This window comes from Actinacidiphila sp. bgisy144 (assembly GCF_057708105.1).
This window is the reverse complement of record NZ_JBYIRM010000021.1, coordinates 1-112437: the sequence shown is the minus strand read 5'-3', so window position 1 is coordinate 112437 and position 112437 is coordinate 1. Positions and strand designations below refer to the sequence as shown.

Genomic DNA, 112437 nt, shown 5'->3' with positions numbered 1-112437 from the left:
CATGCCGCCGATGGAACTGCTGGAGCTGTCCCTCGAGCAGGACACCGAGATGCTCAAGCGGGGCATCCAGATGCGCGCGATCTACACGCAGAAGATCCTGCAGTCGCCGAAGCACCTGCGCTACCTCGAGCGGCTGTCCGAGGCAGGCGTCAACGTCCGGCTGATCGACCACGCCCCGTTCGACATCCTGCTCCAGGACCGCGACGTGGCCTGCCTTCCGGCGGACCCCTACCACCCGGGTGGCTCGCCGATGCTGCTGGTCCGCAGCACCTGGCTGGTCTGGCCGCTCCAGGTGATCTTCGAGGACTACTGGCTGCGGGCCGTGCCGCTGGCGGACGCGGTGTCCTCCAACTCCGGTACGACGGCGTTCACTCCGCAGGAGCAGGTGGTGATCCGGTTGATGGCCACCGGGCTGACCGACGACCAGATCGCCCGAAAGATGGGGGTGCACCGGCGCACGGTGCAGCGGGCGGTGTCCAAGCTGATGGACCGGCTGCATGCCGGCAGCCGCTTCGAGGCGGGGCTGAAGCTCGGGCAGGACCCGGAGTTGGCGCGGGCGCTGTCGCCGAACAGGAACCGCGGGACGGGGGCAAGGGGAGCCGCCGGGGGCGGCGACGCGCGGGTTCCGGGTGGTGCGGGCGCTCCAGGTGGGGGCGGCGACCGGCCTCCCGCCACCGGCTCCCCCATGTGACGGGGCTGCCGGCCGACCGGCGGTTCCCCCGGCGTTCGACGGAATGACGCGGGCCGCGGCTTACGCGCCTGTCCCCGCGCAGTGGACGCGCGGGGACAGGCGGTGCGGGGCCGTCGGGCCGGAAGGCCCCGCATGGCGGCCACCGAGGATTCCCCCCGGGAGACCGGGCGAGCAGACCGGTCGTACCCTCGGCGGCGCCCGGCCGCAGCGATACGGGGAAACCGCGGCCGGCGGCGCCCTGGGCGCCTGGGCGACTTCGGGGACGGGGAGTCACGCCGCGAAGTGCCGTGATGAATTGATATCCGAAAGGCCGTGCGCTGCCTAGCGCCCTTTTGTCGCCACTGACCCGGACACATGGCGCCAACCCCGCCACGACCTGGGCATTCACCCGTCAGCAGGCGGTGTTGTCCAAAAAGCGACACGTGCCAATATGGACACCCGAACCCCGCCGTGCCGACGCGGTCGCGCGGGGTTTCGGTGGTGGGGCGGGCCCTCCGCGCGTCCCGCCCGGAGGGACGGGGCGCGCGGGGGCACGGGTGTGCGGGTGGGGCGGGTGGGGCGTTGCTCAGCTGGGCAGCTTCCAGTTCTGCGCGGCCGAACCGTTGCAGCTGTACAGCTGGAGTTGGGTGCCGTTGGTCGTGGACGAGTTCGGGTCGTCGAGGCACAGCCCGGACTCCGGGTTGACCAGCGAGCCGTTGGCACCCGCGGTCCACTGCTGGGCGCCGCTGCCGTTGCAGGTCCACAGCTGGATCAGGGTGCCGTTGGTGGTGCCGCTGTGGTTGGCGTCCATGCACTTGCCGAGGGTGCGCAGTGTCCCGTCGGAGGCGACGATCCAGTCCTGCGCGTAGGTGCCGTCGCAGCCCCATATCTGGACGTGGGTGCCGTCGGCGGTGCCGGACGTCGCGTCGTCGACGCACAGGTTCGACGCGACGGCGGATGAGACCGGACCGATCTTCGGGGAGGCCGGCGCGGTGGTGTCACCGGCGTACGACGGCGGGGCCGCGGACGCCCCGGTCGCCCAGGAGGTGTTGGCACTGGTACCCAGGGTGAAGTCCAGGGTGCCGCCGTCGGTGATCGCACTGGTCGGGGCGTAGGCGTTGTTCCAGGCCGAACCGTTCCACGCCGCGGACTGCACGTACGGAGCGTTGTCGGCGGCGCCGTTGCCGTTGACGGTGAGCGTCTTGCCGGACGGCAGGGTGACCACGGCCTGCGTGAACAGCGGCGAGCCGAGGGCGAGGTCGGACGTGCCCGGGGTCTCGGGGTACATGCCGAGCGCGGCCCAGACGTACCAGGCGCTCATCGCGCCGAGGTCGTCGTTGCCGTCGGCGAGACCGCCGGGGGTGTTCGACCAGATCTGGTCCTGGATCGCCCGCACCGTGCCCTGCGTCTTGTACGGGGCGCCGGTGTAGTCGTACTCCCAGGGGAGTTCGATGCTGGGCTCGTTGCCGACCCAGGCGTACCCGTTGGCGCCGGTGAAGCTGCGCAGCGTGGTGTCCAGGTAGTCGTTCATGGCGCCGTTGCCGCCCTTGGCCTTGGCCAGGCCGGCGACGTCGAAGGGCACCATGCCGGTGTAGATCCAGGAGTCGGCCTCCACCATGTCGGTGCCGCTGGTGGGGTCGAAGCTGCCGGTCCACGAGCCGTTGGCGTTGCGCGGCTCGACGAACCCGGATGCCGGGTTGAGGACGTTGCGCCAGTCCTGCGCGCGGTTGGCGTACGTCTTCTGGTCCCCACTGTCGCCGAGCGCGCCGGCGAGGGCGGACAGCGCGAAGTCGGCGGTGTTGTACTCCAGGGTCGTGGCGACCGGGCCGTAGAAGTTGCAGCAGCCGTAGCTGCCGTCGTGCGGCATGTACCCGGGTGAGGTGAGGTAGTTCAGGCCGGGCCGGTCGTTATTGGTCTTGCTCGCCTGCGCGACCAGGTCGGTCAGGGCTGCGGAGGTGTCGAACTGGGTGGCGCCGAACGCGTGGTAGTCCGCGATGATCGCTGCCGCGGGGTCGCCGACCATGACGTACGACTCGCCGTTGTCCTCCGACCACTTCGGGAAGATGCCGGTCTGGGCGTAGTCGTCGACCATGGACTGCGCGGTGTCGGACGCGGCCTTCGGGTCGATCAGCGCTTCGAGCTGGGCCTGGGAACGGTAGATGTCCCAGCCGGAGTAGTTGGCGTACGCCGCGCTGTGGCCGGAGTCCACCGTGTGCGTCTTGCCGTCGAAGCCGTAGTACTGGCCGTTGGTGTCACTGATCACGTTCGGGTGCAGCAACGAGTGGTAGAGCGCGGTGTAGAAGCTCTGCTGCTGCGCCGAGGTGCCGCCGGCGATCTGCACCTTGCCGAGTTCGCTGTTCCAGGCGCTCTGTGCGGCGTTCCTGGTCGCGTCGAAGTCCCAACCGCTGTTCTCCGCCGTACGGTTGGCGACCGCATTGGCGACCGACACGTACGACACACCCACCTTGGCCTGCACGACCGGGTTGGAGGTGGTGTTGAACGTGACGTAGCCGTTCGACGCGGACGCGTCCGGCGACACGCTGTCGGCCTTGGGCACCGTGCCGTGCAGAACCGGCTTGTTGGGCTGCTCCGCGGCGTTCTTGGACGCCTTGCCCGACGTCTTGGGAGTAGTGGCCGTGGACTTCACCGCCGAACTGCCCTCCGAGGCGAACGGCTGGTCGAAGACCATGTCGAAGTACACCGTGTAGGTGTTCCCCGCCCCGCAGAAGTGGCCGCTGGTGACCTGCCCGCTCACCTCGGTGCTCGACACCTTGGTGAACTGCGTCGCCGAATCGCCGTTCTGGCTCCCGGTCAACTTGAAGACCAGGTTCGACTGCGTGCTCGACGGGAACGTGAACCGCGCCATCCCACTCCGTGTGGTGGCCGTCAGCTCCGTGGTCACCTGGTTGTTCAACGTGACCTTGTACGACCCCGCGGACGCCGACTCGTTCGCGTGCGAGAACGCGTCCGTCGCCCCGGTGTTCACCGAACCCACCGTCGGCAGCACCGGGATGTCACCGGCCGCCCCGCACCCCGGCCCGGAGATATGGGTCAGGCTGAATCCGGTGATCGACGAGTCGTTGTACTCATAGCCGCCGCCGGACGGACGCGACGGCGTGTCCGGGCTCCACTGCACCATGCCGAAGGGCACATCCGCGCCCGGAAAGTCGTCAGCCTGGTTCGACGTCCCGATCAACGGGTTGACCAACGTGGCCGGCGACGTGACCAGCGCGGCCTTCTTCCCGGCCGCCGACGCGGGGGTGCACATCCCGGCCACAGCCAACGCCGCAGCCGCGAGCACGCCGATCACGGCAGCTCCGGGTGGTCTCGACAGTCGTGTCATCGCGGTTTTTCTCCTCTGTTCGTAAGTACGGCAACGTCGTCCGCTTCACGGGAGCGCAACTCCGGAGTCGTGAGCGGGATAGGACAACGTTGTCGAGCCGTGCGGAGGTGGAACGCGTACCGATGAGAGTGCGTACATGGGGGGACTCCGGGGCTCAGGGGCGCCCTACGGACGCCGACGAGAGGAGAGCGCTCTCGGCGAAGTTAGCCACCGGGCAGGGACACGTCAATGACGTCGGCAAGCGGTCGGACCAATGAGGGAATGGGGGCCGTGGGAGGGGCTTGGGGGCGCGGGCGGGTGGGGTGGGTGCGGCGGGGGTGGTGCGGGGGAACGGGCGACCGGGGCGGGGGCCACGGGGACGGTGCGGGTGAGAACGGGACGATCCGGAGGGGGCGGGCGGCGCGGGGGCGGGGCAGGGGCAGCGGGGTGCGGGGTGCGGGGTGCGGGGTGCGGGTGAGAACGGGCGACCCGAGCGGTGCGGTGCGGTGCGGGTGGGAACGGACGACCCGGGCCGGGGCCACGGGGGCGGTACTCCGCGCGGCGTGCCGGGGGGAGGCGGCGGTGGAGGAGCTGTGGAAGGCGCCGGTCGAGGTTGGCGGAGGGCGCCCGTGGAGAGCGTTGGCGGAGCCGGTTGATGCGGGGGCAGACACGGGGTGGATGCCGCGCGCGGCAACCTCCGTTATCGGAAGTGCCGTTGGCGTTTCGGGGCGCGTGGGGGGCAAGCCGGGCGGGGCGGGGGCGTCATCGGATGTATTCGGGGCGGGAACGGGGAGGCGGGCGGGGAGGGCTGAACGGAGGGGCGTTGTCAGGGTTCGACCGGGGTATGGCGAGCTGTTTCCACGTACAGGGCGCCCGTCCACCCACTCGCGTGGGCGCCTGGAACTGGACGGTGGACGCGTGGACGCGCGGGCACCCGGCAGTTGGATGCTGGACGCGTGAGCGGCTGAGCGGCTGAGCGCGTCAACGAGGTGCCGATAAGCGTGAGTCGACCCTGAGCCGGACGAAGCAGGGCGCCCTGGGGCATGAGTTGGTGGGGTTCGACAATGACGAGGGCGCCCGGGCACAGGCGACTCCCGTAGATGTCGAGCCGTAGTCGTTGGCCGGTTTCCGGCCCACTATTGGCTGTGGGCAGCCCACCTTGCCGCTCAGGCCTCGTCCTTCGTCAGGGTAGGGCCCGGGCACACGCACTCGCGGAGAGCCGCCGGTGGTTCCAGGTAGTGCCCTGGCGGCGTCCCGGGTATAGGGGAACCCGCGGCGGACGGTCGTCCCGATGACCTTGAAGACCGGGTGCGCGGCTTCGTCACCTCCAGCGGCCGACCTTGGCTCTCCCCTATACGCGAGCGGTTCGTTCGCGGTGGGGCGGTCGGGGGTGGACATCGCGGCACTCCAGCCGGGCCCTACGCCGCTCTCGACCGTCCCGTGCGCGAATGCCTCGATCTGCTGAGCCTTCATCACTGCCTCCTCGATCGTGCGTTGTCATGACGTGCGGTTAATGAGTTGGACCCCGCAGACCCCGATTCGTCACGCGTCCGCGGTGAGGATTTTTTTCCGGACTGATCCGACGTGGCTGCGTGACATTCGGCGTTCTCGCGTGTCGAAAGAAATGAACAAACGAGAGGAGCCGCCGCGTGTCGGGACACCGCAAAATCACCAGGCCGGGTAGCGCGGGCACCGGCAACACGGCGCTGCCAAGCGCCTCGGAAAGCGACGTCACATCCACGATCGGGCCACCGCCGACAAAGACGGCAGCTGGTCTGCTCACGTCCGAACCACCGGTCGACGAGCTACTCGCCGTACGCGCGGGAGAGGGTGACGAGGACGCCTTCGCCGCGCTCGTGCAAAGGCATGTGGGGCCGCTGCTGCAGCTTGCTGAGCGGTTGCTCGGCAACCGCGCCGAGGCCGAGGACGCCGTTCAGGACGGCTTCGTCAGCGCCTGGCGCAGGCTTCCCGAGTTCCGCGGCGAGGCGCGGTTCAAGACGTGGATATACCGCATCGTCACCAACCGCTGTCTGAACCTCCTGCGCTCGCGTCGCCCGGTCGTCCCGCTCGACGGCTCCCCTGAGCCGGCGGCACCGGACCACCAGGCTTCGCCCGAGCGCGTAGCCGAGTCGCGGGCCACAACCAGCGCCTTGTTCCAGGCACTGTCCCGGCTCTCGCCGGAACAGCGGGCCTGCTGGGTGCTCAGAGAGTTGAACGGACAGACGTACGAGGAGATCGCCGAGCTGGTCGGGATCAGCACTCAGGCAGTTCGCGGCCGTATCTTCCGTGCACGACGTGGCCTGACGGAGGCGATGGGCGCATGGCGATGACCGACAAGCCGAGTGGGAGGGGCCGCATGCATGGTCCGGTGCCGGAACAGATGCCGGGAGATGAGCGGTTGGTGTGTGGCCGGATGCTTTCCGATGTCTGGGAGACCGAGGGCGGCAGCGAGAGTGATCAGCATGCTCGCACTTGCCCTTACTGCATGGCCGCGTTGGCCGACCTCGATCTGCTCGGAGCCGCGGTCCTGGAGCTTCGTTCCGGTGGCGCTCCGCAGGACACGGAGTATCTCGCCGAACGCGTGATGGATTTGGTCCGCCTGGAACCTCGGTCTGGTCGCCGCCGGCCATTCGGCGACTCCGACGGTGGCACGTGGTTCGACGAGACGGAGATGGCACGGGTGCTGTGCGCAGCCGCCGAGTCGCTTCCGGGGGTGCGAGCGGGTTCGTGCTGCATCATGCCCATCGTGGTGGACGAGTTGTACGAACCGTTCGGGAGTCCCGACGCCGGAGTGCGGGCCGGCGGTGCGCCGGTCCGCGTGCGACTGGAGGTGGCTTTGCCTTTCGTTCCCGGTATCGACGAGCTCGAGGATCGGGTGCGTCAGGAGGTGCTCACAGCCGCCGACCGCCAATTGGGCATGCGTGTGGCATCAGTTGACCTACTCCGTGCTGACTGCTTCGGCGGGGCCGATTGTGGAGGGCCGGGACGATGACGCAGCACCGTGGAGGCCCGAGGTGGGTGAAAAGCGTGTGCGTTGGCCAAGGAGTTGTCGGAAGGATGCCGGGCATGACTGAGTTGCCGAGCACTACTGTCCCGCCCAGCGCCGTTCTTGACGCCTTCGGTGTGAAGGGCTCCCCGGTCCCACTGATTGGTGGGCAGGGGCGGAGCGTTCTCGTCGGTGAGTTCGTGTTCAAGCCTGCCGACGGGTCCGCCGACGAGGTTGAGTGGGCGACTTCCTTGTTCGAGAGCCTGGTGCCGGACGACAGCTTCCGGCTCCCACGGCAACTCCGGGCCACTGATGGTCGGAGCGTCGTGGACGGTTGGACGGCCAGTCAGTTCCTCGCCGGCGAGCCTGGTCCTCGCGAACATTGGGTCGGTGTGCTCAGGGCCGGACGTGCCTTCCACGCTGCCCTGCGAGGAGTGAGCCGACCGGATTTCCTCGACCGGCGAACCCATCCGTGGGCTGCGGGCGATCGGGTCGCGTGGGGAGAGCAGGACATCGACGTGATCGACGATCTCACCGCTCCGTTCTCGGCTCTTCTGACGTTGAGGCGCCCGATAAGGCAGATGGACGCTCAGCTCATTCACGGTGACCTCACCGGCAATGTGCTCTTCGCCGAGGACGAAGCGCCTGCCGTGATCGACTTCTCGCCGTATTGGCGGCCGCCGGCGTTCGCCGAGGCCATCGTGGTCGCGGACGGTCTGCTCTGGTTCGATCTTCCGTCCAACCTGCTGACCGGTGACGGCGATCATCCTGACTGGCCGCAGATGCTGGTTCGCGCGCTGATCTTCAGGCTCGTCGCGCACAGCGAGAGTGCGGGGCCGGCTGAGCGGGCTCAGCCCGGTGAGCCGGAGCGGTATGCAAGGGCCATCGACGTGGTGAGGAAGTTGGCAGCGCTTCAGAGTTAGTCGGTTCCTGGGTCATGTCCAGGTGAGGTCAAGGGGTTTCCAGGTCGCTGGCAGTGCGTTGGGCCCGTTTGGGGGCTCCTCTGCGCCTGGTACGGACGAAAGTGAGGTGAGGTCGGTGACTGCGGTTTCGGTGCCTCGGGGCGTCGGCCTCAGATCACGCCCCGCGCGTTGGCGGTTTGTGCGGGCGATCAGTGGCCCGTGGGTGGATGCGGTACGCCGGTGGACGGGTTCAGCCCAGCAGCAGCGAGGTGGGCCGGGCGGAGAGCGCCTGGTCCAGCACCAAGGATGCGGCTCCTACGGCGGCGACGTTCTCACCGAGGATGGTGGTGACCACCGCCGTCGGATGCGTGGCCTTCACAAAAGGGGACCTAGCGACCATCGGCGCGATGACTGGCAGGAGATGGTCGGCGAGCACCTGCCAGGTCGTACCGCCGAAAACGATGGTGTCGATGTCGAGGAGGGTTGCGGCGGCGCAGACCCCGCGGCCGATCCGGACGGCCAGTCGGTCGATCAGGGTCTTTGCTGCTTCGTCCCCTTCGGCGACGAGCGTGGCCAGCCGCTCGACCCCGCGGGGGGCGTCGGCCGGGTCCAGCACGGTGAACTCCCCGCCGAGCACCCCGAGGCCGATGGCTTCGTCGACGAGCATACGAATCGAACAGCCCGCGCCGAGGCCGCCGACCTCGCCCGCGTTTCCGGAGACGCCGCGCAGCACCGTGTCCTGGACCACCAGGCCCATGCCGGAACCGGTGCCGAAGTAGAAGAACAGGAGATTGTGACTCGCGGTGGCGGCGCCCGCCCAGCGTTCGGCCACGACCGCGGCGGTGACGTCCTTGTCGAGCAGGACCGGGTAGCCAGTCGCTTCGCTGAGCCGGTCCCGCAGCGGGAAGCTGCCCCAGCCCTGGAGTTCGGGGGGATCGAGGACCTGGCCAGCCGCGGAGTCGATCGGACCGGGAGCGGCAATGCCGAGGCCGAGCAGGCGTTCGGCGTCGATACCAGCACGGTCGATCAGGGCGCCCACGGAGTCGGCCATGTCGGCCACGATCTGATCGGAGCCCCCGCCTCGCGGTGTGCGCTCGCTGTGGTGAGCGACCACCGCACCGAGCAGATCCACCAGGACGTAGGTGATGACCGCGGGATCGAGGTGGACACCCACTGCGTATCGGGCGGTGGGGACGACCTCGAGGAGGGTACGTGGTTTGCCGGGACCCGTGCTCTGCTTCCCGGATTCCCGGGCCACGCCCTGGTCGAGCAGGCGACGGGTGATGTTCGAGACGGTCTGGGCGGACAGGCCGGTGGCCTGGGCGAGTTCGACCCGGCTCAGGCCGGAGGGGTGGCGGCGGATGGCATCGAGGACGACGGACTCGTTGTAGTCGCCCATGCGGGGCAGATTGGTGCCGCGCCGAATCGGCGGTTTGTCGTTGCCGGCGCTGTCGATGGTCGTCAACCGTGTCTCTCCCAGCCTGGGACGGCGGACGCGGCGCCAGGCCGCCGTCCCTTCGACGGCGATGATGGCTGGCATGCTACGCCACCGGGTTCCGGAGCCGACCGGAGTGGCCCAGCCGCCGTCCCGTCCTCACCTCCTTCGTCGGCGGCCGGTGTCGTCTTTCTGGCGCTAAGTCGTGGTGTATGCGGGATGTGGTGGTCAGGCACGCGGGATGCGCAGCGTCATCATCTGGAAGGGACGCAGCGTGATGGCCAGGCCGTCGTCGGCGAGATCCGGTCGAGCGGTGTCCGCGAGCGGGCGCTCCAACAGGTCGGTGAGGGCGGACCGGTCGGAGGCAAATCCGTCTGCCCGGAGCGTGGTGCGAGTACGGGCGCCGTTCGCCTCGTAGAGGCGGACGACGAGGTCGCCGCTGCGGTCGTCGGCGAGCTTGACGGCGCTTACCACGACGGCGTCGTTGTCCACGGTCACCAGGGGTGTGACGGTGTTCGCGCCGGCCACCCGGCGCTCGGGGAGGTTGGCCCGGTAGCCTTCGCGGACGGCGTCGCCGATCGTGGCGCCTGGCACCAGGGCGTGCCGGAAGCGGTGGACTCCCTGGTCGGTCTCGGGGTCGGGGAAGCGGGGCGCCCGCAGCAGAGAGGCCCGCACCGTGGTCGTGGTGCCCGCGTCGGCGCCGGTGCGCACCGCGCGGGTGACGTCGTGGCCGTAGGTGGCGTCGTTGACCAGGGCGATGCCCCAGCCGGGCTCGTCGAGGTGGACGAAGCGGTGGTTGCACGCCTCGAACTTCGCCCACTCCCAGCTGGTGTTCTGGTGGGTGGGCCGGTAGACGTGGCCGAACTGGGTCTCGGAAGCGTACCGGTCGGCCCGTACGTCCAGCGGGAAGGCGAGTTTCAGGAAGCGTTCCGTCTCGTGCCAGTCGACCTCGGTGTCGATGTCGATCCGCTTGGCGTCCGCGGGCAGCGAGAGCAGTTGGACGACGCGGGAGTTGCCGAAAGTGCGCTCGATCCGCACTCCGGTGCCGTCGGGACGGAGGTCCGTGGTGTCGGTGAGGTCGGTGCCGACGTTGCGGTAGAAGGCGTCGACGTCCCATGCGTCCCACTGGTTGGGCAGGTCGGGGTGGAGCTGGAGCAGGTTGCCCGCCTGCCCCGGGGCGATGGACTCGCGGTCGGCCGCGATGTCGTAGGCCGAGACCACCAGGCCGCGTCCGTCGATCTCGACCCGCAGCAGGCCGTTGTCCAGGACGAAGCCGCCGCCCTCGCGAGGGGTGGGGGCCACCGATGCGCCCAAGGAGGTGCCCGGCGCCGCCCCGCCGGAGGGGACGCCGCTGCGCCCGTGTGGGGCCGAGTTGAACACCAGATCCGCGGCATCCGTCTCCGCGGCCTGGTTGCCCGTACCGCTCGGCGCGCCCGCGAGTGCGCCCTGCGCCTGGGCGATGATCGCTTCGAGTTCGGCCGCGACTCGCGCGTACGTCTGGCGGGCCTCGCTGTGCACCCACGCGATCGAGGAGCCGGGCAGGATGTCGTGGAACTGGTGCAGCAGCACCGTCTTCCAGAGCCGGTCCAGCGCCTCGTAGGGGTAAGGGGCACCGGTGCGGACGGCAGCGGTCGTGGCCCACAGTTCGGCCTCGTAGAGCAGGTGCTCGCTGCGCCGGTTGCCCCGCTTGGTCTGGGCCTGGCTGGTCAGGGTGGCGCGGTGCAGTTCCAGGTACAGTTCGCCGACCCAGACCGGCGGGTCGGGGTACTCGGCCTCCGCTTTGGCGAAGAAGGCTGCGGGCGCCTCCCATTCCACGGTCGCCGACCCTTCGAGGCTGCGCAGCCGGGCGGCCTTGGCGACCATCTCGCGGGTGGTGCCGCCGCCTCCGTCGCCGTACCCGGTCGGCGCGAGGGAGTGGCTGGCGGCGCCCTTCTCCTTGAAGTTGCGCGCCGCGTGTGCGATCTGGCTGCCCGCCATCTCGCAGTTGTAGCTGTCGACCGGCGGGAAGTGCGTGAAGACGCGAGAGCCGTCGATCCCCTCCCAGGTGAAGGTGTGGTGGGGGAAGGTGTTGGTACGGCTCCAGGAGATCTTCTGGGTGAGCAGCCACTTGGAGCCTGCGGCCTTGATGATCTGTGGCAGGCCGGCGGCGAAGCCGAAGGTGTCGGGGAGCCAGACCTCCTCGTTGTCCACCCCGAACTCCTCGATGAAGAAGCGCTTGCCGTGGACGAACTGGCGGGCCATCGCCTCGGACCCGGGCATGTTCGTGTCGGACTCCACCCACATGCCGCCGGCGGGCACGAAGCGGCCGTCGGCGACCGCCTGCTTGACCCGCGAGTACACCTCGGGCCGGTGCTCCTTGATCCATGCGAACTGCTGGGCCTGCGACATCGTGAACACGAAGTCGGGGTCGTCGTCCAGCAGGGCCGTCATGTTGGAGGCGGTGCGCGCGACCTTCCGTACCGTCTCTCGGAGCGGCCACAGCCACGCCGAGTCGATGTGGGCATGGCCGACCGCGCTGATCCGGTGCGCGGCCGGGACCGCGGGCGCGGCGAGCACACCCGCCAGCGCCTCCCGCGCGGCCTGAGCGGTGGCGTTGACGTTCTGCAGGTCCAGGGCGTCGAGTGCGCGACTGACCGCGCGCAGGATCTCCCAGCGGCGCGCACCCTCGACGGGCAGTTCCGCCATCAGCTCGCCGAGTACTTCCAGGTCGAGCACCAGGTTCCATACGGTCTCGTCGAAGACCGCCAGCACCATCGGTCCGAGGACGTACTGGGGGGCGTCGCCGGCGGTCGCCCGGTCGCCGAGCGGCGTGGGCATGAACGGCACGTCGCTGTCGATGACCGGGTTGGACGCGGCCTCGATGTGCCAGTGGACCTGCTCGCCGCCCTTGGCCGGCGAGGCCACGCGTACAGCGGAGTTGCGCGGGTGGAGCCCCTTGATCGGTGTGCCGTCGGGCCGGTAGACGAGGCCCTCGCACTGGAAGCCGGGGCTGCGCGGGGTGAAGCCGAGGTCGAGCACGGCCTCGACGGTCCGGCCGGCCCAGTCCTCGGGCACCGTTCCGCTGACCTTGAACCAGCTCGTACCCCAGGGCGCACCCCAAGGTGTGCCCGCGCTGATGGGCCGGGTCTGTGCCGACAATCCCTCCGCCACAGGTACGGGTTCACCGGACGTGGACCAGATCTCCACGGTCAGCGGCACCGTCTCCGGGTGGATTGCCGGGCGGATGCGCTCCCGCAGGACGCGCTCCAGGCGGGCCTCGACCAGTTGGCGGTCGTCATGCATGAGAACGGTCTCCTGATGGCTGGACTCGACAGGGCGGGGTGCTGCCGGTCAACGACCGGCTGTGGCGGCCGGTTCCGGACGCTCACGGAGGACGGGGGTGTCCGAAGACTGCTGCGGCGATGTACCTCTGCACCGAGGGCGCCGCGACATTTCCGGCCCTTCGGACGCTCGATCCGTGCCCCACGGGGGGCGGGACGAATCCGCCGCAACCGGCAGCGGGAAACGCTTCCCCAGGGCGACACGGGCGGTGGGCGCCCGGCGGATGTCGGTGGCCAACGTCGTTGCACGCTCCCATTAGCGCTAGGCGGGACAGGCAAGGCGATCGGGTTCCTGCGGTGTCGGCGACCAGACGTCGCGGCGCCGGGTGAACGGCGGCCGAGTCCCCCGCACGGTAGGCGTCGGTGTGGTGCCGTACGAACCTACGAACAGGCAACGGAGTTTGTCAATACGTTTTACGAACCCCGCTTCGGCCCCCACCACCCCGCCCGGGCACGCGTCACCGAAGGGGTTGCTGCGGAGGGACCCCCGAGCAAGCCCGCAGGGCGGGTGGCGGCCGACGGGCGGTCGGAGTCAGCGCGAACCGGTCGGCGTCCTCCGCCGGTTGCTGATCCCGGCGCGGGCCGCGGGCGTCACCGGGCGATGTCGAACGTCCGGGTGGCGGAGTCGAACGAGGAGGTTTTCGCGCCGGGCATCTTCCCGGCGGCGGCGAGGCCGACGTTGACCCTGTCGACGTCCTTGCCGAGGTCGGAGTCGGAGGCGACCCGAAGTCGGACCCGTACACGGATGGTGGCGCCTGCCTCGAGGGAGGTGCTCAGTACCCGGACTGCGGAGCCGTTGCCCGGCCCGGCCGAGACCCAGCGGTGGCCGTCGTACCGCTGGACGGTGAAGCCGTCGGCCACCTGGTCGCCGGTGGGGTCGCAGCTGATGACGGTGTCCGGGTCGCACGGGGAGATATCGAGCCCGGCGTTCAGGGGTGCGATGTCCCGGGTGGAGTTGTTGCGGACCTCGTACGTCGCCTCGGACCAGGTTCCACTGCGGTGCAGGGTGGTGCCGTGTCCGGGTGCGCCGACCTCGGTGACGGTCACCGCGGCGAGTGGGGCCTGCACACTGTCGGTCGCCAGGGTGCGGCCGGCGGCGCTGAGGGTCACGTGCACCGCCACCGCGTCGTCCGCGCGGGACGGCCCGTACTGCGGGTTGAGGTAGACGCGCCAGAGGCCGTTGTCGTCGAGGGGCACGGTGTAGCCGCCGGTCAGCGTGTCGAGTCCAGCCGTCGGGCCGGGGGAGCGGGTCAGTTCGAGAGCGGGCCAGCCGTCCCAACCGGTGGAGTCCTGCGGCTCGTACTGCGTCTTCAGCGACTTTCCGGCCGGTACGTCGAAGCGCAGGGTGACCTTCGCCTGCGGCGGGTGGGCGCTGTTGGTGTGCACGGACATCGCCAGCAGGCCGTCCGTGCCGCGGGCGTAGGTGTCGATCGCGTTCAAGTGGACGGACACCGGCGGATCGGGGGTCGGCGTCGGGTCGGACTTGGTTCCGCCGCTGCTCCCGCAGGCCGCAAGCGCTCCGACCAAGACGGCAACGACCGCCCCTACCCGCCACCGTGCAGTCCCGGTTCGCATGCTGTCCCCCAACAGTCGGTCGCCGGCCGGTGGGCCGAGTCTGCCACAGCCCCGCCGTTCACCGGGCCGAGCCGCGGACACGGCCAAGTGACCGCCCCGGTAGCCCCGTCGGCAGCAGGAGGTGCCGCCTGCGACGCGCCAAGCCGATCGGCCACATATGACGGGTCCCGTGACCTGGGAACTCGGCGGACCGGCCAGCAGCATCGGAGGTGCGGGGCGCCGGCCGCGGCAGCGACGGGCGGGGCCCGCACACCACATGAGCGAGCGAGTGCGAGGAGGCGGATTGCGATGGCGGAGACGAAGGGCGTGCTGCTGCCGACCTATGTCGTGGCCGATGAGTCAGCGTCGATGGGGCCGTATCTGGGCGACCTGCAAGGCGGGGTGACGTCGCTGTGCGAGGGGCTGCGCGCGGAGCCGATGGTCGCGGCGAAGCTGCGGCTGGCGGTGCTCGGCTTCTCCGACGACGTGCAGGTGCGGCTCGCCGTGGCCGACATGCGCACCGAGACCTCCCTGCCGCAGGTGGCGATCCGCGGGATGACCAGCTACCGGGCCGTGTTCGACGACATGCTCCAGCGCATCCCGTCCGACGTGCAGTGGCTGCGGGGCGACGGCTACAAGGTGCACCGCCCGGTGATCTTCTTCCTCAGCGACGGCCAGCCCACCGACGGCACCGACTGGCACTCCGCGCACGCCGCCCTGGTGGACCGGGAACGGACCCCGACTGCGCCGAACATCATCGCCTGCGGCATCGGCGACGCACTGGCGCAGACCATGGTCGACGTCGCGACCCGGCCGGAGTTCGCGTTCGTGGCCAAGCCCGGCACCGACATCGGCAAGGCGGTCGCGGAGTTCTTCCACTCCCTGACGACGAGCCTGGTGGCGACCGGCCACGCGCTGAACTCGGCCGCACCGCAGCTCGTCGTCAACCAGCCCGACCAGTTCACGCTGGCGATCGACGAGGTCGGCCTGTGACTCCCACCGACCCGCGGCGCAACCCGTCCGGGAGCCCCGTGCCGCCACCCGCACCACCGCACGCCCCCGCAACCACCGTGCCGACCGCAGCCGCTGCCGCGGGCGGCGGCCCGCAGCCCTGGCAGCGGATCACCGTCGACATCCCCGGGATGGAGTTCGAGGCGCGGCCCCCTGACCAGTACGCGTTCGACTTCCCCGACAGCGAGTGCGACGGCTGGTCCACCGACCACCTCACGGTCCGGTTCGCCTCGATCCGCGGCGCGAAGCACCGCTACTACCGGCAGCCGCGCCAGGACGCCGCGCGGGCCGCGGTGCACGAGGCGACCGGCAGCGTGGTGTTCGTCGTCGCCGACGGTGTCTCCAGCGCCACCGAGTCGCACCAGGGCGCCGTCGAGGCGAGCCGGGCCTGCGTCGAGCGGATGCTGCACCTGCTCAGCCAGTCCCCCGGCCCCCTCGACCTGGCCGATGTCGCCTCCTACGCCGCCGCCCGCCTCGAAGAGCTGGCCCGGTGGCGGCTGGGCACCGCCGACGTGACGCCCGACGACGTGGCCCGGCTGTACGCGACCACCGTGGTGGCCGGCACGGTCCGCCCCGCCGCCAACGGCCCGCGCGTCGAGGTTTTCCGCATCGGCGACTCCGGTGCCTGGCTGCTGGACCGGGCCGGCGGCCACTACCGGGCGCTGTTCGGCACCAAGACCGGCGGCGCGACAGACGCGCTGGTCACGAACGAGGTGGCGCCGCTGCCGCACGTCCCCGTCCAGCCCGAACAGGCAGCCTTCCAGCTGGGCGACCCCTGGCTGCTGCTCGCGGGCACCGACGGTTTCGGCGATCCGCTCGGCGACGGGGACGGCGCGGTCGGCGCGCTCTTCGCCCGCCACCTGGCCGTACCCCCGCCGCCGTTGTGGCTCGCCCACGTGCTGGACTTCTCCCGCGAGACGTTCGACGACGACCGCACGCTGCTGGCCGTATGGCCCCGGACGAACCCGGGACCGCCGCCCGGGGCCGGGTCGAGATGACCGCCGCCGGCCCCGCGTCCGTCGACGCCGCCGCCCTGGTGCTGGGCGACCGCCTCGGCCAGGGCGGCCAGGGCACCGTCCACCAGGTGCGCAACAAGCGCATCAACAAGTCGGCGCCGGACGGCGGTTGGGAGGTCGTCTACAAGGAGTACGGCCCCGCGGCGCTGCCCGACCTGGACGCCCGGGCGCTCGACGCGGCCGTGGCGCTGCTCGGCCGGCTCCCCGAGGGGGAAGCCCGCTGGCTGTGCGAGAAGACCGCGTGGCCGGCGGTCGTGGTCAAACGCCAGGGCCTGGCCTGCGGGTTCCTGATGCGGGCCGTCCCCGACCGCTTCCACTTCACGCTGAGGACGCTGGCCGGTGCGAGCACGGGGCCGCGGCGGCTGGCCACGGTGGAGTACCTCCTCAACGACGACACCTACGTCGCCGGGATCGGCCTGTCCGTGGGCGACCGCGACCGGCTGCTGCTCCTCGCCGACCTCGCCGCGACCCTGGACCGCCTCCACAAGCTGGGGGTGGCCGTCGGGGACGTCTCCCCGAAGAACCTGCTGTTCACGCTGACGCCCCGGCCCGAGTGCTTCCTCATCGACAGCGACGCCATGCGGCTGAACGGCACCAGTGTGCTGCCGCAGGCGGAGACACCGGACTGGCAGATCCCGAACGGCGAGGAGCGCGCCACCCCCGCGAGCGACACCTACAAGCTCGCCCTGCTGGCCGTCCGCCTGTTCGCCCGCGACCAGGCGACGACGGACCCCGCCCGGCTCGCCCGGGCCGGTACCGCCCTCGGCGACCTGGCGCGCGCCTCCCTCGCCCCTACCCCGGCGACCCGGCCCACCCCGGCGGCCTGGGCCGAGCAGCTCACGTCGACCGCCGCCACCACGACCAACCAGCCGCCCACCGGCGGCCGGAAGAAGGGCGCCCCGACGGCGGGCGCGAACCAGCGGCCCCCCGGGCAGCCCAACGGACCGGGCGTCGCCACCCGCGGCCCCCACGGCCCCGGCTCCCCCGGCTCCGGACCCGGCCGCCCCCGCACCGCCGCCGCCACCGCCGCCGGCATCAAGCAGGCCGCCGGCATCCTCGCGGGAATCCTGATCCTGGTCCTCCTCATCGCGACCGGCCACCACCACCATGCCCAGTCGCAGGCCGACACCCCCGCCACCGACCCCGGCTGGAGCGACACGCCCTTCCCCGACCCCGGCACCACCTCGGCCGACCCGTACGACACCGGCGACGACCTGGGCAGCATCGGCGATCCGGGCGGCGACCCGTCGGACGACCCGAGCGACGACCCGTCGACCGACCCCGACACCCCGTCCCCCACGCCCACCGACCCCATAGCCACCGCGGCAGTCGGCGACTGCTTCGACGACGCCGGTGACAGCGCCCACGCCGACCTGAGCACGACCTCCTGCACAACAGGGACCTTCAAAGTCGTCCAGGTCAACAGCGACACCACCGACCTGAAGAGCTGCGACGGCGTCACCGACAGCGACGAGAGCGTCTCGTCCACCGCCTACGACCGCGTGCTGTGCCTGAGCTACCTCAGTTCCGGTGGCAGCTCGTTCCACGCCTCCCAGGGCGACTGCGTGTTCGGCGCACCCGGCGCCGACGAGTGGTCGACGCTGCCCTGCTCGACCGGCACCTTCAAGGTCCTGGCCGTCTACCACGGCACGACAGCCCACTCGAAGTGCGAGAACTGGCCGCACTACAACCAGTGGCGCACCATGACCGTCCCCGGCAACTCCGGCCTCGACGTGCTGCTGTGCCTGTCCATGCAGTACCCCGACGACGCCGGCTACGCGACGCGCAACGAGTGCCTGGTCAAGTCGGGCAACACCTTCACCAACGTCGGCAGTTGCGCGAAGTCCAACGTCTACGTCTCGGGGCGCACCAACACCTACGACGACCCCGCCTTCTGCCAGGGCGACGCCTCCGTGTGGTGGCGCTCCAACGACTACCCGACCTTCGCCTACACCGTCTGCTGGCGCTGGCGATGAGCCCGGGCCCGCCCCGCCGGGACGTCGCGCGCACCGCAGCGGAGAGGGCCCGGCGTCCTTCCGGTGAGGGGCGACTACCCAAGGCCAGGTGCGAGGCCATATCGTCCCTCGCATGGCACAGAAGGTAGTGACTCTCTACACCGATGACCTCACCGGGGAAGAGTCCGCAGAGATCGACACGTACACGATTCTGGTCAACGGCGCGGGGGTCGAGATCGATCTCACGCCGGACAGCCACGACAAGCTGATGGAGGCGCTGAGCCCCTTCCTCCACGCAGAGGGCGCCCGCCGGGTCCGCGACGCCGGCACCGGCCGCGGCCGCCGTCCCCGGGGCGCGGCGACCCGCCCGGCCAAGGACGACGACTCCGCCGCCGTGCGGGCCTGGGCCAAGGAGCAGGGCTACGACATCAACGACCGCGGCCGGGTCCCGGCGACGGTACGGGAAGCGTACGAAAAGGCCCACTGACCCCTGCCCCGCCCAAGGCACCGCCGCCGCGTCCACCCACCCGGAACCCCGGTTCGGAATCCCTCCGAGCCGGGGTTTCCGCATTCCGGCCGCCCGCCCCGGGTCCGCGCCGGGCCTGCCGCTCCCCTGCTCGCGGAGCTGCCCCCGGGGAGCGAACGGTACTTGCGCGAGGCGTCGTACGAATGGCACGCCAGCGCGGGCCTGGAGCGGCTCGGCCGGATCAGCCGGACTCGGCACCCGGTGCTGGAGACCGTCGAGGGACGCCGGCTGCGACCGGACACCGAGGCCGTGGTCACCACCGCCGCGGCACTCGGCCACGAGGTGCACTGCGCCACCACGCGGGTGCGGCCGCCGGACGGCGAGCCAGTCTGGGGCGCCGTCCACGCGAACCCCGTCGTCGACTTCGCCGCCCGGGACATCACGGACGAACTCGCCGACTACGCGGCCGCGCACCGCATCGACGGCATCCGCACGGGCAACGAGTACCTCACGCCTCTGGCCGCGCGGCTCTGCGGACGGCTGAAACCGCCGGGCAATGACCCGGACCTCGCGGCCGGCCCACGCAACAAGGCGGTGATGGCCGCCCGATTCGCTGCGCACGGCGTGCACGCCCCCTCGACCCTGGTGGCCGGGTCCGAGGCCGAACTGCTCGGCCTCGTCCCGGACCAGCTCGCGTTGCCCGTGGTCGTGAAGCCCGCAGCGAACGCCGGGTCCAACGGCGTGAGCGTCGTGTCCGATCCGCTCCGGCTGCCCGAGGTGTATGCCGCGGCACGGCGGCAGGGCGGGGAGACGGCGCCGCTCGGCATCGCGCTCGACGACCGGGTCCTGGTCCAGGAGTACGTCGCCGGGCAGGAGTACAGCATCGAGTCGGTGACCCAGGACGGGCACAGCCGACACCCTGGCGATCACCCGGAAGATCACGACGCCCGGCGCGCACCGCGTCGAGATCGGCCACTCCCTGCCCACGCACCTCGCCCCGGAACTCGAAGACCGCGTGCTCGCGGAGGCGACGCGGACGCTGGCGGCGCTCGGCATCACGGACAGCGTCTCGCACACAGAGGTGATCGTCACACCCGACGGCGACTGCAAGGTGATCGAGGCCGCGGCCCGGATCGGAGCCGGCCGTATCGGTGTGCTGGTCGAACTCGCCCTCGGCGTCAGCATGCCGCGGGCCAGTGTCGACCTGGCGCTCGGTCGGCCGGTCGACGTCGAACCGCGTCACAGCGGGCACGCCGTGTCCCGGTTGGTGGTCTCGCCGGCCCCGGGCGTGCTGAAGGAGCTGCGGAACCTGCCCGAACCCGGCGGCGAGGTGCACCTGGTCCAGGTCACCCGGCCGCTGGGCAGTGCCGTGACCGGCCCGCAGTCGAACAAGGGGCGGGTCGGGCACTTCGTCGTCCACGGCAGGGACGACGCCGCCGTCAACGCCCGGGCGGACGCATTGCTGGCACGGGTGGCAGTCGTCGTCGACCAGGACAGCGGGACGGAGGCCACCGGTGGACGTCCGTGAGTTGGGTATCACAGGGGGGCCTGGCTCTTCGCCGCGCCGGTGCTCAGCGGTGAGCGCGGCGTGCACGTCGAGCCCTACAGCGCCCCGGAGTTCGCCGCCGCGGTCGGCCGGCCGGCCGCTCACACGCGGCCATCTCAACGTGACAGTGGCCCGGGCGGGTAGCGTCTTCGGCGTCCACTACGGCGACCTGCCGCCCGGGCAGGCGAAGTACCTGCACTGCGTGTCCGGTGCGGTGTGGGACGTCGTGGTGGACCTGCGCGTGGGCTCACCCACCTTCGGACAGTGGGAGGGGACCGTGCTGGACGACGTCGACCGCCACGCGGTGTACCTCAGCGAGGGCCTGGGCCACGCGTACGTCAGCCTGGCGGACCGCTCCACCCTGGTCTACGTCTGCTCGCAGCCCTTCATGCCCGACCGCGAACACAGCGTCAACCCGCTCGATCCCGGGCTGGGGATCGACTGGCCGTCCACGGACCGGTACAGCAAGCCGCTGGCCCTCAAGGTCGGTCCGCGCGACGGGTCCGCGCTGACCCTCCGGCAAGCCCTCGCCGCGGGACGCCTGCCCGCCCTGTCCGCTCTGCCGTGGTGCTGTCCCTGTGCGTCACCAACTGCGTCCGCTCGGGCGTCTTCGGCGTCCTCGGGCCCGAAATCGCCACGCACTCCATCGGCGCCTCGGGATGGGGCGCGGTGGTCAGCGCCCGGGCGGTCGGCGTTTTGGCACTCAGCGTGCTGATGTACCGGCTGACGTTCACCCGCCTGCTCGGCACCGGCCAGGCGTTCCTGCTGCTCGGCTCGCTGCCTGTCATCGCCCTGGGGCTGCACTCCCCCGAGTGGTTGCTCATCCTCACCGCGGCCGCGGCCGGAGCCGGCTCGGGCGTGTTCGGGCCCGCCTGGGAGACCTCGCTGCAACAGCACGTGCCGAACGAGATGCTGTCCCGCATCTCCTCCTACGACGACCTCGTCTCGTTCGTCGGCGTACTGCTCGGATAGGCCGTCATCGGGCCGCTGGCGATCGCGTTCGGCGACACCCGTGTCGCCTTCACCGGCGGCCTGATCTTCCTCGCCGCTGCCTTCCTGCCGCTGCTCGCCCCGAGTGTCCGGCAGTTGCGGAGCGAGTGACCCCTGGAGCGTGCGCCGCCCGCGTGCCCGGGGCCTTCACCCCCGAACTCGCCGAACGCAGCTACGACGGCTTCTCCATGTACGGCGCCCAGTTCCGCCTGCTGGCCGGCCTGGACCCGGAACTGCCCGGTCCGCCCACCTCCACCGCGTCCGTACGGTGGTTCCACCCGCCGGCCGGAAAGCTCCGCGAGGTGCGCGGCGCGGCGCGGCTGGCCGAGGACCCGGCGGTCTTCCTGCACAGGATCAAGGTCGCCCCGGACGACGTGATCCCGGTCTGCCGTGACGGTTGGCAACGCGTCGGCTACTTCGCGGTGCACGCTCCCGGCTCCGCGGAGGTGGCCCCGGCAAGGTGGCCGAGCTGCTCGCGGAGGTCCGGTTCGAAGTCGATCCGGCCGAGCCGGCCGGCGCGGAAGAGCCGCGGTGACAGCACGCGGGCCCGGGTCGGAGACGGTCCGACCCGGGCCTGCGGAAGAGCCCCCTGTCGGGTTCGAACCGACGACCTACGCTTTACAAGAGCGTCGCTCTGGCCAGCTGAGCTAAGGAGGCGCGGGGGTCAGTGTACCGGGCCGGGGGTGCCGGGGTCGGGGAAAATCCTGTCCCTGCGGCTGGTGACAAGACGGAAATCGGCAGGTAGCGTCACGGTGAGCCCGCTGATCAGGTGGGCTGTTCGATTTCGCGGAACACCTCCGGAGCTGCTCCGGGAGGTTCCTTTACTCGGATCGTCCGGCACGTTCCTGCCGGTGAAGGGACTGTCACAGTCATGGCAACTGTCACGTTCGACAAGGCGACCCGGATCTACCCGGGCGGCGACAAGCCCGCGGTCGACGGCCTCGACATCGAGGTCGGGGACGGCGAGTTCCTGGTGCTCGTCGGCCCGTCCGGCTGCGGCAAGTCGACCTCGCTCCGCATGCTCGCGGGGCTGGAGGACGTCAACGCCGGCGCCATCCGCATCGGTGAGCGCGACGTCACGCACCTGCCGCCCAAGGACCGGGACATCGCGATGGTGTTCCAGAACTACGCGCTGTACCCGCACATGACCGTCGCGGACAACATGGGCTTCGCCCTGAAGATCGCCGGCGTCAACAAGGCCGACATCCGCAAGCGGGTCGAGGAGGCCGCGAAGATCCTCGACCTGACCGAGTACCTCTCGCGGAAGCCGAAGGCGCTCTCCGGTGGTCAGCGGCAGCGTGTCGCGATGGGCCGCGCGATCGTGCGTGAGCCGCAGGTCTTCCTCATGGACGAGCCGCTGTCGAACCTCGACGCGAAGCTCCGTGTGCAGACCCGTACCCAGATCGCCAGCCTCCAGCGCCGGCTGGGCGTCACCACCGTCTACGTCACCCACGACCAGGTCGAGGCCATGACGATGGGCGACCGCGTGGCGGTGCTCAAGGACGGTCTGCTCCAGCAGGTCGACAGCCCCCGCAACATGTACGACCGCCCGGCGAACCTCTTCGTCGCGGGCTTCATCGGCTCCCCGGCGATGAACCTCGTCGAGGTCCCGATCACCGACGGCGGCGTGAAGTTCGGCAACACCGTGGTGAACGTGGCGCGCGAGGCGGTCAAGGCCGCGGCCGACAAGGGTGACAAGACGGTCACCGTCGGTGTGCGCCCCGAGCACTTCGACGTCACCTCGGGCGGCGCCGCGGGCCTGTCCAAGGAGGGCCCGGAGGGCCTGGCCGTGACCGTCAACGTCGTCGAGGAACTCGGCGCCGACGGTTACGTGTACGGCTCCGCCGAGGTCGGCGGCGAGCACAAGGACCTGGTGCTCCGCGTCGGCGGCCGCGAGATCCCGGAGAAGGGCGCCGTGCTGCACGTCGTGCCGCGCCCGGGCGAGACCCACGTCTTCGCGACCTCCACCGGCGAGCGCCTCAGCGACTGACGCGCAGACGGCACTTCGGCGGGCCGGTACGTCCCACGCGGACGTACCGGCCCGCCGCGTTTCGCGGCCCGCGCAGCCCCTGCCCCACTACCGGGCGTTCATCCGCAAAACCGGCCTTTCGGGTGCGTTCGTCAACACCGTGACTGCGGCTGCCCTGTTTCACCTCCCTCGTCAGAGTGACTAAATGTCGCCAAATCATTACCAGTCGCTACGATCCGATGCGTGAACCAGGTAGCTCGCCGTCTCGGCAAGACATTCGCGCTCGTTCTTCCGGTCGTCCTCGTGTTGTCGGGGACGCTCGCCGTCGCCCGCGTGCCGTGGGCCTCCTCCTCGCCGTCGGACGGACAGGTGCTGACCGCGGCGTCGTCGAAGAAGCAGGCATCCCTCGCGCCCCAGGAGGCGCTGCGCCAGAAGCTGCTGGCCGAACTCCAGGAGAAGGACCCGGGCGTCGCCCTGACCGACCTCCAGGTGGCCATGGCCAAGCAGCCCAGCCTCGCGCGGTACTGCGTCGACATCGCCCGCTCGCTGGGCCGCGCCGCCGTCGCGAAGTACGACGGCGCCGCCCACCGCGCACAGGCGTGGTCCCGGCCGGTCTGCGACACGTCGTTCGCGACCGGCGTCGCGTCCGTCGGCTGACCGGCAGCGACCGGCAGCGACCGACAGCGACCGACAGCGGCCATCAGCAACCAGCGGCAACCATCAGCAACGAGCGGCGAGGCAGCGGCCAAGCACGGCACGCACGCCTCCGCGGACAGCCCCGTACGACGGCCGCGGGCACAACAGCGGCCGGTACGGCGGCAGTCGGCGCCCATCGACGGAACACCCGGACGCGGACAGGCGTACGGCCCGCAGCACCCGGGCCGTACGCCTCCCGTCGCATAGGGTGCGCTGCATGACCCGCGCCGACCAGCACCCCGGTAACTCCGCCCCGCCCGCCCCCACCCCGGTCACCCAGGCGGTCCTGCTCGCCGGCGGGCAGGGCTCGCGGCTGCGGCCGTACACCGACGACCGCCCCAAGCCGATGGTGGAGATCCCCGGCACGGGCACGCCGATCATCGGCCACCAGCTGGCCTGGCTCGCCGCCGAAGGCGTCACGGACGCCGTCATCTCCTGCGGCCACCTCGCCGAGGTCCTCCAGGAGTGGCTGGACGCCACCCCGCTGCCGCTCAGCGTCACCACCGTCATCGAGCGCGAGCCGCTGGGCCGCGGCGGCGGGCTGAAGTACGCTGCCGCCTCGCTGCCCCGCCCGGAAGAGCCCTGGTACGCCACCAACGGCGACATCTGGACCCGTTTCCCGCTGCACGAGATGGCCGAGTTCCACCACGAGCGTGCCGCCGTCGCCACGCTCGCCCTGGCCCGTCCCCGCATCCCCTGGGGCGCCGTGGAGACCAACGAGTTCGGCCAGGTGCTGGACTTCATCGAGGCGCCCCCGTCGCCGTACCTGATCAACGCCGGCGTGTACGTCTTCGCCCCCGCCTTCACCGCGATGCTGCCCGATCTCGGTGACCACGAGCGGACCACCTTCCCCCGGCTGGCCCGGGAACGGCGGCTCGCCGGCTTCCCGATCCCGCACGGCGCCTACTGGCGGGCCATCGACACCGCGAAGGACCTCAACGAGGCGGCCAAGGAACTGGGTTCGCACCGCGGCTGACCCCCGCACCGCCCGCTGCCCGGGCCGCCCGACACCGCTGCCCCGCCCGCCGCCCGGGCGCCGCACCCGTACCCGCGTGCCCGCGCACCCGTACCCCGCGCACATGGACAAGGGGCGCCCCCTTCCGAAGGAGGCGCCCCTTGTCCATGGGTCCGGCCGGCTCAGGCGGTGTTCACCGGCGTCCCCTCCTGGTGCCCCGGCCCCGCCGACAGCCCGAGCAGCGGCCCGCTGCCCAGCAGCCCGCCGATCGCGCCCTGCGACGGCTTCGGCGACGGCGCGGGCGGCGCGGGTGCCTGGGTCGCGACGGGCGGCGGCGCCTGGGTGACGGGGGCGCTCCCACCGGAGGAGCCCCCGGAAGAGCCGCCGGACCCGGACCCCGAACCGCTGCCGGTCGCCGTGCCCGTGGAACCGCCACCGGTGCCGATGGTGGTGTGGGTGCTCTGCGGCGTGCTGCTGCCGCTCGGCGCGTGCGTACGGCTCGGCGTCGCGCCGGGCGCCGTGCTCGCGCCGCTCGTGCTCGGGCCAGGCGACGGCTTCGCGTCGTCCGGGGCGCCGGAACTGCCGTCGCTGTCACCGCCGGAGACCTCCGGCAGCGGCGAACCGGGCAGGTTGTTCACGGGGGTCGGCCCGGTGCCGGTGCGGCCGTGCTCGGTGGTGCTGGCGCGGACGGCCGCGCCCAGCACCGAGCCGACCAGCAGCGTCAGGCCGATGGTGACGGTGGCGAGCACGGTGCCGCGGCGCAGCACGCGCCGCCGCAGGTCCCACAGGGTGACGCGGGGGCCGAGCCGGCGCCAGGCGTCGCCGGCCAGGTGGCCGTCGACGGAGTAGACCGGGGCGCCGGCGATCACCAGCGGGCTCCAGGCGGCCAGGTAGATGAAGTCGGGTGCGTCGTAGACCGGGACGGTCCGCCAGCTGACGGTGACCAGCAGGGCGATCGAGACGGCGGCGCCGAACACGGCGGCGACCCGCTGCCACAGGCCGAAGACGGTGAGCACACCGACCACGACCTGGAGGAAGGCGACGGACAGGCCCGCGCCCACCGGATGGTTGAGGGCGGCGTCGCGCAGCGGCTCAGCGGCGGCCCACGGGTGCAGCGACGACAGCCACTTGACCATGGAGCCGCGGCTGCCGCCGTCGAAGTAGACCGGGTCGCACAGCTTGCCCATGCCCGCGTAGATGGACACGAAGCCGAGGAAGACGCGCAGCGGCAGCAGCACGATGCCGAGGTTCATCCGCCGGTGCGGGTAGTACGCGTGCCGGACGGAGTCGCGGCGTCCGCGCGGGCGGCGGGTGCGGGCGCGGTCGTCGCCGCCCGCCGGGTCGCCGTACCGGCCGTCAGCGTCTTCGGCGTACTCGGCGTACTCGGCGTCCGCGCCGTCGGGGTAGCCTCCGCCGCGGCCGCCGGTCGCGACCAGCGGGTCGTCCAGCGGGGCGCGCTGGCCGACCACCGTGGCGACCGCGGGCGGCAGCACGGCCGTCTCGTCGATCCGCGGCAGGACCTGGGTCACGGCCCCGGCGCTCCCCGGGCCGTCGGCGGCATCGGCCTGCCGGCGCACCGCCTGCGTCAACTCGGGCGAGGTGTGCCCGGACCACACGACGGGCCGGCCGCGCCGCACGGACGGGGTCCGTACCGGGCCCCCGAAGGCGAGGGCGCGGGTCGAGGCCGCGCCGAGCTGCACCCGGAAGCTCGCGTGGTTGACGATGACCTGGGCGGGATCGCTCGGCACCCGTGCCATGGTCAGCACGCGCTCATCAAACCCGGGCGCCCCTCCCCCCGTCGAGGTGCGGGGTGTTCTGGTGTCCACACTCATCTAACCGAGTGACGGTCGTTTAGGACACTGCCTGACGGTCCCCCGTCAGACGAGTGCGGCCCGGGAGAGGCGGAGGGGCGAACGGCCCGATCCGTTCCCGCGCGGCGCGGATTTCACCGAAATCTCATCCTTTTCCCATGGTGTCGCCAAGGCGACACCAAGATTTGGCCAGCAGGATGCGGTGGTCAGTCCAAGTCCCGGTCCAGGAGCGGTGTGATGATCCTGCACGACCCCCGAGTGCGCCGGCTCGCCCGGCGGGTCCGCGTCAACGCCAGGAAGGTGATCACCGCGCCGCCGCCGGTCCTCGCGCCCGAGGACACCCGTCTGGTGCCCGACCCGGTGTTCGTCATCTCCTCGATCCGGTCCGGCTCCACCCTGCTGCGGGTGCTGCTCAACAGCCACCCCGACATCCGCGCCCCGCACGAGATGCACCTGCGGACCCTCAAGCTCTCCTACGGCGAGTCCTACACGGAGAAGGCGATGGGCCTGCTCGAACTGGACCACCGGGAGCTGGAGCACCTGCTGTGGGACCGGGTGCTCCACCGTGAACTGGTGCGCAGCGAGAAGAAGGTCATCGTCGACAAGACGCCGGGCAACGCCGAACTGTGGCAGCGGCTGCACGAGGCGTGGCCCAGGGCCCGGTTCATCTTCCTGCTGCGCAACCCCGCCTCGGTGGTCGCCTCCCAGATGGACTCCCGCCCGGACAAGGGCCTCGACTGGACGGTCCGCCACATCCGGCGCTACGTCGAGCAGGTCGACGCCGCCCGCGACGCCCTCGACGGCATCACCGTGCGCTACGAGGACCTGACCGCCGACCCCGAGGCGCAGTGCCGCCGCCTGTGTACGTACCTGGGCGTCGAGTGGGCGCCCAAGATGGTGCGTTACGGACGGCAGGACCACGGCCCGTTCCAGGTCACGATGGGCGACTGGAGCGACAAGATCAAGTCGGGGCGGGTCCAGGAGCCGCGCCCGATGCCGAAGCCCGAGGACGTGCCCGAGCCGCTGCGGGCGATCACCCGAAAGTGGGACTACCCCTGCTGAGCGGGGAGTTCCGGTGCTGAGCAGACCGTCCCCCTGCTCAGCACGGCAGGCGTCGGCTCCCGGCGCCGCCGTACGTCAGGCGCGGCGGCGGGACGCCTCGTAGAGCACGACGCCAGCGGCCACGCCGGCGTTGAGCGACTCCGCGCCGCCCGGCATGGGAATCCGCACCAGCAGGTCGCAGGTCTCGCCGACCAGCCGGGACAGCCCCTTGCCCTCGGACCCGGCCACCACGACCACCGGGCCGTCCAGCAGCTCCAGGTCCTGCAACTCCATGTCGCCGTCGGCGGCCAGCCCGACCACGGTCAGCCCGGCCTTCTGGTACGCCTCCAGGGTGCGGGTCAGGTTGGTGGCGCGGGCCACCGGCACCCGGGCCGCGGTGCCCGCCGACGTCTTCCACGCGCCCGCGGTCATCCCCGCCGCGCGCCGCTCGGGCACCACCACGCCGTGCCCGCCGAAGGCGGCGACGGAGCGCACCACGGCGCCGAGGTTGCGCGGGTCGGTGACGCCGTCGAGCGCCACGATCAGCGGGTCCTCGCCGCGGTCGGCCGCGGCCGCCACCAGGTCCTCGGGGTGGGCGTACTCGTAGGGCGGGATCTGGAGCACCAGGCCCTGGTGGTTCAGGCCCGCGGTGATCCGGTCCAGCTCCGGCCGCGGCGCCTCCAGCAGCGGCACCCCGCGGTCGGTGGCGAGCGTCACCGCCTCGCGCACCCGGTCGTCGTTGTCGATGAACTGCTGAACGTAGACGGCCGTCGCGGGGATGTCGGCGCGCAGCGCCTCGACCACCGGGTTGCGGCCGACCACCATCTCCGACGTCGACTTGGCGCCGCGGCCCGAGGGGCGGCGGGACTGGGCCGACACCGTCCGCCGGGCCTGCGCGTTGGCGACCCGGTTCTTCTTGTGGCCCTTGCGCGCCTCGGCCGGCGGGGTCGGGCCCTTGCCCTCAAGGCCCTTGCGGCGCTGCCCGCCACTGCCGACCGTGGCGCCCTTCTTGTTGGACGTACGGCGGTTCCTGCGCTGGCTGTTGCCGGCCATCGGACACTCTCTTCTTCGGTCGAACGCTGCAAAGCTGCACGGGGCCCGCGAGCCGGTGGACGGATCAGCCCCGCAGGGTCCAGCGCGAGCCGGTCGGGGTGTCCTCGATCTCCAGTCCCGCCTGGACGAGCTGGTCGCGGATGGCGTCGGCGGTGCCGTAGTCCTTGCGGGACCGCGCCGACTGGCGCTGCTCCAGCACCAGCTGGACCAGGGAGTCGACGACGCCGTGCAGGTCGTCGCCGCCCTCGGCGCTGCGCCAGTGCGGGTCGAGCGGGTCCAGGCCCAGTACTCCGAGCATCGCACGGACCTCGGCCAGTCGCGCGACCGCGGTCTCCTTGTCGTCGGCGGTCAGGGCGCTGTTGCCCTGCCGGACGGTGGTGTGCACCACGGCCAGCGCCTGCGGGACGCCCATGTCGTCGTCCATCGCCTCGGCGAAGGCCGGCGGCACCTCGGCGGCCGGCTCGACGGTGCCCGCCTTCTCCACCACCCGCTGCGCGAAGCCCTCGATCCGGGCGAACGCCGCCTCGGCCTCGCGCAGAGCCTCCTCGCTGTACTCGATCATCGACCGGTAGTGCGGGGTGCCCAGGTAGTAGCGCAGCACGATCGGCCGCCAGCGCCGCACCATCTCCGAGACCAGCACCGAGTTGCCGAGCGACTTGCTCATCTTCTCGCCGCTCATGGTGACCCAGGCGTTGTGCACCCAGTACCGCGCGAACTCGTCGCCGTACGCCTTCGCCTGGGCGATCTCGTTCTCGTGGTGCGGGAAGATCAGGTCGATGCCGCCGCCGTGGATGTCGAAGGCGCTGCCCAGGTACTTGTGCGCCATCGCCGAGCACTCCAGGTGCCAGCCGGGCCGGCCGCGGCCCCAAGGGGTCGGCCAGGACGGCTCGCCGGGCTTGGCGGCCTTCCACATCGCGAAGTCCCGCTGGTCGCGCTTGCCGGTCTCGCCCTCGCCCTCGGGCTGGCGCAGGTTGTCCAGCTCCTGGTTGGACAGCTCCAGGTAGCCGGGGAACGAGCGCACGTCGAAGTAGACGTTCCCGTCGGCCACGTAGGCGTGGCCGCGCTCGATGAGGCCGCGCATCATCTCGATCATCTCCGGCACGTGGCCGGTCGCCCGCGGCTCGTACGTCGGCGGGAGGCAGCCGAGCGCGTCGTAGCCGGCGGTGAAGGCGCGCTCGTTCTCGTAGCCGATCGCCCACCAGGGGCGGCCCTGTTCGGCGGCCTTCTTGATGATCTTGTCGTCGATGTCCGTCACGTTGCGGACGAAGCTCACTTCGTAGCCGCGGTAGCGGAACCACCGGCGCATGATGTCGAAGTTGAGCCCCGACCGGATGTGGCCGATGTGCGGGGCCGCCTGCACGGTGGCGCCGCACAGGTAGATCGAGACGCGGCCCGGCGTGAGCGGGGCGAAATCACGAACCTGGCGCGCGTTGGTGTCGTACAGGCGAATAGTCACGCCACAAGGGTAGTGGGCGAAGCCCTGTGCCCCGCGCCCCTGGGCCAACTGCACATACTGCGGACACATAACAGCCCGGACGGCACAGTCGCGCGCGGCGCCCGCCGCGCCGCCCGGTCGTCAGGGCGCGGCCGGAGCGGAGCGGACCACCAGCGCGGTCGCGATCGCGGCGAGCCCCTCGCCCCGGCCGGTGAAGCCCAGCCCGTCGGAGGTGGCCGCGCTGACGAAGACCGGCGCGCCCACGGCGGCGGCCAGCACCTGCTGCGCCTCGTCGCGCCGCTTGCCGATCTTGGGCCGCTTGCCGACCACCTGGACGGCGACGTTGCCGACCGTGAAGCCCGCGGCGCGTACGATCCGCGCGGCCTCGGCCAGCAGCGCCGTCCCGGAGGCGCCCGCCCACTCCGGCCGCCCGGTGCCGAAGTGCGCGCCGAGGTCGCCCAGGCCCGCCGCGGAGAACAGCGCGTTGCAGGCGGCGTGCGCGACCACGTCGGCGTCGGAGTGCCCGGCCAGCCCGCTGCCCTCGCCCTCCCACTTCAGGCCCGCGCACCACAGCTCGCGGCCCTCCTCGAAGGCGTGGATGTCGGTGCCGATGCCGACCTGCGGCAGCGGCGGCAGCCCGCCCGCGTACGCTCCCGGGCCGGCGGCCGGCTCGGGAGCCGGCCGCGCGCCGGGGGTGTGCTGTTCAGCGGTCATGGCCACTCCTGCGGGCGAGTACGGCCTCGGCGAGCACGAGGTCGAGCGGGCGGGTCACCTTGAACGCCTCCTCGTGTCCGGGCACCACCACGACCGGCAGGCCGAGCTGCTCGACCATGCTCGCGTCGTCGGTCACGTCCTGGGTGACGGTGGCGTGCGCCTTGGCGAGCACCGCGCGGTCGAACCCCTGCGGGGTCTGCACCGCCCGCAGCAGGGCGCGCTGCGGGGTGCCGGTGACCGCGCCGGTCTCCGGCTCGACGCTCTTGACGGTGTCGGCCAGCGGCAGGCCGGGGACGACGGCCGGGGCGCCGGCGCGCACCGCCTCGACCACGCCCTCGACGGTCTCGACCGGCACCAAAGGGCGGGCCGCGTCATGGACCAGCACCACGTCGACGTCGTCGGGCAGTGCGGCCAGACCGAGCCGCACCGAGTCCTGGCGGGTCTCGCCGCCGGGGACGACGGTGACAGTGGTCACACCGGACGCGCCGGACGCGCCGGCCAGTTCGTGGGCGTCGAGCAGCGCCCGGACCTCGGCCGCGCCGTCGGGCGGGGCGACCACCACGATGACCTGCACCGCACGGGCCGCGGCCAGCGCGCGGACGGCATGGACGAGCATCGGCACCCCGCCCAGGGTGCGCAGCGCCTTGGGCGCGCCGGGGCCGAGCCGGACGCCACGTCCGGCGGCGGGAATGACAGCGGCGGTACGCAGGTTTGTGTCCTTGTGTCAGATGGGTATCGCACTCAGAGTGCCGGGAACGGTGTTCCTCCGGACCCCTTCCGTGACCCCCGGGGGACCTTCGTGGCCACGGCACGACGGGCATGCGGCGGTATCAGCATGCCGCAGCACCCGGTCGTCCTGCTCAACCGGGTGCCGCGGCAGGTCCCCCGACGGTGGCCGGGGGGTGCGTCTGCGTAAGTCGGTACGTCACATGGGGCGGCGTGGGGTCTCACACCGGCAAGGACGCGACACGAGAACGTCCGAAAAGGGACGGTCTTACGACGCGAGGACCTCGTCGAGCAGCGTCTCGGCCTTGTCCTCGTTGGTGTTCTCGGCCAGTGCGAGTTCGCTGACCAGGATCTGGCGCGCCTTGGCGAGCATCCGCTTCTCGCCCGCCGACAGGCCGCGCTCGCGCTCACGGCGCCACAGGTCGCGGACGACCTCGGCGACCTTGATGACGTCGCCGGACGCCAGCTTCTCGAGATTTGCCTTGTAGCGGCGGGACCAGTTGGTGGGCTCCTCGGTGTACGGCGCGCGGAGCACCTCGAAGACCCGGTCCAAACCGTCCTGACCGACCACGTCGCGTACGCCGACGAACTCCGCATTGTCCGCGGGCACACGTACCGTCAAGTCGCCCTGGGCGACCTTGAGCACCAAGTAGGTCTTGTCCACGCCTTTGATCTGGCGAATTTCGATCGCTTCGATCAGCGCGGCCCCGTGATGGGGATAGACCACGGTGTCGCCAACCTTGAACGTCATGTGACAGGTACCCCTTCCGTGGCTATCCAGGGTAACACGGGAACGGCGTCTTCTGAATGGCGTTTCCGCAGGTCAGGGCATATCTCGGGGCTTGACAACCGCCCCCGGAACGTGCTGGAGGGGGCGTCGCCGACCGGGTATCCGCAGGTCGGAGCGGGTATACGCGGGGGGCGAAACGTGCCCGTTACGACCCCGAACAGCTCCGAACGCGGGTCGATACGTCCCGATTTGTCGCTCCTACAGGAGTGCGTCACCGCTACGCCGTTCGGGCCGACGGCCGGTTACCCGCCGTCCGAAGATCGAATTTTGCCCGATCATGGAAAAGGCCCGCGGCACCCGTCCGGGCGCTCCGGTAATCAACCCGCCCTAATGGCGGGGCCGGTGCGCGGCCCAGCGCATGTCCTCGGTAATCTAAGGCCGCTGGAAGATCTTCCGTACCCTGCCCAAGGAGATGCCGCCGCCGTGGTCCGCAGCATCCGTCGCGGCGCTGTCGCCGCTGTACTCGCGCTCTCGATCGCGCCCCTCGCCGCCGCGTGCGCGGCCGGAACCGACGCGCAGACGCTGGGGGTCCACCCGGACAGCGACGCCGGGTCGACAGGCGATGTGAAGGTGCAGAACGCCTTCGTGCTCACCGACCCGAGCGGCCCGGCGACCGTCACCGCCCGCCTGTTCAACAACGGCTCCCACGCCCAGACCCTGCAGTCCGTGCAGATCGCGGGCACCACGATGGCCCAGCTGAAGGGCCAGCACGGGGGGTCGACGATCAGCGTGCCGGCGCACGGCAGCGTGCTGCTGGGCGGCAAGGGCAACGCGGCCGCGGTGCTGCCGGGCACCGGCGAGTCGCTGCGGGACGGCGACGTCCAGAACGCGGTGTTCTCCTTCAGCTCCGCCGGCGCGGTGAAGATGCAGGTCAACGTGACGCCGGCGAGCAGCTACTTCGCGCCGTACGGGCCCGGCTCGCTGCCCACCACCGCGGCGCCGACCACCCCGACGACTCCGACGACTCCGGCCACGCCGAAGACACCGAAGTCCCCGTCGACCCCCACCACCGGCACGTCCTCCGGTACGTCGGGCACGTCAAGCACGTCCGGCACCTCGGGCAGCAGCTCGTAAGGCGTACGCAGGCATGAGTAAGGGGCTCGGCACCTGGTGTCGAGCCCCTTACCGTTGCGCGGTCCGCGCCCGTACAGAGGCGGCGGGCCGGCTTACGGCTCGAACTTGTAGCCCAGGCCCCGGACCGTCACCAGGTAGCGCGGCGCGCCCGGGTCCGGCTCGATCTTCGCCCGCAGCCGCTTGACGTGGACATCGAGGGTCTTGGTGTCGCCGACGTAGTCCGCGCCCCAGACCCGGTCGATGAGCTGCATCCGGGTCAGCACCCGCCCGGCGTTGCGCAGCAGCATCTCCAGCAGGTCGAACTCCTTCAGCGGGAGGTCCACCTTGCCGCCGCCGACGGTGACCACGTGCCGGTCCACGTCCATCCGGACCGGCCCGGCCTCCAGGGCCGCCGGCGAGATCTCCTCCGGCTCGCCGCGGCGGCGCAGCACCGCGCGGATGCGGGCGACCAGTTCGCGGGAGGAGAACGGCTTGGTCACGTAGTCGTCGGCACCTATCTCCAGGCCGACGACCTTGTCGATCTCGCTGTCCTTGGCGGTGACCATGATCACCGGGACGTTGGACTTGAGCCGGAGCTGGCGGCAGACCTCGGTGCCGGGCAGGCCGGGCAGCATCAGGTCGAGCAGTACCAGGTCGGCGCCGTTGCGCTCGAACTCGTCCAGCGCGTCGGGCCCGGTCGCGGAGATCGCGACCTCGAAGCCCTCCTTGCGGAGCATGTACGACAGCGCGTCGCTGAAGGACTCTTCGTCCTCTACGACGAGTACGCGGGTCACGGGAGGACCTCCGGGGCGGGGATGTGTTCGGGGAGGGTCTGGAGGAGCTTGTCGTCCGTCGGCTCTTCGACGTCGTCGTACTGCTCGTCCGGGTCGGCGCGCTCGGATGGGTCGGAGCGGTCCGGCTGGTCGGGGCGGCGGCCGGCGCGGTCGGAGCGGTCCGACCCTGCGCCCGCCTCCGGGGAACGGCCGCGGGCTGCCTCGGGCAGGCGCAGCGTGAAGGTGGAGCCCTGTCCCTCGACGCTCCACACCGTGACCTCCCCGCCGTGCGAGGCGGCCACGTGTTTGACGATGGACAGGCCGAGACCGGTGCCGCCGGTGGCCCGCGAGCGCGCCGGGTCGACCCGGTAGAAGCGCTCGAAGACCCGCTCGCGGTCCCGCTCGGAGATGCCGATGCCCTGGTCGGTGACGGAGATCTCGATCCGGTCGCCGCCGGAGGCGGTGATCCTGCGGCCGGCGATGCCGACCCTGGTGCGGGCCGGGCTGTAGTTGACGGCGTTCTCGACGAGGTTGCCGAGAGCGGCGGCGAGCTGGCCCCGGTTCCCCCAGATGTACAGGTCGGGGGTGGTGCCGGTGGCCATGGTGATCTGCTTGGAGTTGGCGGGCTGCCGGCAGCGGTCGACCGCCTCGGCGACGAGGTCGTCCACGGCGACCGGCTCGGCGTCGACGAGGGCGTTGTCGTCCTGGACCCGGGACAGGTCGATGATCTCCTGCACCAGGCTGGTCAGCCGGGTGGCCTCGATCTGCATCCGGCCGGCGAAGCGGTTGACCGCCTCGGGGTCGTCGGACGCGTCCATCACCGCTTCGGAGAGCAGCGACAGGGCGCCGACCGGGGTCTTCAGCTCGTGGCTGACGTTCGCCACGAAGTCGCGGCGCACCGCCTCGATACGGCGCGCCTCGGTCAGGTCCTCCACCAGCAGCAGCACCAGCCGGGAGCCCAGCGGGGCGACCCGGGCGGAGACCGCCAGCCCTTCGCCCCGCCCGGCGCCGCGACGCGGCAGGTCGAGCTCGACCTGCCGTATCTCGCCGTCCCTGCGGGTCTCGCGGGCCATCTGGAGCATCTGGTCGACGGCCAGCCGGCCGCCTCTGACCAGTCCGAGGGCGTACGCCGCCGAGCTGGCCTTGACCACGGTGTCGCCCTCGTCGAGGACGACGGCGGAGGAGCGGAGCACGGACAGGACGGTGTCCACGCCCGGGGGGAGTACAGCGGTCATGTTGTCGGTCCGTAGCGCTTTACGGGTGGGACGGGCCTGTTCCCGCTCGCTCCACCGGAACGCGAGTACGGCGCTGGCGCCGGTCAGGAGACCGGCTATCGCGCTGGCTGCGGCCACTGCCGCGTTCACGTCCACGTCTACAGGTTAGGTGGCCTGTTCAATTGCTTTACAACCCTCGGAGCGAGCTCTCGGATGTACGTTGCCAAGAGTTCACCTTGACGAGGGTCTGGATTCACCTGCGATGCGCGGCCGGTACGCGTACGGCCATCAGCGTGTGAGCGTGGAGGAGAAGCCTCTCTTTTGAGCACACGTTTCGGCCACGGCATGTGTGCCCTCGGCCTGTACGGAAGGAAAGCGATGCGGGACGCATACCACGAGGAGCTGGACTCGATCGGTGACGGGCTGGTCGAGATGGCCCGGCTCGTCGGGTCCGCGATAGGCCGGGCCACCACCGCGATGCTGGACGCGGACCTGAAGGTCGCCGAGAGCGTGATCGCCGCGGACGAGAAGGTCGACGACCTCCAGCGGGAGCTGGAGAACCGCGCGATCACGCTGCTCGCCCGGCAGCAGCCGGTCGCCACCGACCTGCGGATCGTCGTGACCAGCCTGCGGATGAGCGCCGACCTGGAGCGCTCCGGCGACCTGGCCCGGCACGTGGCCAAGCTCACCCGGCTGCGCTTCCCGGAGACGGTCGTGCCCCGGGACCTGCACAGCACCATCCTGGAGATGGGCCAGCTCGCCCAGCGGCTGATGGCGAAGGCCGCCGAGGTGATCATCACCAAGGACGTCGACGACGCGCTCCAGCTGGAGGCGGACGACGACCGCATGGACGAGCTGCACCGCACGCTCTTCCAGCACCTCCTGGACGACCGCTGGAAGCACGGCATCGAGACCGCGGTCGACGTCACCCTGGTCGGCCGGTACTACGAGCGGTTCGCCGACCACGCGGTGTCGGTCGCCAAGCGCGTCGTCTACCTGGTGACGGGCGAGCACGCGGACGAGCTGAGCCCGACGCCGAGCGCCGACGGCGCGTAACGCCGGCCCGGGTTCGCCCGGCTCGGGTTCGCCCGTACGGGGGACGGGTGCGCGGGGGACGAGCGTGCGGGCGGGCCGGGGAGTGCGCGGGGAGAGGTTCGCGGAGGGGGTCGGGACATGCCTCGGGAGGGCCACGGGGAGGGCCTCGGGCAGGGGGCGCGCGAGGCGTGGGCGCGTTGCCCGGGATGCCCTCGTGCGCCCTTGAAACACCGGTACGCGCCGGGTTCACTGGTGGTCAGGCCAGCCTGAGGAGGGTGTCACCGATGCCGCAGTCCCCCACTCCACCGCCCGCCCGCGACCTCGACCACCGCACGCCGGGCGCGGCGCCGCCACTGCGCACCCCGCTGCCCCTGGTCGCCGCCTGCGGCTGCGGTTCGGGCTGCGGCTGCGGCTGCCAGTCCGGCAGCCCCTGCCAGTGCAGCGGCTGCTCCCACTAGTTCCGACAGCTTCCCCGGCTCCCACGAGAGCGCGCGCCCGGTTCGCACCGCCGCCGAACGGGCAGCACGGGCCCCGCCTGGGCGACCAGGCCGGGGCCCGCGTGCTTCGGTCCCGGCGGGTCCGGCGTCAGCCGATCGCCACGTTGGCGGTCAGCCGCCTCAGCAGCTCCTTGATCTGCGCGGTCTCCGCGGCGTCGAGCCCCATCGCGCCGCTCATCGCGACCGGCACCCCGGCGGCCCGCTCGCGCAGCCGCACGCCCTCGGCGGTGAGGGAGACCGTCACCGAGCGCTCGTCGTCGGGACGGCGCTCGCGCCGCACCAGGCCGTTGGCCTCCAGCCGCTTCAGCAGCGGGGTCAAGGTGCCGTAGTCGAGCTGGAGCGCGGCGCCGAGTTCCTTGACCGCCACGGCTTCGTGCTCCCAGAGCACCAGCATCACCAGATACTGGGGGTAGGTCAGCCCGAGGGAGTCGAGCAGCGGCCGGTAGCGCGCGGTGACGGCGCGGGAGGCCGCGTAGAGGGCGAAGCACAGCTGGTCGTCGAGGAGCAGGGTCGCGGGCGCGGCTTCCGCGGCCGATTCCGCCGCCCGTTCGGCGGCGTCGCTCACCGCGGCCGCCGCCTGCATGTCGCTGTTGGCCATCGCGTCTCCTCCCGTTGATCTCGCGGCCCCAGGCTACTGCTCGGCACGCAGCCGATGACAGAGCACACCATTCACCTTGCCACAATCAAACATCACACACTTAACTTGTGCACGAGGCAATCGTGTCGTATCTTCTTGCTTGCAAGGTTCCGCAGAGGACGGGGCCCGAACCGCAGGAGTACGCCATGACCACCACACCCGCCGCGGGCGCCAGCGACTACACCCCCGAGGCGCCGGTGCTCGAACCGGCCGCCGCGGCCTTCGCCGAGGCCACCTCCAAGCCGCCGTTCCTCTACCAGCTGCCGCCGGCCGAGGGCCGCGCCGCCGTGGACGAGGTGCAGTCCGGCGACACCCCTAAGCTCGCGGTCGACGAGGAGTGGGTGACCGTGCAGGGCGGCCCGACCGGCAGCGTGCGGGCCCGCATCGTCCGCCCGCAGGGCGCCAAGGGCCAGCTCCCGGTGATCCTCTACATCCACGGCGCCGGCTGGGTGTTCGGCAACGCCCACACCCACGACCGGCTGGTGCGCGAACTGGCCGTCGGGGCCGGCGCCGCCGTGGTCTTCCCCGAGTACGACCGCTCACCCGAGGCGCGCTACCCCGTCGCCATCGAGCAGAACTACACCGTCGCCCGCTGGATCGGCACCGACGGCACCGGCCACGGCCTGGACCCGGCCCGGATCGCGGTGGCCGGCGACTCGGTCGGCGGCAACATGGCCGCGGCCCTCACCCTCCAGGCCAAGGAGCGCGGGGACGTCCGGCTGCGCCAGCAGGTCCTCTTCTACCCGGTCACCGACGCCTCCTTCGACACCGCCTCCTACCACCAGTTCGCCGAGGGCTACTTCCTCGCCCGCGAGGGGATGAAGTGGTTCTGGGACCAGTACACGACCAGCGAGGCGGAGCGCGCCGAGATCACCGCGTCGCCGCTGCGGGCCACCACCGAGCAGCTCACCGGCCTGCCCCCGGCCCTGGTCATCACCGGCGAGGCCGACGTGCTGCGCGACGAGGGCGAGGCGTACGCGAACAAGCTGCGCGCCGCCGGCGTCCCGGTCACCGCCGTCCGCTACCAGGGCGTCATCCACGACTTCGTGATGGTCGACGCCCTGCGCGGGACCCACGCCGCCGAAGCCGCGATCACCCTCGCCGCCACCACCCTCCGCACCGCCCTCCACGCCTGACGCCGAACCGTGTCCCCCTCACACACACGAAAGCCCCCGCCCCGCGGATACGTCCGCGGGGCGGGGGCTTTCGGGGCGAGGGGTTACTTCTTGCCCTGATTCTTGACCGCTTCGATGGCGGCGGAGGCCGCGTCCGGGTCGAGGTAGGTGCCGCCGGGGGTGACCGGGCGGAAGTCGGCGTCGAGGTCGTAGGCGAGGGGGATGCCCGTGGGGATGTTCAGGCCCGCGATGTCGGCGTCGGAGATGCCGTCGAGGTGCTTGACCAGGGCGCGCAGCGAGTTGCCGTGGGCGACGACGAGCACGGTCCGGCCGGTGCGCAGGTCCGGGACGATGCCGTCGTACCAATACGGGAGCATCCGCTCGACGACGTCCTTGAGGCACTCGGTGCGGGGCCGCAGCTCCGGGGGGATGCCGGCGTAGCGCGGGTCGTCGGACTGGGAGAACTCGGCGCCGTCGGCGAGCACCGGCGGCGGGGTGTCGTAGGAGCGGCGCCAGAGCATGAACTGCTCCTCGCCGAACTCCGCGAGGGTCTGCGCCTTGTCCTTGCCCTGGAGCGCGCCGTAGTGCCGCTCGTTCAGCCGCCAGGAGCGCCGCACCGGCACCCAGAGCCGGTCGGCTGCTTCCAGGGCGAGCTGCGAGGTGCGGATCGCGCGCTTGAGCAGGGAGGTGTGCAGCACGTCGGGCAGCAGACCGGCGTCCTTGAGCAGCTCACCGCCCCGGACCGCCTCCTTCTCGCCCTTGTCGTTGAGGTTGACGTCCACCCAGCCGGTGAAGAGGTTCTTCGCGTTCCACTCGCTCTCGCCGTGGCGGAGGAGGATCAGCTTGTACGCAGCAGCCATGCCTCCGAGCGTAATGGAGGCCGGGCGGCGCCCTTCGACCGCCTCGGCCGCCTGGGCCGCGACGACCTCCGTCCGCCGCCCGCCGTATAGCTACGGTTACGGCTACGGCTCCCGTGACGGCTCCGGCTCGGTGAGGTGGGCGAACGCCTCGAGGTTGCGGGTGGACTCCCCGCGGGAGACCCGCCACGCATACTCCTTGCGGATCGCCGACGCGAAGCCGAGTTCGAGCAGCACGTTGAAGGGGCCGTCGGCGTTCTCCAGGACCGCGCCGAGCAGCCGGTCCACCTCGTCGGGGGTGACCGCGGCCAGCGGGAGCCGGCCGGTGAGGTAGACGTCGCCGAGCCGGTCGACGGCGTACGCGACGCCGTACGTGCGGAGGTTGCGCTCCAGCAGCCAGCGGTGGAAGGCGTCGTGGTTCTCGTCGGGGTGGCGGATCACGAACGCGTTCAGGGAGAGGGTGTGCTCGCCCACGATGAGCTGAGTGGTCGTCGCCAGCTTGCGGGTGCCCGGGAGTTGGGTGACATAGGTGCCCGGGCGGGGCGACTCCCACGGGAGTTCGGCCTCGCGCAGCGCCTGCTCCACCGCCGCACGGGCGCGGGCGGCGGGCGAGGACGGCTCGGGGGGCTCGGACCGTTCGGGGCGGCCGGACTGGTCGGGCCGGTCGGGCCGGTCGGAACGCTGGGGCGGCTCGGGGGAAGCGTCAGCCATGCGCCGATCGTAGGTGACGGCGGTACTCCTGCTGCGCTGCCGCGTACACCTCGGCCGTGTCCGCCGCCGCCGCGCCCCACCCGAACCCGCGGGCGTGCCGGGCCGCGGCCGCGCCGAGGCGGTCGGCCAGGTGCGGGTCGTCCACGAACCGCCGCAGCGCCTCCGCGTAGTCCCGAGGGTCGTGCCCGGGGACGAGGAAACCGGTACTGCCGTCGGCGACCGCGACCGGCAGCCCGCCGACCGACGCGGCGACCACCGGGGTGCCGCACGCCTGCGCCTCGATCGCGACCAGCCCGAACGACTCGCTGTAGGACGGCATGACCAGCACGGTCGCCGCGCGGTACCAGTCCGCGAGCTGCTCCTGCCCGACCGGCGGCCGGAAGCGTACGACGTCGCACACCCCGAGCCGCGCGGCCAGCTTGTGCAGCGCCTCGGGCTTGGCCAGCCCGCTGCCGCTGGGGCCGCCGACGATGGGCACCACCAGCCGCTCGCGCAGCGACGGGTCGCGCTCCAGCAGCACCGCGGCCGCGCGGACCAGGACGTCCGGCGCCTTCAGCGGCTGTATCCGGCCGGCGAAGAGCGGGATCACCGCGTCCTGCGGCAGCCCGAGCCGCTGCCGGGCGGCGGCCCGCCCGCCCGGCTCGGGCCGGAAGCGGTCGAGGTTCACCCCGGGGTGGACGACGGCGACCTTCGCGGGCTCCGCGTCGTAGTGCCGCACGAGCTCGGCGGCCTCCTCGTCGGTGTTCGCGATCAGCCGGTCCGCGGCCGCCACCACCTGCGTCTCGCCGATCACCCGGGCGGTCGGCTCGGGCGCGTCCTCGTCGGCCAGCGCCGCGTTCTTCACCTTGGCCATGGTGTGCATGGCGTGCACCAGCGGCACGCCCCAGCGCTCGGCGGCCAGCCAGCCGACGTGGCCGGAGAGCCAGTAGTGGGAGTGCACCAGGTCGTAGTGGCCCGGGCGGTGGCCGGCCCACGCCTGCATCACGCCGTGGGTGAACGCGCAGAGCTGCGCGGGCAGGTCCTCCTTGGCGAGTCCCTCGTACGGGCCCGCGTCCACGTGGCGCACCAGGACGCCGGGGGCCAGCTCGACCGCCGCGGGCGCGTCGCCGGTGGTGGCCCGGGTGAAGATCTCGACCTCGATGTCCCGCTCGGCCAGCCGCCGGGCCAGCTCCACGATGTACACGTTCATCCCGCCGGCGTCGCCGGTGCCCGGTTGGTGCAGGGGCGAGGTGTGCACGCTCAGCATCGCCACCCGCCGCACCCGGCGCCCGCCGGTCCACCGCTTGTGGAGGGCTCCCCTGCGGGCGGCGAGCCGTGACGTCTGCGTGGTCACCATGCGATCCTTCCGGCAGCCGTACGTATGTCGTCAACCCCCGACAACATCGGAACGCCCGGTTCCATTTCCGATCATGGGAACCGATGTCCGGTCGTTACTTGGGGGCCGCCCCGGCATCCCGCCTTCCCGACTTCTGCGCCTTCCCGACTTCTGTGCCTTCCCCGTCTTCCCGCCCCGCCCGGACCCTGCACGTGCACACCGCTCTACGCTCTTTTCATGAGCGGCGGGCGCGCGAGCGGCACGGTGGGCACGGTGACCAGGGGCACCACCAACCCCAACCGGCTGCGCCGCATGGACCGCTGGATCGCCGCCACCCTCGCCCGGGAGCTGCGCGGCGCCGCCGACCCGCTCGCCGTCGACCTCGGATACGGCGCAGCGCCCTGGACCGCCGTGGAGCTGCTGGCCCGGCTGCGGCAGGTGCGGCCGGCCACCGAGGTGGTCGGCTTCGAGATCGACCCCGCCCGGGTCACCGCGGCACTCCCCTATGTCCGCGACGGCCTGACCTTCCGGCACGGCGGCTTCGAACTGCCGCTGCCGGCCGGCCGCCGTCCACTGCTGATCCGCGCGGCGAACGTCCTGCGCCAGTACGACGAGGCCGAGGTAGCGGGGGTGTGGGAGGCGCTACGGGCCCGGCTGGCGCCCGGCGGCCTGCTCGTCGAGGGCACCTGCGACGAGATCGGGCGGCGGCACGTCTGGGTCGCGCTCGGCCCCGAAGGCCCCCGCAGCCTCACCTTCGCGACCCGGCTCGGCTCGCTGCACCGGCCGTCCGACCTGGCGGAACGGCTGCCGAAGGCGCTCATTCACCGCAATGTGCCGGGCGAGCCGGTCCACGCCTTCCTCACGGCGTTCGACCGCGCCTGGGCCACTGCGGCGCCGCTGTCCGCGCTGGGCGCCCGGCAGCGGTGGATCAGGGCGGTGCGGGACCTGCGGGAGCAGGGGTGGCCGGTGCTGGACGGGCCCGGGCGATGGCGGCAGGGGGAGGTCACGGTGGCGTGGGAGTCGGTGGCGCCGGGCGGGTGATCGGCTGGGTGCGGGGGCGCCTGAACGGGCCCTGCGCGGGCGGTGCGGGTGCGGGTGCGGGCGGCCCGCATGGCGGGGCGGGCCGTCCCGAGGAGCCGCGTGGACCCGGAACAGGGTCGCGTTCGCCACACGGTTGCACCTGGCACGCGTGACCTTGGTCATGCGCGGATACCCCCATTGGCTCCCAAACCGCCCGTCCGGACCGGCATATGCCGCCCGACATTCACTTTGGGCACTCCCTCACCGTCCGGTTGAACCACTAGGGTCGCCAGACCGAGACCTCAGGGGGAGGGAAGGAGTCGAGTGATGTCCGCTGCACGGCGCGGCACCGAACGGCCCTCGGACGCCCGCTGCGGCGTCCAGGGCCGCGCAGGCGTGCCCGCGGACGCCTCGACACGGCAGGCCGCACCCTCCGCCGCCCCGGCGACCGTTCCTCCGGTGGCCGCTCCTCCAGCGGCAGCAGCGGTCGGACATGCGGCGCCGGGCCCCGACGGCTCCGAGCCGTCGCTCACCCTGCCCCGGCAGCGCGACGACACCGTCCCCGACCAGCTCGTCCTGACCCTGCTGGTCATCGGCGACGACCCGGCCGGGGCGTTCACCGCGCCGTACTTCCATGAGCCGGGCGGCCCCCGCATCCGCCTGCTGCGGGCGCGCAACCTGACCGCGGCGGGGCGGCTGCTCACGGATGACGTGCACTGCATCCTGCTCGACCTGCCGGACGTGCTCGACGGCCTCCAGCAGGTGACGCGGCTGGCGCCGGGCACCGCGGTCCTCGTCCTCACCGAGGGCACCGACGACGGGGAGGCGGCCGCGGAAGCGGTCCGGATCGGCGCGCAGGACCACCTCGCCCGGGACAGCGTCGACGGCGCCACCGTCACCCGCGCCGTGCGCTACGCGGTGGAACGCAAGCGCGCCGACCTCGCGCAGCGCCAGCTCACCGAGACCCGGCTGCTCGCCCAGGAGAACCGGCGGCTGGAGCGCGGACTGCTGCCCGTACCGCTGCTGGAGGGCGCCAACGGGCTGCGGTTCGCGTCGCGTTACCGGCCCGGCCGCAGCCGCGCCCTGCTCGGCGGCGACTTCTACGACACGGTGCGCACCACGGACGGGACCGTGCACGCGATGATCGGCGACGTGTGCGGGCACGGCCCGGACGCCGCCGCGCTCGGCGTGGAGCTGCGGATCGCCTGGCGGGCGCTGACCTTCGCAGGGCTCGGCGGCGAGGAACTGCTGCGCACCTTGCAGAACGTGCTGGTGCACGAGCGGGCCGACGACGAGATCTTCGCGACGCTGTGCGCGGTCGACCTCGCGCCGGACGGCCGTTCGGCCCAGCTGCACCTGGCCGGGCACCCGACACCGATGATCGCCGGGCCCGGGCGGGCGCCGGCGCTGCTTCCGTACGAGGCGGGCGGGCCCGCGCTCGGGCTGCTGCCGGACGCCGAGTGGGAGCGGATCAGTGTGCGGCTGGACGGTGAGTGGTCGCTGATGCTCTACACGGACGGCCTGATCGAGGGCCGCATCGGCCAGGGCACGCAGCGGCTGGGCCAGGAGGGCATGATCGGGCTCGCCGGGGAGCTGATGGCCGCGGGGCTCGGCGGCGAGGAGCTGCTGGACGCGACCATGGCGAAGGTGCGGGAGCTCAACGGCGGGGAGCTGACGGACGACGTGGCTGTGGTGCTGCTGGAGCGGCAGGCGTAGGAGCCGGTCGGCGTAGGGAGCCGGTAGGGCTTCTCCGGTGCGAGCGGTGGGCGCTCGCCTCAGCGGCGGCCGTTGTACGGGCCGTACGGACCGTCGCTGCTGCTGCCCCTGCTGCCGCCGCCGCGGCGCCCGAAGCGTCCGCCGATGCCGCCCGCACCGCGCCCGCGGCCGCTGACGGCACGGACCGCCGGGCGGACGTCCACCATGTACACGATCACGGCGATCAGGCCGATGACCGGCAAGAACGACATGATGCTGAACAGCTTCATCACCGCGGCCGCGATGCCGAGGATGATCAGCCAGAACGCCTTGGTGTTCTTGTCCGCCGCTCGGTAGGCGTCCTCACGGCGGATCGCCGCGTCGACGAACGCGAAGAGCGCGAAGAGGAAGAGCGCCAACGAGATCAGGCCGAACACCGAGAAGAACGCTGTGATCAGTATGTCGTCCACCGCCTCAGTCACTGTCGGGTCATTGCCACCGTACCGGTCCTACCCGCTGAACGGACCGGGCGCGCCTTCGGTGCCCGGTCCGCCGCTTCTCCGCCCGGCTACTCCGTCGGCTTCTTCGGAGTGGTGCGGCGCTGGGCGGCGGGCTTCTTCGGAGCAGCCGGCTTGGGCGCCTCCGAGTCCGACGCCGACCCCGCCTTGGCGGACCGCGGCTTCGCCTTGGCCTCGGGTGCCGCGGCGGACGGGGACTCCTCGGCGGCCTGCCCCTTGGCGGGCTCCTCCTGGGAGGTCTCGCCCCGCCACTTCGCGACGGCGTCCTTGCCGCGCTCGGCCAGCTCGTCGTACGTCTCGCGGGTGCGTACCGCGTACTCGGCGGCGCGGCCCACACCCTGGAGCGCCAGGCCCTGCACGGACTCGCCGATCTTGCGGAAGTCCGGGCGGAGTTCCTTGAGGTCCTTCAGGTCCAGGTCGGAGAAGGTCTCGTTGAACTTGCTCTGGGCGTCCCTGGCTCCCTCGGCGACGCGCTGCTGCACGTCCTTCGGGTCCGTCGCCCGCAGCTTCTCGAAGTGCCCGGGCGCCTGCTCGCGGAGCTTCTCCAGCATCCCCGGCACCTCGCGCAGCTTCTCCGCGGCGAGGTCGGCGGTGCCCGCGACGGCGTACAGCGGGGTCGGGTTGCGCAGGCCCTTCACGATGTCGTCGGTGATCGTCATTGCTCTCAGCCCTCTTCTTCCTTGCTTCGTCGCTTGCTCGTCGCTTGCTCGGCCGCCCGCTCCGCAACCACCGAGGCGGCCGCTTCGTCGCGGTCCGCCGCCGATACGGGTCCGGCGCCGTCGTCCCCCTCCGGCGCCGCGGCGTTCTCCTTGCGGAAGGACTCGTAGATCTGGATCAGCACCTGCTTCTGGCGCTCGTTGATCGACGGGTCGGCCAGGATCGCCGCGGGTACCTCCAGCTCGTCCCGCTCCCGTGCGTCGAGGATGCCCGCCTGCACGTACAGCGTCTCCGCCGATATCCGCAGCGCCTTCGCCAACTGCTGGAGGATCTCCGCGCTCGGCTTGCGCAGCCCGCGCTCGATCTGGCTCAGATACGGGTTCGACACCCCCGCGGCGTCAGCGAGCTGCCGCAGGCTCAGCCGCGCCCCGCGCCGCTGCTCCCGCAGGAACTCCCCCAGCTCCCCCACCTTCAACGCACCCATGCCCCCACCATGCCCCATCCCGCTAACTTTTGCAAGCACCCCGCTTGCAACTGTTTCCCCCACCGCTCCACTGCCCGTACGCGCGGGAGGCGGCTGTCTGGTGCAGAGCCGGACTGTCAGCGTCAGATGCCAGGATTCGTGGTCACCACCACGTCAGGAGTTCACATGAGCTGGGATGTTCTCCTCCTACGCCTGCCCGCGCACATCACATCGGTTGGCGAAGTACCCGACGACTACACGCCGCCCCCACTCGGTCGGCGCAAGGACGTCCTCGCGACGGTGAGCAAGGCCGTCCCTGAAGCCGATCTCTCCGATCCCTCCTGGGGCGAACTCCTCGGGTCCGGCTGGTCGATGGAACTGAACATCGGCTCCAAGGACCCCATCAACTCGATCATGCTCCACATCCGCGGCTCCGGCGACGACGTGCTGGTCTCCGTCTTCCGCGTCGCTGCTGCTCTGGACTGCAGGGTTCTGGACTGCTCGGAGGGCGACCTGATCACCCAGGAGGGCACTTCGGGCTGGCGCGCCTTCCAGGAGTTCCGTGACCGCGTGGTGGACCTGACCTCCTGAAGTCGGGCGGGTCAGCCATGGCCGCCCGCGGCTTCCGGGGGCGGAAGGGGTGTCGCTCGCCGGCGAACAGGGGGCCGGCATCACCGGCGACCGGGATGCCCGCAGGTCTCTGCGGCGGTGTGTGGGGGGATTTCGGGGGAAGCGGGGGGCGTGGCACCGTGGGCGGATGGGTGTGGAGCAGAGGGTGGTGGCGGAGGACGGGGTGGGGTTGTGGGCGAGGCGGGACGGGGTGGGGGACGGGGTGGTGTGCTGTCACGGCGGGCCCGGGTTGTGGGACTTTCTCGGTGATGTGGCAGTGCTGCTGGCGGACCGGGCGGCGGTGTACCGGTGGGACCAGCGCGGGTGCGGGCGGTCGGAGCGGCGGGGGCCGTACTCGTTCGCACGGTCGGTGGCCGATCTCGACGCGGTACGGCGGCACTTCGGGCGGGAGCGGGTGGCGCTACTGGGCCACTCGTACGGGGCCGATCTGGCGTTGAGGTACGCGCTGGCCCATCCGGAACGGGTGAGCGGGCTGGTGTACGTCTCCGGCACCGGGATCGACGCGAGTTGGGCGACCGACTCGCTGGCGCGGGCCCTGCCCCGGGCCGACCGGGTGCTGCTCGACGGTGCGGGCCATCTGCCGTGGGTGGAGCGGCCCGAGGAGTTCCGGGCCGCCGTCGGCGACTTCCTGGCCGGACGGGGGCCCGGGCCCGGGGCCGCCCGCCCCGGGGCCGCGCACCCCTGAAAGCGGCGGCCCCGGTCCGTACGGCAGGCGGCTACCCCACCTCCCGGCTCAGCTCGGCCGGCGCGTCCAGCCGGGTCAACTTCCGCGGGTTGCGCACCGCGTAGACCCGGGTGACCCGTCCCTCCGCCACCGCCAGCCCCAGGGCGGCCGGCTCACCGCCGACGTCGATCCGCCCCGCGGGCGCACCGTTGAGCCAGACGGTCGCCGCGGTGAACCCGTCGGCCGCCCCGTGCGCGCGGGCGAGCAGCGCGGCGACCAGTTCGGCGCCGCGGACCGGTGTGAGCGCGGCCGCCGCGATCCCGCCCCCGTCCGCGATCATCACCACGTCGGGCGCGAGGACCGCCATCAGGTCCTCCAGCCGCCCGGTGCTCAGCGCGGCCATGAACCGTTCCACCACGGCCTGTTGCTCCGCCGGGCTGACCTCGACCCGCGGCCGGCGGGCCGCCACGTGCTCCCGGGCCCGCCGCGCGATCTGCCGGACGGTGGCCGCCGGCTTCCCGACGGCCGCGGCGATCTCCCCGTACGGCAGCTCGAAGACCTCGCGGAGCACGAACACCGCCCGCTCGGCCGGCCCGAGGGTCTCCAGCACGGTCAGCATCGCCATCGAGACGCTCTCGGCGAGGACGATGTCGTCGGCGACGTCGGGGGTGGTCAGCAGCGGCTCGGGCAGCCACTCGCCGACGTACTCCTCGCGGCGGCGGGACAGGGTGCGCAGCCGGTTGAGCGCCTGCCGCGTGACGATCCGGACGAGGTACGCGCGCGGGTCGCGGACCTGCGCGCTGTCGGCGGCGGACCACCGCAGCCAGGACTCCTGGAGCACGTCCTCGGCGTCGGCCGCCGACCCGAGCATCTCGTAGGCGACGGTGAACAGCAGGCCGCGGTGGGCGGCGAACGGGTCGGCCGCGGAGGGGTCGGCGAACGGGTCGGCGGTCACCGCGGGCGGGCGGCGGCGGGCGCCTGCGGGCGGGCGGCCAGGGGGACTTCGCACGCCGCGGAGTAGCCCTGCGACTGGATGCCGAGCGCGTTGTTGCTGCGGGTGGCGAAGTTGGCGAAGGCGATGGCGGCGGTGAGTTCGACCATCGCGGCCGGGCCGAGCCGGTCCAGCAGCCGCGCGGACAGCTCGTCGCCGACGGTCGGCGGGGTGGCCGTCATGGCCTCGGCGTACTCCAGCACGTCGCGCTCCAGCGGGGTGAAGACGTCCGCCTCCCGCCAGCGCGGCACCTGGCTCGCCTTGGCCAGGTCCAGGTCCTGGTGCGCGGCCTGGAAGTAGCCGATGTCGAGGCACCAGCCGCAGCCGACCTGGGCGGCGACGGCCATGTGCGCGAAGGTCTTCAGGCCCGGGTCGGCCGCGTCCCACCGGGCCAGCCGGTCGCCGAACTCCAGGTTGTCCCGGGCGACCCGCGGGCTGTGCCAGGTCACCTCGACGGGCTCGGGCACGCTGCCGAGCTGCGCGGTCAGCTGCTCCCGCAGCTCGGCGGGGAGTTCGGCCTTCGGTACGCGTGGCGCCATGGTGTCCTCCTTGGACGCTGCCGGTTCGGAGTGGTTCGGCATGAAGACACCGCTCGGGCCGCGGGTGTGACAGGCGACGACGGTACGGGGCCGGGTCCGTCATGAGTTCAGCGTAGTGGCGCGCTGCGGCGGGTTCGGGCCGTGCCACCGCTGTGAGCTGCGGCGACACGGCAAAAGGGGGCATGGCGCGCAGGCCGTCGGCTGGCCCGGTGCGGCGGCCGCCCGCAAGGTGGGAGCGCGGGCGGGCGGTACGGCAGGGCGCGGCAGGCGTACGGCACGGCAGGCGGCAGGCGGCAGTGCACGCTGGAGCGGAGCGGGCGGCAGGGATGGACGAGATCTGGGTTCTGGGCGCGACCGGCCGGACGGGCCGCGCGATCGCCGCGAGGCTGGCGGCGGAGGGCGCGCCGCTGGTCCTGGTCGGGCGCGACGCCGGGCGGCTGGACACGGTGGCCGCCGAGGTCGGCGGCACGTCGCGGACCGTGGTGATCGGCCGAGCCGGGGGAAGGCACGGGGGTGCCACCGACACCGCGGGAACCAGCGGCACAAGTGGCAGCAGCGGCACCATCGGAACTACCGGCACCGCTGGCACCGTCGCCGCGATCGCCGAAGCGCTCGGGGCGGCCGGGCGGCCCGCGGTCGTCGTGAACACGATCGGCCCGTTCACCGAGACCGCGGTGCCGATCGCCCGGGCCTGCCCGCCCGGCACCCACTACCTCGACCTGGCCAACGAACTCCGTGCGGTGAGCGGGCTGTTGGACCTGCACGCGGAGGCGGCAGCGGACGGCCGCTGCCTGGTGACGGGCGCCGGGTTCGGGGTGCTCGCCACCGAGAGCGCGGTGCTGAAGCTGTGCGCGGGCCGGCCCGCCCCCGTCCGCGTACGGGTCGACGCGCTGCCGGCGGCCGGTGGCCGGTCCGGTCCGGTCGGCGCCGCCCTCGCGGCGAGCGTCGTGGACGCGATCGCGGTCGGCGGGCGCCGCTACGAACGGGGCCGGCTGGTGCGCGCCCGGCTCGGTGGCGACTTCGCGCGTTTCACGCTGCCCGACGGTTCGGCGGCCCACAGCGCGGGCGGACCGTCGGGCGAGTTGGCGGCGGCCCACCGCGCCAGCGGTGCGCCGTTCGTCGTCGCCGCGTCGGGGATGATGCCGACCGGGCGGGTGCTGCGCGCGGTGCTGCCGACCGCGGCCCGGCTCCTGGCGTGGCGGCCGCTCGGCGCCGCCGTGAAGCGCCGCTTCGCCCGGGTGCAGGCCGAACCGGCCGAGCGGCGGCGGGAGTTCTCCTGGGCGCGGGCCCTGGTCCGCGACCCCGACGGCCGCAGCCGCACGGGGTGGCTGCGCACCGGTGACGGCATGGGCTTCACGGCCGCGGTGGCCGCCGAGGTCGCCCTCCGCCTCGCCCGCGGTCAGGGAAAGCCCGGGGCCCACACCCCCGGCGCGCTCTTCGGTCCCGAGCTGGCGGAGGCGGCCGGTGCCGTCTTCCTCCTCGACGAGCCGCACCCTGGGCCGTAAGTCCGTTGCCCGGTCCGGCTGTTGTCCGCAGGCAGCGCACGACCGCGGCCACAGGGCGCTCTTGACACCATCGGGGCCGCCGCCGACGCTGGGGCGGGGCGCGCCACCGCCGACGAACGCGCCGCCAACTCCCGTGCACAGCAAGCGCAGCAGACGCAGCAGACACAGCACGCACGCACAGCAGAGGGCAGGCAGAGAGCAGGCAGCGCGCCGCCGCGCACACGCCGGCACGGCCGTGTGGCGGGACGGCGGGCGAGGGCAGCGAAGGAGCGGTCATGCGGGGGCCAGACGCGTTTCCGACGGTGGCGGGGGTCGCCGCGGCGGCCCGGCTGCTGACGCTGCGCCACCCCGACCTGTGCCGGATGCGGCTGGCGGGCGAGTCCCGGTCCGGGCAGCCGCTGTGGCTGCTGTCCGTCGGCGCCCCCCGCGGCTGCGACCGCCACATCCTGGTGGTGGCCGGTGCGAACTGCGACGAACCGGCGGGCGGCGGCGCCGTGCTGTGGCTGGCCGAACAGGCCGTCCATGACCGGCGGCGGCTCAAGGAGGCCGGGCTGACCTGGGACTTCCTGCTCTGCCTGGACCCCGACGGCGCGCTTTTGAACGAGACGGGACCGGCCGGTCCGCGCCCGCCCGCGGTGCACTTCCGCCACACCTACCGGCCCGCGAGCGACGAACACCCCTATGCGGCCGACTCCTTGCTCGCGCCGTCCGGCCGGCTCCCCGAGGCGCTGGCGCTGTCCGCGCTGGTCGCCGATCTGCGGCCGGTGCTGCGCTGCTCGCTGCACAGCAACGACGTGGGCGGCGCCTGGGTCCGGCTGTCCGCCGAACTGCCGGGGCTAGCCGAGCCGTTCGGGAAGAGCGCGGCCGAACTCGAGGTACCGGTGCAGACCGGTACGTACGAGGCCCTGCCGGCACAAGGTGCGGGGCCGGGGGTCTTCGTACGGCCGGGCGCCCCGGAGCTGCCCGGCGGGCCGGAGGTGCGGGTGGAGGTGCCGATGTGGGCGACCCGGCGGGTGGCGTACGCCGAGCCGCACCCGGACCCCGAGTACGCGCTCGCCGTGCTGGCGGCGCGGCTGCGCAACGAGGGGGCCACCGGGGAGGAGGCGTTCGAGCAGGCGCTGGAGCTGCTGGGGGGCGCCGCGCGAGGGCCCTTGCTGCGGGCCGCGCGGCAGGCGGTCAGTGCCTGGGAGGCGCTCGCGGCGGACTTCGACGAGGTAGGGCGGCAGTCGCCGGTGCCGCTGACCATGGCGCATGTCGCCGCGTGCGACATCGCCGCGCGCCGGGCGCCGCTGCGGGCGGCGGGGATGCTGCTGCGGCTGCTGGACGAGGCGCGGCTGGACGAGGACCCCGACAGCGGGCCCGCGCGGCTGCGGGCGCGGCTGGAGCGGCGCCTGGACGCCGGGGCGGCGGACCTGATCGCGGCGATGGACGCGACGTGGGTGCCGATAGCCGAGCAGATGGAGTTGCAGGCGCGGACGGTGCTGGCCGCGGCCGCGGCGCTGGGGTGAGCGCTGCCGGGCCGGCGGCCTGCGCGGGGTCCGGTGGCGGCTACGGCGGTCTTGACAGGTGGGCCGGGGGATCGCAACCTTGGCGAGGCATCGGGCAAATCGGCGGTTACCCCGTCAACTCAGCGGCGGGCCGGTCCTTTTGGGTACTCGGCCGGGTACCGGCTCGCATACAGGTCGGATGCAGGTCGGATGCAGCGTCGGGGTGCCGGCCCGGTGGGGCGGCGCGGGCGGTTCGGACAGCGAGGAGATCCCGTGGCGACGTCGACCGGCGGAGCGTGACTTCGGCGATGGCGGACGCCTATCCGAGTGTCGCGGGAGTCGTGGCGACCGCGGCGGCCTTCGCCGCCTTCCATCCGGGGTTGTGCACCCTGCGGGTCGTCGGCAGGTCGCGGGCGGGCCGCCCGCTGCACCTCCTGACCGTAGGGCGCGGCCGGCGGAACGTCCTGGTGGTGGCCGGGCCGCACTCGGACGAGCGGGTGGGCGCGGCGACCGCGCTCAGGCTCGCCGAACAGGTCGCGCACAATCCGCTGCTGCACTCCGGCGTGGACGTGTCCTGGCACCTGCTGCTGTGTCTGGACCCCGACGGCGCGGTGCGCCACGAGGCCGGGCCGGTGATCCGCCGCACCCCCGCCGCCCACTTCCGCCACGCCTACCGGCCGCCCCCGGAGGAGCAGCCGGAGTGGGCCCCGTCGATCCGGGCGCCGGAGGCCCAACTCCCCGAGTCCCAGGCGCTGATCGACCTCATCGACGAGCTGCGCCCGGTACTCCAGTGCTCGCTGCACGCCAATGACCTCGGCGGCTGCTGGGTGCAGTTGACCCGGGACATCCCCGGACTGGCCGAGGCGCTGGGCAAGTCGGCGGCCGAGCACGACGTGCCGGTGCAGACCGGCACCTATGACGCGCTGCGGTGGACGGTGTCGGGTCCAGGTGTCTATGTGCTGCCCGAGCCGGGCAGGAGCGCCCCGGCGGCGGACCCGGTGGAGGACCCCGCGGTCGGCCTCGCGCGCTCCACCTGGCTGCGGCCGCACCGCCACGGCGGCATGACCGCGCTGTTCGAGGTGCCGATGTGGACCGCCCGTACGGTGGCCGACCCGGCGCCCTGCCCGGACCCGGCCCCCCAACTCGCCCGGATCGGGCGCCAGTTGCGCGGCCACGCGAGCCGGGTGGAGGTGCTGCTCGCCGAGGCGCGGGCGGTGCTGCCCGCTGCCTCCCCCGAGCGCGCCCACCTGCTGCGGGTGGTCGCGAAGCTGGCCGCCGCCTGCCCGCAGGTGGCCGCGGAGTGGGAGCGGCTGCCGCCGGACGCTCTGCCCCCGGGCACGCTGCCGCTGACCGCCGCCCATGTCGCGGCCCTGGACATCGCGGCCCGCCGGATTCCGCTGCGGGCCGCGGGCACGCTGCTGCGGCTGCTCGACGGCTGCCCGGGCCCGGCCGCCGCCGAGGTCAGGGCCGCGGCCGGGCAGCAGTTCACCCGGTGGGCCGACGCGCTGGCCGCCGGCCACGACCCGGTGTGGGTGCCGGTCGAGCAGCAGGTACGGCTCCAGGCCGCGGCGGTGCTGGCGGCCTTCCGACTGGCCGTCGCCGGGGAGTGACGGCGGGCCGGGGAGTGACGGCGGGCCGGGAGGGCCGGGACCGCGAAGGCCGGGGCCCCGGGGAAGCCGCCCTCGGTCAGACGGTGACCGCGCCCAGCTCCGCCGCCACCAGCTCCGCGAGCTGTACGGCGTTGAGCGCGGCGCCCTTGCGGAGGTTGTCGTTGGACACGAACAGCGCCAGGCCGTTGTCCACCGTCTCGTCGCGGCGGATGCGGCCCACGTACGACGGGTCCTTGCCCGCGGCCTGGAGCGGGGTGGGGATCTCCGAGACCTCCACGCCCGGCGCGGCGGCGAGGATCTCGTAGGCGCGCTCCACGCTGAGCGGGCGGGCGAAGCGGGCGTTGATCTGGAGGGAGTGGCCGGAGAAGACCGGGACCCGTACGCAGGTGCCGGACACCTTCAGCTCGGGGATCTCCAGGATCTTGCGGGACTCGTTGCGGAGCTTCTGCTCCTCGTCGGTCTCGAAGCTGCCGTCGTCCACGAGGTTCCCCGCGAGCGGCACCACGTTGTACGCGATGGGCCGCTGGTAGACCGCCGGGGCGGGGTAGGCGACGGCCGACCCGTCGAAGGCCAGGCGGTCGGCCTGCGCGGTGACCTGCTGCGCCTGGCCGTGGAGCTCGGCGACGCCCGCCAGGCCGGAGCCGGAGACGGCCTGGTAGGTGGCCACGACCAGCGAGACGAGCCCGGCCTCGTCGTGCAGCGGGCGCAGGACCGGCATGGCGGCCATGGTGGTGCAGTTGGGGTTGGCGACGATGCCCTTGGGGCGGTCGGCGAGCGCGTGCGGGTTGACCTCGGAGACGACCAGCGGGACGTCGGGGTCGCGGCGCCACGCGGAGGAGTTGTCGATCACGACGGCGCCCTGGGCGGCGACCTTCTCGGCGAGCGCGCGGGAGGTGCCGCCCCCGGCGGAGAAGATCACGATGTCCAGGCCGGTGTAGTCGGCGGTCGCGGCGTCCTCGACGGTGACGGTCGCGCCGTCCGCGCCGCCCTCCCAGGGCAGGGCGCGGCCCGCGGAGCGCGCCGACGCGAACAGGCGCAGCTGCGTCACCGGGAACTTCCGCTCGGCCAGCACCTTGCGGACGACCCCGCCGACCTGTCCGGTGGCTCCGACGATTCCGATCCTCATTGCGGTATCTCTCCGATCATGCCTGTCTGGGGGTGCCCGTCCGTTTCGAGTATCCCCGGGCCGGGAGCGGGGCGCCCGGGGATTTCAGCGGGCGAGACGGCCGGGGGCGGGTGGGCCCGCGGCCGCGGGTCGCGGGTCGGCGTCCGCCGCGGCGGCAAGGGCCGCGAGCGCGGCGGCCGTCGCGGTCGGACTCGCCGGGAGCAGCGGGAGCCGTACGTCCGGGGTCGGGATGCGGCCCTGGGCGTGCAGGACCGCCTTCACGACGGCCGGGTTCGGCTCGCTGAAGACGGCGGCGGCCAGGGCGGACAGCCGGCGCCCGCGCGCGTACGTACCGGCGCCGCCCGCCGCGGCCAGGGCCGCCCACTCCCCTGTCGCCAGGTGGGCCGAGGCCAGTACCGCGCCGTGCGCGCCGAGCGCCAGCAGTGCGGGGGCCAAAGCGTCGTCCCCGGCCAGCACCTCGAAGTCCGGGGGCGCCGCCGCCAGGAGCGCGACGGTCTCCGCGGTGACGTCCCCCGTCGCGTACTTCACGCCCCCCACCCCGGGGACGCCCGCGAGGGCGGCCAGCGCGGCGGCGGACAGGGGCTGCCCGGTGCGGTGGGGCACGTGGTAGACCAGCACGGGCAGCGGGCTCGCGGCGGCCACCTCGCGGAAGTGGGCGAGCACCCCCGCTTCGCCCGGCCGGGTGAACGACGGGACCGTGGCCAGCACCGCGTCCGGCGGCTCCGGCAGGGCGGCGAGGGCCTCGGCCTCACGCGCGGCGCGCCGGGTGGAGCCGGCGCCGCCCACCCCCACGGTCCAGCGGGCGCCGTGCGCGCGGCAGACCCGGCCGACCACGGCGGTGACCGCGGCCCGCTCGTCCGGCTCCAGCGCGGCCGCCTCCGCGGTGGTGCCCAGCGCCACCAGCCCGCCGGCGCCCTCGTCCAGCACCTCGTGCCCGAGGCGCTCCAGCGCGGCGAGGTCGACCCGCCCGTCCGGCCCGAACGGCGTGATCAGCGGTACGTGGATCATGCCTGCGAGTGTGCGCCGCCGGGAAGCGGAAGGTCCAGTTAAATGTCGTGCACGGAACTCTTAAGCAGCTCTACGCTGCGTCGCATGTATGAGATCTCCGCCGATCCCGCGCGCCTCGACGTCGCCCGCGTCCACCAGTGGCTGTCCGCCGACTCGTACTGGGCGAAGGGGCGTTCCCTCGACAAGCAGCGGGCCGCGATAGCCAACTCGCTCAACTTCGGGGCGTACCGCGAGGACACCGGCGAACAGCACGCCTACGCCCGGGTCGTGACCGACCTCACGACCTTCGCCTGGCTCTGCGACGTCTACGTCGACCCCGCCGCCCGCGGCAACGGCCTCGGCACCTCCCTCGTCGCCGCCGTCCGCGACCACCTCGCGCCCCTCGGCATACGCCGCATCCTCCTGGCCACGGCCGACGCCCACGGCGTCTACGCCAAGGTCGGCTTCGAACCCCTCGCCGACCCCGCCCGCTGGATGTCCCTGGGCCACTGACCCACCCGCCCCGGGCCCGGTCAGCGCCGCGGCAGCGCCCTGGCGGCCTCCTCCAGCCGCTCCATTCCGTGCACGAGCGGGCCCCGGTACCCCGCGCCGAGCCGCCGCCCGTCCTCGCCGACCCGGGCGTATCCGAGGAAGGGCACCCCGGCGGCAGCGGCGGCCCGGGCGTCGGCCGCGGAGTCCCCGATCATGAGGCAGTCCTGCGGGCGCACCGCGAGTGCAGCGCACGCCGCCCGCAGGCAGTGCGGGTCCGGCTTCATCAGCTCCGGGCGGACCGGGTCCCGTCCGAACACCGCGTCGCCGAAGCAGCCGTCGAGGCGGTGCTCCTTGAGGTAGGCGCGCACTGCACCGGGCGCGTTGTTGGTGGTCATCGCGAGCGACCGGCCGCTGTCGGCGACCGCCTGGATGAAGTCGTCGGCATGCGGGGTGCTTTCGGCGCCGAGCGCGGCCAGCTCCTCCTCCTCGGCGAGCAGGAGCTCCAGTTCGGCGGCCAGCTCGGCGCTCGGTGCGGCCCGCAGGATCGCGTGCGGGTCCGAACTGCGCAGCAGGGCCTCGTCGACGACGGGTGCGCCGCGCGCCGCGAGCAGTTCCCGCAGCAGGGTGGCGATGCTCATCGCGGAGCGGGTGTGGAACAGGCGGCACACCGGCCCGTCGAAGTCGAGCAGCAGGCAGTGCGCACGGGCGAGCAGTTCGGGGACGGAGCGGTCGCGGCGCGGGGCGTCGTGCGGAGAAGTCACCTGACGAGTGTCGGCGGCCGGGCGGCCCGATGCCAGAGCCGTTGCGTTCAGTCCGGCGGCCGGTTCCGGCGCCACCAGTCCGCGAACACCGCCTCCACCTGTTCCGTTGGCGGCGTTTCCGGCAGTCGCAGCGGCTCGCGTGCGGCCGCCAGCACGCGCTGTACGACGGTGGCCGCGCCGCGCAGCCGCACCCGGCCCGCCGCGCTGCCGGGCGGCTCCTGGGTCCGCGCGAGCCGGGCGGTGGCCCGCAGCACGTCGGTGCACAGCGACTGGACCCGCTTGTAGGCGCGGTAGTGCGGCAGGTCCTGCGCGGTGCCCGCCGACCGGCGCGGCCCGACCGCGCGCTGCCACCGCCGGACCAGCTCCTGCTCCTGGTCGGCCGGGTAGTCCATGAGGTGCAGATGGGTGGCGAGGTCGTACAACGGGTCGCCGAGCAGGGCGAGTTCCCAGTCGATGGTCCACAGGTCGCCGACCCGGTCGACGACGAGGTTCCGGCGGTGCAGATCGCCGTGGAGGAGGGTGCGCGGGCGGTCGGTGAGCAGCGGCCGGCGCCGCGCGAACGCGTCGAGCGCGGCGACAGGCACGCCGAGCAGGTCGAGCAGTTCCGCCATCTCCTTCTGGCGGTCCCGGTAGGCGTGCGCCATCGTGAAGTGGGTGAGCGCGCCCAGGAACGCGGTGGCGCCGCCGTGCTCCGGGTAGGCGGCCGGGTCGTGCCGGTCGCAGGCGGCAGCGGGCTGCGGGCCGGCGTGCGCGGCGAGCGCCTCGGCGTCGACTCCGGCGAGGGCGTGGAAGAGCTCCTCGATCTGGTCGAGGTAGCGGCCGGGTACCCGGCCGGGCCGGGCGCCGCGCACCCGGTCCAGGGTGACCCCTTCGATGAAGGCCAGGAAGGCCAACCGCTGTCCGTCAACGGCCTGTTCGACCACCTGCGGGATGCGCGGCGGCGTCCGGCCGTAGCGGGCGCCCCGACCCTGGCGGGCGTGCAGCAGGCGCAGCAGTTCCTCCTCGGAGGGGAACCAGCGCATGTCGTACCAGAGCGCGTCCTGCCGCGGTTCGCGCAGCTTCAGCCAGCGGAAGTCCCCGGCGAGCGGTGAGCTCCGGTCGAGGCGTACGGCGAAGGTCCGGTGGTGGTAGCCCTTGAGGGGCCCCTCCACCCGGTCGGCCCCCACCGCGCCGGCATGGTGGGCGACGCCCTGCGGGGCCGTGGCCGTCGTCGTCACGTTTCTCCTCGCCGCTGGTACGCCCGCGGATGTGGATCAACGGGCCGCCCGGAAGCGACCACGATAGACCGGCTCAGTCCTCCGCGGTGAGCGGCTCGGCGATGGTGGTCCACACGGAGTCGAACCAGTCCTGCGTCTCCTGGACGAACCGGGACTCGGGCGACGCCGGGTCGGCGGGGTCGCGCCGGTGCGGGAAGAGCGTCGCGCTGATGCCGAGGACGTCGTAGATCTCGCCCTCGCCGCTGCCGTCCTCGAAGGTGACCACCCGCGGCACCAGCCGGTACAGGCCGTGCAGCGCGGTGTCGTGGTTCAGCAGGTAGAGCTTGAACATCGGGGTGGCCGGCAGTGACCGGAACTGCACGTCGAGCCGCAGGTCGAGGCCGATCTCCTCGGCGACCGCCGCGAGGGCGTCGAACGTCGAGCGCAGCGTGACCACATGGCTCCTGATGAGCTGCCGCAGCCGCCGCATCGGACGCGGGTCGTCCGGGTCGGCCACCATCCGCGGGAAGGCCAGCACCGCTTCGGTGCTGGGCAGCAGCACCCGCAACGTGATGGAGGACGGCCGCAACTGGCCCAGCATGACCCGTTGCAGCGGCTGGGAGAGCACGCTGTTGAGCGTCTCCGTGGTGAGGGAGAACGTGTCGATCACCACGTCCTGCTGCTCGAAGGCGGCCGCCGTGTGCGCGGCGAGGGCGGCCAGCGCGCGCTCCGGCTCCTTGGTGCCCGCGGTCCGGCCGCGGGCCTGCCGGGGCAGCACCTCGGCGGACCGGCCGCGCTGGTTGTCGATGTAGCCCTCCCGGCGCAGCTCGGTCAGCGCCCGCTGCACCGTCGGCCGGGAGACGTCGAACCGCTCTTCCAACTCGGCCTGGGACGGGATGCGTTCACCCACCGGGTAGCGGCCGTCGTCGATCTCGCCGCGCAGCACATCCGCGATGTGCAGGTAGGGCGGCCGGGAGCTGGTGGGCGAGGCCGGTTCATCGGGCACGGGCCAACGTTACAACTTCCCTCCCCCGTCGCACACTTGCCTCAGCCAAGTTTACCGATCTCGCCCCCGCGGGCACATCAAAGACAAGAAAGCTCATTCAACTTCCTTCGATAATGGTCAAGTTGGACAGTTGAATGACCTCACTCCGTCTCAGAGCTGGGGAGGTGGGGGCCGTGGTGGTCTGGGGTCTTTGGGGGTTCGTGCTGGAAGAAGTGGTGCAGTGGCGGTACGGCGCCGCGGGGATGCTGGTCGTGGGGCTGGTGACGGTCGGGCACAAGGCGAAGAGCACCGCGTGCACGGCGATCGGGCTGACCGCGCTGGCGCTGCTGCTGGCCCAGTGAGGGACGGAGGGTGCCGGGCGGGTCAGAAGACGTCGGGGCACCAGGGGCGGCGCGGAGTGCGGAAGAGGGTGTCCGCGGTGGAGGCGGCCTGCTCGCGGTGCTCGGTGATCCGGCCGAGCACCGCCAGCCGCACCGCGGACTCGTCGCCGAGGTAGAGGCACGCGAGGTCGGCGGCGGTCAGGGCGAGGTCCGCCGGCGCCGACGTGGGGGTGCAGGTCGCGGCCCCCTTCCCGTCGGTCTCCAGCAGGAAGCGCCCGGCGGCGGGCCCCGCGGTGGTGCCGTCACCGCCGCGCACCTCGTCGCGTACGTCCAGCACCAGCCCGGTCGCCGGGCCCGCGTAGCCGCGGGCGGTGAGCGCGGCCGGGACGTCCAGCAGCCGCAGCCACAGGAAGTCGGCGTACGCCTCGGCACGGGCCGCGCGCGGGTCGCCCAGCAGCAGGGGCATGACGTCGTCGGGCGCGCGGTAGCCGGAGGTGATCCGCGTGATCCAGTCCATCGACAGCAGGAAGCGCCACAGCGCCACCTCGGCGGCCGGGGTGGCCGCCGTCAGGTCCACGACCGTCAGATCCGTCCGCGGCTGCTTGCCCGGCCACGGGTGGTCCTGCACCTCCCACCGCACGAACCCGTCGACCCGGCCGTCCGGGCCGCGGTAGGCCGCGCAGAAGTGCTCCTTCCAGCCGTGCAGCCGCAGTTCGCCGGTGGTCCGCTGCCACCACAGCGGCGGCCGGTCGATCGCCCCTGGGGTGCGCGCCCTGAGCCGGTCGTGCACCGCGGGGCCGAACTCACCCAGTTCGGCGAGCGTCGCCATGTCCACCCGCCCGCCGTCCGCCGGCCCGGCGTACCGCTGGTCGAGCGCGGCCCGCGGCACGTCGACCTCCCAGTTCGCCACCCACGTCGCCGGGCCGAAGCCGAACCGGCCGTAGATCGGGTACTCCGCTGCGATCAGGATCGACACCGCGTCCCCGCGCTCCCTGGCGTCGGCGAGGTCGGCGGCCATCATCCGCGCCGCGAGCCCGCGCCGGCGGTGCGTGGCGGTCACCGCGACGTTGGTGATCGCCGACGCGGGCACCGCCGCCCCGCCGGGCACCGTCAGCTCCCTGGGCATGCTGCGGAAGGTCGCCACACAGCGGCCGCCGTCGAACGCCCCGCGGGTCCGCGCCAGGTCGATGATCCTGCGGCGGGCCGCGACCTCCTCGGCGTCGGCCGTCGGCGCGATGTGGAAGCCGGTGTACTGCGCCCGCACCCAGTCGGCGACGTCGGACTCTTCGAGGGTGCGGATCTCAGCGGTCATGCCCGGCACGATAGGCGGGCGGGCCCCGGCCCCGCACACGGTTATCGGTCCGGGCGGCCCCGCGGCGGAGAGGGCCGGTCAGTCCTCCGCGAGCAGGTCCTCCACCCGCGCCTCGCCCGCCCGGTAGCGGCGCGTGATCTCCGCCGAGCAGCCGTCCACCGTCTGCTGGAGCGCGTGCCGCCGCCGCGACACCTGCTGCTCGTGACCGGCCAACCGGGCCATCCCCGCGTCCAGTTCGGCGTCCGTACGGGCGTCGAGGTCGGACAGCTCCACCTCGGAGAGCATCTCCTCGGCGAGCAGCCGCACCCGCTCGGTCAGCGGGGTGCCCAGCGTGACGTGGCGGGCCGAGGAGCGCCCCGGCGACGGCCCGTCGGTGAGGATCTCCGGGAGCCGGTCCACGACGGGTGCGTCGGCCGGCCCGGCCGGGGGCTGCGTGCCGCCGTGCGTCCCCTGCGCGCCCGGCGCTCCGGCCTCCTCGGCCACCGCCTCGGCGGCGTCCGCGCCACCGCGCCGGGCCCGTTCGGCCCGCAGGATGTCGATCCGCCCGTGCAGCATGCGCCGCAGGTACGACAGGTCGGCCTCCTCCCGCTGCGCCTCGCGGCGCAGGGCGCGCAGCGCGACCAGGTCCAGCGCGCCCAGGTCCGGCGCGGGTGAACCGGCAAGGCCCCCGGACAGCGGGCCCAGGTCCACCAGGGGACCGGCCGGCGCGTCGGCGACCGGACCGCGTGGCGCGGGCGGCCGTAGCGGACCCGTGGCGTCGGCCTTCAGCATGGGTTGGCCCTTCCTGCTGTGCGATCCGCCGGGGAACCGGCGGCCCTCGGTACGGCGCCGCCGTGCGCCGCGCGCGGCACCGGGTGCACGGTGCCGGGCGTGTGTCCCGCGCCGGTTCTGGTCATCCCTGTCGTCCCCTCCGGGCGTGCCGCACGCCCCTCCCGGCTTCGATGCTGCCACCTGCCGTCGGCGGCCCGCAGCGACTCTGCACCCGAACGGCCGTCACAACAGTTGTGCGACCCCGCCGACCGGGCGAACGCCGCTCCCCTCGATCGGCCGCCCTCACCCGTGTGGGGTACGGCCGCCGGGACCCGCGACAATAGGGCCATGCGAGCGGTGGCCCAGCGGGTGAGCGAAGCGAAGGTCGTCGTCGACGGGGAGACCGTCGGCGCCATCCAGGGACCGGGACTGTGCGTCCTGGTCGGTGTGACGCACGACGACACGAAGGAGAAGGCCGCGGCGCTGGCCCGCAAGTTGTGGAGCCTGCGCATCCTGCCCGAGGAGCGGTCGTGCTCCGACATCGACGCCCCGCTCCTCGTGGTGAGCCAGTTCACGCTTTACGGTGACGCCCGGAAGGGTCGCCGGCCCACGTGGAACGCCGCGGCGCCCGGCCCGGTCGCCGAGCCGCTCGTCGACGAGGTGGTCGCGCAGCTGCGCGGGCTCGGCGCGACCGTCGCCACCGGGGTCTTCGGCGCCGACATGAAGGTCTCCATGACCAACGACGGGCCCTTCACCCTCGTCGTCGACATCTGACCGGCGACGGGGGCGCTACGGCGCGACCACGGTCTCCTGCGCCGCCGCGGTGTTCTCCCCCGCGATCAGCGTCGCGTGCTCCGGGGTGTTCCGCTTCACCAGCGCGAGGGCGATCGGCCCCAGCTCCCAGTGCCGGGCGGAGGAGGTGACGAAGCCGATCGCGCGGGCCTCCCCCGGCCCGGCGCCGTCGGCCGCGACGCGGACCGGGTCGCCGTGGGCGGGCAGCCGCACCTCGCTGCCGTCGAGGTGGAGGAAGACGAGCCGGCGCGGCGGCCGCCCGAGGTTGTGCACCCGCGCCACCGTCTCCTGCCCGCGGTAGCACCCCTTGCTCAGGTGCACCGCGCTGTCCAGCCAGCCCAGCTCGTGCGGGATCGTCCGGTGGTCGGTCTCCAGGCCCAGCCGCGGTCGGTGCGCCTCGATCCGCAGCGCCTCGTGGGCGAGCACGCCCACCGCCGGGCCCGCCGCCGCGGCGAAGTCCGCCAGTTCGGCGCGCGGCACGAACACGTCCCGGCCGTACGGCGTCTCGCGCACCGCCCACCCGGCGGGCACCTGGGTGATCGAGCCGGCGGGCAGGTACACCACCGCGTACTGCTCCCCCGCGTCGGCGACCTCGACCCGGTAGAAGAACTTCATGCTCTCCAGGTAGGCCAGCAGCGCGCCCTGGGTGCCGGGCTCGACGTGCAGCCAGGTGGTGGTGCCGTCGTCGACCAGGTACAGGGCGTGCTCGATGTGGCCGTGCGCGGACAGGATCAGTGCCTCGGTGGCCTGCTGCGGCGGCAGTTGCTCGACGTGCTGGGTGAGGAGCAGGTGCAGCCAGGAAAGCCGGTCCTCGCCGCTGACGGTGACGACGCCGCGGTGCGACAGGTCCACGAAGCCGGTGCCGTCCGCGAGCGCGCGCTGCTCGCGGAAGAGGTCGCCGTAGTGGGCGGCGACGCCCTCGTCAGGGCCTTCTGCGGGGACGGCGCCGGGAAGCGACAGCAAAGGGCTCTTGTTCATGCGACCCAGCGTACGGCGGCGCGCCTCAGGCGTTCCCCGCGGCTCCTGCCGCTCCTGCCGCTCCCGCGGCGCCGGTGGTCTCCGCGTGCCCGGCCGCCTTGCGCGCGCACTCCTGGCAGCGCCCGAAGATCGCGAAGTGCTTCATGTCCGTCTCGAAGCCGAACTTCTCGCGCAGCTCGTCCTTGAGCGGGGCCGCGACGCTCACGTCCGCCTCGGTCACCCGGTCGCAGTCCCGGCAGACCAGGTGCATGTGGTCGTACCGGTCGGCGAGGTGGTAGGTGGGGGCGCCGTGGCCGAGGTGGGCGTGGTTGACCAGGCCCAGCTCCTCCAGCAGCTCCAGGGTGCGGTAGACCGTGGAGATGTTGACGCCGGACGCGGTCTTGCGCACCTCGCACAGGATGCCGTCGGGCGTCGCGTGGCCGAGGGCGTCGACCGCCTCCAGCACAAGCTCGCGCTGCGGGGTCAGCCGGTACCCGCGCTGCCGCAGATCGCTCTTCCAGTCGGTGCTCGCCACGCGCCCCAGTGTAGGTACGCCTACTTGAAGAAGGCGATCCCGTCGTCCGGAAGGTCCTTCAGGTCGGCGACCCACTCCTTGGGGTCCACCACCTTCTTCAGGTGCGCCGACATGTACGCGCGCAGCGGCACCGCGGGCGTGGCCTTCTCGCCCACCCACATCAGGTCGCCGTTGACGTACCCGTACAGCCGCTTGCCGCCGCTGTACTCCGGGGCTACCGGCAGCCGCGCCACCGCGTCCGTGACCAGGTCGATCTGCGGCTTGCCCTCGGCCAGCTCACCGGTCCAGATCTCCACCACGCCCTCGTCGCGGGTGGTGGTCACGTCCACCTTGCGCTCGGCGTCGATCCGCCAGTAGCCCGTCTCGGACTCCAGCGGCCTGACCTTGCGGCCCTCCTCGTCCAGCACCCAGGTGTGCGAGGTGTACTCCAGGAACGGCCGGCCGTCGTGGGTGAAGGCGACCTCCTGCCCGAAGTTGCACTTCTCGGCGCCGGGGAAGTCGTGCACGCCCGCACCGGTCCAGCGGCCCAGCAGGAAGGCCAGCGGGACCAGGGTCGGGTGCAGGTCGGAGGGGATCTCGATCATGTCAGCGCTGGCCCTGGTACAGCTTCTTCACCGAGTAGATCGCGAAGGCGGCGACGCCCACGCAGACCAGGACGAGCAGAGCGTCGAAGTAGTACTGGATTTCCACGGACAGGCTCCTCGGCGGCAGACAGTACGGGCCGGCACGCGGCTGCGGCACGGCCCGTACGCAAGTCTAGTGCGCGCCCTTCCCCCGCCCGCGCCCAGGCCACGCCCGGTGCGGCCTCAGCCCAGCAGCTGGGCCTGGAGCCGGACCGTCTGCCGGAAGGGCACCTCCGGCAGCGCGCCCTTGCGGGTCTGCACCACCAGCGCGTACGTGTCGCCCGCGCCGAGGATCGCCGAACGGGTCGACACTCCCCCGTGCGCGCCCGCCTTGGCCTGGGCGTACACCGTCTCGGCGCTCGGGATCGACTTCGACTGCACCGTGCCGTCGTCCACGGCGTCGCGGGCGCCCCGGACCGGGACCCCGGCCAACTGGGCGTAGTGGGAGTTGCGGTGGCCCGCGGTGAGGAACTGCACGAGGTAGATCTCGGTCCTGGTGCCGTCGGGCATGGTCCAGGCGCGGGCGGCGATGTGCCGCAGCGCGTCGTCCCGCAGTTCCAGGCGCGTGTCCCGCGCGGTGTCCGGGAACTCGAAGTCGTACCGCTTCAGGTAGTCCGCGGACGGCAGCCACCCCTTCGTCCCGGGGAAGGAGCGGTCCGCCACGGCCTGCTCGGGCAGCGGCAGCAGCAGCGACCGCAGGTCGGCGTAGTGCACGCCGGCGGGGTTGGCCGACGCGTCCAGCGGCCGGGGCCGGCCCGCGGGCAGCTTCGGCAGGGCGACCGGCGGATAGGTCCACCGGCCATCGCCAGGTGTTTTGAGCCCGGGGATCTTCGTCCGCTCCGGCTGCGCCACCGCGTACGTCGCCGCGCCGCCGAACGCCGCGAAGACCAGGACGGCGGCGGTCCAGCGCACCGCGGCCCGCAGCCTGCGCCGCGGCGGGCAGGCCGGGCCCTCCGCGGGAGCGGCGGCCTCGGCGGCGGGGTCGGGTGCAGGGTCGGGTTCGGGGGCCGGGTCGTGCGTCACGCCGGGCGCCGCCTCCTCGGTGGTCTCGGGTACGGCGGTCTCGGGTCCGGCGGTGTCGGGAACGGCGGTCACGGGTACGGCGGTCACGGCGGGCCCCGTGGTCTCAGGTGTCGTCTCGGTCATCAGATCGTCGTCCCCGGGTCCTTGATCCGGTCGAGCTGGCGGCGCAGCAGGTCGGCCGCCGCGGACTTCGCCAGCGGCCGCGTGCCGTCGGCCGACATCGTCACCATCAGGTCGCCTTCGGTGGCCTGGCAGGTCATGCCGTCGAGCTTCTCGTCCTTGTCGATGGGCGGCAGGACGCAGGTGGCCTTCGGGTAGCCCTTCACCTTCGGGCCGGTCCGGAAGACGCCCAGGGCCTTGGTGAAGGCGGTGAAGTACTCCGTCTGGGCCTTCGCCGCCTCCTTGTTCTTCATCTGCACGATCCGGATCTGGACCTCCAGGTCGCCACCGTCCTCGAGGTAGGTCCGCATCCCGGCGGACTCGATGTGGAGGGCGTCGACGGCTTCGTCCAGTTCCTTGCGCTCCTTCGCGGACAGGTCCTGGGAGTCGCCCCTGACCAGTTGCTGCGCCTGCTCGGCGCCGAGCGCGACATCGTTGCCGTACCCCTCGACGTCGGGGCCGGGCCGGTAGCCGGTGGGGACCGGGAGAAGAAGCAGGCGCGGGCTGCCGTAGTGGCTGCCGCCGGACCTCGCGCCGAACGCCTTGGTGGCGGTGGGCGCCGGCGAGGACCACGGGGTGGCGGCGGGCTTCGCGGCCACGGTGCCCTGCCCGCCGTGCAGCACCGCGTACCCGAGGCCGCCGCAGGCCGCGACCGCGACGAGTGCGGCAGCGACTGCCAGCGCGGGGACCCGCCGGGACCGCACGGGGGCGGGCTCGGACGCCGGCTCGGCAGCGGGCGCGGCGGCCGCCTCGGACGCAGGCCCGGCGTCCGGCTCGGCCGACTCAGGGGAAGGAGAAGGGTTCTCGTCGCTCACAACCGCTCCAACTGCTTCTCGAGGAAGGACCGGACGGTCCCGTACTTCACCGGGTGGACCGCGTCGACGAAGACCTCGACGTAGACATTGCCCTTCCGCGCGATGCCGCGCCCGCCGTACGACGGCAGGTAACCGGAGTCCTGACGGGCCTTGCCCGAGCCCCAGACCGTGCCGCTCAGGACGTCCGTGAGGTCGTGCGCGGTACCGGCCCCGGGCATCGAGTCGTCGATCTCCTGCTGTGCGTCGAAGAACTGCTGGGCGTCGGCGGCGGTCTGGTCGCGGAACTGGACGAGGCGCACCTCGTAGTACGTGTCGTGCTTGTCGGTCCAGTCCGCCACGGCGGCGCGCTGGAAGCCGTCGAGGGCGAGCTGGGGGAAGATGACGTCCGGCCCGCGGAAGTCCTCGGCGTAGTCCGCCAGAGGCAACCAGTCCCGCTCCTGCTCCTCGGCGCCCTTCGGGGTGGGCACGAGGAGCTTGCGCAGGTCGCCCTGGTAGAGCAGGCCGCCGTCCTGAGCGGCCGTCAGCTTCGGCGCCGCCGGGCCGGCCCCCTTCGGCTGGGCCAGGACCGGGCCGCTGAGCGGTGGCAGCGGCGTCGGCGGGCGCTCCTGCTGGATGCGGTAGCCGAGGCCGCCGCCCGCGAGCACGCCCAGCACGGCGGCGGCCGCGATCAGCAGCGTGGTCCGCCCGCGTCGGCGCGGCTTGTCCGGCGGCGGGTCCTGCGGGAGTTCGGGTACGGCTGCGGGCTCCGCGGCCGGCTCGGCCGACTGCTCGGCGACGGGCTCGGCCGCCTCCCTTGAGACGGGCTCGGTGATCTGCTCCGAAAGGGGCTCCGGAGCTGCTTGCTGAACCTGTTCGGGGACCGGGACAGGGTCCGGTTCCGGGACAGGGGTGTCATGGGACAAGGACACTCCACGAGAGGGGATGAGCGGGTCAGTGACCCGTCCGCAGCCGCTGGTGCTGCGCGTCAAGGAGGTGCTGGAGGAGCGCGCGGGAGGGTGTCCGCCCGCCGGTCACGGAGATCGTGATGTGCACGTCGCCCTGGTAGGAGGTGGCGAGCAGGGTGTTGGCGGACTCGGCCGAGCCGGACGACAGGTCGTACCCGCGCGCCGGGTAACCGCCTTGCAGCGGAAGGGTGGCGGCCTGGTAGCCGGACGCCGCGTAGTACGCCGCTGCCTGGTCGCTGCCGCGGAGCCGGACCAGTTCGACGGTCACCTCGGTGACGCCGTCGGCGGTCAGGTACGTACGGGTCGCGGCGGCGCGGAAGCCGTACGTGGACAGGGCACGCGCGGCCTTGTCCTGGTCGGCGGCGGCCGCGGCGACGTCGGCCGCGGTGTCCGCGCTGCCCGCCGGGTCGCCGTAGACGTCGGCGCCGTCGGGCGGCGGGATCAGGAAGTAGCGCAGGTCACCGCTGTGCACGCCGTTGGACACCGCTCCGGTGGGCGCTGTGCCCGCGGCGGCGGAGGCCGTGGGCGCCGCCGATGGGGAAGCCGACGCCGAATCCGAAGAATCCGCGGCGGAAGCCGTACTCGTGGCCGTCGTCGTCGCCTTCGGCAGCACGGCGGCGTCCGAGCCGCCCGGCGACGAGCCGAACGCGAACACCGCGCCGGCCGTCACGGCCGCCAGCGCGACCACTCCGGTCACGGCGGCGGCGAGCCCGCCCCGACGGCCCGCGCCGTCCCTGAATCCCACCCTCAAGCCCCCCCGGGCACATATGCGTCCGCGCTAAAGCAGATCCGCGCGGACCTGCTTTATATCACCGCTTAGGGTGCTCGTATGACGAATAAAGTCGTGATCAAGGTGACGGCCGGTGCGGACGCGCCCGAGCGGTGCTCGCAGGCGTTCACCGTGGCCGCGGTCGCGGTGGCCAGCGGGGTGGACGTGTCGCTCTGGCTGACCGGCGAGTCCGCGTGGTTCGCCCTGCCGGGCCGGGCCGCGGAGTTCGAACTCCCGCACTCCGCGCCGCTGCCCGACCTGCTCGACGCGCTGCTGGCCGGCGGCCAGGTCACGCTGTGCACGCAGTGCGCGGCCCGCCGCGACATCACCGAGCGCGACGTCATCGACGGTGTACGGATCGCCGGTGCGCAGGTCTTCGTCAGCGAGATCACCAAGGACGGCGTCCAGGCGCTCGTCTACTGATCCGGTGCTCCGGCGCCGCTGCCGGGCGGCGTTGTCAGACCCCCGGGCTACGGTGCGGGCATGACGGAATTCGTGCTCGTGCCGGGCGCCTGGCTCGGTTCTTCGGTGTGGGACAAGGTCGCGGAGCGGCTGCGGGCGGCGGGCTGCGGCGCCCATCCGGTGACGCTCTCCGGGGTCGCCGAGCGCCGCGGTGAGGGGCCCGCCGGAGCGCAGGCCCACGTCCGTGACGTCGTCGACGCGGTCGAGAAGGCCGGGCTGCGGGACGTGGTGCTGGTCGGGCACAGCTACTCGGGCATCCCGGTCGGCCAGGCGGCGGGCCTGATCGGGGACCGCCTGGCGCGGGTGGTCTACGTGGACGCGAGTGTGCCGGTGGACGGCGGGTCGTTCGTGACGAGCTTCCCCGGTGCCGGCGAGGTGGCGGAGGCCGTCGCGGCGAACGCCGGGTGGTGGGCGCCGCCGGGCCCCGAGGAGTTCGACGGCCAGGGGCTCGATCCCGAGCAGATCGCCCGGCTGCTGGCGGGCGCCACGCCCCACCCGGGCGCGAGCCTCACCGAACCGGCGGCCCTGGCCCGCCCGCTCGAGAGCATGCCGACGACCTATGTGAAGTGCCTGCTGGACTGGCCGGAGCCGACCGGCGCCGCCGCGGAACTGCTCGCCGCGGACTGCTGGGAGCTGGTCGAGATGGACACCGGGCACTGGCCGATGTTCTCCCGGCCGGACGAGCTGGCGCGGGTGCTGCTCACCGCGGCCGGCCACACGGGCTGAGCGGCGGCCCGCCGACACGCCGGACGGGGGGTGCGGCGGGCCCCAGCAGCCCCGGGGCCAGGTCCGGAAGGCGGTCCGCGGACCGGTCCAGACGGGTGCCATTCGGGGGTCCCGGTCGTACCGTTGAAGTGTGTACGCGCGACGTCGTCACTGGTACTTCGCCATGATGGGCACTTGCGTGGTGCTCTTCGTCCTGGCGTGGTCGGTCGTGCGCCTGTGGTCGGTACAGGCGGCGATCGGAATGTGCCTGTTCGCGATGTTCATCCCGCCGGTCGCGGCGATCGTCGCGAACCGGAAGGGCCCGGAGGACCGGTGGTGGGACGAGAAGGACGGCCCCGGTCCGAAGAAGGCGGAACGCAAGGCCGAGGAGGCCGCCCCGGAGCCGGAACGGCGCAAGCGCGGAAGTTGCGGCGACCCGCAGTCGGACGCCTGGTGGGCGGAGTTGGACGAGCCCAACCGCAGGCACCGCCGCGACTGAACCCTCCTCGGCGCCCACCGTGCCACGGCCGCACCCCGACATATGGACGGCACTGGGGCATACGGACGGGCCGCACCCCCTTGCGCGGGGTGCGGCCCGTCCGGCTCTCGGTGAGACCGGGCCGTGCGCGGCGCCGGACTCAGACGGCGATGGCGACCTCTGCCGCGGCGCCCTGCTGGGCCACCACCGTGCGGTCGACCGTGGCGCCCGGCACGAGAGCGCGCAGGGTCCAGGTGCCGGGGGCGGCGAAGAAGCGGAACTGCCCGGTGGCCGAGGTCGGCACCTCCGCAGTGAACTCGCCGCCGCCGTCCAGCAGCCGGACGTAACCGCTGACCGGCTCGCCGTCGCGGGTGACGGACCCCTGGATGATCGTCTCGTTCGCCACGTCAACTCCTGCCAGGTCCGGGCCGCCGGCCTTCGCTCCACACATAAGGTTCAGTCCTCGCCTTGTCGGGTCGGGTCAGTTCGAGCCGAGCTCGATCGGCACCCCGACCAGGGAGCCGTACTCGGTCCAGGAGCCGTCGTAGTTCTTCACGTTGTCCACGCCGAGGAGCTCGTGCAGCACGAACCAGGTGAGCGCGGAGCGCTCGCCGATCCGGCAGTAGGCGATGGTGTCCTTGGCGAGGTCGACCTGCTCGTCGGCGTAGAGCTCCTTCAGCTCGTCGTCCGACTTGAAGGTGCCGTCGTCGTTGGCGTTCTTCGACCACGGGATGTTGCGGGCGCTCGGCACGTGGCCGGGGCGCTGCGACTGCTCCTGCGGCAGGTGCGCGGGGGCGAGCAGCTTGCCGGAGAACTCGTCGGGCGAGCGCACGTCGACCAGGTTCTGAGCGCCGATCGCGGCCACCACGTCGTCGCGGAAGGCGCGGATCGAGGTGTCCTGGGCCTTGGCCTTGTACTCGGTGGCAGCGCGGGTGGGGACCTCGCTGACCAGCTCGCGGGCGTCCAGCTCCCACTTCTTGCGGCCGCCGTCGAGCAGCTTGACCGCGTCGTGGCCGTAGAGCTTGAAGTACCAGTAGGCGTAGGACGCGAACCAGTTGTTGTTGCCGCCGTAGAGCACCACGGTGTCGTCGTTGGCGATGCCCTTGGCCGACAGCAGCGCCTCGAAGCCGGCCTGGTCGACGAAGTCGCGGCGGACCGGGTCCTGGAGGTCGGTCTTCCAGTCGATGCGGACCGCGTTCTTGATGTGGTTCTTCTCGTAGGCGGACGTGTCCTCGTCCACCTCGACGATGACCACCTTGGGGTCGTCGATGTGGGCCTCGACCCAGTCGGCGTCCACCAGGACGTCACTGCGGCTCATGCTGATCTCCTCCGGGGCAGTACGGAATGTGCGGTGGCGCGGTCGGGTGCGTCGCGGCGCGCGGGCACGCCGGGGTGCCTTGCGGCAGGTGGGGAGGGCGGGCGGGCCGCTCGCACCGGGCCTGAACGGCCGCGGCGGCGCGGCGGGAGGGCGCCCTCAGGAAAGTCGACAGAGCATGGCGGCAACGCGGCACAGGTCCACTGCCCGCCGCTTCGTGAGGTCCGCCTGTCGCTTCATGAGTCCCGATCGTAGGGAAATGAACCGTGAAGTGTCACCGGTGTATCGAATGGCGAGACGAGATGGTCCGCATGGCGATACGCTTACCGGCCGCCACCCGCACGTTACCCCTCCCGTGGCCCTCCCAAACGGCCGCCGGCCGACCGCGGTGGACCCGGCGCCGGAAGCAGTGGACGCCGATGTCTCAGCCCGCGAGAACGACGCCCTTCCCGCCGAACGTGACGGTGATGCCGTCCGGCCCGGTGCGGACCGTGCTCAGCCCCAGCCCCGTCGGCAGGTGGGTCAGCTCCGGGGTGAAGTCGATCTGGTCGCGCAGCTTCTCCTCCAGGCCGAGCGCGGTGAACGCCTTGGGCAGCCCCTCGGCGTGCAGCCGGATCGTGTTGGGGGCGGCGCCGGAGGACGCGCTCACCACGCTGACCTTGCTGAGCACGCTGAGGTGGGTGCCGAGGTAGGAGCCGGTGATCCGGACGGTGTCCGTGGCGCCGCCACCCGGGTAGGAGACGGTGATCCCGGCGGGCGCGGCCTTCGTCAGCTCGGCGTAGTCGATCCGCGCGGTGCCGGTGGCCCGGTCCGCGGTGGCCCGGCTGTAGCCGTTGGAGAGCTTCACGTCGTACAGGTCGGCGTGGAAGTCCTCGACCTGGACGCTCCGGCCGCCGCTGGTCGCCGCGACGCCGTCGGCGCTGACCGTCACGTGGTCCAGATTGCGGGAGAGGGCCTGGGTGAGGAACGGGAAGCCCTTGATCCCCACCTTCGGCTTCTCGGTCAGGCCCTCGGAGGACTGGGCCTGCTGGGCGGCCTTGTTCTGGGCCACGTACACGGCAACCCGGTCCAGCCCGACGAAGACCACGCCCAGGACCAGGACGACGATCAGGGTTATTCGCGCCGCGCGCATGGGTTCTCCCCGGCTGTTGACCGTTCTACCGTTCGACTCGCTCGCAACGCCTGACGGGCGGCGGGGCCCGAACGGTTCCCGCCGGGCAGGTCATTTATCTCACCGGAACGATCAGGACAGGGCGGCACCCAGCACGTAGACCACCGGGGCGGCCGCGGTCAGCGGCAGCGCGACGCCCGCGGTGAAGTGCACGAACCGGGACGGCCAGTCGTAGCTGGCCACCCGCAGGCCGATCAGCGCGCAGGCGCCGGCGGCGGCGCCGAGCAGCACCGCGTGGCCGCTGCCGAAGCCCGTGGCCGGCCCGGTGAGCGCGCCGGTGGCGGCGGCCACCACGAGCGCGGCGGCCAGCGACACCGGCTCGCCGCCCGGCAGCCGCAGCGCGCGCACCAACGTGGCGGCGGCCACCGCGACGGTGCCGGCCACGACCGGGTCGGTGCCCGCGTGCGAGGTGGCGGTCAGCAGGTAGCCGCCCGCGACCACGGTGAGCAGGGTGGACGCGGAGGTCGCGGTGAGCGACGCGAGGCGTTCGTCGGCCGAGCCGTGGTGGCGCAGTTGGAGGACCAGGACGAACAGCAGCCACACCCCGAGGGTGCCCAGCAGCGCGACCGGGCCGTGGCCGCCGCTGACCGCGAGCACCGCGATGTCCACGGTGACACCGGACAGGAACGCCAGCACGATGCCCTGCCGGGCCGGCCACATGCCGTTGAGCCGGAACCAGCCCGCCGCGGTCACCGCCTGGAGCAGCACCAGCAGCACCGCGAGGGCGGGCTTGCCGACGGCCGCCCCGCCCGCGAGCAGCAGGCCGAGGGCGGCGGTCAGCCCGGCGGGCTGGATGCCGGGCGGGATGATCGGCGAGCCGGTCCGGTGCGCCGGCGCGGCCGGTTCGGCCTCGACGACGGGCAGCGCGGCGGTGCGCTCCAGTTCGGGTTCCGCGTCGGCGTCAGGGCCGGCAACGGGGCCAGGGCCGGGGCCGGCCGGCGCGGCGGCGTACCCGGCCTGCGGGGCGCCCGCCTGCTGGTATCCGGCCTGCTGGTATCCAGCCGCCGCGTATCCGGCGTCCTGCGCGTACCCGGCGGGCACGTCCGGCGCGTGGCGCGGGGCCGGCGCGGGCTTGCGCCCGCCCGCCGGGCCGTAGTCGGCGTCCTGGCCGGGCGCGTATCCGGGGGCGCCGTCGGGCGTGGTGCCCCAGGCGGGCGCGGCTGCGGGGGCGGCCGCCCAGGGGTCGGCGGCGGGTTGCCCGGAATGCACCTGGCCGCTGATGACCTGCCCCTCCCACACCCCGCCGGGTTCGGCCGCCCCGGGTTGCGCGCCCGGCGGCGGCTGCGCGGCCATGGGCTCGGGTACGTAGGCCCCGCCCGGACCTGCGGCCGGACCCGCGCCCGCGCCGTAGGGGGCGCCGCCGTACGGCAGCCCGCCCTGGCCGTAGCCGCTGCCGGTCGGCGCGTATCCGCCGGGGACGTGCCCGCCGGCACCGTAGGCGCCCTGCCCGTATCCCGGCTGCTCGTACCCGGACGACTCGTACCCGGTCTGCTCGTATCCCGGCTGCCCGTACCCGGACTGCCCGTGCCCCGGCTGCTCGTAGCCGCCCTGGCCGCCGTACCCGGCCTGCGGGTACGCCTCCTGGGCGGGGCCGCCGCCGGACCAGCCGCCGGGGGCCGGGGGCGGGGCGCCGTACGGCTGCCCGCCCTGGCCGTAGCCGCTGCCGGGCGCGCCGTCGGCCGGGGCGGGCGGGAAGCCGGGCTCGCCGGGCGCGGCAGGGGCGCCGTAGGGCTGGTCGGAACTGTGGAAGTCGCTCATCTCATCCTCCCGCGAACGGCGGAAGGACCTCCACCGTGCCGCCGTCTGGCAGGGGGACCGAGGCGTGGTCGCGGGTGCCCACGGGCGCGCCGTCGACCAGGAAGGAGCAGCGCAGCAGGACCCGGGCGAACTCCGGGTCGGCGGCGTGGCGGGCGCGGGCCGCGGCCAGCGCGTCGGCGAGGGTCGCCGCGCGGTACGGCTCCTCCGCCGTGCCCGCGGCGGACTTCGCCGCCGCCCAGTAGCGGATAGTGCCCGCCGCGGGCGCCGCCGTGTCAGGTCCTGCCATCGCTCCGTCCTCGGGTCAGTGCGTGGTGCGCCTCCATCATGGCGGGTCGGCGTCAGCTCGCGGGAAAGCGGGCGGTCAGCCAGTCGCCGATCCGGTCCAGCAGTTCCGGCGCCGCCGCGTTCTCCGCGTGGCCGAAGCCGGGCTCGATCCACAGCTCCGCGCCGCCGGGCCCGGCCGCCTCGGCGAGCGAGCGGGGGTGGTCGAGCGGGAAGTACGCGTCCCGGTCGCCGTGCACCACCAGCAGCGGCACCGGCGGGATCAGCGGCACCGCCTGCACCGGGGACAGCGGCACCGGGTCCCAGTCGCGGGTGTGGATGCGGGTGCGCAGCCCGTACCGGGAGACCAGCCGCCCCACCGGGCGGGTCACCGCCCAGTGCACCCGCCGCATCGGCGGGGTGCCGCGGTAGTACCAGCGGGCCGGCGAGCTGACCGACACCACCGCGTCCACGCCGAAGAGCGCGGCGTGCCGCAGCACGATCGAACCGCCCATGGAGAACCCGACGGTGGCCACGTCCGGGTAGCCCAGCCGCCGCGCCCAGGCCACCGCCGCCTCCAGGTCGAGCACCTCCCGGTCGCCGACCGTGGAGCGGCCGCCGGAGCCGCCGTGGCCGCGGAAGGAGAGGCTGACCACCCCGCCGTACGACGCGAGCCGCCGTGCCGCGCGGCGCAGCGCGGGCCGGTCCAGGGCGCCGGTGAAGCCGTGCGCGACCACGATCGCGAGGCGGCCGGAACCCGCCGGTGCGGGCAGGTGCTCGGCCTCGATCGGTACGCCGTCCGACGTCAACAGCACCTCCCGGTGGCCACCCGAAGTGATCACCGGAACACACGAAAGGCTGTCACCGCTCTCGGCAGGGCTGTCCATGTGGGCTATTCTTCCCTGGAAGAGGACCTGGGCAATGTCGCCCCCGGGTCCTTTCGTGCTTTCCGGCACTCGATGGCGCCTCGCGGGAAACGAGGAGGGTTCGGTTTTGAGACAGGTCACGGGACGTGTCCCGGCACCGCCCGCCCCACCCGCGGCCGCGCAGCGGGGCCGGACGACGACCTACGGGAGCGCCCGGTGAGTTCTCTCCTGCTTCTGACCAACGCCCTTCAACCCTCGACCGAAGTGCTGCCCGCACTCGGCCTGCTGCTGCACAGCGTGCGCGTGGCGCCCGCCGAGGGCCCGGCTCTGGTCGACACCCCCGGTGCCGACGTGATCCTGATCGACGGCCGGCGGGACCTCCCGCAGGTCCGCAGCCTGTGCCAGCTGCTGCGCTCCACCGGCCCGGGCTGTCCGCTGGTGCTGGTGGTCACCGAGGGCGGCCTCGCCGCCGTCACCGCCGACTGGGGCATCGACGACGTGCTGCTCGACACCGCCGGCCCTGCGGAGGTCGAGGCGCGGCTGCGGCTGGCGATGGGCCGCCAGCAGATCGGCAGCGACGACAGCCCGATGGAGATCCGCAACGGCGACCTGTCGGTCGACGAGGCGACGTACAGCGCGAAGCTCAAGGGCCGGGTGCTCGACCTGACCTTCAAGGAGTTCGAGCTGCTGAAGTACCTGGCGCAGCACCCGGGCCGGGTCTTCACCCGCGCCCAGCTCCTCCAGGAGGTGTGGGGCTACGACTACTTCGGCGGGACCCGCACGGTGGACGTGCACGTGCGGCGGCTGCGGGCCAAACTCGGCGTGGAGCACGAGTCGTTGATCGGCACCGTGCGCAATGTCGGCTACCGCTTCGTCACGCCGGAGAAGCCCGAGAAGGGCGAGAAGGGCGACCGGGCGGAGACGGCGGACCGGGCGGACGAGCGGGCCGAGCCGCCCGCCGCCGACCACCGGGTGGACAGCCGCAGTTCGGCTGAGCACACCGTCTGAGACTTTTATATGACGCCACCTTGGACACGCGTAGACTGCGCGACGTGCCCAAGGTGACGCGTGACGATGTGGCCAGGCTGGCAGGGACCTCGACCGCGGTCGTCAGCTACGTCATCAACAACGGACCCCGGCCGGTGGCCCCGGCCACCCGCGAGCGGGTGCTCGCTGCCATCAAACAGCTCGGCTACCGGCCGGACCGGGTCGCGCAGGCGATGGCCAGCCGCCGTACCGACCTGATCGGCCTGATCGTCCCGGACGCGCGCCAGCCGTTCTTCGCGGAGATGGCGCACGCGGTGGAACAGGCCGCGTCCGAGCGCGGCAAGATGGTGCTGGTCGGCAACTCCGACTACCTCGACGAGCGCGAGGTGCACTACCTGCGGGCGTTCCTCGGCATGCGGGTGTCGGGGCTGATCCTGATCAGCCAGGGCCCCAGCGAGAACGCCGCCATAGAGATCGACGCGTGGGACGCCCGGGTGGTGCTGCTGCACGAGCGGCCCGAGGCGATCGACGACATCGCGGTGGTCACCGACGACATCGGGGGCGCCCAGCTGGCCACCCGGCACCTGCTGGAGCACGGCCACGACTACGTCGCCTGCCTGGGCGGCACCGAGGTCACCCCGGAGGTCGGCGACCCGGTCACCGACCACGTGGTGGGCTGGCGGCGGGCCATGGCCGAGGCCGGCAAGAGCACCGAGGGCCGCCTGTTCCAGGCGCCCTACAACCGCTACGACGCCTACCGGGTCGCGCTCGACCTGCTCGCCGGCCCGGACCGGCCGCCGGCGATCTTCTGCGCGACCGACGACCAGGCGATCGGTGTGCTGCGGGCGGCCCGCGAACTGCGCATCGAGGTGCCCGGGGAGCTGGCGGTGGCCGGCTTCGACGACGTCAAGGAAGCCGCGCTCGCCGACCCGCCGCTGACCACGGTCGCCTCCGACCGGCAGGCGATGGCCCGCGCCGCGGTGGACGCGGTGCTCGACGACGCGCTGCGGGTGCCCGGCTCGCGCCGCGAGCGGGTCCGGCAGTTCCCGTCCCGGCTGGTCGTGCGGGGTTCGTGCGGCTGCGCCTGAGGGCGGCGCGGGCACCGGCCAACAGCCTCTGCCGCGGCCGGAGTCGGGTTCGTACGGCGGGCCCGGTGAGGGCCGGATAAAGGCCGCGCCACCGGGGCGGCGATCTTCCTTACATCGGGCATACCTACTTCTGCCGGGCTTCTCAGCGTGCACTCAGCAAGCTCTCATGAAGCGGGCTCAGAGTCATAGACATGACCAGCGAGAGCCGCAACGGCGGCGAACCCCAGTACCCGCACGACGCGCAGCTTCCGCTCCAGTCCGACCCGCAGGCGCCGTACAGCGAGCCGCCGACCCACACGGCCCCGCCGGCGCAGCAGCAGTCGTACGCCGGGAGCGGTTACCAGGACCCGTACGCCGGTGGTCAGGACCCGTACACCACCGGGGACGCCGGGCACACCGTGATCCAGGGCTCGGTCGTGCCCGCCTCGGCGCCGGAGACCGCGACCGGCGGCGCCGGCCACTACGGCGGCATCGGGGGCTACCCCCCGCCGCCCGCCTACCAGGCCGGCTACGCGGCCGTGGGTGCCTCGCCGGTGCCGCGCCGGCGCCGCCGGATGAGCCGGCCCTTCGCGCTCGCCGCGGCGGTGGCGCTGGCCGCGGGCGTCGTCGGCGGCGGCGCCGGCGCGCTGATCGGCCACGCCACCGACCACTCGGGCAACAGCGTGGTCTCCGCCGCCGCGGTCAACGCCGCGGCCGTGGACGGCACCGTGTCCGGGGTCTACAAGGCGGTCAACCCCAGCGTCGTGGAGATCACCGCGACCCTCAGCGACGGCACCTCGACCGGCGCGGGCGTCATCATCACCTCCAACGGCCAGATCGTCACCAACAACCACGTGATCTCCGGCGCCCAGAGCATCTCGATCACCTACAGCAACGGCAAGACCGCCTCCGCCTCGGTCGTCGGCGCCGACGCGAAGAAGGACCTCGCGCTGATCAAGGTGAACGGCGCCAGCGGGCTGCCCGCGGCGATCCTCGGCGACTCCTCTGCGGTCGCGGTCGGCGACCAGGTGGTGGCGATCGGCTCGCCCGAGGGCCTGAGCGACACCGTGACCAGCGGCATCGTCTCCGCGCTCAACCGCGAGGTGACCGTGCCGGTGGAGGAGAGCCAGGGCCAGAGCAGCCAGGGCCAGCAGGGCTACGGCGGCGGCAGTAGCGGCGGGGGCAGCGACCAGTGGCCGTTCTCCTTCGGCGGCAACCAGTACAACGGCAGCACCGGCAGCTCCACCACCACCTACAAGGCGCTCCAGACCGACGCCTCGCTCAACCCGGGCAACTCCGGGGGCGCGCTGATCAACATGAGCGGGCAGATCGTCGGGATCAACTCGGCGATGTACTCCAGCTCCTCCGACAGCAGTTCGTCCTCCTCGAGCGCCGGCAGCGTGGGCCTGGGCTTCGCCATCCCGATCAACACCGTCAAGGCCGACCTGTCCTACCTGCGCAGCGGCGGGGACAGCAGCTGAGCCGGGACGCGCCCCGGGCCGCCGGCCGTCCCCCGGCGGCCCGGGGCGCGGACCTTCCGGGAAAGCGCGGCGGACGTGCGAGGCTGGGGACATCACCGACGGGTCATGAGGTAGGGAACGGATGAGCAACGGGGACAGCGCCGAAGCGCCCGCACGGGTGCTGATCGTGGACGACGAGCCGGCCGTACGGGAGGCGCTGCGCCGCAGCCTGGCCTTCGAGGGGTACGACACCGCGCTCGCCGCCGACGGCCTCGCCGCGCTGGAGCAGGCGGACAGCTACCGCCCGGACGCGATCGTGCTGGACGTGCTGATGCCGCGGATGGACGGCCTGACCACCGCCCGGCGGCTGCGGTCCACCGGTGTGACCACGCCGATCCTGATGCTCACCGCGCGCGACACCGTCGGCGACCGGGTCACCGGTCTGGACGCGGGCGCCGACGACTACCTGGTCAAGCCGTTCGAACTGGACGAGCTGCTGGCCCGGCTGCGCGCCCTGCTACGGCGCAGCTCGTACGCCGGTGCGCAGGGCCCGGCCGACGACTCGGCCTCCCACGCGCTCGCCTTCGCCGACCTGCGGATGGACACCGCCACCCGCGAGGTCACCCGGGCCGGGCAGCCGGTGGAGCTGACCCGCACCGAGTACACGCTGCTGGAGCTGTTCCTCACCCACCCGCGCCAGGTCCTCACCCGGGAGCAGATCCTCAAGTCGGTGTGGGGCTTCGACTTCGAGCCGTCCTCCAACTCGCTCGACGTGTACGTGATGTACCTGCGGCGCAAGACCGAGGCCGGCGGCATGCCGCGGCTGGTGCACACCGTGCGGGGCGTCGGCTACGTGCTGCGCGCCCCCGACGGCGGGCACGCGTGAACCGCCTCCCCCTGCGCTCCCGGCTCACCATCCTGACGGCGGCCGCGGTCCTCGTCGCGGTGGCGCTGGCCGCGCTGGCCTGCTGGCTGATCACGCGCAACGAACTCAGCTCCCAGCTGGACAAGTCCCTCAGCCAGGGGCTGGAGGACGCCAAGCAGCAGCTCCAGCGGGCCAGCCGGCTCGGATCGTTCACCTGCCAGTCGCAGGCGCCGGACAACGGGCAGTACAACATCAACCCGTCGAGCGTGTCCGCCCAGATCGTGCTGCCCGACGGCAAGACCTGCCTGATCTCCGGCAGCAAGACGTTCACCACCACCCAGGCCGACCGCTCGGTGGCGATCACCGGCCCGCAGCAGGTCTCGGTGACGCACACCGTGCACAGCCACGGCACCGCGCTGCGGGTCTACACGGTGAGCACCAACGCCGAACTGACCGTGCAGGGCCCGCCGCAGCCGATCGCGCTGTCCGTGGCGCGCCCGCTCAGTGTCGTCAGCGACCCGCTCACCACGCTGGCGTGGGTGCTGCTCGCCGTCACCGGGATCGGCGCGGTCGGCGCGGCCAGCGCCGGGCTGCTGATCGCGCAGACCGGGCTGCGGCCGGTGGACGACCTCACCCAGACCGTGGAGCACATCGCGCGCACCGAGGACCTGAACGTCCGCATCCCGGTCGACGGGCAGGACGAGATCGCCCGGCTGTCCGCGTCGTTCAACGCGATGACGGCCGCGCTGGCCTCCTCCCGGGACCGGCAGCAGCAGCTGATCGCGGACGCCGGGCACGAGCTGCGGACCCCGCTGACCAGCCTGCGCACCAACATCGAGCTGCTGGAGCGGAGCGAGGCGACCGGGCGGGCGCTGCCGCCGGAGGACCGCCGGGCGCTGCTGGCGTCGGTGAAGGCGCAGATGACGGAGCTGGCCTCGCTCATCGGCGACCTCCAGGAGCTGTCCCGGCCGGACAGCGGGCCGACGCTGAAGGTGGTCGCGCTGCACGAGGTGACGCAGACCGCGCTGGCCCGGGCGCGGCTGCGCGGCCCCGACCTGAAGATCACCGCCGACGTGGCGCCCTGGTACGTCCGCTCGGAGGCGGCGGCGCTGGAGCGGGCGATCGTGAACCTGATGGACAACGCGGTGAAGTTCTCCCCGCCCGGCGGCGAGATCGACGTGCAGTTGCGGGACGGGCTGCTGACGGTGCGGGACCACGGCCCCGGCATCCCGGCGGAGGAGCTGCCGCACGTGTTCGAGCGGTTCTGGCGGTCGCCGTCGGCGCGGTCGCTGCCGGGCAGCGGGCTGGGCCTGTCGATCGTGGCGCGCACCGCGCAGCAGGCCGGCGGCGAGGTGTCGCTGTCCCCGGCGACGGGCGGCGGCACCCTGGCGGCGCTGCGGCTGCCGGGCGCGCCGACCGAACCGCCGGAGCTGCCGCCGGGCGCGACGCAGGCGGAGGCGTAGGCCGGGCGCGGGCGGGCGCGGGGCTCGCTCGTCTCACATAACGAAACACTCTGTCTCATTCCTCGGCCGAGACGACATAGTTGGGTGCACCACCTACCAAGGAGGTGCACCCATGCGCCGCTGGCTGATGCTGGCCCTGGGAACCGCGGCCCAGACGGCCGCCTGCGCGTTCGTGTACGGCATCCCGTACCTCGCCGACATGCTGCGCAAGCAGGAGCACCTCTCGCTCACCGAGGTCGGGCTGCTCGTCGCGGCGCCCACCACCGGGCTCGTCCTGGCCCTGTACCTGTGGGGCGCGGCGGCCGACCGCTGGGGCGAGCGGGTGGTGATCGCCTGCGGCCTGGGCCTGGCGGCGGGCAGCCTGGCACTGGCCGCGTGGGTCGCCCACGGCATGCTCGCGCTCGGGCTGCTGCTGGTGCTGGCCGGCGCCGCGGGCGCCTCCGTGTACTCCGCCAGCGGCCGGCTGGTGATGGGCTGGTTCGCCGCGCGGGAGCGCGGCCTGGCCATGGGCATCCGGCAGACGTCCACGCCGCTGGGCATGGGCGTGGCCGCGCTGGCGATGCCGCCGCTGTCCGACGCGCACGGCCTGCCCGGCGCCATCGGGTTCCTCGCCCTCGCCTGCGGGGCGATCGCCGTCCTGATCGCGCTGTTCGCCGCGGACCCCGCGCGCACCGCGAAGGAGGCGGCCGGCCCCGCGCCGAACCCGTACCGCGGCTCGAACGTGCTGTGGCGTATCCACGGCTCGGCCGCGCTGCTGGTGATCCCGCAGTTCACCGCCGGGGCGTTCGCGCTGGTCCTGCTCGTCGACGTACGCGGCTGGTCGTCGGTGCACGCCGGGCAGCTCATCGCCGCCGCCCAGGGGCTGGGCGCGCTCGCCCGTATCCTGGTCGGCCGCTGGTCCGACGCGGTCGGCGAGCGGCTGCGCCCGATGCGGCAGCTCGCCGTCCTCACCGCCGCGGTGATCGGGGCCACCGCGCTGACCACGGCCTTCCCGTCGCCGCTGACCCCGGCGCTGCTGGTGGTCGCGATCGGCATCTCGGCCAGCACCAACGGCCTGTCCTTCACCTCCACCGCCGAGCGGGCCGGACCGGCCTGGTCCGGCCGGGCGCTGGGCGTGCACAACACCGGGCAGAACCTGACCGCCGCCGTGGTGCCCCCGGCGATGGCCGCGCTGATCTCGGCGACCGCCTACTGGCCGGGCTTCGTGCTGGCCGCCGCGACCGCCTGCGCCTCGGCGGCGATCATCCCGGTACGGCGGCAAGTGGCGCCCGAGGACGGGACGGAGCGGAGCCGTACGATCACGGCATGACCGACCGCCGTATCGAGACCTTCACCGACCTGCCCGCCGACGCCGCCCGAGCCGTCTTCGACCTGATCGCGGCGGCCGCCGCGGAGGACGGCCAGCCGGCCGTCTCCGAGCAGGGCCGGCTGCACCTGCGCAACGCCGGCCGGCCCGGCGTGCGGCACCTGCTGCTGTGGACGCCGGGCCCGGACGGCGGCGGGGCGGAGGAGCTGACCGGGTACGGGCAGATCGACGGCACCGACCCGGTGGAGGCGCCTGCCGCGGAGTTCCTGGTGCATCCCCGGCGCCGCTCGCGGGGCCACGGCCAGGCGCTGGCCGCGGAACTGCTGGCCGCCACCGGCCGGCGGCTGCGGGTGTGGGCGCACGGCGGCCACCCGGCCGCCCGGCACCTGGCCCGGCAGCTGGGCCTGCGGCTCTTCCGCGAGCTGCGGCAGATGCGCCGCCCGCTCGACCCGGAGCTGACCGGGCTGCCCGAGCCGCGGCTGCCGGAGGGGGTCGAGGTGCGCACCTTCGTGCCCGGCCAGGACGAGGCGGCCTGGCTCGCGGTCAATGCGGCGGCCTTCGCCCACCACCCCGAGCAGGGCGGGATCACCCGGGCCGACCTGGACGACCGGATCGCCGAGCCCTGGTTCGACCCGGCCGGCTTCTTCCTCGCCTTCCGCGGCCCTGCCCCGGTCGGCTTCCACTGGACCAAGGTGCACCGGCCGGAGGGGCTCGGCGAGGTCTACGTGGTCGGGGTCGCCCCGGACGAGCAGGGCAGCGGCCTCGGCCGGGCGCTCACCGCGATCGGGCTGCGGCACCTGGCGCGCGAGCGCGGGCTGGGCACCGCGATGCTCTACGTCGACGCCGACAACGCCCCCGCCGTCGCCGTCTACGAGCGCCTCGGCTTCACCACCCACGAAACCGACCTGATGTACCGCACCGAGGAATGACCCGGAAAGCGGCGGGCCGTCCGGGGGGCCGGGGCACCCTCGCTGGAAGCACCCCGCTTGCCTGACGGCAACGCTCTCTTTACCGGTCATTCAACCGCGCTTGCGAACATCGCCGGGTGCAGCACGCTGCCCCGACCCCCACTCCCCCGCCCGACCTGCCGGAACCCGCAGGTACACGGGACAATGGAGCGACGGCCGTCGGCCGCCGCACGGGGGCCGCCGATGTGGCGGATGTGCCGGAACCGGAGGAGGGCGCGCAACCCATGGCCCAGACAAATCACCCGAATGTACCCGCGCAGGCCGCACAGCCCGCGCCGAGCGGCACCGGGCACACCGCGAACGGCACCGATTTCAGCACCCCCGACGGCACCTTCCGCCCGCGCGTCGTCCCCGACCTCGACCCCGAGCCGCCCAGCCTCGCCGCGGCCGGCGAGGAGTTCGGCGAGGAGCTGCCGCAGGGCCGCTTCCTGGACCGCGAGCGCAGCTGGCTGGCGTTCAACGAACGGGTCCTCGAACTCGCCGAGGACCCGACCACCCCGCTGCTGGAGCGGGCGAACTTCCTGGCGATATTCGCCAGCAACCTCGACGAGTTCTTCATGGTCCGCGTGGCCGGCCTCAAGCGCCGCATGGCCACCGGGGTCGCCACCCGCTCCGCGTCGGGCCTCCAGCCGCGCGACGTGCTGGACCTGATCCTGACCCGCTCGCGCGAGCTCATGGCCCGGCACGCCGCCTGCTTCCAGAACGACGTCGGCCCGCAGCTCGCCGACGAGGGCATCCACGTCATCCGCTGGGGCGACCTCACCGGCCAGGAGCAGGCCCGGCTGGCCACGCTCTTCCGCAAGCAGATCTTCCCGGTGCTGACCCCGCTGGCGGTCGACCCGGCGCACCCCTTCCCGTACATCTCCGGCCTGTCGCTGAACCTCGCGGTGGTGGTGCGCAACCCGGTCTCCGGGCACGAGCACTTCGCCCGGGTGAAGGTGCCGCCGATCCTGTCCCGGCTGCTGGAGGCGAGCCCGCAGCGGTACGTCCCGCTGGAGGACGTGATCGCCGCCCACCTCGACGAGCTGTTCCCGGGCATGGAGGTGCTGGACCACCACATGTTCCGGGTCACCCGTAACGAGGACCTGGAGGTCGAGGAGGACGACGCGGAGAACCTCCTCCAGGCGCTGGAGAAGGAGCTGATGCGGCGCCGCTTCGGGCCCCCGGTCCGGCTGGAGGTCGAGGAGTCGATCGCCCCGCGTGTGCTCGACCTGCTCGTGCACGAGCTGAAGATGAAGCACACCGAGGTCTACCCGCTGCCCGGCCCGCTCGACCTGACCGGCCTGTTCGCGATCGCCGCGCTGGACCGCGAGGAGCTGAAGTTCCCGCCGTACGTCGCCGGCACCCACCGCGACCTCGCGGAGGTCGAGTCGGCCACGCCGCCGGACATCTTCGCCGCGATGCGCGAGCGGGACATCCTGCTGCACCACCCGTACGACTCGTTCTCCACCTCGGTGCAGTCCTTCCTCGACCAGGCCGCCGCCGACCCCGACGTGCTGGCCATCAAGCAGACCCTCTACCGCACCTCCGGCGACTCGCCGATCGTGGACGCGCTGATCGACGCGGCCGAGGCCGGCAAGCAGGTGCTGGTGCTGGTCGAGATCAAGGCGCGCTTCGACGAGCAGGCCAACATCAAGTGGGCCCGCAAGCTGGAGGAGGCCGGCTGCCACGTCGTCTACGGCCTGGTCGGCCTCAAGACGCACTGCAAGCTGTCTCTGGTGGTCCGCCAGGAAGGCGACACCCTGCGCCGCTACAGCCACGTCGGCACCGGCAACTACCACCCGAAGACCGCGCGGCTCTACGAGGACCTGGGCCTGCTCACCGCCGACCCCAAGGTCGGCGCCGACCTGTCCCACCTGTTCAACCGGCTGTCGGGGTACTCGCGCCGCGAGACGTACAACCGGCTGCTGGTCGCCCCGCGCAGCCTGCGCGACGGCCTGATCCAGCGCATCCTCGCCGAGATCGGCCACCACCGCGCCGGGCGCCCGGCCTCCGTGCGGATCAAGGTCAACTCGATCGTCGACGAAGTGGTGGTCGACGCGCTCTACCGCGCCTCCCAGGCCGGTGTGCCGGTCGACATCTGGGTCCGGGGCATCTGCGCGGTCAGACCGGGAGTGCCGGGCCTGTCGGAGAACATCCGGGTGCGCAGCGTGCTGGGCCGGTTCCTGGAGCACTCCCGGGTCTTCGTCTTCGGCAACGGCGGCGAGCCGGAGGTGTGGATCGGCAGCGCCGACATGATGCACCGCAACCTCGACCGCCGGATCGAGGCGCTGGTCCGGGTCACCGACCCGGTCCACCGCGCCACCCTCGACGGACTGCTGGAGACCGGGATGTCGGACGCGACCTCGTCCTGGCACCTGGCGGCCGACGGCGACTGGACCCGGCACAGCACCGACTCCGAGGGCCGTCCGCTGCGCAACGTCCAGGAAATGCTCATCGACGCCCGGAGGCGCCGGCGTGGCCCGTCAGCAGCAACATAGCAACCTGCTCGCACAGCAGATCCCCGGTCGACCGGGCGACGGCACGGACACGGGGAGCGGCACGGTGGGCGTCAGCACGGGGCTCGACGACGGGAACGCGGGCGAGGCCCTGTCGTCCTACCTGCGCACGCAGGCGACCGCGTTCCTGCGCGGGCTCGGCCTGCGCGGCGACGACGAGGACACCGCGGACGCGCTGCTGCGCGGCAGTGCCCGGCGGATCGCCGGTGTGCTGCACACCTACGGCGTGCTGACCGACCCCGCGTGGGCCGAGCCGATGCGCACCGAGCTGGGCTGGCTCGGCGCCACCCTCGGCCGCGAGCCGCAGTACGCGGTGCGGCTGGGCCGGCTGCTGGACGCGCTGCGCCGGCTGTCGGTGCTCGCCCCGGCCGAGGAGGCGCTGACCGCCGCGGCGGCGCCGCTCCCCCAGGGCGCGGACGGCGGCGCCGGTGCGGAGCCGGCCGGCGGCGCGCGCCGGTCCGCCGGCGCGGCGGTCGCCGCGCGCGGCACCGTGCCGGCCCAGTCCTCCGGGCCGCTGGCGGTCGGGGCGGCGCGGGCCGCCGCGCTGCTGGAGCGGCAGCTCACCCTGGCCCGTACCCGGGCGCACTCGGCGACCTTGCAGGCGATGGGCTCGGCGCGCTTCCACGCGCTGGCCGACTCCATCGCGCTGCTCGCCTCCGAGGTGCCGCTGACCGCGCGGGCCGCCGAGCCCGCCGACCAGGTGCTGCCGCCGCTGGCCGGGCAGGCGCACACCCGGCTCGCCGACGCGGCCGGCACGCTGCCGCTGCGCCGGGCCGGGCACCCGTACAACGCCGAGGCGGTGCAGGCCGCGCTCGGCGCCGACCTCACCGCCGACCTCCAGGACGCGCCCTGGCACCAGGTGCGCATACTGCTGCGGCTGAGCCGGTACGCCGCCGAGGTGCCCGGGGCCGGCGGCCACGGCGACCCGCGGCTGGCCGAGGCCGCGCTGGTCCTCCAACGGCACCACGAGGCCGCCGAGTCGGCTGCCGCGGTCGCCGCCGCGGCCCGCACCCCCCGGATCGCCCCGGCGACCGCCTACGCGCTGGGTGTGCTCCACGCCGACCAGCGGCACGAAGTGGAGGCCGCCCGGTTCGCCTTCTCCCGGCTGTGGCAGTCGTGAGCACCACGGTGCAGGCGGCGGGCACCGTGCTGTGGCGGCACGCCGCACACGGCGCCGGGGTCGAGATCGCGCTCGTCCACCGGCCCCGGTACGACGACTGGAGCCTGCCCAAGGGCAAGCTGAAGCGCGGCGAGGACCACGCGGCCGCCGCGGTGCGCGAGACCCTCGAGGAGACCGGTGTGGCGTGCGTGCTCGGCACGCCGCTGCCCGCGTCGTACTACTGGACCGCCGGGCGCCCCAAGGAGGTCCGCTACTGGGCCGCCCAGGCGCCCTCCGCCGCCACCGCGCCGCCCTTCTCGCCCAACGACGAGGTCGACCGCATCGCCTGGCTGCCCCCCGACGCGGCCCGCCGGCGCCTCACCCACGACCGCGACCGCGCGCTGATCGCCGCCCTCCTGAACGCCCTCCAGGGCTGACCCCTCAGGCCCCCTCAGGCCCCCGTCCGCGGCCCCCGAACACCCGCCGGGCCACGCGCGTAGACCCCTGCTCCCGGGCGCCCCGCCGCGGCGCGGCCGAGGCGTGCCCAGGTCACCCGCTCCCCGTTCGCCCCACCTGGCACCTGGGGGCTCGGCCTGCTCAGGGGGCCACCACACCGACGGACGAGGTTCACCTCGCGTTCACCCTCCCCCGTCGGTCGCTTCATCTGATCTCCCTAATTTCGGCCTTACCGGTGAGCAGCACTCGCGCCGGGTGGATGCAGAAAACCAAACCCTGTGCTTCGCCGTCCACCGGCGGGCTTTTGGAAGGAACACACGAAGGTGAAGCTTCAGCGTAAGACCGGAATGCGGGCCCTGACCGTCGGCGCGGCGGCGATTACCGGCGCGCTGGTCCTGACCGCCTGCGGTTCGGACAACAACGACAGCAGCAGCTCCTCGTCGTCGAGCAGCAGCTCGTCCAGCTCGTCCGCCGCGTCGTCGATCTCCTGCGCCAAGGGCCAGATCCTGTCCTCCGGTTCCACCGCGCAGCAGAACGCGATGGAAGCCTGGGTGAAGAACTACCAGCAGGCGTGTTCCGGCGCGACGATCAACTACAAGGCGTCGTCGTCCGGTCAGGGCGTCATCGACTTCAACCAGGGCACCGACGCCTTCGCCGGTTCCGACTCCCCGCTCGCCGCCGACGAGATCACCTCGTCGAAGAAGGTGTGCACCAGCGGCGAGGGCATCGACCTCCCGATGGTCGGCGGCCCGATCGCCATCGGCTACAACCTGCCCGGTGTGAGCAACCTCGTGCTGGACGCCCCGACCCTGGCGAAGATCTTCAACAGCAAGATCACCACCTGGAACGACCCGGCGATCAAGAAGCTCAACCCGAGCGCCAACCTGCCGAGCACCAAGATCCAGAGCTTCCACCGCCAGGACGACTCCGGCACCACCGACAACCTCACCAAGTACCTCGGTGGCGCGGCCAAGGCCGACTGGCCCTACCCGCACGCCAAGGCGTGGGCGGGCAAGGGCGGCCAGGCCGTCGCCCAGTCCTCCGGTGTGGCCTCGCAGGTCAAGCAGACCGAGGGCGCGATCGGCTACTTCGAGCTGTCCTACGCGACCGCCGACCAGATCCCGACCGTCAAGATCGCCACCGGCGCCTCGCAGCCGGTCGAGGCCACCAGCGCCAACGCCTCCGCGGGCATCGCGCAGGCCAAGGTCGTCGGCACCGGCTCCGACCTGGCCCTCGACCTGAGCGCCGCGTACACCACCAAGGCGGACAACGCCTACCCGATCGTCCTGGTGACGTACGAGATCGCCTGCGACAAGGGCAACAAGTCCGACACCCTGCCGCTGACGAAGTCCTTCCTGAACTACATCGCCAGCGCCGACGGCCAGGGCCAGCTGGCGAGCGCCGGCTACGCCCCGCTGCCGGACGCGATCGCCACGAAGGTCCGCTCCGCCATCTCCGCCCTGTCCTGATCCAGGGCGGCGGGCCCCGCGGTCGGCACGACCACCGCGGGGCCCGCCGCACATCCGGTGCACCGCCGCCGGGGGAGCCACCTCCCCCACCCCAGACCGGAGTTCCCCATGACAACCACCGCACCGCCCCCCGCCGCCCCGCCGCCGCCCAGCAGCACGAAGACCGTCACCCGCCCGGGCGACCGGATCTTCGCCGGGCTCTCCCGCGGCTCGGGCATCTTCGTCCTCGTCATCATGGGCGCCATCGCGCTCTTCCTGACCGTCCGCGCGGTCAACGCCATCTCCAAGGACCACGCGAACTTCTTCACCACCTTCGAGTGGAACGCAGCGCTGACGCCGCCGAAGTTCGGCATCGCGGTCCTCGCCTACGGCACCGTGGTCAGCGCGGTGATCGCCATGGCCATCGCCGTGCCCATCGCGGTCGGCATCGCGCTGTTCATCACGCACTACGCGCCGCGCCGGCTCGGCGACGTGATCGCGTACGTGATCGACCTGCTCGCCGCGGTGCCCAGCATCATCTACGGCCTGTGGGGCGCGCTCTTCCTGGTGCCGCACCTGCGCGGCCTGAACCTGTGGCTCAACCACTACCTGGGCTGGACGGTCATCTTCCACAAGGACGACCCGAACTCCACCCCGCGCTCGCTGTTCACGGTGGGCATCCTGCTGGCGATCATGATCCTGCCGATCATCACCAACGTCAGCCGCGAGGTCATCCGGCAGGTGCCGAAGATGCACGAGGAGGCGGCACTCGCGCTCGGCGCGACCCGCTGGGAGGTCATCCGCATGTCGGTGCTCCCCTTCGCCCGCTCCGGCATCATCTCCGCCTCGATGCTCGGCCTGGGCCGCGCGCTCGGCGAGACCATGGCGGTGGCCACCGTGCTGTCCGCGTCGCCGACGCTCAGCGCCCACCTGCTGGACCCGGCCGGCGGCACCTTCTCCCAGAACATCGTCGCCAAGTTCGGTGAGGCCACCGAGTACGGCCGGGACGCGCTGATCGCGTCCGGCCTGGTGCTGTTCGTCATCACGCTCCTGGTCAACGGAGCCGCCCGGCTGATCATCGCCCGGCGCAAGGAGTACTCGGGGGCCAACGCATGACCGAGACCGCTGTCGACGCGACGTCGTCCGCCGCCGTGCCCGCCACCAGGCACCTGGCGACCCGGCGGCTGCCGCGCTGGACCCCGCCCGCGATCGCGGTCGGCTCGATCGTGGTGGCCGTGGCCATCGGCGCCGGGGCCGGCCTGGACAGCCACATCCAGTGGGGCCTGATCGCCCTGCTGCTCTTCGTGGTCGGGTCGTACGTGATCACCGCCCAGGTCGAGGGCCGCCGCCAGGCCAAGGACCGGGTGGCCACCAGCCTGGTCTGGTCCGCGTTCATCCTCGCCGTGCTGCCGCTGTACTCGCTGATCGAGACGACGATCAAGCAGGGCGCCGGCGTGATCGACGGCACGTTCCTGACGCACTCGATGAAGAACGTGCTCACCATCCAGCCCGGCGGCGGCATCTACCACGCCATCATCGGCACCGTGGAGCAGGTCGCGATCGCCGCGGCCATCGCCGCCCCGCTGGGCATCCTCACCGCGGTCTACCTGGTCGAGTACGGCCGGGGCCTGCTCGCCAAGGTGGTCACCTTCTTCGTCGACGTGATGACCGGCATCCCGTCGATCGTGGCGGGCCTGTTCATCCTGTCGCTGTGGTTCATCGCCTTCGACAAGGCACCGCAGTCCGGCTTCGCCGGCTCGCTGGCACTGGCCATCCTGATGACGCCGATCGTGGTCCGCTCCACCGAGGAGATGCTCAAGCTCGTCCCCAACGAGCTGCGCGAGGCCTCCTACGCGCTGGGCGTGCCGAAGTGGCGGACCATCACCAAGGTGGTCGTCCCCACCGCGATCGGCGGCATCACCACCGGCGTGATGCTGGCCCTCTCCCGGATCGCCGGCGAGAGCGCCCCGGTCGCCCTGCTGATCTACGGCGCCCAGTACATCAACAACAACCCCTTCAAGGGCCCGCAGGAATCGCTGCCGTTCTACATCTACCAGCAGTACGTGGACGGCAACCCCGCGAGCTACGCCCGCGCCTGGGGCGCGGCCCTGGTCCTGATCGCCTTCGTGATGATCCTGAACCTCGTGGCCCGGCTCATCGCGCGCTGGAAGGCGCCGAAGCACTCAGGTCGCTGACGCGGCCATCAGCAGACCTAGCAGAAATGAAGTGATCCCCACCATGGCCAAGCGAATCGACGTCAGCGGCCTGTCCGCCTACTACGGCAGCCACAAGGCCATCGACGACATCTCGATGACCGTCGAGCCCGGCTCCGTGACCGCCTTCATCGGCCCGTCCGGCTGCGGCAAGTCCACCTTCCTGCGCACCCTGAACCGCATGCACGAGGTCACCCCCGGCGGCCGTGTCGAGGGCCAGGTGCTGCTGGACGACGAGAACCTGTACGGCAGCGGCGTGGACCCGGTGACGGTCCGGCGCACCGTCGGCATGGTCTTCCAGCGCCCCAACCCCTTCCCCACCATGTCGATCTACGACAACGTGGCGGCCGGCCTGCGGCTGAACGGCGTCCGCAAGAAGGGCGAGCTCGACTCCATCGTCGAGAAGTCCCTCAAGGGCGCCAACCTGTGGAACGAGGTCAAGGACCGGCTGAACAAGCCCGGCTCGGGGCTCTCCGGCGGCCAGCAGCAGCGGCTGTGCATCGCCCGCGCGATCGCGGTCGAGCCCGAGGTGCTGCTGATGGACGAGCCGTGCTCCGCGCTCGACCCGATCTCCACCCTCGCCATCGAGGACCTGATCGGGGAGCTGAAGGAACGCTTCACCATCGTGATCGTCACGCACAACATGCAGCAGGCCGCGCGCGTGTCGGACCGTACCGCGTTCTTCAATCTGGCCGCTGTCGGGCAGCCCGGCAAGCTGATCGAGATCGACGAGACCGAGAAGATCTTCGCCAACCCGTCGGTGCAGGCGACCGAGGACTACATCTCCGGCCGTTTCGGCTGATCCCCAGACGCCGTGCGGTGCTGCATGGCGGTGCCACCGCAGGGCGCGAGGGCCCCGGTTCCCCTTCGACGGGGGCCGGGGCCCTTCGCATGCGCCGCCCCATGGACTCGCGTACACCGGCACCGGGGACCGGGAACGGCGGAAACCGGCCAAGCCGATCAGCCGAAGATCAGCTGGACCACGTAGAAGCAGACGGCGGCGACGACCGCCGCGGCGGGCATCGTGATGAACCAGCCGCCGACGATGTTCTTCGCCACGCCCCAGCGGACCGCCTTGACCCGCTTGGTCGCCCCCACGCCCATGATCGCCGAGGTGATGACGTGGGTGGTGGAGACCGGCGCCGCGAAGACGTACGACGTCGTGTAGAGGATCGCCGCGGAGGTGGTCTCGGCGGCGAAGCCCTGCGGCGGGTCGAGGTCGATGATCCGGCGGCCGAGGGTCCGCATGATCCGCCAGCCGCCCGCGTAGGTGCCCAGCGACATCATCGCCGCGCAGATCAGCTTCACCCAGATCGGGATGCCGAAGCCGCGGCTCGGGTCGTGGATCACCAGCGCCAGCACCACCACGCCCATCGTCTTCTGGGCGTCCTGGAGGCCGTGGCCGAGCGCCATCGCGGCCGCCGAGAGGGTCTGGGCCATCCGGAAGCCGCGCTTGGCCTTGTGCGGGTTGGCGCGGCGGAAGAACCACAGGATCGCCAGCATCACCAGGTAGCCGACGAGCAGGCCGACCACCGGGGAGACGAACATCGGCACGATGACCTTGTCGACCACGCCGTTCCAGTGCACCGCGATGCCGCCGGCCAGTGCCGCGCCGACCAGGCCGCCGAACAGCGCGTGGCTTGAACTCGACGGCAGCCCGAAGTACCAGGTCACCAGGTTCCATACAATGGCACCGGCGAGCGCGGCGAAGAGGATGCCCATTCCGTGGCGGCCCTCGGGCGTGGCGATCAGGCCCTTGCTCACGGTCGCGGCCACCTTCGAACCGAGGAAGGCGCCGAGCAGGTTCATCACCGCGGCCATCGCCAGCGCCGCCTTGGGGGTCAGGGCGCGGGTGGAGACCGAGGTGGCGATGGCGTTCGCCGAGTCGTGGAAGCCGTTGGTGTAGGTGAAGAAGAGCGCGACCCCGATGGTCACGACCAGAGCGAAGGTGTCCACGAAGGTCAGGACTCCTTGACCGCGATGGTCTCCACCGTGTTGGCGACGTGCTCGAACGCGTCGGCAGCCTCTTCCAACACGTCGACGATCTGCTTCAGCTTGAGCACCTCGATGGCGTCGTACTTGCCGTTGAACAGGTGGGCGAGCAGTTTGCGGTGGATCTGGTCGGCCTGGTTCTCCAGCCGGTTGACCTCGATCCAGTACTCCGTGAGGTTGGCCATGGTGCGCAGGTTCGGCATCGCCTCGGCGGTCAGCTCGGCCGCCCTGGCCAGCACCTCGATCTGCTGCTCGACGCCCTTGGGCAGTTCCTCCACGTTGTAGAGGACGACCAGGTCGACGGCCTCCTCCATGAAGTCCATGATGTCGTCGAGCGAGCCGGCGAGGGTGTAGATGTCCTCCCGGTCGAAGGGCGTGATGAAGGAGGAGTTGAGCTGGTGGAAGATCGCGTGGGTCGCGTCGTCCCCGGCGTGCTCGGCCGCCCTCATGCGTTCTGCGATCTCGGTCCGGGTCGGCGCATCGGCCCCGAGCAGTTCCATCAGGAGCTTCGAACCGGTGACGATGTTGTCCGCGGAAGCGGCGAACATGTCATAGAAGCTCGTCTCCCTGGGGGTCAGACGAAAGCGCACGTGAGGTCCTCGGGGTGCATGAGTTTCGGTCTCGTTGATGCTAGGTGCATCATGCGGTCGCCACTGACCGGCGTCCACCAGTGTCGCCCATTGGACGAAGTCCCCCCGTCAGGGGATGCCTCGCACAGGGTATCGATTCGGTAAGGTATACCCATCGGGGGTATAACGGGACAGAAGGGCGGGCATGCGGATGGCCACGGAAGGCGTCGCCGGGGAGATTGTGAAGCCGCACGGGCCGCATGGCTACAGCCATGACAAAGAAGCCCACCTCAAGAGGCTGCGCAGGATCGAGGGCCAGCTGCGCGGGTTGCAGCGGATGGTCGAGGAGGACGTCTACTGCATCGACATCCTCACCCAGGTCTCGGCGAGCACCAAGGGGTTGCAGTCCTTCGCGCTCCAGCTGCTGGAGGAGCACCTGCGGCACTGCGTGGCCGCGGCCGCGGTCGGGGGCGGGCCGGAGATCGACGAGAAGGTCGCCGAGGCGACGGCGGCGATAGCGCGGCTGCTGCGCACCTGAGCACCGCGGCGCGGGGCCCGCGGTGCTCAAGGGGGTCGGGTCGGGTCCGGGGCGGCCCGGCCGCGGCGGCGCCGCCGCCCTGGCTCGCGCTGCCGCCGGAGGGCTCCTGAGTCCTCCTAGTTCGCCCGGACCGGGCGGACGCGGGCGACGTCCAGCACCTCGTCGATGCGGTCGGAGCTCAACCGCTCCTCGACGGTGGCGGAAGCGGCGATCATCAGCTCGCCGTACAGATCGATCTCGGCCAGTGCCACCGGATCGTCCTGCACCGAGGTCATGAGTGACGGCGCCATACCCGCACCACCTTCGCTACGCGTCCCCATACGCCTGTGAACGGCCGTCATCAAGCGTAGGGACCGTACGCGGCCCGGCGCATGGCACGGATGGACCATTTCCAGCAGGCCCGATCCGGCGGGGCGGGACCTAGGAGGTGGCAGAAACGATCTTTCCGGTCCAGATGTCCGCACTGTTCGGCATGGTGACCGCGACGGGGGTGCCGAAGCCGTCGTAGGTAGTGGTGGCGGTGACGGTCACGCCCGGGTCCTGGCGGGCGGACGGCGTGCTCGCGGCGCCGCCGGACGCCGGCGAGGGGCTCATCGTGAACCGCTGGGTGAGTTTGCGCAGCCGGCCCTGGGCGTCGAGCCAGGCGTCGAAGGGCACCCGGGTCACCGTGAAGCCCTTCGCGGCGGCGCTCAGCGGGCCCCGGACGGCGGTCGGGGCGATCCGGGCGGCTCTGGCGATGTCGGTGGTGCCGCGGAAGTGCCGCACCCGGACGCCTTGCAGCTGCTCGGTGCCGGAGTACGTCACGTCCTCGGCGCCGCGCAGCAGTTCGGCAGCGGCCAGCGGTTCGGTGGCGCCGCCGGTGACCAGGTTCCCGTCGGGCAGGCGGGTGGTGTCCACCCGCACCCATTTGTCGGCGGGGACGCCCGCGCCGCGGTTCTTCATGTAGAGCGCGCCGGGCGTCATCAGCTCGGTGATCGGCTTGTGCTCCTCCTTGCCGACCGCGTCCTTGGGCAGCAGCACCACCAGTTCGCCCTGCCGCCTGGCGTAGTCGAAGCCGCCGGTGCCGGTGATGGTGACCCAGGTGCCGCCGCTGGCCATCCGCATCGCGGTGGCCACCTTGGAACTGCCGGCGCCGACCAGGGTGTCCGCGGCGCTGGTGACCGCGCGGGTCTGGGCGGCGTCCGCGGGGGCCGCGCCGGCGGCGCGGCCGGCGGCCGGGCCGCCGCAGCCGGTGGTCAGCGCCGCCGCACACGCCAGTGCGGCGACCGCGGCGGCGTGCGGCCCGCCCCGCCCGCGTGTGCCGCGGCGCGGGCGGTGGGGGCCCCTCGCGCCGCCGCCTGCTGTCGCACCCGCCACACCCGTCGTGCCCGCCGCTGGGGTCACCGCTGCCACCATCGCCCGTCCATCCCTGCACCCGCCCCACCGGCTGGGTCTCACCCGGATAACGACGGTCTTGAGCGGGCCGTCACGCCCGTTACGGTTGAGGCGTGTCCGACCCCGGATCGTCCACCACCGCCGCGGGTGCCGCCGGCGGAGGCAGCCGCCATGAGGTGACCGTCGTCGAGCGCGGGTCCTTCGCGTCCGCGCGCTGCTCCTGCGGCTGGAAGGGGCCCGCCCGCCGTGCCCGCGACCGCGCCCGCCGCGACGCCGCGGAGCACTCCGGGTAGGAACGGGGCACTCCCGGAGGAGCAGGGCCCCGGAGGAACGGGGCACTCCCCGGAGGAACGGCGCCCGGTCCGGGGCGCCCCCACCCGCCACCGACCGGCACCGCCCGCAAAAACCCGCAACCGGCAACGGGGGTGCGGCGTCTTGGGATTCTGAGCGGCACGGGTGCGGGAGAAGGCACCCACCTCCCGCGCCGGAGGGCCTGACGCGAGGGTGGCAACGGTGGAACGCACGGCCCGGTCCGACAGCCCGAACCGGGGCGGCAGCCCCCGCGGACTCCCGCGGCGCACCGCGCTGATGGCGGGCGGCGGAGCGCTGGCGGCGACCGTACTGAGCGGGTGCGACGACGACGGCGGGGACGACGCGAAAGCCCCGTCCGGCACGCCGGGTTCGACGGCCGCCACGTCCGCGACCCCGTTGGCCTCGGCGACCGCCTCCCCGGTGAAGCCGGACTGGCCGGCGCTGGCGAAGTCCCTGGACGGCACCCTGGTCCGCCCGCAGGACAGCGCCTACGAGCTCGACCACCGCCTGTACAACACCCGGTTCGACTCGCTGCGCCCGGCGGCGGTCGCGTACGTCACCGGCGCCGACGACATCCGCACCTGCCTGGACTTCGCCCGCCGCACCGGCACGACTCCGGTGGTCCGCAGCGGCGGCCACTCGTACGCGGGCTGGTCCAGCGGCGACGGCCGCCTGATCGTGGACGTCTCGAAGCTCGACTCGATCCGGCTGGACGGCACCACCGCCACGCTCGGCGCGGGCGCGAAGCTCATCGACGTCTACAACACCCTTGCCCAGCAGGGCAGGACGGTGCCGGGCGGCTCCTGCCCGTCAGTGGGCGTCTCCGGGCTCGCACTCGGCGGCGGCCATGGCGTGATGAGCCGTTCGATGGGGCTGACCTGCGACAACCTCACCGGTGCGACGCTGATCACCGCCGACGGCCGCAGCCACGAGGTCTCGGCCGACGCCGAACCCGACATCTTCTGGGCGCTGCGCGGCGCCGGCAACGGCAACTTCGGGGTGGTGACGTCCCTGACGTTCGCCACCCACCCGGTGCCGGACGTCGTCACCGGCTACCTGACCTGGCCGTGGAGCCGCGCCGCCGACCTCGTCCGCGGCTGGCAGAGCTGGGGCCCGGACCTGCCGGACCACATCTGGTCCGCGCTCGACCTGAACTGCACGGTCGGCCAGACCCCGACCGTCTCGGTGGCGATGACGTCCACCGGTTCCCGCGACGACCTCGCCGCGGCCGCGGACCGGCTGGCCACCGCGGTCGGCTCCCCCGCCGCCTCGGTCTCGCTGCGGCCGCACACCTACGTCGACGCGATGTTCTCCTACGCCGGCTGCGAGGGCCGCAGCGCCGCCCAGTGCCACCTGGCGCCGGCCGGCAGCCTGGAGCGGGACACGTACACCGCGCGCTCGGACTTCTACGACGTGAACCTCCCGGACGGCGGCGTCCAGGCCCTCCTGGCTCAGGTCCAGCAGCTCGCCGGGCGGTCCGGGGGCGGGGCCGGCAGCATCGCCCTCACCGCGCTGGGCGGCGCGGTCAACCGCCCCTCGGCCACCGCCACCGCCTTCGCGCACCGCAGCTCACGCTTCCTCGCCCAGTACCTCGCCTCCCACGCCCTGGCCGACACCACCTGGCTGAACTCCACCCACACCGCGATGCGCCGCTACGCCTCCGGCGGCGCCTACCAGAACTACACCGACCCGTCCCTGACCGACTGGCGCACCGCCTACTACGGCCCGAACGCCGCCCGCCTGACGGCCCTGAAGAAGCAACTCGACCCCACCCGCCTCTTCGACTTCCCCCAGGCCCTGTGACGGGCCGCCGGGGCTACGCCGCGAGGTCCTTGTCGGTGGCGTGGTGGCCGATTTCGCGTGGGTCGAGGCGGCGGGCGGTGGGGGTGGGGCCGGGGGCGGCGCGGACCAGGGGGGCGGCGCGGCCGCGGGAGAGCCGGGTGGTGAGCGCGGTCAGCAGTGCGAGCGCGGGCGCGGTCAGCAGCAGGGCGGTCGCGGCGCCGAGCGCGAACCCGCCGACCACGTCGGTCGGGTAGTACGTGCCGACGTAGATGTCGCAGAACCCCTCGGCGAGGGCCGCGAGCAGCGCGATCGCGCCGAACCTGCGGTCCACCGTGAACAGGCCGACCGCGACCGCGGCGATGACCGCGCTGCGCACGCTGACGAAGGAGTAGCCGCCGTCGTGCACCAGCACCCGCAGGCCGTCGTGGTCGACGTAGGGCCGGGGTCTTTGCACCAGGGCCCGGATCGGCAGGTCCAGCAGGGTGGCGGCACCGGCGGCCAGGCCCGACCACAGCACCCCGGCGACCGCGGCCGGCGCGTCCTCGGCGCGCCGCGCCACCCGCCACCAGCACCACAGGGCCAGCACGAACGCCAGCGCGACCAGGCCGTACCCGCCGATCCACTCGACCGCGCGGTCCACGCCGTGCGGGGTGTGCCCGGACAGGCCGTTGACCTCGCGCAGCAGGCTGACGTCGGGGTTCACAGTGTCGCCTGCGACTTTCGCCATCGGGTCCACCCCTCATCGGGCAACGCACGGAACATGCGTCCACGGTCGGCTCGTGCGCAACCCCCGTCGCTTGCGTCTCGCCCCATTCTCCCCCGTACAACGGCCGGCACACTACGTAGCGTTCCGGTCTTCGCCAGATGATCACCATGCTGTTATGCAAGGGTGACCAGGCAGAACAGTCGTACGAACGGGCGGCCCGGCCGCCGCCGCGGCGCCGCGACGGGCCGTCAGGAGGCGGTTGAGGCCGCGGCCGAGGCGGTGGGCAGCGCCTGCGCCCCGCCCTCGGTGACCCGCGTCGCGCCGATGTAGTCGGGCGAGTCGATCGGGTCGAACCGGATCACCGCACCGGTGTGCGGCGCGTCGATCATGTACCCGCCGCCCACGTAGATCCCGACGTGGTGGATGGAGCGCGGGTCGCTCAGATCGTAGGCGAAGAAGACCAGGTCGCCCGGGAGCAGCTCGGCGCGGCTCGGGTGCGGCCCGGCGTTCCACTGGTCGTTGGCCACCCGCGGCAGGGTCACCCCGACCGCGCGGTACGACGCCTGCGTCAGCCCCGAGCAGTCGAACCGCCCGCCCTGCGCCGCCGTGCCCTCGCCGCCCCACAGGTACTTCGTGCCGAGCTTCGACTGCGCGTAGGTGATCGCACCCGCGGCCTGCTGGCTCGGCTGCAACCGGGCGACCGGCGCCGCGAAGCTCTCCGCGAGCGTGCGGATGATCTTCACGTAGTGCTGCGTCTCGGCGTACGGCGGGACGCCGCCGGCCTTGATCACCGCGTAGGCGCCGGCGTTGTAGGAGGCCAGCATGTTGTCGGTGTTGTCACCGGGCACGTTCTTGACGTAGGAGGCCAGCTGGCAGTCGTAACTGGCGGCCGAGGGGATCGCGTCCTGCGGGTCCCACACGTCGGCCTTGCCGTCGCCGTTGGCGTCGATGCCGTGGGTGGCCCAGGTGCCCGGGATGAACTGCGCGATGCCCTGCGCGTCGGCCCCGCTCTGCGCGTGCGCGTTCCAGCCGCTCTCCTGGTACAGCTGCGCGGCCAGCAGCGCCGGGTCGAGCGCCGCGCACAGGTTGCCCCACTTCGCCACGAGCGGCTCGTACTCGGCCGGCACCGCGCCCTGAGCCAGCGTCACCGCCTGGCCGTTCTCGTCGTCGCTCAGCCCCGCCGCGGCCGAGAAGGTGCCCACCACGAGCAGCGCGAGGAACGAAAAGCACAGGCCCAGCGCGATGATGACGACGAGCCAGATCCGGCGCACGAGTCCCCACCCTTCCGGTCCTTGGACGATCCCACGCTCTTCGTTGCCCTAACGTGATGCTCGTGATACACACAGTAGTCGTCTGTATCCCTCGAACACCGGTCCGTTCACCAGTGTGGCTGCTGCGGGGCGGATCACACGGACAATCCGCTGAGAAAGTCGCCCAGTCGACATCCAAGAGCGGAATCCTCCGTCAAGATAGACGATGGCCCCTTGCGCCCCGGCGAGGGAGCCAACTGATCGAGCGGGGTGGTGAGTTACATGTATCTGGCAGCGGCGAAGGGCGACATCAACACCATCATCGGTGGCATCGCCCCGGACTGGGGACCCTTCGGTTCCCTCGGCAACGAAGCGCGTGTGATGGTCGAGGTGGTCATGGCAGTGGCGATCCTGCTGTGCCTGGCCCTGGCCATCTGGGGCGCGGCCAAGCAACGGATCGGCGCGACCGCACTGCGCGACACCTTCAGCGCGGAGCAGGGCAAGGGACTGATCATCGCCGGGCTCACCGGCGTGTTCATCATCGGTTCCCTCGGCACGCTGTTCACCATCGTCTACGGCATGGCGATCTAGCCCGTCCGGGCGAAACCGCCGTACCGGCACCCGCGGGTGCCCCTGTTCCCCCCGGAGCCCGTCCCAGGCTCCACCGTCCCGACCGAGGCTGCGTGCTGATGCCCACTCAACCAAGCAGCGCTGTCGTTCCCAGCGACTCGCCCCGCCGTGCCGCGCGCCTCCGCGCCGTGCCCGCGGCGCCCCGGGGGGCGACCGCACGATGAGCCTCGGCCAGGACGGTCCCCCGACCCGGACCCGGTTCCCCGAGGGCCACGGCACGCACGGCCCGGCCGGGCGGCGCCCGCAGCCGCGGCGCGCCCTGGTCACCGTCGTGGGCGTCATCGTCGTGCTCATCGCGGCGCTGGCGTTCGCCACCCGCGGCGGCGGCTCCTCCTCCAGCACCGACGACGCCGGCTCCGGCGGCAGCAGCGGGAGCGGCGGCTCCGCCGCGAAGAGCTCCGCCACCGCCACCGCGCCGACCGGCGAACTGCCCGTCACCGGCTCGTCGAACGGCATCCCGGCCGGCTTCGCCCACACCCAGCAGGGCGCCCAGTCCGCCGCGGCCAACTACGCGGTGGCCCTCGGCGGCGTCGACATGTTCGACACCGCCACCCGGCACCGGATCGTGGCCACCGTATACGCCCCGTCGGCGACCGCGTCCCTGCAGACGTCACTCGACCAGGCGTACTCCGCGGGCGCGATAAAGGCCCTCGGCCTCAACCCGGACGGCTCCGCGCCCCAGGGCCTGACCCTGGTCTCCCGGACCATCCCGGTCGGCACGAAGACCACCGCGAGCAGCGCGGACGCGGCGACCGTGGAGGTCTGGTGCACCGCGCTGGCCGGCCTGGCCGGCAAGGACTCCACCAAGCCCGTCACCGCCTCCTGGTTCACCATCACCGAGAAGCTGGTGTGGCAGGCGTCGGCGCCGGGCAGGACGGGGTCGGGAGGTTCAGGCGGCTCGGCAGGCTCGGGCGGCGACTGGAAGATCGCCTCGTCCAGCCAGCAGGACGGGCCCGCGCCGGTCAGCGGGGACCAGCAGATCGCCACGGCGGACCAGATCGCGGGTGCCGTACAGCAGTACGGAGGGTTCACCTATGCGCGGTAGCGCCCGCACCCGGCTCCTGCCCCTGTCGGCAGCCGTCGTCGCCGTGCAGACGGTCCTGTGGACCGCCGCGACGCGCGCGATGGCGGACCCCTCGGCCACGCCGACGCCGACCCCGTCCGCCTCGGCGACCAACGACACCTGCAGCCTGCTGTCCGGTCCGACCAAGGACTACTGCAACAGCGGCACCACGCCCGTCTCACCGAAGGGCGACAGCGGCACCAGCAGCCTCGACCCGCTCACCTCCCTCGGCAAGGGCTGCGCCGAAGCCGCCTCCTGGACCATCGACAAGCTGTCCACCGCGGTGACGAAGACCACCGAAGTCGACTTCACCAACACCGAGTTCCTGCGGCAGTACGCCGTCGTATTCGCCGCCTCCACCATCCTCACCCTGATCCTGTGGCTGCTGGCCGTCGCCAAGCGCGCGGTGCGCGGGGTGCCGATGACCGAGGCGCTCACCGAGGCGGTCGGCTTCCTGTGGCTGACCGTGCTCGCCTCCGCCTTCACCCCGCTGGTGCTCTACACCGTGGTCTCGGCCACGGACGCGGTGACCGACGTGATCTCGTCGGGCACCAAGTCGAACACCGACGTGTTCTTCGGCTCGTTCTCCGGCGCCCTGAAGAAGGGCGACGACATCGGCGGCGGCCCGGTCATGCTGATCGTGGTCTCGCTGGTGTCGGTACTGGCCGCGGGCGTGCTCTGGCTGGAGCTGGTGATCCGCGCCGCGCTGCTGTACGTCGGCGCGCTGCTGGGCACCGCGGTCTACGCGGGCCTGGTGGACAAGAACATGTGGCACCACGTCAGGCGCTGGGCCGGCATCATGATCGCGGTGATCCTGGTGAAGCCGGTGATCGTGATCGTGCTGGGCCTGGCCGGCGCCCTGTCGGGGTCGAAGAACGGCCCGGACTCGTTCTCCGCGGTCGTCTCCGGCCTGGCGATCATCCTGCTGGCGATCTTCGCCAGCGCCATGATCTACCGCTTCGTGCCCGGCTTCGGCGACGACGTGGTCAGCCTGCGCAACAACCGCAAGGCGAGCGGCCAGAGCTCGGCGGCCGCGGTGATCTCCTCGCCGGCCGCGCTGGTCCGGCAGGGCATCACCACGCACAGCGCCCGCGGCGGCCCGCAGGAGCAGGCCCAGGGCGGCGGCCAGCCCGCCAACCCGGTGGCCGGCGGCATGGCCGCGCACAGCACGCGCGGCGGCTCCGGCGGCTCTGGCGGCTCCGGCAGCTCGGGCGGCGGCTCGGGCAGCGGCCCGCTCGGCGGCTCCCCGTACCGGTCCGGCCCCGGCCGCGGACCGGCACCGGGTTCGAACAAAGGCTCTTCCCAAGGAGGTGAGCGCCGATGACGACCCAGCCGTTCGCCCAACCGCGCCGCACATACCTGATCGGCAAGGCGCGCCCCAACGCGATCGTCGGCAAGAACCGCGAGACCGGCGAGATCGCGCTGATCATCGTCGGGGCGGCGCTGGGCATGATGTCCGGCCTGCTCATCCCGGTGCTGCTGCTGCGCATCATCGGCCTGGTCGGCTGGCCGGTACTGGCGCTCGCCGCGGTGTACATGCCCTACCGGCGCCGCACGTTCTACCGCTGGTTCGAGATCAACCGGGCCTACCGCCGCACCCTGCGGGTCTCCCCGACGTACCGCTCCTCGGCGCAGGAGGCGGGCACCTCGCTGGACGGCAAGGAGGTCGAGGTCGGGCCGCCGCCGGGCATCGGCCGGATCACCTGGCTGGCCGCGCCGTTCGGGCCGGACGAGATGGCGGTGCTGCTGCACGTCGACCGCCGCACCGTCACCGCGGCGATCGAGATCGAGGGCCCCGGCGTCGGGCTGCGCGACAGCGAGGACCAGGAAGCCCTGGTGGAGCGCTTCGGCACGCTGCTCAAGCACGTGGCCAACGGCGACGGCTTCGTGACGCGCCTTCAGATGCTCGCCCGTACGCTGCCGGCCGACCCCGACGCACACGCCAAGGACGTCGCGCAGCGCGGCGAACCGGACGCCCCGCGCTGGCTCCAGGACTCCTACGACCAGCTCCAGTCGATGGTGTCGACCTCCTCCGAGCAGCACCGCGCCTACCTGGTGGCGTGCATGCACTTCACCCGCGAACTGGCCGCCGAGGGCAACGCGATGGCCCGCGCGACCCCGCACCGTGGTGCCCGGGTGGACAAGGACGCCGGTCTGGCCGCGGTGATGGCGCGCGAGCTCAACGACATCTGCGCCCGCCTCGCCGAGGCCGACATCCGGGTCCGGCAGCCGCTCGGCCAGGCCCGGCTGGCGTCGCTGGTGCACTCGATGTACGACCCGGACCACCCGATCGACCACATCCAGGCGATGACCCGCCGCAACGCGTGGCCGGCCGAACTGGACGCCACCGAGCCGACGTTCCTCCAGGCGAAGACCCGGGAGTCCAGCACCCGCGCGCCCTGGCACCACGCCACCGCGTGGGTCAAGGAGTGGCCGATGACGCCGGTGGGCGTCAACTTCCTCGCGCCGCTGCTGGTGCACACCCCGGACGTGATCCGCACCGTCGCGGTCTGCATGGACCTGGAGCCCACGGACGTCGCGATCGAGCGGATGCTGACGGAGAAGACCAACGACGACGCCGAGGCGAGCCGCGCCGCGAAGATGAACCGGGTGGTCGACCCGCGGGACGTCGCCCACCACGGCCGGATCGACCAGCGCGGCGAGGACCTGGCCAGCGGCGCCGCCGGGGTCAACCTGGTCGGCTACATCACGGTCTCCGCGCGCTCCCCCGAAGCGCTGGCGCGCGACAAGCGCACCATCCGCGCTTCCGCGGGTAAGTCGTATTTGAAGCTCGAATGGTGCGATCGTGAACACCACCGGGCCTTCGTGAACACGTTGCCGTTCGCTACCGGCATCCGCCGCTAGCCCGCCCGGAGGAGGAGGCCACCGATGCCCATGCTGGACCCTCTGGCTGCGATCACCGACGCGTTCACCAGCTTCCTGTTCGGCCGGGTCGAGACCACCCGGCTGCCCGTCCGCACCTCCACCGGCCAGGCGCAGGCGGTCTACCTGCCGACCGCCGCGCCCGGCCTCGGCGACTCCGGTGTGATCATCGGCCGCGAGGTGTACTCCGGGAAGGGGTACATCTACGACCCGTTCCAGCTCTACGGCCAGCAGCTGCCCGCCCCGCACTGGCTGGTGCTCGGCGAGTCCGGCAACGGCAAGTCGGCGCTGGAGAAGACCTACGTGATGCGGCAGCTGCGGTTCAAGGACCGCCAGGTCGTGGTGCTCGACGCGCAGGGCGAGGACGGCGTCGGCGAGTGGAACCTGATCGCGCAGGCCCTGGGCCTGACCCCGATCCGGCTGGACCCGATGGCCGCCCTGGACGGCGGCATCAAACTCAACCCGCTGGACCCGGCGATCACCGTCACCGGGCAGCTCGCGCTGCTGCGCACCATCATCGAGGTGGCCCTCGGCCGCGGCCTGGACGAGCGGTCCGGCTTCGCGCTGAAAGTCGCGCACAGCTACGTCGCCGAGTCGGTGACGGACCGCCAGCCGATCCTCAACGACATCGTGGAGCGGCTGCGGCACCCGGTGGCGGAGTCCGCCGAGGCGATGAACGTCGACCTGGACGACGTCCGCGCCTGGGGCCTGGACGTGGCGCTGGTGCTGGACCGGCTGGTCGACGGCGACCTGCGCGGCATGTTCGACGGCCCGACGAGCGCCGGCATCGACCTGGACTCGCCGCTGATCGTCTTCGACCTCTCCCACATCGACCGCAACTCCATCGCGATGCCGATCCTGATGGCGATCGTGGGCGTGTGGCTGGAGCACACCTGGATCAGGCCGGACCGGAAGAAGCGCATCTTCCTGGTCGAGGAGGCCTGGCACATCATCAACTCCCCGTTCGTCGCCCAGCTCTTCCAGCGGCTGCTGAAGTTCGGCCGGCGGCTCGGCCTGTCCTTCGTGGCGGTGGTGCACCACCTGTCCGACGTCGTGGACGGCGCCGCCGCCAAGGAGGCGGCGGCGATCCTGAAGATGGCCTCCACCCGCACCATCTACGCCCAGAAGGCCGACGAGGCGAGAGCCACCGGCCGCGTGCTGGGACTGCCGCGCTGGGCGGTGGAGATCATCCCCACCCTCACCCCCGGCATCGCGGTGTGGGACGTCAACGGCAACGTACAGGTGGTCAAGCACCTGATCACCGAGGCCGAACGGCCCCTGGTCTTCACCGACCGGGCGATGACGGAGTCCTCGCAGGACCACCTCGCCGGCATCGAGGCCGAGGCGGAAGCCGAGGCCGAGGCCCGGGCCGAGGCGCACGCGGCGAAGGCCGCCCTCGCCAAGCACCTGGCAGACGACGCGGTGGCGTGAGGTCATGGCGGCCCGGAAGAAGGAGAGCACAGGGGGCCTGCCCGACGGCCTGATCGTCGGGATCATCGGCCTCCTGCTCGGCGTGACCCTGCTGGTGTGGACGGCGACCGGAATCGCCGCGGTGCTCGCCCACGGCTCCTGGCCGCAGGGCGTGCGCTTCACCCGCACCCCCCACGCGATGCGCTTCCTCGTGACGCAGCCGCACGACATGGCCACCGCCTGGCCCCAGGTGCCCCGCGGGCAGCTGCCGGGGGCGCAGCTTTTCTGGTGGGTGCTCGCCGCGCAGATCGCGCTGCTGGTCGTCTTCGTCGTCTGGCTGCTGAACACGGTGGCCCGGCTGCGCGGCAAACGCCCGCCCCGCACCCGGACACCCCGCCGCGCCGCCCGCACCCCGGACCCCGCGCAGGAGGCGTCCGGGTACCACGCCGAGGACGCCGAGGACGCTGCCGGCTACGAGGCCGAGGACGAGTACGACGGCGGCGACGGCGACGCGCTTGCGCCCGGGAAGCAGGGCGGACAGGACGGCGCCTCCCCCGCGGAGGTACCCGCACCGCGCCGCCGCACCGCACCGCCGTCGTACGCCCGCGGCGGCGACGAGAGCCTGGACGCCTGGTTCCGTACGGTGCCGCGCGCGGTGCCCCCCGGCCCGCCCGGCGCCCCTGCCGCCGAGGACGCCCCGACCACGCAGATCCCCCCGGTGCACGCCGAGGGCCTGGTACCCACCGGCGCGGCCACCGCCGCGGCCGGCCCGGCGCCCGGCCCGGCCGCCGCCGCACCCCTGGCCGCGCTCGCCGACGGCGAGATCACCCGCACCTACGCGCTTTTCGCCGCGCCGCGCGGCGACAAGGCCAAGCAGGTCGTACAGCCGGCCGTGCTGGCCGCCGCCGGCCCGGTGGTGGTGACCACCGCCGACCCCGACACCTACCACCAGACCGCCGGCAACCGGGCGAAGCTCGGCCCCGTGCACGTCTTCGACCCCGCCCACCTGGTGGACGTGCCCGGCCGGCTGCGGTGGGCACCGCACGGCGGCTGCGAACGGCCCGACACCGCCCGCACCCGCGCGGCCGCGCTGCTCGCCCCGCTGCGCACCGCCCGCGCCGACGAGGCGATCGTGCACGACGCCGCCGTGACGCTGCTGCGCTGCTGGCTGCACGCGGCCGCCGTGGACGGCCGGCCGTTCCGCCAGGTGCAGCGGTGGTCCGCGGGCGGGTCGAGCGCCGGCGAGGCGGTCCGTGTGCTGCGCAGCGACCGCGCCGCCGCCTCGGGTTGGAGCGGCGAACTGGAGTCGGTGCTGCACGCCCACCCCGAACGCCGGGACGCCGCCCAGGCGTTGATCCGGCGCGCCCTGGAACCGCTGAGCTCGGTGCACATCCGCGACGCCTGCACCCCCGCCAAGTCCGGCGGCCTCGACCTGGAGTCGTTCACCGCCGAACGGGGAACGCTCTACGTGGTGGGTGAACGGATCGAGGACCCGCGTTCCCATCCGGGTGCGATGCCCCTGCTGACCGCACTCGTCTCCAGCGTGGTCGAGCACGGCCGGCGCATGGCCGGAAGGTCACCCGCCGGTCGGCTCGACCCACCAATGACGTTCGTCCTCGACGACGTCGCGGCACTCGCCCCGGTCCCCGAACTTCCCGTGCTCCTCGCCGAGGGCCGCGCCGCCGGGCTGCCGACCCTCGCGGTACTGCGCTCGCCCGAACAGGGCACCGCCCGCTGGCGGTCACCGCTGTGGCAGCAGGCCGACCTGCGGCTCGCGCTCGGCGACGCCACCGCAGAGGCACTCCCGCCCACCGTCCCGGACGCCGTCCGCATCCACTGACCGGGGGCCACCCGGCCGCCGCTTCAGCCCCGCGGCGCGGGCGGCGGGCCCACCGACTCGCGCAGCACCAGGTGCGTCCCCAGCAGGTGGCGGCTCTGCACCGACACCCGGGGCCCACCTCCCGGCACCCGCACCGCCTTCTCCGCGAGCGCCAACCTCACCGACTCCCGGCCCAGTTCGTACGACGGGATGTTCACCGTGGTCAGCGGCGGGTTGAGGTCCTGCGCCAGGCCGTCGTTGTTGTAGCCGACGACCGAGACGTCCCCCGGGGTGCGCAGACCGTACTCGCGCAGCGCCGCCATCGCGCCCGCCGCCACATGGTCGTCACCGGCGAAGACCGCGGTGAACTCCGGGCGCCCGCCGCAGTCCGCGAGAAGCTGCCGCATCGCCGCGTGGCCGTCCGCGCGGCGCAGCCCCACCCCGGCGATCCGCTCGGCGGCCGCCCCTGCGCCATGGTCGGCCAGCGCCCGCCGGTAGCCGCTGATCCGCTGCTCGATGGTGGAGTGCCCCGGCAGCGCGCCCAGGAAGAGGATGTCGCGGTGCCCGGCCGACAGCAGGTGGCTGACCACCGCGTACGCGCCGGCCTCGTTGTCGTACTCCACCACCAGCACCGGCATGTCGGGGCTGGGCGCCGACCGCCCGCACAGCACCAGCCGGGAGCCGGCCGCGGCCAGGCTGTGCGCGTACTGCGCCAGGCGCGCCCGGTAGCGCTCGTCCTCGACGACACCGCCGACCAGCACCACGAACTCCGCGCGCTGCTCGCGCATCATCTGGAGCAGCGCCAGCTCGCGTGCCTCGTCCCCGCCGTGGCTGCACACCAGGCACAGCCGGCCGCGCGCCGCGGCCTCCTGCTCCACGCCCTGCGCGATACCGGTGTAGAAGGCGCTGTCCACCGAGGAGACGACCACCGCGATGGTCTTCGGGCCGGTGCCGGCCAGCGCCCGGGCCCGGCCGTCGATGACGTAGTCGAGGTCCTTCACCGCCCGCAGCACCTTCGCGCGGGCCGCGGCCGACGTGGGGTGGTTTCCGGCCAGCACCCGGGAGACGGTCGCGACGGACACCCCCGCACGATCGGCGACGTCCCGGATGGTGCTCCGACCGCTGCCCCGGCCCGCCCGGCCGCCCGGCCCCGGGTCCAGCTCCGGCCCTGATGAACGCTCCGCCATCTCCGCCATCCGCAGTCCGCAGTCCCGTCGCAGCCGCCCGCACGCCCACCGCGCCGCCGCCCAGCGTACTGGTGCCGCGACGACCGGCGGATACCCGGCATCCCGGGCTCTTAATCTAACCGGTTACGGCCCGACCTCGGGCGGCCGCACCGGCACATCGGGCCCGCGGCAGGCCCCGTACCGTGGCCGGATTCCGCGCCTGACCCGCAGGATACCGCCGCCATGGCGGCCCTGGGCACGATGGCGCCGTTGACCGCCCCCCGGGCGGCGACCTAGGCTTCGCGTCAGACGCGGTAACCGGTTACACGCCGACTCGGGACAGCGGGCAGCCGACCGCGGCCGCCACGGGGACACCGCGCGGACCCGCCCGGACCAGCTCGGACCCGGCAGGCACCGTGCACGCACCCCGGCCGCACGGACGCGGACAGGCAGCACCACCACGACCACCACACGCAGGGAGCAGACATGGCGGAGCGGCCGAAGCTGGTGCTGGCGATGCGGCCCGACATCGTGGACCTGGTCCTGCCCACCGCTCTGCGCGCCCGGCTCGAGGCGCTCGCCGACGTCCACCCCGGCACGGTCACCGACCCGACCGCCCCCGAGGCCGCCGACGCGCTGGCCGGCGCCCGGCTGCTGCTGACCGGTTGGGGCTGCCCGGTGCTTGACACCGCGACGCTCGACCGCATGCCGCGGCTGGCCGCCGCCATCCACGCGGCGGGCAGCGTGCGCCACCACGCCACCCCGGAGGTCTGGGCACGCGGCATCGCCGTCTCCTCGGCCGCCGACGCCAACGCCGCACCGGTCGTGGAGTACACCATGGCCACGATCTGGCTCGCCTCCCACCGCGCGCTCGGCACCGCCGCCGGTTACGTCGCGGGACGCGAACCCGCGATGCGCCTGCGGCAGGGCGCCGACGGCGCGACCGTCGGCGTGATCGGCGCCTCGCGGATCGGACGCGGCGTCATCGCCCGCCTGACCGCCGCCGCGGCGGACTTCCGGGTCCTGCTGGCCGACCCCTACGTCAGCGCCGAGGAGGCCGAGGCCCTGGGCACCACGCTCGTCGACCTCGACGACCTGTGCCGGCTCAGCGACATCGTCACCGTGCACGCGCCCGACCTCCCCGAGACCCGGCACCTGCTCAACGCGGAACGCCTCGCCCTGCTCCGGGACGGCGCGGCCGTCATCAACAGCGCACGGGGCCGGCTCATGGACACCGACGCGCTCACCCACGAGTGCGGCAGCGGACGGATCGACGCCTACATCGACGTCACCGACCCCGAGCCGCTGCCCGTCGGCCACCCGCTGCTCTCCCTGCGGAACGTCCTGATCACCCCGCACATCGCCGGCTGCCAGGGCAGCGAGGTCCAACGGCTCGGCGCCTACGCGGTCGACGAGGTGGAGCGCTGGATCAAGGGGGAGCCGCTGCGCGGGGGCGTCCAGGCCGCGGATCTCACGCGGATCGCGTGAGGTCCGCGTGAGATCCGCGTGAGCGCAGGGTCGGCGGGTGGGGTGTTGCGCCCGTAGCGCCGGCGGGCGGCGGGTGGCGTGCGGCCGGCCACGGCGATGCTGTGGCCGGTCGCCCGGTTCAGCCCCTACGGGTCACCGCCCGGGGCCTGCCGCGTACGGGACGCGTCCTACTCGCCGCCCCCGCCGGAGCCACCACCGTCACCACCGCCGGAGCCCCCTCCGTCGCCACCACCGCCGTCGCCTCCGCTGCCGGAGCCGCCGCCGTAGCCACCGGAACCGCCGCCGTCGCCGCCCCCACCGTCGCCTCCGCCGTAACCACCGTCGGAGCCGCCGCCGTAGCCGCCGGACGCGGAAGAACCGCCGTCGCTGCCTCCGTAGCCGCCGTCACCGCCATCGGAGGAGCCGCCGTCGGACGACCCGCCGTCACCGGCGGAGGCCGAAGCGCCGGAGTCGCCCGCGTCGGAGGAGCCGCCATCGGACGAAGCTCCGTCGGCGGAGGCTCCGTCCGCGGACGCGCCGCTGTCCCCGGCGGCCTCGGAGGAGCCGTCGTCGCCGGCCGGGCTGCCCGCGTCCGCGGACGCGGTGTCCGAGGAGCCGTCGTCGCCGGGTGCCGACGCGGCAGCCGCGTCTCCCGCCGGAGCAGCCGGTGCGGCAGGCGCCGAGTCGGCAGGTGCGGAGTCGGCGGGCGCCGAGGCCGGTGCGGAGTCGGCGGGCGCCGAATCCGCAGGGGCGGCCGGGGCCGCGGGAGCGGCCGGGGCCGCGGGCGCCGCGTCGGCAGGAGCCGAGGTCGACGTCGTGGTGGCGCCCCACGGCGATCCGATCATCGCTCCGGGGGTGCCGGCTATCGCCCCGCTGTAGGCGCTGGCCGACACGCTGGTTCCGGGCGGACCGGAGATGCTGGCGGGTGCCGTACCTGGCGCCTGGGCGGTCGCCGTACCGCCGTCGGGCGCGGAGGCCGTCGCCGAGGAGACCCCGCCGTACGGACTGCCGATCCCGGTGGACGTGGCCGAGGTCGGCCCCGAGGGACTGCTCGCGGACGCCTGCGCCTGGCTGCCGCCCGCCTCGGTGCCGGCGGAGGACGTACCGGCCGCCGAGGTGCTCGCCGACGCACCGCTCACCCCGACCCCGGCCTTGCCCGCGCTGCCCAGCGGCCCCGCGGCGGTGCTGGCGGAGGTGTTGCCGTCGGCGCTGGACGCGGCAGCGGAGGACCCGACCGAGCCGGACTCGGAGTTGGCGCCCGAGAAGCCGCCGCCTTTCGTACTGGCGGAGGCGGCGGTGCCGTTGCCGCTGGCCCCGCTCGTCGCACTCGCGCTCTGCCCGCCGCCGGACGCCTCGGAGGACGACGAACCCTTCCCGGTCGCGGCGTTGGAGTTCGCCCCGGACCCGGGACCGCTCGCCGTGGCGTCGCCGGTCGACAGCCCGCCGCTCGGGCCGGCCTTCGAGGCGCCCGCACCGGCCGAGTTCGTGCCCCCGCCGTACGACGACGCCCCGGCGCCGGTCTTCCCGTCGCCGACGCTCATACCGGCCGACGCCGGAGCACCGTTGGAGCTGTTGCCGAAGGCGCCGCCGATGCCGATCGCCCCGGACTGCGGGCCGCCACCGGTGCCGCCGAGCCCCGCCTGCCCGCTGCTGTCACTCCCGTACGAGCCCGCGCGCGCCCCGCCGTTCGCACCGGGCGGGTCGGCGAGGGCGCCGCCCGTCAGGTGCAGGACACCGACCACGGACGCCACCGTCAGGATCGACGCGCGCCGCAGCACCTTCCTGCTCACGCGCGCCCGTCCGGTCCTCCGTGCCGCCGGCGCACCCTTCGCGTCCTTCTCCGCACCGGCGGCCTGCGGAGGACGCTCCTCACCCTCTAACGCTCTCTCGGACGACGCATCAGTACCCATGCGCAGCCTCCCTGTTGTGGACGCGTGCAGCACGCGTCAGCTCGGCAACCGGAGCCCAAGTGACCGGTCACATGACCACCATTCCGCACCGTCAACCCCGCCGCAATGGTGCAGTAGCTGCTGTCACAAACCCGTGGCAGCACGGGAGAACGGCGCTGGCAGGTGACCGTACAAAACGCGGTTGCCCGGGAGACCGGAGCGGAAACCGAACGCGGACCGAACGCGCACGGAACTCCGGGGGACCGCTGATCAGGGCCGGTCGAGGGCCAACTCGTACTCGGTGTAGGCCCCGTCCACCGGTGAGCGCATCGTCCGCCCGGTCCGGGCGAAGCCGTGCCGGCGGTAGAACGCCTCGGCTCGCGGGTTCTTCTCGTGCACCCACAGGTGCAGCCGATCGGTTCGCTGCCAGCCCCACTCCAGGACGGCCGCCAGCAACCGGTCGGCGAGCCCGGTCCCCCGTTCCCCGGGCACCAGGTAGACCGCGTTCACGCTGAAGTAGTCGGGACGCTCCTCGACCACCACGGTCATCCCGACCCAGCGCCCGTCACGTACGGCGGCAAACTGCTGCGAGCCGGCCCCGGCCGCCCGCTGCCGCCACCGTTCGTCACCCATCGCCGACTCCTCGGCGTACGTCCTCGCGAACGCCACCGGAGCCACCGGGTCCTGGAGTGCCGCCAACCGCAACTCCCGGCTCTGCTCCCACTCGTCCGGCCGCGCGGGCCGTATCACGTATCCCATGGTCCGGACGGTACAACGCAAAAAAGCCCGGGTCCCCCGAATAAATCCGGGGAACCCGAGCTGAAA

Annotated in this window: 106 protein-coding genes, 1 tRNA gene and 3 pseudogenes (1 of these 110 only partly in view); 58 read left to right on the top strand and 52 right to left on the bottom strand. The window is 72.9% G+C overall.

Annotated elements, in window-relative coordinates; all coding sequences use genetic code 11:
* Positions 1 to 691, top strand: partial view of a helix-turn-helix transcriptional regulator gene (locus tag AC3EVP_RS23675; RefSeq protein ID WP_435132740.1) — the 3' portion only. It extends 428 nt beyond the left edge of the window; only the last 691 of its 1119 coding nucleotides appear in the window; its start codon lies off the left edge, out of view; the stop codon is at positions 689 to 691.
* 565 nt (positions 692 to 1256) lie between these two features.
* Here AC3EVP_RS23675 and AC3EVP_RS23670 read toward each other — a convergent pair.
* Positions 1257 to 4013, bottom strand: a complete 2757-nt coding sequence (locus tag AC3EVP_RS23670) for a lectin (protein WP_435132738.1) — start codon at positions 4011 to 4013, stop codon at positions 1257 to 1259.
* Between the two features lie 1721 nt (positions 4014 to 5734).
* Between AC3EVP_RS23670 and AC3EVP_RS23665 the strand changes: the two genes are divergently transcribed.
* The 3 genes from AC3EVP_RS23665 (at position 5735) to AC3EVP_RS23655 (ending at position 7901) form a co-directional block, all read left to right on the top strand.
* Positions 5735 to 6322 (top strand): RNA polymerase sigma factor, encoded by a 588-nt coding sequence (locus AC3EVP_RS23665; protein WP_435132822.1) that lies wholly within the window; start codon positions 5735 to 5737, stop codon positions 6320 to 6322.
* Positions 6313 to 6984: an Asp23/Gls24 family envelope stress response protein gene (locus tag AC3EVP_RS23660; protein ID WP_435132736.1), complete on the top strand. Its 672-nt coding sequence runs from the start codon at positions 6313 to 6315 to the stop codon at positions 6982 to 6984. The genes AC3EVP_RS23665 and AC3EVP_RS23660 overlap by 10 nt, the downstream gene beginning before the upstream one ends.
* Before the next feature lie 74 nt (positions 6985 to 7058).
* Positions 7059 to 7901, top strand: a complete 843-nt coding sequence (locus AC3EVP_RS23655; RefSeq protein ID WP_435132734.1) for an aminoglycoside phosphotransferase — start codon at positions 7059 to 7061, stop codon at positions 7899 to 7901.
* A gap of 229 nt (positions 7902 to 8130) precedes the next feature.
* On the opposite strand, the gene AC3EVP_RS23650 is transcribed toward AC3EVP_RS23655, so the two are convergent.
* The 3 genes from AC3EVP_RS23650 to AC3EVP_RS23640 form a co-directional block, all read right to left on the bottom strand.
* On the bottom strand, positions 8131 to 9279 hold the full coding sequence (locus AC3EVP_RS23650) for an ROK family transcriptional regulator (RefSeq protein WP_435132820.1): 1149 nt from the start codon (positions 9277 to 9279) through the stop codon (positions 8131 to 8133).
* A gap of 264 nt (positions 9280 to 9543) precedes the next feature.
* Positions 9544 to 12597 (bottom strand): alpha-mannosidase, encoded by a 3054-nt coding sequence (locus AC3EVP_RS23645; RefSeq protein WP_435132732.1) that lies wholly within the window; start codon positions 12595 to 12597, stop codon positions 9544 to 9546.
* A gap of 629 nt (positions 12598 to 13226) precedes the next feature.
* Entirely contained in the window at positions 13227 to 14087 is an 861-nt protein-coding gene (locus AC3EVP_RS23640; RefSeq protein ID WP_435132730.1) for a hypothetical protein, read from the bottom strand.
* Between the two features lie 411 nt (positions 14088 to 14498).
* On the opposite strand from AC3EVP_RS23640, the gene AC3EVP_RS23635 reads away from it, so the two are divergent.
* The 9 genes and pseudogenes from AC3EVP_RS23635 to AC3EVP_RS23595 form a co-directional block, all read left to right on the top strand.
* A complete protein-coding gene (locus AC3EVP_RS23635; protein WP_335981382.1) occupies positions 14499 to 15182 on the top strand; it encodes a vWA domain-containing protein in 684 nt (227 codons plus the stop codon).
* Positions 15183 to 15259: 77 nt separating this feature from the next.
* Positions 15260 to 16198: a protein phosphatase 2C domain-containing protein gene (locus AC3EVP_RS23630; RefSeq protein ID WP_435132728.1), complete on the top strand. Its 939-nt coding sequence runs from the start codon at positions 15260 to 15262 to the stop codon at positions 16196 to 16198.
* Complete coding sequence (locus AC3EVP_RS23625) at positions 16150 to 18192, top strand: LppU/SCO3897 family protein (protein WP_435132726.1); 2043 nt, start codon at positions 16150 to 16152, stop codon at positions 18190 to 18192. Before AC3EVP_RS23630 ends, AC3EVP_RS23625 begins: the two co-directional genes overlap by 49 nt.
* Positions 18193 to 18304: 112 nt before the next feature.
* Positions 18305 to 18658: a histone-like nucleoid-structuring protein Lsr2 gene (locus AC3EVP_RS23620; RefSeq protein WP_335981376.1), complete on the top strand. Its 354-nt coding sequence runs from the start codon at positions 18305 to 18307 to the stop codon at positions 18656 to 18658.
* A 576-nt stretch (positions 18659 to 19234) separates the two neighbouring features.
* A pseudogene (locus tag AC3EVP_RS23615) lies at positions 19235 to 19531 on the top strand (ATP-grasp domain-containing protein); the annotation flags it as partial.
* A gap of 121 nt (positions 19532 to 19652) precedes the next feature.
* Positions 19653 to 20165 carry an ATP-grasp domain-containing protein gene (locus AC3EVP_RS23610; protein WP_435132724.1) on the top strand — a complete coding sequence of 171 codons (513 nt, stop codon included), beginning with the start codon at positions 19653 to 19655 and terminating at the stop codon, positions 20163 to 20165.
* A pseudogene (locus tag AC3EVP_RS23605) lies at positions 20152 to 20640 on the top strand (dTDP-4-dehydrorhamnose 3,5-epimerase family protein); the annotation flags it as partial. The gene AC3EVP_RS23610 and the pseudogene AC3EVP_RS23605, both read left to right, overlap by 14 nt.
* Positions 20641 to 20747: 107 nt before the next feature.
* Positions 20748 to 21155 carry an MFS transporter gene (locus tag AC3EVP_RS23600; RefSeq protein ID WP_435132825.1) on the top strand — a complete coding sequence of 136 codons (408 nt, stop codon included), beginning with the start codon at positions 20748 to 20750 and terminating at the stop codon, positions 21153 to 21155.
* Between the two features lie 206 nt (positions 21156 to 21361).
* A pseudogene (locus tag AC3EVP_RS23595) lies at positions 21362 to 21562 on the top strand (hypothetical protein); the annotation flags it as partial.
* Between the two features lie 23 nt (positions 21563 to 21585).
* Here AC3EVP_RS23595 and AC3EVP_RS23590 read toward each other — a convergent pair.
* Together AC3EVP_RS23590 and AC3EVP_RS23585 are read right to left on the bottom strand one after the other, a co-directional pair.
* Positions 21586 to 21714, bottom strand: coding sequence for a hypothetical protein (locus AC3EVP_RS23590; RefSeq protein WP_435132721.1), 129 nt, complete (start codon positions 21712 to 21714; stop codon positions 21586 to 21588).
* 42 nt (positions 21715 to 21756) lie between these two features.
* A tRNA-Thr gene (locus AC3EVP_RS23585) sits at positions 21757 to 21830 on the bottom strand.
* 214 nt (positions 21831 to 22044) lie between these two features.
* Between AC3EVP_RS23585 and AC3EVP_RS23580 the strand changes: the two genes are divergently transcribed.
* The 3 genes from AC3EVP_RS23580 (at position 22045) to AC3EVP_RS23570 (ending at position 24814) form a co-directional block, all read left to right on the top strand.
* Positions 22045 to 23163, top strand: a complete 1119-nt coding sequence (locus AC3EVP_RS23580) for an ABC transporter ATP-binding protein (RefSeq protein ID WP_335981331.1) — start codon at positions 22045 to 22047, stop codon at positions 23161 to 23163.
* 222 nt (positions 23164 to 23385) lie between these two features.
* Positions 23386 to 23799, top strand: coding sequence for a hypothetical protein (locus tag AC3EVP_RS23575; protein WP_335981329.1), 414 nt, complete (start codon positions 23386 to 23388; stop codon positions 23797 to 23799).
* Between the two features lie 256 nt (positions 23800 to 24055).
* Entirely contained in the window at positions 24056 to 24814 is a 759-nt protein-coding gene (locus AC3EVP_RS23570) for a nucleotidyltransferase family protein (protein ID WP_335981326.1), read from the top strand.
* 161 nt (positions 24815 to 24975) lie between these two features.
* Here AC3EVP_RS23570 and AC3EVP_RS23565 read toward each other — a convergent pair whose 3' ends face one another.
* Positions 24976 to 26625, bottom strand: a complete 1650-nt coding sequence (locus AC3EVP_RS23565) for a DoxX family protein (protein WP_335981324.1) — start codon at positions 26623 to 26625, stop codon at positions 24976 to 24978.
* A gap of 216 nt (positions 26626 to 26841) precedes the next feature.
* On the opposite strand from AC3EVP_RS23565, the gene AC3EVP_RS23560 reads away from it, so the two are divergent.
* Positions 26842 to 27666: a sulfotransferase family protein gene (locus AC3EVP_RS23560; protein ID WP_435132717.1), complete on the top strand. Its 825-nt coding sequence runs from the start codon at positions 26842 to 26844 to the stop codon at positions 27664 to 27666.
* A 75-nt stretch (positions 27667 to 27741) separates the two neighbouring features.
* Here AC3EVP_RS23560 and rlmB read toward each other — a convergent pair whose 3' ends face one another.
* The 5 genes from rlmB to AC3EVP_RS23535 form a co-directional block, all read right to left on the bottom strand.
* Entirely contained in the window at positions 27742 to 28698 is a 957-nt protein-coding gene (rlmB, locus tag AC3EVP_RS23555) for a 23S rRNA (guanosine(2251)-2'-O)-methyltransferase RlmB (RefSeq protein WP_335981319.1), read from the bottom strand.
* 64 nt (positions 28699 to 28762) lie between these two features.
* Positions 28763 to 30154: a cysteine--tRNA ligase gene (cysS, locus tag AC3EVP_RS23550; RefSeq protein WP_435132715.1), complete on the bottom strand. Its 1392-nt coding sequence runs from the start codon at positions 30152 to 30154 to the stop codon at positions 28763 to 28765.
* Positions 30155 to 30274: 120 nt separating this feature from the next.
* Positions 30275 to 30847: a 2-C-methyl-D-erythritol 2,4-cyclodiphosphate synthase gene (gene ispF, locus AC3EVP_RS23545; protein ID WP_435132712.1), complete on the bottom strand. Its 573-nt coding sequence runs from the start codon at positions 30845 to 30847 to the stop codon at positions 30275 to 30277.
* Positions 30837 to 31556 (bottom strand): 2-C-methyl-D-erythritol 4-phosphate cytidylyltransferase, encoded by a 720-nt coding sequence (gene ispD / locus AC3EVP_RS23540; RefSeq protein WP_435132817.1) that lies wholly within the window; start codon positions 31554 to 31556, stop codon positions 30837 to 30839. The genes ispF and ispD overlap by 11 nt, the downstream gene beginning before the upstream one ends.
* A 285-nt stretch (positions 31557 to 31841) precedes the next feature.
* Positions 31842 to 32324 (bottom strand): CarD family transcriptional regulator, encoded by a 483-nt coding sequence (locus tag AC3EVP_RS23535; RefSeq protein WP_103889522.1) that lies wholly within the window; start codon positions 32322 to 32324, stop codon positions 31842 to 31844.
* Positions 32325 to 32786: 462 nt separating this feature from the next.
* On the opposite strand from AC3EVP_RS23535, the gene AC3EVP_RS23530 reads away from it, so the two are divergent.
* Entirely contained in the window at positions 32787 to 33437 is a 651-nt protein-coding gene (locus tag AC3EVP_RS23530) for a DUF461 domain-containing protein (protein WP_435132709.1), read from the top strand.
* A gap of 92 nt (positions 33438 to 33529) precedes the next feature.
* Here the strand turns inward: AC3EVP_RS23530 and phoP are convergent, their stop codons facing one another.
* On the bottom strand, positions 33530 to 34210 hold the full coding sequence (phoP, locus tag AC3EVP_RS23525; RefSeq protein ID WP_031525271.1) for a two-component system response regulator PhoP: 681 nt from the start codon (positions 34208 to 34210) through the stop codon (positions 33530 to 33532).
* On the bottom strand, positions 34207 to 35559 hold the full coding sequence (phoR, locus tag AC3EVP_RS23520; protein WP_435132706.1) for a two-component system sensor histidine kinase PhoR: 1353 nt from the start codon (positions 35557 to 35559) through the stop codon (positions 34207 to 34209). Before phoR ends, phoP begins: the two co-directional genes overlap by 4 nt.
* Positions 35560 to 35781: 222 nt before the next feature.
* Between phoR and phoU the strand changes: the two genes are divergently transcribed.
* Together phoU and AC3EVP_RS23510 are read left to right on the top strand one after the other, a co-directional pair.
* Positions 35782 to 36459 (top strand): phosphate signaling complex protein PhoU, encoded by a 678-nt coding sequence (gene phoU / locus AC3EVP_RS23515; protein ID WP_335981302.1) that lies wholly within the window; start codon positions 35782 to 35784, stop codon positions 36457 to 36459.
* Between the two features lie 263 nt (positions 36460 to 36722).
* On the top strand, positions 36723 to 36896 hold the full coding sequence (locus AC3EVP_RS23510; protein WP_335981300.1) for a hypothetical protein: 174 nt from the start codon (positions 36723 to 36725) through the stop codon (positions 36894 to 36896).
* A gap of 127 nt (positions 36897 to 37023) precedes the next feature.
* Here AC3EVP_RS23510 and AC3EVP_RS23505 read toward each other — a convergent pair whose 3' ends face one another.
* Positions 37024 to 37533, bottom strand: a complete 510-nt coding sequence (locus AC3EVP_RS23505) for a MarR family winged helix-turn-helix transcriptional regulator (protein WP_435132702.1) — start codon at positions 37531 to 37533, stop codon at positions 37024 to 37026.
* A gap of 185 nt (positions 37534 to 37718) precedes the next feature.
* On the opposite strand from AC3EVP_RS23505, the gene AC3EVP_RS23500 reads away from it, so the two are divergent.
* Positions 37719 to 38708, top strand: a complete 990-nt coding sequence (locus tag AC3EVP_RS23500; protein ID WP_335981296.1) for an alpha/beta hydrolase — start codon at positions 37719 to 37721, stop codon at positions 38706 to 38708.
* Positions 38709 to 38791: 83 nt separating this feature from the next.
* Here the strand turns inward: AC3EVP_RS23500 and AC3EVP_RS23495 are convergent, their stop codons facing one another.
* From AC3EVP_RS23495 to mshA, 3 genes are all read right to left on the bottom strand, one after another.
* Entirely contained in the window at positions 38792 to 39547 is a 756-nt protein-coding gene (locus AC3EVP_RS23495) for a phosphoglyceromutase (RefSeq protein ID WP_335981295.1), read from the bottom strand.
* A gap of 102 nt (positions 39548 to 39649) precedes the next feature.
* Entirely contained in the window at positions 39650 to 40255 is a 606-nt protein-coding gene (locus AC3EVP_RS23490) for a type III secretion system chaperone family protein (RefSeq protein WP_435132699.1), read from the bottom strand.
* Positions 40248 to 41588 carry a D-inositol-3-phosphate glycosyltransferase gene (mshA, locus tag AC3EVP_RS23485; protein ID WP_435132814.1) on the bottom strand — a complete coding sequence of 447 codons (1341 nt, stop codon included), beginning with the start codon at positions 41586 to 41588 and terminating at the stop codon, positions 40248 to 40250. The genes AC3EVP_RS23490 and mshA overlap by 8 nt, the downstream gene beginning before the upstream one ends.
* Before the next feature lie 219 nt (positions 41589 to 41807).
* Here mshA and AC3EVP_RS23480 point away from each other — a divergent pair, with 219 nt between their 5' ends.
* Together AC3EVP_RS23480 and AC3EVP_RS23475 are read left to right on the top strand one after the other, a co-directional pair.
* Positions 41808 to 42611 carry a class I SAM-dependent methyltransferase gene (locus AC3EVP_RS23480; RefSeq protein WP_435132696.1) on the top strand — a complete coding sequence of 268 codons (804 nt, stop codon included), beginning with the start codon at positions 41808 to 41810 and terminating at the stop codon, positions 42609 to 42611.
* A 306-nt stretch (positions 42612 to 42917) separates the two neighbouring features.
* On the top strand, positions 42918 to 44306 hold the full coding sequence (locus tag AC3EVP_RS23475) for a PP2C family protein-serine/threonine phosphatase (RefSeq protein ID WP_435132694.1): 1389 nt from the start codon (positions 42918 to 42920) through the stop codon (positions 44304 to 44306).
* A gap of 59 nt (positions 44307 to 44365) precedes the next feature.
* Here AC3EVP_RS23475 and AC3EVP_RS23470 read toward each other — a convergent pair whose 3' ends face one another.
* From AC3EVP_RS23470 to AC3EVP_RS23460, 3 genes are all read right to left on the bottom strand, one after another.
* Positions 44366 to 44746: a DUF2516 family protein gene (locus AC3EVP_RS23470; RefSeq protein ID WP_335981406.1), complete on the bottom strand. Its 381-nt coding sequence runs from the start codon at positions 44744 to 44746 to the stop codon at positions 44366 to 44368.
* 107 nt (positions 44747 to 44853) lie between these two features.
* Positions 44854 to 45462, bottom strand: coding sequence for a hypothetical protein (locus AC3EVP_RS23465; protein WP_435132691.1), 609 nt, complete (start codon positions 45460 to 45462; stop codon positions 44854 to 44856).
* 5 nt (positions 45463 to 45467) lie between these two features.
* Positions 45468 to 45944: a helix-turn-helix domain-containing protein gene (locus tag AC3EVP_RS23460; RefSeq protein ID WP_335981284.1), complete on the bottom strand. Its 477-nt coding sequence runs from the start codon at positions 45942 to 45944 to the stop codon at positions 45468 to 45470.
* A gap of 165 nt (positions 45945 to 46109) precedes the next feature.
* On the opposite strand from AC3EVP_RS23460, the gene AC3EVP_RS23455 reads away from it, so the two are divergent.
* Together AC3EVP_RS23455 and AC3EVP_RS23450 are read left to right on the top strand one after the other, a co-directional pair.
* The gene (locus AC3EVP_RS23455; RefSeq protein WP_435132688.1) at positions 46110 to 46514 is read left to right on the top strand and encodes a hypothetical protein; all 405 of its coding nucleotides are present in this window, start codon (positions 46110 to 46112) and stop codon (positions 46512 to 46514) included.
* A 166-nt stretch (positions 46515 to 46680) separates the two neighbouring features.
* Positions 46681 to 47238 carry an alpha/beta fold hydrolase gene (locus tag AC3EVP_RS23450; protein WP_435132686.1) on the top strand — a complete coding sequence of 186 codons (558 nt, stop codon included), beginning with the start codon at positions 46681 to 46683 and terminating at the stop codon, positions 47236 to 47238.
* A 31-nt stretch (positions 47239 to 47269) separates the two neighbouring features.
* On the opposite strand, the gene AC3EVP_RS23445 is transcribed toward AC3EVP_RS23450, so the two are convergent.
* On the bottom strand, positions 47270 to 48172 hold the full coding sequence (locus tag AC3EVP_RS23445) for an RNA polymerase sigma-70 factor (protein ID WP_435132812.1): 903 nt from the start codon (positions 48170 to 48172) through the stop codon (positions 47270 to 47272).
* Complete coding sequence (locus tag AC3EVP_RS23440) at positions 48169 to 48747, bottom strand: carboxymuconolactone decarboxylase family protein (RefSeq protein WP_435132683.1); 579 nt, start codon at positions 48745 to 48747, stop codon at positions 48169 to 48171. The genes AC3EVP_RS23445 and AC3EVP_RS23440 overlap by 4 nt, the downstream gene beginning before the upstream one ends.
* A gap of 326 nt (positions 48748 to 49073) precedes the next feature.
* On the opposite strand from AC3EVP_RS23440, the gene AC3EVP_RS23435 reads away from it, so the two are divergent.
* From AC3EVP_RS23435 to AC3EVP_RS23425, 3 genes are all read left to right on the top strand, one after another.
* Positions 49074 to 50252, top strand: a complete 1179-nt coding sequence (locus AC3EVP_RS23435) for a saccharopine dehydrogenase family protein (RefSeq protein WP_435132680.1) — start codon at positions 49074 to 49076, stop codon at positions 50250 to 50252.
* Between the two features lie 275 nt (positions 50253 to 50527).
* On the top strand, positions 50528 to 51760 hold the full coding sequence (locus AC3EVP_RS23430; protein ID WP_435132678.1) for a M14 family zinc carboxypeptidase: 1233 nt from the start codon (positions 50528 to 50530) through the stop codon (positions 51758 to 51760).
* A 275-nt stretch (positions 51761 to 52035) separates the two neighbouring features.
* Positions 52036 to 53349 carry a M14 family zinc carboxypeptidase gene (locus AC3EVP_RS23425; RefSeq protein WP_435132675.1) on the top strand — a complete coding sequence of 438 codons (1314 nt, stop codon included), beginning with the start codon at positions 52036 to 52038 and terminating at the stop codon, positions 53347 to 53349.
* Positions 53350 to 53425: 76 nt separating this feature from the next.
* Here the strand turns inward: AC3EVP_RS23425 and AC3EVP_RS23420 are convergent, their stop codons facing one another.
* Both AC3EVP_RS23420 and AC3EVP_RS23415 read right to left on the bottom strand, forming a co-directional pair.
* Positions 53426 to 54475: an aspartate-semialdehyde dehydrogenase gene (locus AC3EVP_RS23420; protein ID WP_435132673.1), complete on the bottom strand. Its 1050-nt coding sequence runs from the start codon at positions 54473 to 54475 to the stop codon at positions 53426 to 53428.
* Between the two features lie 84 nt (positions 54476 to 54559).
* Complete coding sequence (locus AC3EVP_RS23415; RefSeq protein WP_435132671.1) at positions 54560 to 55483, bottom strand: dihydrodipicolinate synthase family protein; 924 nt, start codon at positions 55481 to 55483, stop codon at positions 54560 to 54562.
* A gap of 84 nt (positions 55484 to 55567) precedes the next feature.
* Here AC3EVP_RS23415 and AC3EVP_RS23410 point away from each other — a divergent pair, with 84 nt between their 5' ends.
* A complete protein-coding gene (locus AC3EVP_RS23410; protein ID WP_435132668.1) occupies positions 55568 to 55975 on the top strand; it encodes a GNAT family N-acetyltransferase in 408 nt (135 codons plus the stop codon).
* Positions 55976 to 55995: 20 nt separating this feature from the next.
* Here AC3EVP_RS23410 and AC3EVP_RS23405 read toward each other — a convergent pair whose 3' ends face one another.
* From AC3EVP_RS23405 to AC3EVP_RS23395, 3 genes are all read right to left on the bottom strand, one after another.
* Positions 55996 to 56715, bottom strand: coding sequence for an HAD family hydrolase (locus AC3EVP_RS23405; protein WP_335981262.1), 720 nt, complete (start codon positions 56713 to 56715; stop codon positions 55996 to 55998).
* A gap of 47 nt (positions 56716 to 56762) precedes the next feature.
* Positions 56763 to 57932: a phosphotransferase gene (locus AC3EVP_RS23400; RefSeq protein WP_435132666.1), complete on the bottom strand. Its 1170-nt coding sequence runs from the start codon at positions 57930 to 57932 to the stop codon at positions 56763 to 56765.
* Between the two features lie 73 nt (positions 57933 to 58005).
* The gene (locus AC3EVP_RS23395; RefSeq protein ID WP_335981259.1) at positions 58006 to 58917 is read right to left on the bottom strand and encodes a GntR family transcriptional regulator; all 912 of its coding nucleotides are present in this window, start codon (positions 58915 to 58917) and stop codon (positions 58006 to 58008) included.
* Positions 58918 to 59051: 134 nt separating this feature from the next.
* Between AC3EVP_RS23395 and AC3EVP_RS23390 the strand changes: the two genes are divergently transcribed.
* Positions 59052 to 59258: a hypothetical protein gene (locus AC3EVP_RS23390; RefSeq protein ID WP_335981256.1), complete on the top strand. Its 207-nt coding sequence runs from the start codon at positions 59052 to 59054 to the stop codon at positions 59256 to 59258.
* A gap of 22 nt (positions 59259 to 59280) precedes the next feature.
* On the opposite strand, the gene AC3EVP_RS23385 is transcribed toward AC3EVP_RS23390, so the two are convergent.
* Positions 59281 to 60549 (bottom strand): GNAT family N-acetyltransferase, encoded by a 1269-nt coding sequence (locus AC3EVP_RS23385; RefSeq protein ID WP_435132662.1) that lies wholly within the window; start codon positions 60547 to 60549, stop codon positions 59281 to 59283.
* A 78-nt stretch (positions 60550 to 60627) separates the two neighbouring features.
* Positions 60628 to 61320, bottom strand: a complete 693-nt coding sequence (locus AC3EVP_RS23380) for an RsiG family protein (protein ID WP_435132659.1) — start codon at positions 61318 to 61320, stop codon at positions 60628 to 60630.
* A 327-nt stretch (positions 61321 to 61647) separates the two neighbouring features.
* On the opposite strand from AC3EVP_RS23380, the gene dtd reads away from it, so the two are divergent.
* Positions 61648 to 62073: a D-aminoacyl-tRNA deacylase gene (gene dtd, locus AC3EVP_RS23375; protein WP_435132656.1), complete on the top strand. Its 426-nt coding sequence runs from the start codon at positions 61648 to 61650 to the stop codon at positions 62071 to 62073.
* A gap of 15 nt (positions 62074 to 62088) precedes the next feature.
* On the opposite strand, the gene ygfZ is transcribed toward dtd, so the two are convergent.
* The 7 genes from ygfZ to AC3EVP_RS23340 all read right to left on the bottom strand — a co-directional run bounded on the left by ygfZ (position 62089) and on the right by AC3EVP_RS23340 (position 67892).
* On the bottom strand, positions 62089 to 63069 hold the full coding sequence (ygfZ, locus tag AC3EVP_RS23370; RefSeq protein ID WP_435132653.1) for a CAF17-like 4Fe-4S cluster assembly/insertion protein YgfZ: 981 nt from the start codon (positions 63067 to 63069) through the stop codon (positions 62089 to 62091).
* 25 nt (positions 63070 to 63094) lie between these two features.
* Positions 63095 to 63583 carry a Fur family transcriptional regulator gene (locus AC3EVP_RS23365; protein ID WP_435132650.1) on the bottom strand — a complete coding sequence of 163 codons (489 nt, stop codon included), beginning with the start codon at positions 63581 to 63583 and terminating at the stop codon, positions 63095 to 63097.
* A 20-nt stretch (positions 63584 to 63603) separates the two neighbouring features.
* On the bottom strand, positions 63604 to 64167 hold the full coding sequence (locus AC3EVP_RS23360) for a heme-binding beta-barrel domain-containing protein (RefSeq protein ID WP_335981247.1): 564 nt from the start codon (positions 64165 to 64167) through the stop codon (positions 63604 to 63606).
* A 222-nt stretch (positions 64168 to 64389) separates the two neighbouring features.
* On the bottom strand, positions 64390 to 65352 hold the full coding sequence (locus AC3EVP_RS23355; RefSeq protein ID WP_435132647.1) for a hypothetical protein: 963 nt from the start codon (positions 65350 to 65352) through the stop codon (positions 64390 to 64392).
* Complete coding sequence (locus AC3EVP_RS23350; RefSeq protein ID WP_435132644.1) at positions 65352 to 66203, bottom strand: hypothetical protein; 852 nt, start codon at positions 66201 to 66203, stop codon at positions 65352 to 65354. The genes AC3EVP_RS23355 and AC3EVP_RS23350 overlap by 1 nt, the downstream gene beginning before the upstream one ends.
* The gene (locus tag AC3EVP_RS23345) at positions 66200 to 67105 is read right to left on the bottom strand and encodes a hypothetical protein (protein WP_435132642.1); all 906 of its coding nucleotides are present in this window, start codon (positions 67103 to 67105) and stop codon (positions 66200 to 66202) included. Before AC3EVP_RS23345 ends, AC3EVP_RS23350 begins: the two co-directional genes overlap by 4 nt.
* Positions 67106 to 67133: 28 nt before the next feature.
* Positions 67134 to 67892: a hypothetical protein gene (locus tag AC3EVP_RS23340; protein WP_435132639.1), complete on the bottom strand. Its 759-nt coding sequence runs from the start codon at positions 67890 to 67892 to the stop codon at positions 67134 to 67136.
* An 84-nt stretch (positions 67893 to 67976) separates the two neighbouring features.
* Here AC3EVP_RS23340 and AC3EVP_RS23335 point away from each other — a divergent pair, with 84 nt between their 5' ends.
* The 3 genes from AC3EVP_RS23335 (at position 67977) to AC3EVP_RS23325 (ending at position 69582) form a co-directional block, all read left to right on the top strand.
* Positions 67977 to 68339 (top strand): DsrE family protein, encoded by a 363-nt coding sequence (locus AC3EVP_RS23335; protein ID WP_335981239.1) that lies wholly within the window; start codon positions 67977 to 67979, stop codon positions 68337 to 68339.
* 60 nt (positions 68340 to 68399) lie between these two features.
* The gene (locus AC3EVP_RS23330; protein WP_435132636.1) at positions 68400 to 69104 is read left to right on the top strand and encodes an alpha/beta fold hydrolase; all 705 of its coding nucleotides are present in this window, start codon (positions 68400 to 68402) and stop codon (positions 69102 to 69104) included.
* A gap of 130 nt (positions 69105 to 69234) precedes the next feature.
* The gene (locus AC3EVP_RS23325) at positions 69235 to 69582 is read left to right on the top strand and encodes a DUF3099 domain-containing protein (protein ID WP_335981236.1); all 348 of its coding nucleotides are present in this window, start codon (positions 69235 to 69237) and stop codon (positions 69580 to 69582) included.
* Between the two features lie 139 nt (positions 69583 to 69721).
* Here AC3EVP_RS23325 and AC3EVP_RS23320 read toward each other — a convergent pair whose 3' ends face one another.
* The 6 genes from AC3EVP_RS23320 to AC3EVP_RS23295 all read right to left on the bottom strand — a co-directional run bounded on the left by AC3EVP_RS23320 (position 69722) and on the right by AC3EVP_RS23295 (position 74953).
* The gene (locus AC3EVP_RS23320; RefSeq protein ID WP_069466740.1) at positions 69722 to 70012 is read right to left on the bottom strand and encodes a DUF1416 domain-containing protein; all 291 of its coding nucleotides are present in this window, start codon (positions 70010 to 70012) and stop codon (positions 69722 to 69724) included.
* A 30-nt stretch (positions 70013 to 70042) separates the two neighbouring features.
* Positions 70043 to 70879, bottom strand: coding sequence for a sulfurtransferase (locus tag AC3EVP_RS23315; protein ID WP_335981234.1), 837 nt, complete (start codon positions 70877 to 70879; stop codon positions 70043 to 70045).
* A 421-nt stretch (positions 70880 to 71300) separates the two neighbouring features.
* A complete protein-coding gene (locus AC3EVP_RS23310) occupies positions 71301 to 72008 on the bottom strand; it encodes an LmeA family phospholipid-binding protein (RefSeq protein ID WP_435132632.1) in 708 nt (235 codons plus the stop codon).
* Between the two features lie 111 nt (positions 72009 to 72119).
* On the bottom strand, positions 72120 to 73805 hold the full coding sequence (locus tag AC3EVP_RS23305) for a hypothetical protein (RefSeq protein ID WP_435132630.1): 1686 nt from the start codon (positions 73803 to 73805) through the stop codon (positions 72120 to 72122).
* A gap of 1 nt (position 73806) precedes the next feature.
* The gene (locus tag AC3EVP_RS23300) at positions 73807 to 74091 is read right to left on the bottom strand and encodes a MoaD/ThiS family protein (protein ID WP_335981231.1); all 285 of its coding nucleotides are present in this window, start codon (positions 74089 to 74091) and stop codon (positions 73807 to 73809) included.
* A gap of 52 nt (positions 74092 to 74143) precedes the next feature.
* Positions 74144 to 74953, bottom strand: coding sequence for an alpha/beta hydrolase family protein (locus tag AC3EVP_RS23295; protein ID WP_335981230.1), 810 nt, complete (start codon positions 74951 to 74953; stop codon positions 74144 to 74146).
* A 195-nt stretch (positions 74954 to 75148) separates the two neighbouring features.
* Between AC3EVP_RS23295 and AC3EVP_RS23290 the strand changes: the two genes are divergently transcribed.
* The 14 genes from AC3EVP_RS23290 (at position 75149) to pstB (ending at position 91564) form a co-directional block, all read left to right on the top strand.
* The gene (locus tag AC3EVP_RS23290; RefSeq protein WP_335981229.1) at positions 75149 to 75940 is read left to right on the top strand and encodes a response regulator transcription factor; all 792 of its coding nucleotides are present in this window, start codon (positions 75149 to 75151) and stop codon (positions 75938 to 75940) included.
* Positions 75941 to 75984: 44 nt separating this feature from the next.
* A complete protein-coding gene (locus tag AC3EVP_RS23285) occupies positions 75985 to 77007 on the top strand; it encodes a LacI family DNA-binding transcriptional regulator (RefSeq protein WP_335981400.1) in 1023 nt (340 codons plus the stop codon).
* 191 nt (positions 77008 to 77198) lie between these two features.
* Positions 77199 to 78467, top strand: a complete 1269-nt coding sequence (locus tag AC3EVP_RS23280; protein WP_435132626.1) for a S1C family serine protease — start codon at positions 77199 to 77201, stop codon at positions 78465 to 78467.
* 121 nt (positions 78468 to 78588) lie between these two features.
* Positions 78589 to 79332 carry a response regulator transcription factor gene (locus tag AC3EVP_RS23275; RefSeq protein WP_435132624.1) on the top strand — a complete coding sequence of 248 codons (744 nt, stop codon included), beginning with the start codon at positions 78589 to 78591 and terminating at the stop codon, positions 79330 to 79332.
* On the top strand, positions 79329 to 80774 hold the full coding sequence (locus AC3EVP_RS23270; RefSeq protein ID WP_435132621.1) for a sensor histidine kinase: 1446 nt from the start codon (positions 79329 to 79331) through the stop codon (positions 80772 to 80774). The genes AC3EVP_RS23275 and AC3EVP_RS23270 overlap by 4 nt, the downstream gene beginning before the upstream one ends.
* Before the next feature lie 112 nt (positions 80775 to 80886).
* Positions 80887 to 82083, top strand: a complete 1197-nt coding sequence (locus AC3EVP_RS23265) for an MFS transporter (RefSeq protein WP_435132619.1) — start codon at positions 80887 to 80889, stop codon at positions 82081 to 82083.
* Positions 82080 to 83009: a mycothiol synthase gene (gene mshD, locus AC3EVP_RS23260; protein WP_435132616.1), complete on the top strand. Its 930-nt coding sequence runs from the start codon at positions 82080 to 82082 to the stop codon at positions 83007 to 83009. Before AC3EVP_RS23265 ends, mshD begins: the two co-directional genes overlap by 4 nt.
* A 263-nt stretch (positions 83010 to 83272) precedes the next feature.
* Entirely contained in the window at positions 83273 to 85528 is a 2256-nt protein-coding gene (locus AC3EVP_RS23255) for an RNA degradosome polyphosphate kinase (RefSeq protein ID WP_435132614.1), read from the top strand.
* A gap of 64 nt (positions 85529 to 85592) precedes the next feature.
* Positions 85593 to 86666, top strand: coding sequence for a CHAD domain-containing protein (locus tag AC3EVP_RS23250; RefSeq protein WP_435132612.1), 1074 nt, complete (start codon positions 85593 to 85595; stop codon positions 86664 to 86666).
* Positions 86654 to 87082, top strand: coding sequence for an NUDIX hydrolase (locus AC3EVP_RS23245; RefSeq protein WP_435132609.1), 429 nt, complete (start codon positions 86654 to 86656; stop codon positions 87080 to 87082). The genes AC3EVP_RS23250 and AC3EVP_RS23245 overlap by 13 nt, the downstream gene beginning before the upstream one ends.
* A 342-nt stretch (positions 87083 to 87424) precedes the next feature.
* Positions 87425 to 88570: a phosphate ABC transporter substrate-binding protein PstS gene (gene pstS / locus AC3EVP_RS23240; RefSeq protein WP_435132606.1), complete on the top strand. Its 1146-nt coding sequence runs from the start codon at positions 87425 to 87427 to the stop codon at positions 88568 to 88570.
* A 108-nt stretch (positions 88571 to 88678) separates the two neighbouring features.
* Entirely contained in the window at positions 88679 to 89665 is a 987-nt protein-coding gene (gene pstC / locus AC3EVP_RS23235; RefSeq protein ID WP_335981217.1) for a phosphate ABC transporter permease subunit PstC, read from the top strand.
* Positions 89662 to 90744 carry a phosphate ABC transporter permease PstA gene (gene pstA / locus AC3EVP_RS23230; protein ID WP_335981216.1) on the top strand — a complete coding sequence of 361 codons (1083 nt, stop codon included), beginning with the start codon at positions 89662 to 89664 and terminating at the stop codon, positions 90742 to 90744. Before pstC ends, pstA begins: the two co-directional genes overlap by 4 nt.
* Before the next feature lie 43 nt (positions 90745 to 90787).
* On the top strand, positions 90788 to 91564 hold the full coding sequence (gene pstB / locus AC3EVP_RS23225) for a phosphate ABC transporter ATP-binding protein PstB (protein ID WP_335981215.1): 777 nt from the start codon (positions 90788 to 90790) through the stop codon (positions 91562 to 91564).
* 158 nt (positions 91565 to 91722) lie between these two features.
* On the opposite strand, the gene AC3EVP_RS23220 is transcribed toward pstB, so the two are convergent.
* Together AC3EVP_RS23220 and AC3EVP_RS23215 are read right to left on the bottom strand one after the other, a co-directional pair.
* The gene (locus AC3EVP_RS23220) at positions 91723 to 92718 is read right to left on the bottom strand and encodes an inorganic phosphate transporter (RefSeq protein ID WP_335981214.1); all 996 of its coding nucleotides are present in this window, start codon (positions 92716 to 92718) and stop codon (positions 91723 to 91725) included.
* 5 nt (positions 92719 to 92723) lie between these two features.
* Positions 92724 to 93344, bottom strand: coding sequence for a DUF47 domain-containing protein (locus AC3EVP_RS23215; protein ID WP_202235181.1), 621 nt, complete (start codon positions 93342 to 93344; stop codon positions 92724 to 92726).
* Between the two features lie 184 nt (positions 93345 to 93528).
* Between AC3EVP_RS23215 and AC3EVP_RS23210 the strand changes: the two genes are divergently transcribed.
* Complete coding sequence (locus AC3EVP_RS23210; RefSeq protein ID WP_335981213.1) at positions 93529 to 93861, top strand: metal-sensitive transcriptional regulator; 333 nt, start codon at positions 93529 to 93531, stop codon at positions 93859 to 93861.
* Between the two features lie 116 nt (positions 93862 to 93977).
* Here AC3EVP_RS23210 and AC3EVP_RS23205 read toward each other — a convergent pair whose 3' ends face one another.
* A complete protein-coding gene (locus tag AC3EVP_RS23205) occupies positions 93978 to 94151 on the bottom strand; it encodes a hypothetical protein (RefSeq protein WP_435132601.1) in 174 nt (57 codons plus the stop codon).
* Positions 94152 to 94281: 130 nt separating this feature from the next.
* A complete protein-coding gene (locus AC3EVP_RS23200) occupies positions 94282 to 95256 on the bottom strand; it encodes an SCO4651 family lipoprotein (protein ID WP_435132599.1) in 975 nt (324 codons plus the stop codon).
* Between the two features lie 92 nt (positions 95257 to 95348).
* On the opposite strand from AC3EVP_RS23200, the gene AC3EVP_RS23195 reads away from it, so the two are divergent.
* Together AC3EVP_RS23195 and AC3EVP_RS23190 are read left to right on the top strand one after the other, a co-directional pair.
* The gene (locus tag AC3EVP_RS23195) at positions 95349 to 95528 is read left to right on the top strand and encodes a hypothetical protein (RefSeq protein WP_435132596.1); all 180 of its coding nucleotides are present in this window, start codon (positions 95349 to 95351) and stop codon (positions 95526 to 95528) included.
* 295 nt (positions 95529 to 95823) lie between these two features.
* Positions 95824 to 97350, top strand: coding sequence for an FAD-binding oxidoreductase (locus AC3EVP_RS23190; RefSeq protein ID WP_435132808.1), 1527 nt, complete (start codon positions 95824 to 95826; stop codon positions 97348 to 97350).
* A gap of 13 nt (positions 97351 to 97363) precedes the next feature.
* On the opposite strand, the gene AC3EVP_RS23185 is transcribed toward AC3EVP_RS23190, so the two are convergent.
* Positions 97364 to 98056, bottom strand: a complete 693-nt coding sequence (locus AC3EVP_RS23185; protein ID WP_435132593.1) for a phosphatase PAP2 family protein — start codon at positions 98054 to 98056, stop codon at positions 97364 to 97366.
* 227 nt (positions 98057 to 98283) lie between these two features.
* Positions 98284 to 99306 carry an NlpC/P60 family protein gene (locus AC3EVP_RS23180; protein WP_435132591.1) on the bottom strand — a complete coding sequence of 341 codons (1023 nt, stop codon included), beginning with the start codon at positions 99304 to 99306 and terminating at the stop codon, positions 98284 to 98286.
* A 261-nt stretch (positions 99307 to 99567) separates the two neighbouring features.
* Between AC3EVP_RS23180 and AC3EVP_RS23175 the strand changes: the two genes are divergently transcribed.
* The 6 genes from AC3EVP_RS23175 (at position 99568) to AC3EVP_RS23150 (ending at position 107111) form a co-directional block, all read left to right on the top strand.
* Positions 99568 to 99876: a hypothetical protein gene (locus AC3EVP_RS23175; RefSeq protein ID WP_202238823.1), complete on the top strand. Its 309-nt coding sequence runs from the start codon at positions 99568 to 99570 to the stop codon at positions 99874 to 99876.
* 199 nt (positions 99877 to 100075) lie between these two features.
* Positions 100076 to 100960 carry a hypothetical protein gene (locus AC3EVP_RS23170; RefSeq protein WP_335981204.1) on the top strand — a complete coding sequence of 295 codons (885 nt, stop codon included), beginning with the start codon at positions 100076 to 100078 and terminating at the stop codon, positions 100958 to 100960.
* Complete coding sequence (locus AC3EVP_RS23165; RefSeq protein WP_435132588.1) at positions 100950 to 102302, top strand: hypothetical protein; 1353 nt, start codon at positions 100950 to 100952, stop codon at positions 102300 to 102302. Before AC3EVP_RS23170 ends, AC3EVP_RS23165 begins: the two co-directional genes overlap by 11 nt.
* Positions 102299 to 103843, top strand: a complete 1545-nt coding sequence (locus AC3EVP_RS23160; RefSeq protein WP_335981202.1) for an SCO6880 family protein — start codon at positions 102299 to 102301, stop codon at positions 103841 to 103843. The genes AC3EVP_RS23165 and AC3EVP_RS23160 overlap by 4 nt, the downstream gene beginning before the upstream one ends.
* A gap of 30 nt (positions 103844 to 103873) precedes the next feature.
* Positions 103874 to 105292, top strand: a complete 1419-nt coding sequence (locus AC3EVP_RS23155; protein WP_335981200.1) for an ATP-binding protein — start codon at positions 103874 to 103876, stop codon at positions 105290 to 105292.
* 4 nt (positions 105293 to 105296) lie between these two features.
* On the top strand, positions 105297 to 107111 hold the full coding sequence (locus tag AC3EVP_RS23150) for a type IV secretory system conjugative DNA transfer family protein (RefSeq protein WP_435132585.1): 1815 nt from the start codon (positions 105297 to 105299) through the stop codon (positions 107109 to 107111).
* Positions 107112 to 107134: 23 nt separating this feature from the next.
* Here the strand turns inward: AC3EVP_RS23150 and AC3EVP_RS23145 are convergent, their stop codons facing one another.
* Complete coding sequence (locus AC3EVP_RS23145) at positions 107135 to 108277, bottom strand: LacI family DNA-binding transcriptional regulator (RefSeq protein WP_435132805.1); 1143 nt, start codon at positions 108275 to 108277, stop codon at positions 107135 to 107137.
* A 465-nt stretch (positions 108278 to 108742) separates the two neighbouring features.
* Here AC3EVP_RS23145 and AC3EVP_RS23140 point away from each other — a divergent pair, with 465 nt between their 5' ends.
* The gene (locus AC3EVP_RS23140) at positions 108743 to 109744 is read left to right on the top strand and encodes a hydroxyacid dehydrogenase (protein WP_435132582.1); all 1002 of its coding nucleotides are present in this window, start codon (positions 108743 to 108745) and stop codon (positions 109742 to 109744) included.
* Positions 109745 to 109911: 167 nt separating this feature from the next.
* On the opposite strand, the gene AC3EVP_RS23135 is transcribed toward AC3EVP_RS23140, so the two are convergent.
* On the bottom strand, positions 109912 to 111513 hold the full coding sequence (locus tag AC3EVP_RS23135) for a hypothetical protein (RefSeq protein WP_435132579.1): 1602 nt from the start codon (positions 111511 to 111513) through the stop codon (positions 109912 to 109914).
* Positions 111514 to 111882: 369 nt separating this feature from the next.
* On the bottom strand, positions 111883 to 112371 hold the full coding sequence (locus AC3EVP_RS23130; protein WP_435132577.1) for a GNAT family N-acetyltransferase: 489 nt from the start codon (positions 112369 to 112371) through the stop codon (positions 111883 to 111885).
* Positions 112372 to 112437 lie beyond the last annotated feature (66 nt).

Coding starts and splice junctions, on each gene's coding strand:
- AC3EVP_RS23670 (WP_435132738.1), bottom strand. CDS start 4,013: ATGACACGACTGTCGAGACCACCCGGAGCTGCCGTGATCGGCGTGCTC.
- AC3EVP_RS23660 (WP_435132736.1), top strand. CDS start 6,313: ATGGCGATGACCGACAAGCCGAGTGGGAGGGGCCGCATGCATGGTCCG.
- AC3EVP_RS23655 (WP_435132734.1), top strand. CDS start 7,059: ATGACTGAGTTGCCGAGCACTACTGTCCCGCCCAGCGCCGTTCTTGAC.
- AC3EVP_RS23650 (WP_435132820.1), bottom strand. CDS start 9,279: ATGGGCGACTACAACGAGTCCGTCGTCCTCGATGCCATCCGCCGCCAC.
- AC3EVP_RS23645 (WP_435132732.1), bottom strand. CDS start 12,597: ATGCATGACGACCGCCAACTGGTCGAGGCCCGCCTGGAGCGCGTCCTG.
- AC3EVP_RS23635 (WP_335981382.1), top strand. CDS start 14,499: ATGGCGGAGACGAAGGGCGTGCTGCTGCCGACCTATGTCGTGGCCGAT.
- AC3EVP_RS23625 (WP_435132726.1), top strand. CDS start 16,150: ATGGCCCCGGACGAACCCGGGACCGCCGCCCGGGGCCGGGTCGAGATG.
- AC3EVP_RS23620 (WP_335981376.1), top strand. CDS start 18,305: ATGGCACAGAAGGTAGTGACTCTCTACACCGATGACCTCACCGGGGAA.
- AC3EVP_RS23580 (WP_335981331.1), top strand. CDS start 22,045: ATGGCAACTGTCACGTTCGACAAGGCGACCCGGATCTACCCGGGCGGC.
- AC3EVP_RS23570 (WP_335981326.1), top strand. CDS start 24,056: ATGACCCGCGCCGACCAGCACCCCGGTAACTCCGCCCCGCCCGCCCCC.
- AC3EVP_RS23565 (WP_335981324.1), bottom strand. CDS start 26,625: ATGAGTGTGGACACCAGAACACCCCGCACCTCGACGGGGGGAGGGGCG.
- AC3EVP_RS23560 (WP_435132717.1), top strand. CDS start 26,842: ATGATCCTGCACGACCCCCGAGTGCGCCGGCTCGCCCGGCGGGTCCGC.
- rlmB (WP_335981319.1), bottom strand. CDS start 28,698: ATGGCCGGCAACAGCCAGCGCAGGAACCGCCGTACGTCCAACAAGAAG.
- ispF (WP_435132712.1), bottom strand. CDS start 30,847: ATGACCGCTGAACAGCACACCCCCGGCGCGCGGCCGGCTCCCGAGCCG.
- AC3EVP_RS23535 (WP_103889522.1), bottom strand. CDS start 32,324: ATGACGTTCAAGGTTGGCGACACCGTGGTCTATCCCCATCACGGGGCC.
- phoU (WP_335981302.1), top strand. CDS start 35,782: ATGCGGGACGCATACCACGAGGAGCTGGACTCGATCGGTGACGGGCTG.
- AC3EVP_RS23510 (WP_335981300.1), top strand. CDS start 36,723: ATGCCGCAGTCCCCCACTCCACCGCCCGCCCGCGACCTCGACCACCGC.
- AC3EVP_RS23505 (WP_435132702.1), bottom strand. CDS start 37,533: ATGGCCAACAGCGACATGCAGGCGGCGGCCGCGGTGAGCGACGCCGCC.
- AC3EVP_RS23500 (WP_335981296.1), top strand. CDS start 37,719: ATGACCACCACACCCGCCGCGGGCGCCAGCGACTACACCCCCGAGGCG.
- AC3EVP_RS23495 (WP_335981295.1), bottom strand. CDS start 39,547: ATGGCTGCTGCGTACAAGCTGATCCTCCTCCGCCACGGCGAGAGCGAG.
- AC3EVP_RS23490 (WP_435132699.1), bottom strand. CDS start 40,255: ATGGCTGACGCTTCCCCCGAGCCGCCCCAGCGTTCCGACCGGCCCGAC.
- AC3EVP_RS23480 (WP_435132696.1), top strand. CDS start 41,808: ATGAGCGGCGGGCGCGCGAGCGGCACGGTGGGCACGGTGACCAGGGGC.
- AC3EVP_RS23475 (WP_435132694.1), top strand. CDS start 42,918: ATGTCCGCTGCACGGCGCGGCACCGAACGGCCCTCGGACGCCCGCTGC.
- AC3EVP_RS23465 (WP_435132691.1), bottom strand. CDS start 45,462: ATGACGATCACCGACGACATCGTGAAGGGCCTGCGCAACCCGACCCCG.
- AC3EVP_RS23460 (WP_335981284.1), bottom strand. CDS start 45,944: ATGGGTGCGTTGAAGGTGGGGGAGCTGGGGGAGTTCCTGCGGGAGCAG.
- AC3EVP_RS23455 (WP_435132688.1), top strand. CDS start 46,110: ATGAGCTGGGATGTTCTCCTCCTACGCCTGCCCGCGCACATCACATCG.
- AC3EVP_RS23450 (WP_435132686.1), top strand. CDS start 46,681: ATGGGTGTGGAGCAGAGGGTGGTGGCGGAGGACGGGGTGGGGTTGTGG.
- AC3EVP_RS23440 (WP_435132683.1), bottom strand. CDS start 48,747: ATGGCGCCACGCGTACCGAAGGCCGAACTCCCCGCCGAGCTGCGGGAG.
- AC3EVP_RS23435 (WP_435132680.1), top strand. CDS start 49,074: ATGGACGAGATCTGGGTTCTGGGCGCGACCGGCCGGACGGGCCGCGCG.
- AC3EVP_RS23430 (WP_435132678.1), top strand. CDS start 50,528: ATGCGGGGGCCAGACGCGTTTCCGACGGTGGCGGGGGTCGCCGCGGCG.
- AC3EVP_RS23420 (WP_435132673.1), bottom strand. CDS start 54,475: ATGAGGATCGGAATCGTCGGAGCCACCGGACAGGTCGGCGGGGTCGTC.
- AC3EVP_RS23415 (WP_435132671.1), bottom strand. CDS start 55,483: ATGATCCACGTACCGCTGATCACGCCGTTCGGGCCGGACGGGCGGGTC.
- AC3EVP_RS23410 (WP_435132668.1), top strand. CDS start 55,568: ATGTATGAGATCTCCGCCGATCCCGCGCGCCTCGACGTCGCCCGCGTC.
- AC3EVP_RS23390 (WP_335981256.1), top strand. CDS start 59,052: ATGACCTCACTCCGTCTCAGAGCTGGGGAGGTGGGGGCCGTGGTGGTC.
- AC3EVP_RS23385 (WP_435132662.1), bottom strand. CDS start 60,549: ATGACCGCTGAGATCCGCACCCTCGAAGAGTCCGACGTCGCCGACTGG.
- AC3EVP_RS23380 (WP_435132659.1), bottom strand. CDS start 61,320: ATGCTGAAGGCCGACGCCACGGGTCCGCTACGGCCGCCCGCGCCACGC.
- dtd (WP_435132656.1), top strand. CDS start 61,648: ATGCGAGCGGTGGCCCAGCGGGTGAGCGAAGCGAAGGTCGTCGTCGAC.
- ygfZ (WP_435132653.1), bottom strand. CDS start 63,069: ATGAACAAGAGCCCTTTGCTGTCGCTTCCCGGCGCCGTCCCCGCAGAA.
- AC3EVP_RS23360 (WP_335981247.1), bottom strand. CDS start 64,167: ATGATCGAGATCCCCTCCGACCTGCACCCGACCCTGGTCCCGCTGGCC.
- AC3EVP_RS23355 (WP_435132647.1), bottom strand. CDS start 65,352: ATGACCGAGACGACACCTGAGACCACGGGGCCCGCCGTGACCGCCGTA.
- AC3EVP_RS23335 (WP_335981239.1), top strand. CDS start 67,977: ATGACGAATAAAGTCGTGATCAAGGTGACGGCCGGTGCGGACGCGCCC.
- AC3EVP_RS23330 (WP_435132636.1), top strand. CDS start 68,400: ATGACGGAATTCGTGCTCGTGCCGGGCGCCTGGCTCGGTTCTTCGGTG.
- AC3EVP_RS23320 (WP_069466740.1), bottom strand. CDS start 70,012: ATGTGTGGAGCGAAGGCCGGCGGCCCGGACCTGGCAGGAGTTGACGTG.
- AC3EVP_RS23315 (WP_335981234.1), bottom strand. CDS start 70,879: ATGAGCCGCAGTGACGTCCTGGTGGACGCCGACTGGGTCGAGGCCCAC.
- AC3EVP_RS23310 (WP_435132632.1), bottom strand. CDS start 72,008: ATGCGCGCGGCGCGAATAACCCTGATCGTCGTCCTGGTCCTGGGCGTG.
- AC3EVP_RS23305 (WP_435132630.1), bottom strand. CDS start 73,805: ATGAGCGACTTCCACAGTTCCGACCAGCCCTACGGCGCCCCTGCCGCG.
- AC3EVP_RS23300 (WP_335981231.1), bottom strand. CDS start 74,091: ATGGCAGGACCTGACACGGCGGCGCCCGCGGCGGGCACTATCCGCTAC.
- AC3EVP_RS23295 (WP_335981230.1), bottom strand. CDS start 74,953: ATGGACAGCCCTGCCGAGAGCGGTGACAGCCTTTCGTGTGTTCCGGTG.
- AC3EVP_RS23280 (WP_435132626.1), top strand. CDS start 77,199: ATGACCAGCGAGAGCCGCAACGGCGGCGAACCCCAGTACCCGCACGAC.
- AC3EVP_RS23275 (WP_435132624.1), top strand. CDS start 78,589: ATGAGCAACGGGGACAGCGCCGAAGCGCCCGCACGGGTGCTGATCGTG.
- AC3EVP_RS23265 (WP_435132619.1), top strand. CDS start 80,887: ATGCGCCGCTGGCTGATGCTGGCCCTGGGAACCGCGGCCCAGACGGCC.
- mshD (WP_435132616.1), top strand. CDS start 82,080: ATGACCGACCGCCGTATCGAGACCTTCACCGACCTGCCCGCCGACGCC.
- AC3EVP_RS23255 (WP_435132614.1), top strand. CDS start 83,273: ATGGCCCAGACAAATCACCCGAATGTACCCGCGCAGGCCGCACAGCCC.
- pstC (WP_335981217.1), top strand. CDS start 88,679: ATGACAACCACCGCACCGCCCCCCGCCGCCCCGCCGCCGCCCAGCAGC.
- pstA (WP_335981216.1), top strand. CDS start 89,662: ATGACCGAGACCGCTGTCGACGCGACGTCGTCCGCCGCCGTGCCCGCC.
- pstB (WP_335981215.1), top strand. CDS start 90,788: ATGGCCAAGCGAATCGACGTCAGCGGCCTGTCCGCCTACTACGGCAGC.
- AC3EVP_RS23210 (WP_335981213.1), top strand. CDS start 93,529: ATGCGGATGGCCACGGAAGGCGTCGCCGGGGAGATTGTGAAGCCGCAC.
- AC3EVP_RS23205 (WP_435132601.1), bottom strand. CDS start 94,151: ATGGCGCCGTCACTCATGACCTCGGTGCAGGACGATCCGGTGGCACTG.
- AC3EVP_RS23200 (WP_435132599.1), bottom strand. CDS start 95,256: ATGGTGGCAGCGGTGACCCCAGCGGCGGGCACGACGGGTGTGGCGGGT.
- AC3EVP_RS23190 (WP_435132808.1), top strand. CDS start 95,824: ATGGCGGGCGGCGGAGCGCTGGCGGCGACCGTACTGAGCGGGTGCGAC.
- AC3EVP_RS23185 (WP_435132593.1), bottom strand. CDS start 98,056: ATGGCGAAAGTCGCAGGCGACACTGTGAACCCCGACGTCAGCCTGCTG.
- AC3EVP_RS23175 (WP_202238823.1), top strand. CDS start 99,568: ATGTATCTGGCAGCGGCGAAGGGCGACATCAACACCATCATCGGTGGC.
- AC3EVP_RS23170 (WP_335981204.1), top strand. CDS start 100,076: ATGAGCCTCGGCCAGGACGGTCCCCCGACCCGGACCCGGTTCCCCGAG.
- AC3EVP_RS23165 (WP_435132588.1), top strand. CDS start 100,950: ATGCGCGGTAGCGCCCGCACCCGGCTCCTGCCCCTGTCGGCAGCCGTC.
- AC3EVP_RS23160 (WP_335981202.1), top strand. CDS start 102,299: ATGACGACCCAGCCGTTCGCCCAACCGCGCCGCACATACCTGATCGGC.
- AC3EVP_RS23155 (WP_335981200.1), top strand. CDS start 103,874: ATGCTGGACCCTCTGGCTGCGATCACCGACGCGTTCACCAGCTTCCTG.
- AC3EVP_RS23150 (WP_435132585.1), top strand. CDS start 105,297: ATGGCGGCCCGGAAGAAGGAGAGCACAGGGGGCCTGCCCGACGGCCTG.
- AC3EVP_RS23145 (WP_435132805.1), bottom strand. CDS start 108,277: ATGGCGGAGCGTTCATCAGGGCCGGAGCTGGACCCGGGGCCGGGCGGC.
- AC3EVP_RS23140 (WP_435132582.1), top strand. CDS start 108,743: ATGGCGGAGCGGCCGAAGCTGGTGCTGGCGATGCGGCCCGACATCGTG.
- AC3EVP_RS23130 (WP_435132577.1), bottom strand. CDS start 112,371: ATGGGATACGTGATACGGCCCGCGCGGCCGGACGAGTGGGAGCAGAGC.